This is a genomic window from Kluyvera intermedia (assembly GCF_034424175.1).
GTDB classification, from domain to species: domain Bacteria; phylum Pseudomonadota; class Gammaproteobacteria; order Enterobacterales; family Enterobacteriaceae; genus Kluyvera; species Kluyvera intermedia.
In genome coordinates, this window is record NZ_CP139986.1 from 115,344 (window position 1) to 230,686 (window position 115,343).

The following is a 115,343-nucleotide window of genomic DNA, read 5'->3' on the forward strand; positions in this document are numbered from 1 at the left end:
TCTTCCCAGGTGGCTTCTGCCGCCTGAGCTTCCAGCAGGTCGGACTCTTCGATTAGCGTACAAACCCAATAAGCCTGACGTCCTTCGGTAGTACAAGCATTGCGCACGCGGTTGATGATATCCGGGCGGCGAGTGTCGGGAATGGCAACGGTCGTGACGGGCGTCCTGCCCGGCGGTAGCTCATCAATAACCGACGTATCAAGGTCGGCGTAGGCGGTCATCGCCAGGGTGCGCGGAATCGGCGTTGCGGTCATGATCAACTGATGCGGATGAAAACCCTGCTGCTGACCTTTTTCCCACAGCGCCAGGCGCTGGTGGACACCAAAGCGGTGTTGTTCGTCGATAATCACCAGCGCCAGGCCGTTGAACTGCACCTGCTCCTGGAATATCGCATGTGTGCCGACAATCATCTGCACCTGGCCGCTGGCAATAGCATCCTGCTGCGCCTGTCGCGCTTTGCCTTTTTGCTTGCCTGCTAACCAGCCGACTTCAATACCCAATGGCTCAAACCAGCTGCGGAAGTTGTTGGCATGCTGTTCAGCAAGCAGCTCGGTCGGCGCCATTAACGCCACCTGTCTGCCGTGCGCGATAGCGCGAAGCGCAGCCAGCGCGGCAACCAGCGTTTTGCCAGAACCCACGTCGCCTTGTACCAGGCGCATCATCGGCACATCCAGCGCCATGTCGTGTTCTATTTCTGCGGTGACCCGCGCCTGTGCACCGGTCGGTTTAAACGGCAGCGCCGCCAGCAGCTTTTCTTTCAGCGTATCATTGCTGCTAAGCGGTTGAGCATGGAAGCGCTGGGCGCCCGCACGGAGTGCCAGCATGCTCAGGTTATGGGCCAGTAACTCTTCCAGAATTAACCGCTGCTGTGCCGGATGCTTGCCGGTTTCTAAATCGGCGAGCTGGAGTGATGGCGGTGGACGATGCAGCGTGCGCAGCGCTTCCGGCAGACTCATCATGCCTTGTGCCAGCTCGGGAGGCAGCAGTTCGCTGATAGCGCAGGTATCCAGCAGATCCAGCGCCTGATCGGTTAATTTACGTAGCGTCGCTTGCTTGATGCCTTCGGTCGTGGGGTAGACCGGCGTTAAGGTTTCCTGCAAATCCGGGGTGCTGAGATCGCCTTGTACACGGTATTCCGGATGGATCATCTCCGCGCCGAATTTGCCGCGTTTCGCTTCGCCGTAGGCCAACACGCGTCGTCCGGTGGCGAGGCTGTTTTTCATGGCGGCGTTGAAGTTGAAAAAGCGCATCGTCAGGATGCCGGAGCCGTCGCTTATCTGGCAGGTCATCATCCGGCGTCCGCCGAAGGTGATGGTGCTGTTCAGGACTTCGCCTTCAACGGTGGCATACACGCCGGGAAGCAGTTCACCGATTGGATAGAGTTGGGTACGATCTTCATAACGCAGCGGCAGGTGCAGGAGCAGGTCCTGTACGGTATGTAGACCAATCTTCGCGAGCCGATTACTTTGCGCGGCACCGACGCCGGTCAGTGTGCTGAGCGGTACGGCATCCAGCAGACGGCTTTGCATGGTTTATTACCCCTTGGCCTGCATGGTTGCCCACCATGAGGTGTCGGCTTCTATTTCGCCCTGCTCGTTAATGCGAGGGTATGGCAGATTTTTTCGTTTGGCAACGTTCGCCAACACCGGATAACCGCCTTCAAAGAGCAGGCGCTGTTGTTCGTCATCGGGCAGCATGCTGTTATCACGATGATACATGCCTGCGTTTTGCCGCTGGCGCTGTGCTTCGTACAGGATGAGGGCAGAGGCAACGGAAACGTTCAATGACTGCACCATGCCAATCATCGGGATGATGATATCTTGATCCGCGAGGTCTAACGCTTCCTGAGTGATCCCGGTTTTTTCCTGACCCATTAAAATACAGGTCGGGCGGGTATAATCTATTTCGCGAAAATCAACAGATTTATCAGAGAGATGGGTTGCCAGTATTTGCATGCCCCGGCCCTTCAAATGGCTAACGGCGTCGCTAATTGTCGGATGGGTTTTCACCTGCACCCAACTGTTACTACCTGCTGCTGCCGAGGCCATCGTGCGCATCCGGCTGCTCGGCCAGACGGCATGAACTTCATGTACGCCAACGGCGTCGGCGGTACGCACTATAGCCGAGACATTATGAGGTTTGTGGACTTGCTCCATGCAGACCGTCAGATCGGGCTGGCGTCTGGCGAGCATTTCACAAATACGCGCATAACGGTTTGAGTTCATTGCACTTAATCCTTCGAACTGCCTCGGCGTTGTCTGCACTCACTCACCCCAGTCACGTACTTCTGTACGCTCCTGGGGATTCATTCGCTTGCCGCCTTGATGCAATTCGAATGATTTTGTGTAAGAGCTAATTTCTATTACGTGTGACTTTAATAACGTCCGGCATCACGCGGATTTTGCGCATGATGTTCGCCAGATGTACACGATCGCGTGCGGTCAGGCGGATAAAGGCGCTATAAACGCGGCCATCTTTTTCTTCCGTATTCAGGCTTTGAATATTGGACGCCGCGGTGTTGATCGCTGCCGTCAGGTTAGCCAATGCTCCCTGATGGTTGAACATATCAACCTTAATTTCGGTGATAAATTCCTGCGCCGTCTCTTTGTCCCACTCTACCGCCATGAATTTCTCAGGTTCTTTCTGATAACCGCGTATGTTGCGGCAGGATTCATGGTGGATAACCAGCCCTTTACCTGGGCTGACGTGGGCGATGATTGGGTCACCGGGAATCGGACGACAGCATTTCGCGAAGGTGATCAGTACGCCATCTGCGCCTTTAATCGGCAGGTGGGTAAGTCCGGTGGCGCCAGGAGCCAGCGGTGTGGCTTCGCCCTGCTGAAGGTTTTTGGCGACCACAACGCTCATGGCGTTGCCGAGGCCGATCTCCGCCAGCAGGTCATCCAGGGTCGCAAGACGCATGCGCTCCAGCTCGCGCTGGATATGCTCAGGCGAAATTTCCGCCAGCTTGCGGCTACCGCCCAGCGCGTGATTCAGCAGGCGGCGGCCCAGGCTAACGGAATCGTCGCGCTTAAGGTTTTTCAGCATCTGGCGAATTTTGGCTCGCGCTTTCGAGCTGACGACAAAATTGAGCCATGCGGCATTCGGGCGTGCGCCCGGTGCGGTAATGATTTCAACCGTCTGACCACTGGAAAGTGGCTGTGACAGCGGGTAGGGCTGACGGTCGACGCGAGCGCCGACGCAGGCATGGCCGATATCGGTATGCACGGCGTAAGCAAAGTCTACTGGTGTAGCCCCTGCGGGCAGCTCGACAATGCGGCCTTCCGGGGTGAAAACGTAAATCTCGTCCGGGAAGAGATCGGATTTTACGCTTTCAATAAATTCAAACGAGCTACCGGCGCTCTGCTGTAACTCAAGCAGGCTTTGCATCCAGCGCTGGGCGCGGATTTGCGCGGTCGTGCTGCTTTCGCCGCCGTGTTCTTTATAGGCCCAATGTGCAGCCACACCCATCTCTGCCATCTGATCCATGTCTTCGGTACGGATCTGGACTTCGACCGGGACGCCGTGCGGCCCAATCATGGATGTATGCAGGGATTGATATCCGTTCGCCTTAGGGATGGCGATATAGTCTTTTACCCGACCCGGACGCGGTTTATACAGGCTGTGCATCTGCCCCAGAACGCGATAGCAGGTGTCGAGGTCGTGGACGATCACGCGGAAAGCGTAGATATCCATGATCGAGTGAAAACGCTGCTCTTTGAGCACCATTTTGCAGTAAATAGAGTACAAATGCTTTTCGCGACCGCTGACGCGACACGGAATTCCTGCTTCCTGTAAACGCCCCTCGATTTCAGAAAGGATCTTCTGAATCATCTCCTTACGGTTACCACGGGCGGCTTTCACCACTTCTTTAATCACGCGATAGCGGTTAGGGTACAGCGCTTCAAAGCCCAGCTCTTCAAGCTCGGTTTTGATGTGGTGGATACCTAAACGGTGGGCCAGCGGGCTGTAGATTTCGAGTGTTTCACGTGCGATACGGCGACGTTTGTCCGGGCGTAACGAGCCCAGCGTGCGCATGTTATGGGTGCGGTCGGCAAGCTTGATGAGGATGACGCGGATATCTTGCACCATCGCCATAATCATTTTGCGAAAGTTTTCGGCCTGCGCCTCTTTCTTATCGCGGAACTTGAGTTTATCAAGTTTTGACACCCCCTCTACCAGCTCAGCAACGCTTTTGCCAAAGAGCTGCTCCATATCCTGGTAGGTGGCAGGGGTATCTTCAATCACGTCATGCAATAGGGCAGCCATCAACGTTTCATGGTCGAGTTTCATCTCGGCCAGAATACAGGCTACCGCAACTGGGTGCGTGATATAGGGTTCACCGCTTGAACGTGCTTGCCCCTCGTGAGCATCACGTGCAACGAGATAGGCCTGCCGCAGACGCTTAATCTGGTCTTCCGGCAGGTAATTTTGAATCAGCTGATTCAGGCTCTCAAACAGATACAAGGGCGACCCGCTTATGTTTAACGACGACCTTCAGCAATAGCGGTAACGGCTTGTAATTCAGCGGCTTCCTGCTCTTGTTGTTCCTGGCGCTCACGCACGTCGAGGATCTGGTTGTTGATCAGACCTTCTTCGATTTCGCGCAGTGCGATAACGGTGGTTTTATCGTTTTCTTCCGGTACCAATGGATCTTTACCGCCAGTCTGCATCTGACGAGCGCGACGCGCGGCGACCAGAACCAGGTCAAAACGGTTACCAATTTTCTCTACAGCGTCCTGAACAGTTACGCGTGCCATACTTTAATGCTCCACAGGTGAAGAAATGACTGGGCATGATACTGAAAGTGGGTTCAGTCTGCCAATAATTTGCTGATTAAAGCGTCATGTCGCTGCTTTTGGCGGCTCATGCGCAGACGTTCAGCGCGGATGATCGTTTTCAGATCGCCCAGTGCGGTATCAAAATCATCGTTAACGATAAGGTAATCATATTCCGCGTAATGACTCATTTCTGCAACTGCCTGAGCCATACGTTTTGCGATCACCTCTTCGCTGTCCTGGCCGCGCCCGCGAAGGCGGCGATCCAGTTCAATTTTGGACGGCGGCAAAATAAAGATACTGCGCGCGCCCGGCATACTTTTACGGATTTGCTGTGCACCCTGCCAGTCGATATCGAGAAAGACATCAACGCCGGTTGCCAGTACCTGCTCAATTGCTTTACGTGAGGTGCCGTAATAGTTACCAAAGACTTCAGCGTGCTCAAGAAATGCCTCTTCGCCAATCATCGTGCGGAATTCGTCGTGATTCACAAAGAAATAATGTTCGCCATGCACTTCCCCCGGACGCGGCGCGCGCGTGGTATGTGAAACAGATACCTGGGAGTCGTACAACGGTTGGGTTTTCAATAAAGCCTGAATCAGGCTGGATTTACCCGCGCCACTAGGGGCGGAAACAATATAGAGCGTGCCTTGAGCCATGAGTGTCTTTTTGTATGTGATTATCGAAAGAGAACGTACATACGAGCCTATTATACACGGCGCCGCTACGGGACGTAGCCTTTGTCACACTTTTTGCGCCAGTTTATTTTATTTTGCGAGCAGTTTTCCTGAAATCTCTGCATGTTGCTGCAACAAACTCTTTTTCTCTGAAGCCTGCTCGGGAAATGATTTCTTGTCCCTCGTGCCGCCGTCACGGTTGCGTTACAAACGGTTATCCGCATCTGAGGGAGGATAATGATGAGGCGATGGTTAGTCGGTATAGGGATATTTTTCGCCATGCATGTTCAGGCGACCTGCCCGGTTTGGTCACCTGCGCGAGCCGGGCAGGAAATTACGCAGTTACAGGGCCAGATAGCAAAGTGGAACGAAGCCTACTGGCATGAAGGCGCAAGCGAGGTTAGTGATGCGGTCTATGACCAGCTCTCTGCACGACTAGGGCTTTGGCAGCACTGTTTTGGCGTGGCTTCAGTCGAAACCACAAGCTTACCGCCGCTGCGAGATGCGGTGAAACATCCTGTTGCCCATACTGGCGTTCGAAAGCTGGCAGATGCACGGTCTGTTGAGCGGTGGATGAAAGAGAAAAGCGATCTGTGGGTGCAACCGAAGGTGGACGGTGTAGCGGTCACTCTGGTTTACCGACAGGGGCGTTTGCAGCAGATGATTAGTCGGGGTAATGGGTTGATTGGGGAAGACTGGACGGCGAAAGCCCGGCATATCCCGTCGCTACCGCAGAAAGTGGAAGGTTTATTAGCGAATAGCGTTCTGCAAGGGGAGGTTTACCTGCAAGCCGACAAGCATGTACAGCAACAAATGGGAGGGATGAATGCCCGCTCGAAGGTTGCCGGTATGCTCATGCGCCAGGGGGAAAGCCAGAGTTTATCTTCGTTGTCACTGTTTATCTGGGCGTGGCCGGATGGGCCAGTCGATATGCGTGAGCGCCTGAAGTTGCTGTCGGCATCGGGTTTTGAACAGGTATCACATTACTCTCATCCCGTTTCGCGAATCCAGGAGGTGGCTGACTGGCGCGAGCGTTGGTTCACTTCCCCACTGCCTTTTGCGACGGATGGTGTGATTATCCGCGCGGCAAAAGAGTCTGCTGGAGCGCACTGGTTACCCGCCCAGGGCACATGGGTAGCGGCCTGGAAATATCAGCCGGTTTCGCAGATAGCTGAAGTGAGCGGTCTTCGTTTTACCATCGGACGCACCGGTAAAATTGCGGTGGTGGCAGAACTTGTGCCAATCAAACTTGACGATAAGCAGGTACAACGGGTCAGTATCGGATCTGTAAAGCGCTGGGAAAATCTGGATATCACGACAGGCGATCAGCTGTTGGTCAGTTTGGCAGGGCAAGGGATCCCCAGAGTGGATAGCGTGGTCTGGCGTGGGCTCGACCGCAGTAAACCCGCGCCGCCTGTACCTCACTATCATTCGCTCACCTGTTTCTATCGAACGCCAGAGTGTCACGAACAATTTCTGGCCCGCCTGAACTGGCTGGGATCAGCTCAGGTGTTAGATATTCAAGGGATAGGAGAGGCGGGGTGGAATGCGCTGATTATGGCTCAGCCATTCGAGAATATCTTCTCCTGGCTTGAGTTTACACAGGCACAATTGCAGGAGGTGCCGGGGATCACGATAACGCGGGCGGAGCAGGTCTGGCATCGTTTTGACATGACGCGTCGACAACCCTTTCGCCTCTGGTTGAAAGCCCTCGGCTTGCCGTTGCCTGCTGGTGCGTTAAAAGCGCTTAGGGATAACTCCTGGCAGCAGATACAGGCGCGGGATGAACAGCACTGGCAAACCTTGCCCGGCATTGGGCCAGAAAAAGCGCGCAGCCTTGTGACGTTCATTCACCACCCAACGGTTATCGTGCTGGCCGACCATCTCCGTGCGTTGGGTGTGAGTGGTTTTCGTTAGTGTGTTTCGTGGCGGTAGTGGAACACAGGAAGCCCCAGCTTCAGCCTTAATGCCAACATACGTGCGGTAAAACCGAACAGTAGCGTGGAGATAACCACCACGTCGTGGTTGCTGACATAGTGCTGTAAGGCGACGTAGAGCACGGCTGCGGCAAAGGAGATCCCCGCGTACAGCTCTTTTTGGAACACCAGTGGGATTCTTTTGCAGAACATATCGCGCAATATTCCGCCAAATACACCGGTTATCACGGCGGCGATAATGGCGATGACCGGGCCCTCACCCATATCCAGCGCAATCTGTGCACCGATGATAGAGAAGACGATAAGACCGATGGCATCGAGCACTAAAAACAGGCGGCGTAGATGCGGCATGACGGGAGAAACGATTGTGGTCAGTACTGCGGCAACTACCACGATAATAATGTATTGCGGGTGCTGCACCCAACCTAATGGATAGTGACCCAGCAGCATATCGCGCACGGAGCCGCCGCCCAGAGCGGTAGCAGTGGCGATAATAATCACGCCAAAGGTATCCATACGACGACGTCCGGCCGCTAAGGCACCGGTCATGGCTTCGGCTGTGATACCGATAAGATAAAGAATGTGCAGTAACATATACGCTCCCGGGATGAATGGCAGGAGGGTAGCGAGTTGTGCGCTTTATCACGATTGAGATTTTCTAAGGCAAGGTGATTTGGATTAGATTAAGTAATTCGATTAATGTGATTGTTGGCAGGTATGGCGGGGTTGGGTGAGAGATGAGATGTGATTTTAGATTAATAAATCTAAATTATCGCCAATGCCAGTCAAGAGAAAATGCCGCTTCGTCATGAAGCGGCCGTAGAGCACGTTATTGATTACCGGTTAGCTCGCCATACGGCAGCTTATCGTAATCAGTCAGTGCATTTTTCTTCTCCGGATTACCAATCCAGCGGGTGGTTTCAACAAACTCAGCGCTGGTCAGTGCCCGGGTTGGGTCATAACCCTCGTAGCTTAACCCTGCCAAATCGGACCAGGTATGGATAAGCTCGGAACTGCTGTATTTACGGTTTACGTCCTGAGAGAAGTCACGCGGGTGAGCTTCATGCCATTTCTCTGAGGTCCACAGCAGGAATGGAATGGTGTACATGTGCCGCGTAGGTGCTTCTTCATTACGCCCTTGAGTGTGATGTGGCGGAGTGTCATAGACTTCTTCGCCATGATCGGAGAAGTACAGCAGGAAACCGTTAGGATCCGTTGCTTTATAGTCTTTGATAAGGCTTGCCACAACATGGTCGTTATAGAGGTTAGCGTTATCGAAATTATTATACGTTTCCTGCTCATCCTTGTTTAAACCCGCAGGCATCGTATCGGTCTTGCCCGAGAATTTGTTCCAGTTTTCAGGATAGCGGTACTCGTAATTAATATGCGTACCCAAAAGGTGGACGATAATAAATTTCTTCTCTGCCGGGTCTGCCAGAACCTGCTTAAACGGTGCGAGAACATTTGAATCATATTCACGGGCGCTTTGCGTGCGCTGCTGATTCATATAGAACTGCTGATCGGTTTGTCGAGAGAATACCGTCAGCATGGTGTTGCGTTTGGTCATCGTCTGCTGGTTGGTTATCCAGAAGGTTTTGTAACCCGCCTGCTTCATCAGGTTCATCAGCGAAGGTTTGGTCAGATACAGATTGGGATTCTTTTCATTGGCGAAAGTCAGCGCCTGCTGCAGGATCTCAATGGTGTAAGGGCGCGAGGTCACTACGTCATTGAAGACGGTGAAGTTTGAATCCGTTTTGTGCAGCGCATCCAGTTCAGGCGTGGTTTCGCGCGGGTATCCGTAAAGACTCATACGACCACGCGGTGTTGACTCACCGATGACCAGCACTAACGTACGCGGAGCGTTTCCGGTGCTATCTTTCAAGTCTACCAGCGGTGGCAAGGCGTGGTTGTCATTTAAGAGTTTGGTCAGGCTGTCCAGTTGGCGATGATATTGGTAATAGCCGGTGACAAACTGCCATGGTGCCGCAGGCGCTGCACGTGAAGAAAGGCCGTCCAGAACATCGCCTGCCGGTTTACCGATAACAACGCCTCTGGCGAATGGATGCACAACCAGCCCATACAGCAGGGCAGATGCAACCAGCCAGCGCCATGGTTTTGGGATATAGACTGGGCGCAGGCGCGTCCAGAGGACAATGGCGATAGCTGTGTAAACCAGTGCAACCAGCACAATCTTCAGGCTGAAATACTGGCTTAAGAATTCCCCGGCTTCATTGGTGTTGGTCTCAAACATCACAAATAAAACGCTTTGTGAGAACTCCTGACCATAAATAAGGAAATAGCTGATGGCAGCAAGTGAAGCCGCCCACAGCACGACACCAATAATTGCGCCAATGATTCGAGTTTGTTTTGGGAATAGGAACACCGGAACCAGCCACAATAGGCTAAAGAGAATTGAATCCCTTAATCCATTGGAACCGCTGTAACCGGTAGCATAGATAACAAGTTGTAACGCTGTGGAAAAAAAGCAGAAATACAATACGGCCCAGCCAAGGGCCTTCCAGCTAAAAGCTGGAGAAGTCTGAGTATCAGTGAATCGCATACGTTTAGCTTATTTTTAGGTTGAAGCGTAAGGCGGCCAGTTTAGCTACCAATTCTTAAGAAATTATTAGAGTGATATCGGGGCGCGAAAACAGATAACCTTATTCCCAAAGTGGGCAATAGGCGTGCTCTGTTCCAAATAAGAAATAACGCTATGAGATATCACTTTTTCCATAATCACTCTTTCTTGAAGAGCCGGATAATAATGCAGTGATGGCGAGGAAAAAGAAACTACCTGAATTAAAAATGCCCGTAGTATCACGGGCATGAAATATTCTTATATTGCTTTGAATTTATTCGATATTTTGAATTTGTTCGCGCATTTGCTCAATCAGTACTTTTAGCTCGATGGCAGATTTTGTAACGTCAGCGTTGATTGACTTTGAAGCCAGGGTGTTCGATTCGCGGTTAAATTCCTGCATCATAAAGTCCAGACGGCGACCAACGGCCTCTTTCTTCTTCAGGATGTTGTAGGTTTCTTTAACGTGCGCTTCCAGACGGTCAAGTTCTTCGGCTACGTCTATGCGCTGCGCCATCAGAACCAGTTCCTGTTCCAGGCGATTGTTCTCCAGCTGCACTTGCGCATCTTCAAGCTTCGCCACCAGACGCTCACGCTGCCACTGTAAGATCTCCGGCATGTGGGCGCGGACTTTGGTGACTTCACCGCTAACGCCTTCCAGACGCTGTTCAATCAGGGCTTTTAGCGCCTGGCCTTCGGTTTCGCGTGCCACGATGAAATCGTCCAGCGTACCGTCTAGCGCTGCCAGAATCTCTGCGGCGATAGCATCCAGGTCCTGTTCCTGTGCCGCCATTACGCCAGGCCAGCGCAGAATATCGACAGGATTAATTTCACCCTCATCGCTCTGCATTTTGACCCAATTTGCCGCATTGACCAGCTGCTTCGCCAGATTTTCGTTGAGGATAAGCTCTCCTTGCGCACTGGCATCAGGCTCAAAGCGCAAAGTACATTCTACTTTCCCACGGGTCAGACGGGTACGCAGACGTTCACGAACCACCGGTTCGAGGCTGCGGAATTGCTCCGGCAGACGAAAATAGGTTTCGAGATAACGCTGGTTAACCGAGCGTAGTTCCCAAGCGGCGCTGCCCCAAGTGCCCTTAATTTCGCGACGGGCATAGGCGGTCATGCTGCGGATCATAGACGTTCCTGTTTTTAAAGGAGAGATGGGGGGATTATAGCCTCCAGGGCGTTATCAGGATAGGAATAAGCACCGTTAGTCCGTATAATGCGCAGCCACATTCGTTTCAAGCCGGAGATTTAATCATGCGTCCAACAGGTCGTAGTGCCAACCAGGTGCGTCCCGTCACCCTGACCCGTAATTATACAAAACACGCTGAAGGCTCCGTGCTGGTCGAATTTGGTGACACCAAAGTGTTATGCACCGCTTCTATCGATGAAGGTGTCCCGCGTTTCCTGAAAGGTCAGGGCCAGGGCTGGATCACCGCCGAATACGGCATGCTGCCACGCGCGACCCATACGCGTAACGCTCGTGAAGCGGCAAAGGGTAAGCAGGGCGGTCGTACCATGGAAATTCAGCGTCTGATCGCGCGTGCGTTGCGAGCAGCGGTTGACCTGAAAGCACTGGGTGAGTTTACCATCACGCTGGACTGCGATGTTATCCAGGCCGACGGTGGTACTCGAACTGCATCTATTACCGGTGCTTGTGTGGCGTTGGCCGATGCGTTGGGCAAACTGGTTGCCGCAGGCAGGCTGAAAACGAACCCGATGAAAGGTATGGTGGCAGCGGTTTCCGTTGGTATCGTGAACGGCGAAGCGCTGTGTGACCTGGAATACGTGGAAGATTCAGCTGCAGAAACTGACATGAACGTGGTGATGACCGAAGACGGTCGTATCATTGAAGTTCAGGGCACGGCTGAAGGCGAACCGTTCACCCACGAAGAGTTACTCACCTTGCTGGCATTAGCCAGAGGGGGAATCGAATCTATTGTCACGACGCAGAAAGCGGCGTTAGAAAATTGATTTTTAGGGCGACGTTGTCGCCCTTTTTTTTGTCCGTAATAAAGTGAAATGAGGAGCGAATCCATGAAACCGTATCAGCGCCAGTTTATTGAGTTTGCGCTTAGCAAGCAGGTACTTAAGTTTGGCGAATTTACGCTGAAATCCGGGCGCAAAAGCCCCTATTTCTTCAACGCCGGGCTGTTTAATACCGGGCGCGATCTGGCACTGTTAGGCCGTTTTTATGCCGAAGCGCTGGTGGATTCCGGTATCGATTTCGATCTGTTGTTTGGCCCCGCATACAAAGGCATTCCTATTGCGACGACCACGGCGGTGGCGCTGGCTGAGCATCACGACCGTGATTATCCGTACTGCTTTAACCGTAAAGAGGCGAAAGACCACGGCGAAGGTGGCAATCTGGTCGGCAGTGCGTTGACCGGCCGCGTGATGCTGGTGGATGACGTGATCACCGCTGGTACTGCGATTCGTGAGTCGATGGAAATCATCCAGGCGAATGGGGCGAAACTAGCGGGTGTACTGATCTCGCTTGATCGTCAGGAACGTGGTCGTGGCGAAATATCTGCGATTCAGGAAGTGGAACGTGATTACGGCTGCGAGGTGATTTCAATCATTACGTTGAAAGATTTGATTGCGTATCTGGAAGAAAAACCGGAGATGGCTGAGCATCTGGCCTCAGTACGCGCTTACCGCGAAGCGTACGGCGTCTAAAAAATAGCCCGGTGAAAACCGGGCTGTTTACCAGATTACTGTAGCTGGGCAAGAATCAGTGGCCAGCGGGCCTCAAAATCATCCGTTGGATTGTATTTGAATTCGCTGCGAACAAAACGTGACAGCATCCCTTCGCAAAATGCTAACAGCTGGCTTGCCAGTATCGTCTCATCCGTTTCGTAACCTTCCCCTTCACGCATTTTCCGCTCGCGGAGCACCTGTCGCAGCTGGGCTTCAATGCGTTCAAAAAGCTGGTTAATGCGGCCCTGCAGGCGATCTTGTTCAAACATTAGTGCGTGGCCGGTCAGGATGCGAGTCAGACCAGGATTACGCTCACCAAAGCCCAGGATAAGCAACACAATCAAACGCAGACGCGCGGTGGTGTCCTTCTCGTCCTTGAGGATGAGGTTGATACGGGTAATCAGGCTATCTTCGATAAACTCGATAAGGCTATCGAACATGCGGGTCTTGCTCGGGAAATGTCGGTACAGTGCTGCTTCGGAAACACCCACAGAAGCGGCCAGTTTCGCGGTCGTGATACGTTGACTGCCGTCGCTGGATTCCAGCATCAACGCCAGGGATTGAAGTATTTCCTCGCGACGATTCCTTTTCGCAGTTTGCTTTTCTGCCATGTTCTAAAATACCCCTGAAAATACATACTTGTCAGGCGAGCACCCGCACGGTGACCACAACCCTGTTTTGTTGTGTTCTTTTTGCATTTATGACGCCGTGAGATGCGTAAAAAGCCGGCGCACACGCTTGACGTGATGCGCCTTAGGGCGGGTTACTTACGCCCGGAGTGACCGAAGCCACCTTCGCCACGATCGGTGGCTTCAAACGATTCGACCAGATTGAATTCGGCCTGTACGACAGGAACAAACACCATTTGCGCAACGCGTTCACCAGGCTCGATGGTGAAAGTGGTTTGTCCACGGTTCCAGATGGAGACCATCAGTTGGCCCTGGTAATCGGAATCGATAAGCCCGACCAGGTTGCCCAGCACGATGCCGTGCTTATGACCTAGGCCTGAACGCGGAAGCATAACGGCCGCCAGCGATGGGTCAGCGATGTGAATCGCCAGGCCTGTTGGCAATAAGGTGGTTTCGCCTGGCGCCAGTTCTACGGCTTCATCAAGGCACGCGCGCAGGTCAAGACCAGCAGAGCCTGCGGTAGCATAAGTCGGCAGTGGGAACTGCTGGCCAATACGCGAGTCCAGAATCTTAACGTCGATTTTTTTCATCATAACGGGTAACGATCTCGTCCAATAATAGTTGGCTCAGGAGTGACTTACTGGCGAGCGATAAACGCTTCTCGCCGTCCTGCCAGAAAAGATGTAATGCATTGTTATCGCTGTTAAATCCTTGATTTGATTGCGATACATCGTTGGCACAAATCAAATCAAGATTTTTACGGCTACGCTTTTGCTGCGCGTATTCTTCCACATTATTCGTTTCGGCGGCAAATCCTACGACATACGGGCGATGATTTTTCAGTGCAGCAACGCTCGCTACGATGTCAGGGTTTTTCACCATTTTTATTGTGAATTCATCGCCCTGGGTGTCTTGTTTCTTAATTTTTTCTTCGGCAATAACCGCTGCACGATAATCGGCGACGGCAGCGCAGCCAATGAAAATCTGCTGATGACAGGCCCTTGCCTGAACGGCGGCATTCATCTCTACGGCGGTAGTCACGTCAATTCGCTGCACAAAAGCCGGCGTGGGTAGCGACACCGGGCCGCTGACCAGCGTGACATTCGCACCACGACGAGCGGCCGCTTCAGCAATGGCAAAACCCATTTTTCCAGAACTGTGATTGGTGATGTAGCGGACCGGGTCCAGTGGCTCACGGGTAGGGCCTGCGGTAATCATGATGTTCAGATGTTGCAGATCTTTGACGGGCGAAAAATGCGCCGCCGCCATGTCGACAATCGTCAACGGATCAAGCATCCGCCCAGGCCCTACATCGCCACAGGCTTGGCTACCACTGTCAGGGCCCCAGATGAGCAAATTACGGGCAGCCAGCACCTCAAGGTTGTACTGAGTCGCTGCGGCGCGGTACATCTGCTGGTTCATTGCCGGGACTACGGCAACGGGAGATGGCGTGGCAAGACAGATGGTCGAGACCAAATCGTTTGCCATACCCGCGCTAATGCGGGCGATCAGGTCCGCCGTGGCGGGTGCCAGAATAACGAGATCGGCCCATTTCCCCAGCTCAATGTGGCCCATCGCGGCCTCTGCTGCGGTATCAAGCAGGCTATCGGAGACCGGGTAACCGGACACGGCCTGTAGACTTAATGGGGTAATGAAGGCTTTTGCCGCGTCGGTCATGGCAACGCGGACATCTGCACCGCGCTCACGCAGTCGACGCACCAGTTCCGGCGTTTTATAAGCCGCGATACCGCCGCTGACGCCAAGAACAATTTTCTTACCGGCTAGGCTCATCATGATTCTTTCCTGTTTGGATTACACCAGAATCCGCGCATTTTATCACAATCCTCGCGAGGTCGTGCGCGGCACTTTGCGAGGCGCTACGCAAGAGTGAAAACTGCACAGTGCAGCGTGGCAAAGGCTGTGACAGCATAAAAAAAGTGAAGACGAGGAGGGAGCCCGCAATGGAGAATTCAGAGGCGATGATGCCGCGTGAAAAGATGCAACAGTATGGTATCGAATCGCTATCAGATATCGAACTGCTCGCACTTTTTTTACGCACGGGAACGCGTGATAAGAGCGTGATGGCTTACTCGCACGATCTGCTGCGTCATTTTGGTTCGCTGTACGGCCTCTTGTCAGCCTCCGAAAAAGAGATGAGGAAGGTTGAAGGCATCGGGCTCGCCAAGTACGCACAGCTCAAGGGTGTAGCTGAGCTGGCGCGTCGCTACTTTAGCCTGCGGATGTTGGCAGAAGACCCTTTGCTTAGCCCTGAAATGACGCGGGAGTTTTTGCAAAGCCAGTTGGCAGACGAAGAGCGTGAAATCTTTTTAGTCATTTTTCTGGATAATCAACACAAGGTGCTCAAACACAGCCGCCTATTTTCCGGCACATTAAACCATGTTGAGGTACATCCTCGCGAAATTGTACGAGAAGCCATCAAAGTTAATGCGGCTGCGGTGATCCTTGCGCATAATCATCCGTCAGGAAATGCTGAACCTAGCAAATCTGACAGACTTATTACTGAGAGGGTGGTAAAGTGTTGCCAATTCATGGATGTACGCGTGCTTGATCATCTGGTTATAAGTCGTGGTGACTATGTTTCTTTTGCCGAACGAGGTTGGATTTAGCAGCCTTTTACGCGATCCATCGGGATCTTTGTCTGTTCGGGACTTGAGCATATCGCTGTCGCAGCGTATACTACGCCACCTTTGAGAATCTCGGGTTTGGCATTTGGGCCTGGCAGTCGAGAGTTCACTTAGACACTGAATCATTCAAGTTGCTTAGCAGCCTGAGAGATTGATGTGTAGAACTGCGACGACTGGGCTGTAAAGCCTGACGAGGCGCCGATACCCCATACGAAGCTCGAGCTAATTTGATTTTTGGAGAATAGACATGTCCCGAGTCTGCCAAGTTACTGGCAAGCGTCCGGTGACCGGTAACAACCGTTCCCACGCACTGAACGCGACTAAACGCCGTTTCCTGCCGAACCTGCACTCTCACCGTTTCTGGGTTGAGAGCGAGAAGCGTTTTGTCACCCTGCGTGTATCTGCTAAAGGTATGCGTGTTATTGATAAGAAAGGCATCGATTCAGTCTTGGCTGAAATGCGTGCCCGTGGCGAAAAGTACTAAGTACTTAAAGAGGAAATAAATCATGGCTAAAGGTATTCGTGAGAAAATCAAGCTGGTTTCTTCTGCTGGTACTGGTCACTTCTATACCACCACGAAGAACAAGCGTACTAAACCGGAAAAACTGGAACTGAAAAAATTCGATCCAGTTGTCCGTCAGCACGTTCTCTACAAAGAAGCTAAAATCAAATAATTTTAGTTTTGATGTAGCAAAAAACCTCGCCTCGGCGGGGTTTTTTGTTTTCTATGCGTCCCCATAATAGAAATATCTGAATTCCTGCCGGAGACGCTATGCCTGAATTACCTGAAGTTGAAACCAGCCGCCGGGGGATTGAACCCCATCTGGTCGGTGCGACCATCCAGTATGCGGTGATTCGCAACGGTCGCTTGCGCTGGCCTGTCTCCGATGAAATCTACCGTCTCAGCGATAAACCCGTCCTGAGCGTCCAGCGACGCGCTAAATACCTGCTGCTTGAACTTCCTGACGGCTGGATAATCATCCATCTTGGTATGTCGGGTAGTCTGCGTATCCTGTCGGGAGAACTACCGGCAGAAAAGCATGACCACGTCGACCTGGTGATGAGTAATGGCAAAGTCCTGCGTTACACCGACCCACGTCGCTTTGGTGCGTGGCTATGGGCGGTATCGCTGGAAGGGCATCATGTCCTCGCTCATCTCGGCCCTGAGCCGCTGAGCGATGAATTTGACGCCGATTATCTCCTGGCAAAGTGTGCGAAGAAGAAGACGGCGATAAAACCCTGGCTGATGGATAACAAGCTGGTGGTAGGTGTCGGCAATATCTATGCGAGTGAATCGCTGTTTGCGGCGCGGATCCATCCGGATCGGCTGGCGTCATCGTTATCGAAAGACGAGTGCGAGCGATTGGTTGATGCGATAAAAGTGGTGCTGAAACGTTCAATAGAGCAGGGTGGAACGACACTCAAAGACTTCCTGCAAAGCGACGGGAAGCCGGGATACTTCGCGCAGGAATTGCAGGTCTATGGGCGTAAGGGGGAAGCATGTCGTCTCTGTGGAACGCCAATCATCGCCAGCAAACATGCGCAGCGGGCAACGTTCTATTGTCGACAGTGCCAGAAGTAGGCCTATAGAGTAGCCCGGCCAAGCGCAGCGCCGCCGGGAAAGGCACGAAGCCTACGCTAGCTTCTCCATCAGCGCCTGATGCACATTCTGCGGCAGGAAGTGAGTCACATCTCCATTGTGGCGCGCCACTTCTTTCACCAATGACGATGAAATAAACGACCACTCTTTAGACGGCATCAGAAAAACGCTCTCCAGTTCCGGCATCAGATGGCGATTCATATGTGCAAGTTGCATTTCATACTCGAAGTCAGCCACGGCACGTAGGCCACGAATCAGGATATTGGCCTGCTGAGTACGGGCAAAATTCGCCATCAGATCGCTAAACCCCATCACTTCTACATTGCCAAGATGCGCCGTTGCTTGCTGGGCCAGCGCGACGCGCTCGCTCAAATCAAACATCGGTTTTTTACTCGGGCTGGCTGCAATGGCGAGGATAACATGGTCAAACATGCAGGCCGCGCGGGTCACGATATCAAGGTGACCGTTGGTGATAGGATCGAATGTGCCTGGATAAATTGCCCGTTTTTGCATAATTGTCCTCAATGCGTTTTCGGCGGCAGATACGGTTCCAGGAGCTGCAATAAACGCTGCAACGCGCCCTGGTTCTGGTACAGAACCTCAACAGCGTGACGGCCGTAGAAACTGCGATAATCCGCGTCGGCTAGCAGGGAGGATACTTCTTTTTCGAGGCTGGCGGCATCGGTCACCGTAATCAGCCCACTCGCCTGTTCCAGACGTGCGCAAATATCTTTGAAGTTTAAGGTATGCGGGCCCATCAATACCGGAATGGCGTGGGCTGCAGCTTCCAGTGGGTTATGACCACCGCGCTCAACCAATGAACCACCAACAAACGCCAGATCCGCAATGCCGTACAGCAGCATCAGTTCACCCATCGTGTCGCCAATAACAACCTGTGTTTTGGCGGAAGGTACTTCGCCTGATGAGCGAGTGATATAGCTAAGACCGGCCTGACGCGTGAGGTTGATGGCATCCGGGAAGCGTTCAGGATGGCGAGGTACCAAAATCAGTAATAAATCAGGGTATTGCAGCAACAGCGCTTTATGGGTGGCAATAATAATGCTTTCTTCACCGTCGTGGGTACTGGTAGCTATCCACACTGGGCGATGAGGGGCCCACTGGCTTCGCAATGTAATAGCTTTAGCTGCCAGCTGTGGTGTCACTGAAATATCAAATTTCAGGCTGCCCGTCATGGTGACCTGACTATTTTTGGCACCCAATGCGACAAAGCGTTTACCGTCTTCTTCGTTCTGTGCGGCAATCAGCGTAATACGCTGAAGGAGTGTGCGCACAAAGGAACCGAGTTTGGCGTAACCCGCAGCGGAACGTTCAGAAAGGCGTGCGTTAGCAATCACCAGCGGTATATGACGACGATGCAGGGCGGCAATCAGGTTTGGCCACAGTTCGGTTTCCATAATCAACACTAGCTTAGGGTCAATTTTATTGAGGAAGCGATTTAGGGCATCGGGTAAATCATAGGGCAGATAGACGTGCTGCACATCTTTGCCAAAGGCCGACTGGACGCGCTCAGAACCTGTTGGCGTCATTGTGGTCACAGTAATAGGCAGGTCAGGGTAACGATGACGTAGCGCACGAACTAACGGGATAGCCGCCAACGTTTCACCGACGGACACTGAGTGCAGCATAATCCCGCCGGGTTTAAGCGGCTGGCGATAGAAACCGTAACGTTCACCCCAGCGTTTACGATAGGCTGGCGCTTTACGTCCGCGCACCCAAAGCCGTATCCAGATCAGTGGCTGAATAAGGTAGAGAAGGGCGGTGTAAAGCAATTCAAGCATAATAAATAGCTGAGTTATGAATGTGCTGAGGATTCTATGTATTTACCTGAGGCTTTACCATTACTTTTGCTGTTTTTGGTCTAAATTAACCACGGTAAGGCGGTGAGTCCTGGATATTGTCGCTGTGCCCGCTTTTTACGCGGTCTGTCGCCCAGGACTTCTGTGCATATTTAGCGGGCACAAGCAGGTAAGATTGACCATTATTATATCTTTATTACCATGATATATAAGGTTTAAGTCGTTTTTCGGCACAAAATGCTTCCCGTTCGGATTGCGACAAAAGAAGTGGTACACTATCGCGTCTAAAATAAGTGCTATATCAGTAATCAGGTAGCTGTTGAGCCTGGGGCGGTAGCGTGCTTTTTTTCCAACATTTATCGGACAATCTCAACCAAAGAGTCGCTTGTGGAAAAGCCATTTAGAAAAATTCTGCTCATTAAAATGCGTTTTCATGGGGATATGTTGCTGACCACTCCCGTTATTAGCACGCTCAAACAGCATTATCCTGATGCGGAAATAGATGTCTTGTTATACCAGGACACGATCCCAATTTTGTCCGAGAACCCTGAAATACATGCGTTGTATGGTATCAAAAATAAGAAAGCCCAAGCGGCAGAGAAAATTACCAATTTCGTCAGTTTAATCAAAGAATTGCGTTCAAACCAATACGACCTCGTGATCAACATGGCCGATCAATGGATGGTGGCTGTATTAGTCCGCTTGCTGAATGTCCCGATGAGTATCTCGCAGGACTATCATCACCGCCAGTCGCGCTTCTGGCGCCATAGCTTTACTCATCTCGCGCCGCTTAAAGGGGAAAACGTGGTGGAAAGTAACCTGTCGGTGCTGACGCCGCTGGGCCTTCACACCTGTGTGGCTGAGACAACAATGAGCTATCACCCAGCTTGCTGGGAACGTGTTCGTGCTCAACTGGATAAAACCAGCGTGGGTGAGAACTATGTCGTTATTCAACCCACGGCACGGCAGATTTTTAAATGCTGGGAGAATCAGAAATTCTCGCAAGTCATTGATGCGCTGCATGAGCGTGGGACTGAAGTGGTACTGACATCCGGCCCCGGTGCGGAGGATTTGGCTTGTGTGACGGCGATTGCACAAGGCTGTAAAAAGCCGCCTGTAACGTCACTTGCCGGTCAGTTAACCTTTCCTGAGCTGGGCGCATTAATTGACCATGCCATATTGTTCATCGGCGTTGATTCTGCTCCAGGCCATATTGCCGCAGCGGTTAAAACGCCGCTGATCTGTCTTTTCGGTGCGACTGACCATAAGTTCTGGCGGCCGTGGTCAGACAATATGATTCAGTTCTGGGCGGGGGATTATCGACCAATGCCGCCGCGCGCTGAGCGCGATCGCAATGAGATGTATCTTTCAGTTATTCCAGCAGAAGATGTCATTGCCGCTATTGATAAAATATTGTCGGCCAGTCATGCCGAACCCGTCATAGGCGAAGAAATATGATCGTTGCATTCTGTCTGTATAAGTATTTCCCTTTTGGTGGTCTGCAGCGGGACTTTATGCGCATTGCGCAAACCGTGGCTGCGCGTGGGCATCATGTCCGCATCTATACCCAATCGTGGGAAGGTGAATATCCAGAGTCCTTTAAGTTAATACTTGTTCCGGTTAAATCCAGAACTAATCATGGACGTAATGCTGAATATTACACGTGGGTCCAAAACCATCTACGTGAACATCCGGTGGCCCGAGTTGTGGGCTTTAATAAAATGCCGGGGCTGGATGTCTATTATGCCGCTGATGTGTGCTACGCCGAGAAAGTTGCGCAGGAGAAAGGTTTTTTCTACCGTTTGACTCCGCGCTATCGTCATTATGCGGCTTTTGAGCGCGCCACCTTCGAACAGGGTAAACCCACGCAGTTGTTGATGCTGACGGATAAGCAGATTGCCGATTTCCAAAAGCACTATCAGACTGAAATTGGACGCTTTAATATTCTGCCGCCGGGAATTTACCCGGACAGAAAATATAGCCAGCAGATCCCTGATGCCCGTCAGGTATACCGTCAAAAAAACGGCCTGACCGCATCGCAGAATGTTTTGCTCCAGGTAGGGTCGGACTTTTCGCGTAAAGGCGTTGACCGCACCCTCACCGCGTTTGCTTCCTTGCCTGAAAGCCTGCGCCAGAATACACAGCTGTTTATTGTCGGCCAGGATAAGCCAGGCAAATTTGCGGCATTGGCTGAGAAACTCGGTATTCGCCGTCACGTGCATTTCTTCTCTGGTCGCAATGATGTTGCTGAGTTAATGGCGGCAGCGGATCTGTTGCTACATCCTGCCTATCAGGAGGCTGCTGGGATTATCTTGCTCGAAGCAGTTACCGCAGGCTTACCGGTATTAACAACCAGCGTGTGCGGCTATGCGCACTATATTGCGGATGCCAACTGCGGGGCAGTTATTGAAGAACCTTTCCGCCAGGAAGCTTTAAATGAGATTCTACTTAAGGCGTTAACTCAGCCTGAGTTGCGCTCGGCATGGACGGAAAATGCGCGTAATTATGCCGATACACAAGATTTATACAGTCTGGCGGAAAAAGCGGCAGATATCATTATAGGTGATTTAGATGGTTGAGCTGAACGAACCGCTGGCCACGCTGTGGCGCGGAAAAGATGCGTTTGAGGAAGTTAAACTGCTACAAGGCGAGGTGTTTCGTGAACTGGAAACTCGTCGCACGCTACGTTTTGAACTGGCGGGTAGCAGCTATTTCCTGAAATGGCATCGCGGCACATCATTAAAAGAGATTGTGAAAAACCTCATATCGCTGCGTATGCCGGTACTGGGTGCTGACAGAGAGTGGAATGCTATCCATCGCCTGCGCGATGCCGGTGTTGATACGATGCACGGGGTAGGTTTTGGAGAAAAGGGGTTTAACCCGCTGACGAAAACGTCGTTTATCATCACTGAAGATTTGACGCCTACCATTAGCCTGGAAGATTACTGTGCCGACTGGCTGGCAAATCCTCCCGCCGTGGCGGTTAAGCGTCTGTTGATTGATCGCGTGGCGGAAATGGTGCGTAAAATGCACTTGAGCGGCATTAACCATCGTGATTGCTATATCTGTCACTTCCTGCTGCATTTGCCGTTTGATGGCAAGGAAGAAGAACTGAAAATTTCGGTTATTGACTTACATCGCGCGCAAATCCGTAATCAGGTGCCACGCCGCTGGCGCGATAAAGATTTGATCGGACTTTATTTCTCATCGTTGAATATCGGTTTAACACAGCGTGATATATTCAGATTTATGAGGATATATTTTGGTAAGTCCTTGAGAGATATTCTTTCTGAAGAAAAAATGTTGATACAGCAAGCAGATAGCAAGGCTGAAAAAATTCGTGAACGTACTGAAAGAAAATCACTTTAATATATGAATATTTAAACCATTCTGTCTGAGTTTAGCCTCCGCTATATTTTATAAATATGGATGACGTTAGGGTTTGCTATTATACGGTGCTGTAAGTAGTAAACCATAAAAGCGAGAAGTGAAATATATGTATTTAGATAATAAAGAATTCATTCTTTCAGAAATTGACTGTAACTACGCCAGTGCTGGTGAAGAACAAACATTTAATATATGTTATGGTCTGGATAAAAATTTCCTGTTTGGATGCGGTATTTCAATTGCCTCAATTTTGCTAACTAATCCACAGGCAAAATTCACTTTCCATGTATTTACCGATTACTTTTCAGATGATTTCCGTGAGCAGTTCGATCTTTTAGCGAAAGAAAATAATACGCGAATTATCATTTATTTAATCAACTGTGAATCGCTTAAGAAATTGCCAAGTACCAAAAATTGGTCCTATGCAACGTATTTTAGATTTATTATTGCTGATTACTTTACGGGTAAACTTGAAAAAATATTGTATCTTGATGCCGATATTGCTTGTAAAGGTAGCGTTCAGGAATTAATCGATTTGGAATATAACTCCAATGAGATAGCTGCTGTAGTCATTGAAGGCAATGATAAATGGTGGAAACGACGAGCAGAACATTTATCAACGCCAGGTCTTAGCGATGGCTATTTTAATGCGGGTTTTTTGTTAATCAATATTCCTGCATGGGCTGCTGATAATATCTCAGCACGCGCCATTGAACTGCTTAGCGATCCTGAAGTTGCAAATATCATTACTCACCTTGATCAGGATGTCTTAAATATTCTGTTGGTTGGTAAGGTGAGATTTATCGATAAAAAATTCAACACACAGTACAGCTTGAATTACGAACTGAAAGCAGTTTCAACAAACCCAGTTCAGGATTCAACTGTGTTCGTTCACTACATTGGCCCGACCAAACCCTGGCATTCATGGAGCGGCTATCCGGTATCCACGTTCTTCTATCAGGGGAAAGAGGCATCACCATGGAGAACAGTGCCGTTGCTGGAACCCGGTAATGCTTTACAAAGTCGATATGCAGCCAAGCATTTCCTAAAACAAAAGAAAACAATGGAAGCGCTGCGCTGTTGGGCGAAGTATTACTTATATAAAATAAAAGCAATATTAAATTAATTCTTAAAGCATTTATAATAATTATGGTTATTTTCTTGGTGGTTAATAATGAACGCACTTGCGAAGTTCGTTGAGAAAAAATACTCATTTGTATCTAGTACGTTATCCACGAGTGAAGGCCGCAGCTTTCATATCGCATATGGGACGGATGCAAATTATCAAATGGGCGCTGCAATATCTATTGCGTCAATCCTTGAGAATAACAAATCAAAAGCAATAAGTTATCACTTCCATATTTTTACGGACTCTGTTTCAAAAGAGTATGCCGAGAGATTGAAGTCAATTGCTGAGCCTTTCGGCGCTTCAGTTTATCTTTATACCATTGATGACAGTGTTCTTGATAATCTGCCTGCAAGCGTAGTATGGCCTTTATCTATCTATTATAGAATATTGGCCTTTGATTATCTTTATCAGATGAGTGACACCCTTCTTTACCTTGATTCTGATGTTATTTGCAAGAATGATATCAGAGAACTTGAGGATCTCGAACTGGGTGATAACTTTGCAGCAGTTGTACCCGATGTTGAGGCATTGCAGAATAAAAACCAGCAGCGGTTATCTTTTGATTTCCAGAATAAATATTTTAACTCAGGTGTTATTTACGCTAATTTGAAGCAGTGGAATGAAGGCCATTGTTCTGATAAAATATTTTCTCTGATTCAAAGTGAAGGGCAAACTGGTAAATTGAAGTATCCAGACCAGGATGCGTTAAATATAATATTCTTTGGGCAATTGATATATCTCGATAGAAAATATAATGCTATCTATCCCTTGAAGTCAGAGTTTGAGCGTAAAGATAAGAACTATTATAAAAGTTTCATCAAAGATGAAACGGTATTTATTCACTACACAGGTATCACCAAGCCATGGCATGAATGGGCTGAATATGAAGCTTCGATTTATTTTCGTGCAATATATAAGTTAACCCCATGGAAGGATGAAAGTTATTTAAAATCCAAATCGACAGTGGAATATAGAGAAGAATATAAGCATTGTTTATACCAAAAACGCTATATCAAAGCGTTGCGTTCTTTATTCTTTTATCGAAAGAATAAACTTCTAAAATAATTTTCAGTGTAATCATACCGATGCCTATGAATGAGAATTTCCCCGTATTCGTCATCTCACTTAAAAGTGATATTGAGCGTAGAGAGAAGATCGCTAAGCTTTTAGATGATGTAAACATTGATTTCGAGTTTTTCGATGCTATTGATTATCGAAGTGATAAATTTAAGGGTATAAGAAATAGTGCGTCTGCTAATTCTCACGCAAAATACGTAGATATGACCGAACCAGAAATGGCTTGTACGCTAAGTCATCTCGCGGTGTATCAGCAGATTATTGATAGAAATCTTCAGTGGGCTCTGGTACTGGAAGATGATGTTCATTTTGACCGCAGACTGTCTGATGTTGTGCATGCGCTGTCTTTGTCAACGTCCTCTCTGAAGCAGGGATGTTCTTATGTTCTGGGTGGGCAGCAAGGCACTTCAGATTACCAACTCTTTGGTTTAAGCCTACGCCATATCGTAAAAATTGGTGGTATTTGGTTCCGGAAGGTGACGTATAAGAAACATAAAGTCACCCGAACCTGTAGTTATATTGTTGATCAAAGATATTGCCAGCAGGCATTAAAGCTATTTTCCTCTCATGGCTTTTATTTGATTGATGATCGAAAAATTCTTTTTGATAACGACGTGATGGATGATATCTATTTTTGCGATATAGTCACACACCCTCTTGTTAATATCTCAAATTCACACCTTGAATTGAGTAGAGTTAATAAGAATAAAGGAGTGTGCGTAAAGAAAAGAAATGTGATTATAGCTTATATACTTTCGCTTCGTTATAGAATTAGGGTTTTTCTAGGTAGCTTTATTTAATGAAAAGGGCCAGATTAATCATCTGGCCCTTTTTTTTAGTTCTGGGATTTGTTATTCATTAAAGAACACATCAGTACCAGCGTCAGTAACCATGCGAGTGGTATCGGGGTTGAGTATGTCAAAGTATCGCTTAAGCTAAACATCATCATGGCCACGACATAAGTATACATCAATGGGAAGTGTTGCTTATGGATATAAATAATGACAGCAAGCAGAAATAGAATGTTTAAGGTAACGCCTAACCAGCCAGTGGTGGATAACGTATCAATCAATTGATTGTGCAGGTGAACATTAAGATAATGGCGTGCACCAGAGAGATCTTTATTATTAGCGATGATGCTTTTGATCTTCTCGTTACGTTCTTCTAATGGCTGCCCTATAACGTTATTATACGACGACTCAAAACCCGTTTTATACATGGCAAAGCGTGCGCCAACGGATGTTTCTGAGTTATTGGCATTATATTTGATAATGTCCGCTGTTAAATCATTTACCCTTTTTACGATGGGTTTATGCAGTACGGAAGCAGACACGACAGCAAGTGCTAGAAATGCATAAATACACATTTTTTTCTGTTTGCTGCTATACCCCTGTACTTCTTTCCAGAAAATAAATGCAAAGAGAATCGGGTAGGTGATCATTCCTGCTCGTGTTGCTGTGGCAGAAATAGCAATGAAACTGGCAAATCCTATCAATATGAGCAATGGTAACCTGTATTTATTGACCAGTGTTGATACGGTTATCAATGAATATAGGGAAATGAATGTGATAGTGTATGCAGCCGCTGGTGCACCAGGCCCATATGTCAGTGAGAGTATTGCTCTGGTATCATGGAGAATAAAATATTGGTAGCACGAGTAAACTATGTAGACAGCGATAACCAGTAACGAAATCGCCAAATGAGCATAGTTTGTTAGCTTTTTGAACTGCTCTCTTGCCGTTGAAATAACGGGGATGGTAAATGCTGAAAATATCCCAACGAGGCTCCAGTCGCGATAGTTCATGTAAGCGCCGACATATTCAGAATCAGGGGTTTTATATATCCTGAACCACGCAAAATATAATACCGATAAAACAAGAAGACTGATTGCTATATATATAGTATCAGACTTAAGGTACTTGCGTGGTGAAATGAAAATAACCAACAACGCCACTTCCCCGGCGATTCTCAAGGATTTCATTGCAAAATCTTGTTGAAAGGGAAGAAGTAATAATGCGAGGAAACACAATCCTGTAGTGATCGTGTAAAACACATTATCAGCAACTTTTTTGCTCATCATATAATAAAATTCCACAATATATTTAAGTTAAGATATTGATTGATTTAGTATTTTTTTGATAAAAGGCCAGACCTCTTTTGCAGAAAGATCGGTAAGATTGTGAGAAGTGGAGCAACATGCTTCCTGATTCTTCCCATAACCGCCAATCAATCCTGGGTCTGTTGGCCCATACAGCGTCATATTCGGACGATCCAGGGCGGCGGTCAGGTGACTTAGCCCGGTATCGACTGAAATAACAAACTTTGCCCCTGCCAGCATATGCGCCACTTCTTCAAGACTCAGGCGCGGCAGAACCTCCACGTAATCAAACCCTTGTGCCAATCGCTTCGCTCTGGCTTCTTCATGAGGCGCGCCCCATGGCAATTTGATGCGTAGCCCTTCCTCTTTCAGCAGCCCAATCAATTCGCGCCAATGCACTTCTGGCCAATGCTTGTCATCACGCGTTGTCGCATGTAAGAAGACGCAGTAAGGCATTCCGTCTGACGTGAGAGAGCGCTGGAAATGCTGCGCAATTGCATAGTCACCCTGAGATTCCGGTTTCGCATACCCCAGACTTTTAGCGAACAGTTCGCGCGTGCGTTCGACGGCATGCTGTTGCCTGGCGATATGGTGACGACGGTTGTAAAACAGGCTTGCTAGTGGCTCACGCGCCGTCTGCCAGTCCATCCCATGCTTGATGCCGTGCGCTAGACGGGTGACCAGCGCGGCACTTTTCACCAGACCCTGAGCATCGATGATGACGTCATAATTTTCCGCCTGCACCGCATCACGAAACGCTTTTCGCTCAACCTTAATGGGGGCGGAAAACCACGCTTTACGCCAGCGACGAATCGCTACAGGGATGACGCGATCCACGGCTTCATGCCAGGAAGGAATTTGCGCGAAGCCTTCTTCAACGACCCAATCAAAACGGATGCCTGGAATGGCCCGCATCGCGTCAGTTAACGCTGGCAGCGTGTGCAAGACATCACCCATTGAAGAGGTTTTAACAATCAGAACCCGCATGCGTCAGTCTTCCTCGCCTGACAGCAGAGCATTGAGCTCTTCCAGCACGCGGGCTGGAGTGATGTCGATAAGGCTTTGATGATAGCCCTGCGCTGAATCGCCTTTACGCACCTTGAGGTAGCCGGTAATCAGACGAATCACGCGGGCCTTGTTTGACAGCGGCGGAGTAAAGTCCGGGCTGCTTGGGCCATATAGCGCCACCAGTGGACGGTTGAGCGCTGCGGCGACGTGCATAAGACCGGAGTCGTTGGTCACCACGGCTTTACACGCGGCAAGCAAGATAACTGCCTGTTCCAGCTGGGTTTCCCCGGCCAGATTACGGCACCAGACTTTTTGTTCGTCACTGAGCGAGGCGATAATTTCATTGCCCGCGTCGTTATCTTTGGCTGAGCCGAAAAGCACAATCTGATGACCTTCGTCGATCAACTGCTTTGCAAGCGTCGCGTAGTGATAATGCGGCCAGCGTTTTGCCGGGCCGAATTCAGCGCCAGGGCAAAAGCCAATCATCGGGCGGTCGCTTGAGAGCGAGAAGGCGTTGCAGGTCAGTGATTTCTCACCTTCATGGACCTGTAGCTGAGGCCATAGCAGCGGCTGTGGCAGATCTTTGGCGCAACGCATGACACCTTTATCGTAGGCCAGCGCCACGTAGCGCTCGACCATCAGCGGCCACGCGTCTTTGTCCAGCACGCGCGCATCGTTAAGCAGGCCATAACGCATTTCACCGCGCCAGCCGGTACGCAGCGGAATGCCCGCGAAGAACGGCACCAGTGCTGATTTAAAAGAGTTTGGCAGGACATAGGCGCGATCATAGCGCCGCTCGCGCAGGCTATGACCAAGCTTGCGCCGTTCGCCAACTTCCAGCGCACCATGCCCAAGCGGCATGGCGATAGCTTCGTTGACTTCCGGCATTCGCGACAACAACGGACGGCACCACGCGGGTGCCATCACGTCGATTATCGCCTGGGGATAGCGCGCCTTGAGCGTGCGATAGAGACTTTGCGACATCATCATGTCGCCCACCCATGACGGGCCGACCACCAGTATTTTCATGCTGACTTCTTACGCTTCGCGGTTCAACCAGGCCATATATTCCGTTACGCCTTCGGCGACGGTCTTGAACGGCTTATCGTAGCCAGCGGCACGCAGGTTGGTCAGATCGGCCTGCGTAAATGCCTGATAGCGGCCTTTCAGTTTATCCGGGAATGGAATGTACTCAATGCTGCCTTTTTTGTGGAACGCCAGGGTTGCATCAGCCACCGCCTGGAAGGACTCAGCACGGCCGGTACCGAGGTTGAAGATACCGGAGACACCGTTTTCCCAGAACCACAGGTTCACGGCTGCTACATCGCCCACATAGACGAAATCACGCTTGAAGCTGTCGCTGCCCTCAAACAGTTTCGGGCTTTCGCCGTTGTTTAACTGGGTGTTCAGGTGGAAGGCCACGCTCGCCATGCTGCCTTTGTGGCCTTCACGCGGGCCATAGACGTTGAAGTAGCGGAAACCAACGATAGGGGAATCCACTTCCGGCATAATACGGCGGACATATTCGTCGAACAGGAATTTAGAGTAACCGTAGACGTTCAGCGGTTTTTCAAACTCGCGGGACTCGATAAAGTCGCTCGTGCGGCCGCCGTAGGTTGCGGCAGAAGAGGCGTACAGGAACGGAATTTCACGCTCCAGGCAGTAATGCAGCAGCTCTTTGGAGTACTGATAGTTGTTATCCATCACATACTTACCGTCCCACTCGGTGGTGGAGGAGCAAGCACCTTCGTGGAAGACCGCTTCAATCTCACCGAACTCTTCACCGGCCATAATCTGGATCAGAAAATCTTCTTTATCCATGTAATCGGAGATGTCCAGATCGACCAGGTTCACGAACTTGGTGCCGTCTTTCAGGTTATCCACCACCAGAATGTCGGTGATGCCTTTGTCATTGAGCGCTTTCACGATGTTGCTGCCGATGAAGCCAGCACCGCCGGTAACGATGATCATAACTGTAACCTTTGAATTGTGAGTGCCCCGGACTATCCCGGACACGAATGTCTATTATCATATCATCACATTGCCAGGGCTTCAGCCTTTCACCCTGCAGCGAACCCAAGCCACGTGATTTATGCTGCAAATAATTCATTCAGACATGCATCATCTCGTATCAGAGTATAGCTTTGGGTAATATGTTCCAAATTTTACCGAATCTGGAGAGTTGCAATGCGTGGTGATTTCTACAAGCAGTTAACGAATGACCTGGAGACCGCTCGTGCGGAAGGTCTGTTCAAAGAAGAACGTATTATCACCTCCGCCCAGCAAGCGGATATCACGGTGGGTGATGGTAGTCACGTTATCAACTTCTGCGCCAATAACTATCTTGGCCTGGCCAACCACCCTGAACTGATTAACGCCGCGAAAGCGGGCATGGACAGCCACGGTTTTGGCATGGCGTCTGTACGTTTCATTTGCGGCACTCAAGACACCCACAAAGTGCTTGAGAAGAAGCTGGCTGGCTTCCTGGGTATGGAAGATGCCATTCTGTATTCCTCCTGTTTCGACGCTAACGGCGGCCTGTTTGAAACCCTGCTGGGCGCAGAAGATGCCATCATTTCCGATGCGCTAAATCATGCTTCCATCATCGATGGGGTACGTCTGTGCAAAGCAAAACGCTTGCGCTACGCCAATAATGATATGCAAGAACTGGAAGCTCGCCTGAAAGAAGCGCGCGAAGCTGGTGCGCGTCATGTGCTGATTGCCACCGACGGCGTTTTCTCAATGGACGGCGTGATTGCCAACCTCAAAGGCGTGTGCGATCTGGCAGACAAATATGATGCGCTGGTGATGGTCGATGACTCTCATGCCGTCGGCTTTGTGGGCGAAAACGGTCGTGGTTCTCATGAATACTGTGAAGTGATGGGGCGCGTAGACATCATCACCGGCACGCTGGGTAAAGCCCTGGGCGGCGCATCCGGTGGTTACACCGCCGCGCGTAAAGAGGTGGTGGAGTGGCTGCGTCAGCGTTCGCGCCCGTACCTATTCTCCAACTCCCTGGCACCGGCCATCGTTGCCGCCTCTATTAAAGTTCTTGAGATGGTGGAGTCAGGCGCTGAACTGCGCGACCAGCTGTGGGCTAACGCCCGTCTGTTCCGCGAAAAAATGAGTGCGGCAGGCTTCACTCTGGCCGGTGCCGATCACGCCATTATCCCGGTGATGCTGGGTGATGCGGTTATCGCGCAGAACTTCGCCCGTGAGCTGCAAAAAGAAGGGATCTACGTGACCGGGTTCTTCTTCCCGGTGGTACCAAAAGGTCAAGCGCGTATTCGCACCCAGATGTCGGCGGCGCATACGACGGAACAAATTGAACGTGCGGTGGCAGCCTTTACCCGCATCGGTAAACAACTGGGCGTGATTGCCTAAGGGTGTGAGATGAAAGCGTTATCTAAACTGAAAGCGGAAGAAGGGATCTGGATGACCGATGTTCCTGAACCGGAACTCGGCCATAATGACCTGCTGATTAAGATCCGTAAGACCGCAATCTGTGGTACCGATGTGCATATCTATAACTGGGATGAATGGTCTCAGAAGACGATTCCTGTCCCAATGGTTGTGGGGCATGAATACGTTGGTGAAGTGGTCGGTATCGGCCAGGAAGTGCGTGGGTTCAAGATTGGTGACCGTGTTTCTGGTGAAGGTCATATTACCTGTGGGCATTGCCGTAACTGCCGTGCAGGCCGTACGCATCTGTGCCGCAATACCATCGGCGTGGGCGTAAACCGCCAGGGCTGTTTTGCTGAGCATTTGGTGATCCCAGCCTTTAACGCTTTCAAGATTCCGGACAACATCTCCGACGATCTGGCCTCTATTTTCGACCCGTTCGGCAATGCCGTTCACACAGCGCTCTCCTTCGATCTTGTGGGTGAAGATGTGCTGGTCTCCGGCGCAGGTCCTATTGGCGTGATGGCGGCCGCAGTCGCTAAACACGTGGGCGCACGTAATGTCGTTATCACTGACGTTAACGAATACCGTCTGGAGCTGGCGCGCAAAATGGGCGTGACGCGTGCGGTAAACGTCTCGAAAGAAAACCTCAACGACGTGATGGCCGAACTGGGCATGACCGAAGGTTTCGATGTAGGCCTGGAAATGTCCGGCGCACCACCGGCGTTCCGTTCAATGCTCGATACCATGAACCACGGCGGCCGTATCGCAATGCTGGGGATTCCGCCATCCGATATGTCCATCGACTGGACGAAAGTTATCTTTAAGGGTCTGTTTATTAAAGGTATCTATGGTCGTGAAATGTTCGAAACCTGGTATAAAATGGCAGCATTGATTCAGTCTGGTCTGGATCTGTCCCCAATTATCACCCACCGTTTCAGCATTGATGATTTCCAGAAGGGCTTTGACGCGATGCGTTCCGGTCAGTCCGGTAAAGTGATTCTGAGCTGGGATTAATCATATACACCTCATCCTTCAAGTGCCTCGATGCAACGTGAAGGGTTTTGTGTTTAAAAGGCCTGGAGAATGCGCCAGGCCTTTTATTTTCGCGACAATCTCTAGTAGGCTAGTGCCAGTTGAATTTTTACTGTAAAGGGCGAGTATGACCAGCCAGACAATCGATGTGAGTGTCATTATTCCGGTTTATAACGGCGAAAAAAGCATTAAACAGATGGTTGACGATGTTTTAGCCGAGCAAAGAGTGTCATTGGAGTTAATCGTTATTGATGACGGCTCGACGGATAATACGCTAAACATTCTCTCTTCTATTACCGACAGTCGGCTCAAAGTTCTTACTCAAAAAAACAGCGGCGTATATGTTGCTCGAAATGCGGGACTGGCTGCGCATAACGGTAAATGGCTTATTCTTCTGGATGCGGATGATGAAATTCATCCGGATATGATTTACTCACGATTCTCTTTAGCTGAACAAAACGACTGTGATGTACTGGTGGCGAATGGCATGTTTACCGCTGCACGTCAAAATCATCGTGGCCACCTTGTTCATTCACGACAAGTTTATAACCAGCCACAGCGCGGCTTTGAGTGGATTAACCATGCGGTGAAAGTGCGTGAATGGCCTCATTATATCTGGTTGCAGATTATTCGCTCAGAATACATCAAAAAGAATAATATCGATTTCCATATTGGTAGCAGCCATAAAGATATTCTCTGGACAACCGAGTTGGCGCTGGCGAATGGGACGTTTTATATCGCGGAAACCGCTGATTATTACTATATAAAAAATACCGAATCCATTACTAACCATACACGTTACTACGATCCTCGCGCCTACAGTTATATTGATATCATCAGTAAATTGATTGCTTATGCAAAGCGAGAAGAATATGCGCCAGTACGCCGTTCATTGCTGATTCATGCGCTCAAAGAGAGTGGGCATTTCCTCGGTCTGTATCGCCGCAAAATACAAGACCGGACGGCAGTACGACAGAAGTTTAATGAAATGATTAGCCTTGTTGACCTGGCAAAAGGGGTTACCGATATGCACAGCGCCTGGTTCCTGTTCCGCCTGTGGCTAAAAATGCGGGCATAAAGCCCGAAACAGAAAAAAACCGCGAGATCGCGGTTTTTTGCTTTAGAGGCTGTCTACCACCCTTGCCACTGCAACTGCATATACTGCACCAGCGTGCTGTGAGTAATGCTCTCGCTTAGCACGTTGAAGAAGCGATTAGCGTAAACCGGCTCCAGCGGTTTCTTCGGTTTGCAGAGCTTCACGCCGCGGAACGGATTACGCGGTGCGGTGGGCTGAGTTTGTGGCGTATCGCGGCCTGGCCTTGAGGTATCGACCTGCGGCTCATTGAGCAGGCTGCTCGGGCGCACTAACGTGATATCTGGGGGCAGGTTATAAACCATCTGCTGAAGTACGCGCACGGTAGTCGGATGCGGGTGGCCGATGGCAATGGCCGAGCCGTTGCGTCTGGCAAGCGCAATAGCGCGATTAAACTGTACGCGGATATCCGCCTCATTTTGCGTGTCATCAAGGAACACGCGACGCTTAATCACCTTCACACCGGTACCGTTAGCTGCCCGCATTGCCTGGCTGTTACCGATGGTCATGCTGTCGAGAAAATAGAGATTGTAGCGGCCGAGCGCCTGCATCACCTTTTCCATACCAGGTAGGCTGGAGGTCATCGCGCTGCCCATGTGGTTGTTCAGACCCACGGCATACGGCACTTTATCCACGGCTTCGCGAATAATCCGCTCGATTTCATCCTGGCTCATCTCTGGGCGCAATGTATCTTTTTCCAGCGGCTGCTTGCTGAGTGGCGCCATAGGTAGGTGGATGAGCACCTCGCGCCCGCTATTATGTGCCTTGGTGGCCATTTCGCGGGCGTGTGGCGCATTGGGTAAAACGGCGACGGAAATGGCAGACGGTAGCGCCAGCACCTGATTTTCCTGGTGCGGACGGTAACCAAAATCATCGATAACGATAGACAGTTTTCCGGCATAGCCTGGTGCAGCTAATGCCAGAGAACTCAGAAGAACGACCTGGCGAAATTGAAGCAAAACTTATCTTCCCAACCACGGCAGTGGATTGACCGCCTGACCCTGGCGGCGAATTTCGAAATAAAGTGATGGTCGACCTTGACCGCCACTGTTGCCCACCAGAGCAATAGGCTGTCCGGCACGAACCTGTGTGCCAACGCTGACTAGTGCGCTCTGGTTGTAACCGTAAAGGCTCATATCGCCTTTACCATGCTCGATCACGACCACAAGACCATAACCCTGCAGCCAGTCGGCAAGGATGACGCGCCCATCGGCAATGGCTTTCACTTCGGTGCCTTCCGATGCGCTAATCACCATCCCCTTCCAACGTAGCTCACCTTGCAGCTGTTCGCCATAACGATGCAGTGTAGTACCGCGAACTGGCCAGTAAGCCTGACCGCGCGGCGAGCCGAGGCCACCGGTACGCGACATCAGTGAACGTTCGCTTTCGGAAGGTTTGTAGGTGGTGCCTTTACGGGTTGCTTCCTGCTGGCGACTACGCACCGCATCGGCTTCCCGGGCTTCACGTTCGGCGCGGGCTTTTGCCGCGGCAGCCGCACGTGCAATGCTATTACGCAGGCGTGATTCGTTAGCCCGCAGTTCGCCTAACTGCTGCTGCCCCTGCTGGATAGAGGACTCCAGTCCGGAGAGGGTTTTCTGACGTTCATTACGCGCTTGCTCCAGTTTGGCCTGCTGGGCGCGTTGTTCGTACAGCAACGTTTGCTGTTGGCTTTGCTTCTCTTCAAGCTCAGTTTTCTGTGCAGCAACCTGCTCGCGCGTCTCTTTGAGCTCGGCGATGGTTTCCTGACGTGCCTGATTGAGATAGCCAAAATAAGCCTGCAGACGCTGTCCACGCTGGCTCTCTTCACCGCTAAGGATGAGCTGAATACCAGTATGCTCGCCCTGACGAAATGCCGCATCTAATTGGGCGGCCAGATTGCGCTCCTGCGCCTGCCGCTGTTTTTCCAGCTTAGCGATAGAGGCGTTCATTTCGGCAATTTGTGCATTGAGCTGCGCCAGCGAGTTTTGTGTTTCGCGTAGCTGACGGGCGGCCACGGAAATGGCTTGTTCCTGAGCTTTGAGTTGGGCTAAGAGGGTAGAGCGCTGCTGCTGCTGTTGGCGTACCGCGCGCTCTTTGGCGGCGATATCGGCCTGAATAGATTGTAGCTGTGAGCGGTCATCCGCATGGGCGGGCGCGGCGCACAGCAATACGCCAGCGCTAAGCGCGCTGGCGTACAACGAGGACCGAAGCGCTGCTCCGGCCCATTTAATAGAATAAATCGCCTTTCCCCTCATGGGGAGGGATTATTCCACGATGAACAGCGGCTTACCAGTCATCTGTTGCGGGATTTCCATCCCCATCAGCGTCAGCATGGTTGGCGCGATATCAGAGAGCTTACCGCCTTCCACCGCTTTCACGGATTTATCGCCAACGTAGATCAGCGGAACCGGCAGGCTGGTGTGCGCGGTGTGTGCCTGGCCGGTAGCCGGGTCACGCATCTGCTCAGCGTTGCCGTGGTCAGCGGTGACCAGCAGTTGGCCGCCCACTTTTTCGATAGCGTGGGTGACTTCATCCAGGCAATGATCCAGCGCTTCAACCGCTTTCACTGCTGCTTCCATTACGCCGGTATGACCAACCATATCGCCGTTAGGATAGTTACAAATGATGGTGTCGTACTTACCGCTTTCGATAGCGGAAACCAGTTTCTCGGTCAGCTCAGCGGAGCTCATTTCTGGCTGCAGGTCGTAGGTTGCGACTTTCGGAGAGTTGATCAGAATGCGATCTTCGCCTTTGAACGGGTCTTCTACGCCGCCGTTGAAGAAGAAGGTCACGTGCGCGTATTTCTCGGTTTCGGAGATGCGCAGCTGCGTTTTGTCGTGCTTCGCCATCCACTCGCCGTAGGTATTTTCCAGAGATGCTGGTGGGTAAGCGCTTGGTGCTTTGATGTCTGCTGCGTATTCAGTCAGCATGATGAAATCGCCCAGCTTCACTTCTTTGCGACGCTTGAAGCCGTCGAAATCAGCGTTAACGAATGCGCGGGTAATTTCACGTGCACGGTCAGCACGGAAGTTCATGAAGATCAGCGCATCGCCGTCTTCCATGGCTGCATCGGCCTGGCCTTCAGTACGGATGACGGTTGCTTTTACAAATTCGTCATTCTCGTCACGGGCATAAGCTGCTTCCAGCGCGGCAACAGCGGTATCTGCCTGGAACTGGCCTTTAGCTTCAACCAGCAGGTTGTAAGCTTCTTCAACGCGATCCCAGCGGTTGTCACGATCCATCGCGTAGTAACGGCCAATAACAGACGCTACGCGGCCTTTGCCCAGTGCGGCAAATTTCTCTTCGAATGCCTGCAGGGAGCCTTTAGCGCTGCGCGGCGGAGTGTCACGACCATCAAGGAAGGCGTGCAGGTATATTTTTTCGGCCCCGCGTTCAGCGGCCAGTTCAACCATCGCCATGATGTGTGCTTCATGACTGTGAACGCCACCGGCGGACAGCAGGCCCATGATGTGCACGGCTTTACCCGCAGCAACAGCTTTATCGACGGCACCAGAAAGCACAGGGTTTGTGAAGAAAGTACGTTCTTTAATTTCAACGTCGAGACGGGTCAGGTCCTGATAAACAATGCGACCCGCGCCCAGGTTGACGTGACCCACTTCGGAGTTGCCCATCTGACCATCAGGCAGACCCACTTCCAGACCTGATGCCTGGATCAGGGTATGCGGACGTTTTGCCCACAGCGCATCCATAACCGGAGTTTTTGCGCTGAAAATAGCGTTATCCTGCTGCTCTTCGCGGTAGCCGTAGCCATCCAGGATCACCAGTACCATAGGTTTTTTAGAAACCGACATTGCGACAACCTCATGCTCAAAAGACAGAAAATTTGCGTAATTTTACTACAGCTGAATCGATAAAATAACAATGAGAGATCAAAGAAAGCGGGGAGATGATGGGCGAAAAGCGCACATTTTTCTCCTTTTTTCCGTAGCACGCCGCAGAAAATACATTACATCACGCGCGCTGGCTGTATTTGCGCCACGCCGCAGGTATACTCCTTCCCTGGTTTTTAAACATTACACGTCGGGAGCTGTTACCCCCCATGCAAGAGATTATGCAATTTGTTGGTCGTCACCCTGTCCTGAGTATCGCGTGGATCGCGCTGCTGGCGGCCGTGCTGTTCACCACCTTTAAAGGGCTGATGTCCAAAGTTAAAGTCATCACCCGCGGTGAAGTGACGCGTTTGATTAACAAAGAAGACGCGGTGGTTGTTGACCTGCGCCAGCGTGACGATTTCCGTAAAGGCCACATTGCCGGTTCCCTGAACCTGCTGCCGGCTGAAATCAAAGCCAACAACGTCGGCGAGCTGGAAAAGCACAAAGACAAGCCGGTCATCGTGACCGACGGTTCCGGTATGCAAGCCACTGAATCAGCTAGCTTGTTGCTGAAAGCGGGTTTTGAAAAAGTCTTCGTACTCAAAGAGGGTATCGCTGGCTGGAGCGGTGAAAACCTGCCTCTGGTTCGCGGTAAGTAAGACCTGCTCACTTATCGGGTAAAGTCAGGAGAGACCTAATGGCGAAGATTGAAATCTATACCAAAGCGACATGCCCTTATTGCCATCGTGCAAAAGCGCTGCTGTCAGCAAAAGGCGTTTCTTTCGAAGAACTGCCTATTGATGGTAACGCCGAAAAGCGCGAAGAGATGATTCAGCGCAGCGGTCGCACGACGGTTCCACAGATTTTTATTGATGCACAGCACATTGGCGGCTGTGACGACTTGTATGCGCTTGATGCTCGTGGTGGACTCGATCCCCTGCTGAAATAATGCTTTATTAAGCGCTCACGCCTGCCCTTTGCGGGCGTGAGGCATACCGCCTATTTTAAGGACAACACGAAAGGGTTTTTACACATGTCAGAACAAAACAACGCAGAAATGGCTTTCCAGATCCAACGCATCTACACCAAAGACGTTTCTTTCGAAGCGCCAAATGCACCGCAGGTTTTCCAGAAAGATTGGCAACCAGAGGTTAAACTTGATCTTGATACCGCATCCAACCAACTGGCTGAAGGCGTGTATGAAGTGGTGCTGCGTGTCACCGTAACGGCGACTCTGGGCGAAGAAACTGCGTTCCTGTGCGAAACTCAGCAGGCGGGTATCTTCTCCATTGAAGGTATCGAAGGGAATCAGATGGCCCATTGCCTGGGTGCATACTGCCCGAACATCCTGTTCCCGTATGCGCGTGAATGCATCACCAGCCTGGTTTCCCGTGGGACTTTCCCACAGCTGAACCTTGCGCCAGTTAACTTTGATGCGCTGTTCATGAACTATCTGCAACAGCAGGCTGGCGAAGGTGCAGAACAACATCAGGATGCCTGATGAACGCACTTAAAGCTTCAATGACTGTGATCGGTGCCGGCTCGTACGGCACCGCTCTTGCCATTACCGTGGCAAGAAATGGCCACCCGGTTGTACTCTGGGGCCACGATCCAAAACATGTCGCAACGCTACAGCACGATCGCTGTAACGTGGCATTCCTGCCTGACGTTCCGTTCCCCGACACGCTCCATCTCGAAAGCGACTTAGCGACAGCGCTTGCTGCTAGCCGAGATATTCTGGTGGTAGTGCCAAGCCATGTCTTTGGCGATGTGCTTCGTCAGATGAAACCGCTGCTGCGTGCAGATGCGCGCGTAGTGTGGGCGACGAAAGGGCTGGAAGCTGAAACAGGCCGTCTGCTGCAAGAAGTTGCGCGTGAAGCGCTGGGGGATGATATCCCGCTGGCGGTGATTTCTGGCCCAACCTTTGCAAAAGAACTGGCGGCAGGCTTGCCGACCGCGATTTCGCTGGCGGCGACTGACCCGGTCTTTGCCGACGATTTGCAGCAACAGCTGCATTGTGGCAAGAGTTTCCGCGTCTACAGTAACCCGGATTTCATCGGTGTCCAGTTGGGCGGTGCGGTGAAAAACGTGATTGCGATTGGCGCGGGTATCTCTGATGGCATCGGTTTTGGCGCCAATGCGCGTACGGCACTTATCACCCGCGGGCTGACCGAAATGTCACGTCTGGGTGTTGCGTTAGGCGCAGATCCTGTGACCTTTATGGGCATGGCTGGACTGGGCGATTTAGTGCTGACCTGTACCGACAACCAGTCGCGCAACCGTCGTTTCGGCATGGCGCTGGGGAAAGGCGCGCAGGTGCAAGAAGCGCAGGACACCATTGGCCAGGTGGTCGAAGGTTACCGTAATACCAAAGAAGTTCGCGAGTTGGCGCACCGTCTGGGTGTCGAAATGCCAATAACCGAGGAAATTTATCAGGTATTATATTGCGGAAAAAGTGCGCGCGAGGCAGCATTGACCTTATTAGGTCGTGCACGCAAGGATGAGCATAGCGGCAACTAATCGCAGGGAACCTGTGTCATCCCAACGATCCGGCCAGCAGAGATTGGCCGATCGTTCCAATACGCCTGGAGTATGCAATGTCGTGTGAAGAACTGGAAATTGTCTGGAACAATATTAAAGCCGAAGCCCGCGCCTTGGCTGACTGCGAGCCTATGCTCGCCAGCTTCTACCACGCCACGCTACTCAAGCATGAAAATCTGGGCAGTGCTTTAAGCTACATGCTCGCGAACAAGCTGGCATCACCGATTATGCCGGCTATCGCTATCCGTGAAGTGGTGGAAGAAGCCTACGCCGCTGACCCGGAAATGATCGCCTCAGCCGCCTGTGATATTCAGGCTGTGCGCACCCGTGACCCAGCGGTCGACAAATATTCCACGCCGCTCCTCTATCTAAAAGGTTTCCACGCGCTGCAGGCCTACCGTATCGGCCACTGGTTGTGGGGACAGGGGCGTCGGGCGCTGGCAATTTTCCTGCAAAATCAGGTGTCGGTGTCTTTCCAGGTGGATATTCACCCGGCCGCAAAAATTGGCCGTGGCATTATGCTTGACCACGCCACCGGCATTGTGGTGGGCGAAACGGCGGTGATTGAAAACGACGTGTCGATTCTGCAATCGGTGACCCTTGGCGGTACCGGTAAAACCAGCGGCGACCGTCATCCGAAAATTCGTGAAGGCGTGATGATTGGCGCTGGGGCCAAAATTCTCGGCAATATTGAAGTGGGGCGCGGCGCGAAAATTGGCGCGGGCTCAGTGGTTTTACAGCCTGTACCACCGCACACCACTGCCGCAGGCGTACCGGCGCGTATCGTCGGCAAGCCTGAGTCGGATAAACCGGCGATGGATATGGATCAGCACTTCAACGGCATTAACCACGGATTTGAGTACGGCGACGGGATTTGATTTTTTTGCCTTCCCGGCGGCGCTGCGCTTGGCCGGGCTACCTTAACACGGCGCCCGGATATCCCAACTGGCGCCAAGCCTCATATACCACCACCGACACCGCGTTCGATAGGTTCATGCTGCGGCTGTCCGGCATCATCGGAATACGGATTTTTTGCTCCGGCGGTAACGCATCCAGAATGGTTGCGGGCAGGCCACGTGTTTCCGGACCAAACATCAGAAAATCACCATCTTCATAGCTTACCGCGCTGTGCGCTGGCGTGCCTTTAGTCGTCAGGGCAAAAAGCCGCTGCGGCTTCGCGCTTTCCACAAATGCCGCATAATTGGCGTGGCGAGAAACGGCGGTGAACTCGTGATAATCCAGCCCCGCACGGCGCAAACGCTTATCGTCCCAGGCAAAACCCATGGGCTCGATGATATGCAGATTAAAGCCGGTATTGGCGCACAGACGGATGATGTTCCCGGTATTTGGCGGGATTTCAGGTTCGAATAAAACGATGTTAAGCATGCTGCCCCCTTGGATTGCGGGGGGCAGGATAGCAGAATTTGGGGAAACCCTCACCCCGGCCCTCTCCCTGAAAGGGAGAGGGAGAAAAGCAAGTTCCATACTTTCAAACAACGCCGAACGGTCCCCTCTCCCCTACGGGGAGAGGGTTAGGGTGAGGGGGAAGCCTCCGCACTGAACTACGCCGCACTCCCCTGCTTAATCGCATTAAACACCTGTGCGACTTCAGCATTCTGCACCAGCGAATCACGGCTAATCTCTTTAATCGATTTCGCCCCGGTCAGCGTCATCGCCACCTTCATTTCTTTCTCTACCAGGTTCAGCAAGTTCGCCACCCCCGCCTGACCATGCGTCGCCAGCGCGTAGAGGTATGCACGGCCCAGCAGCACGCTGTCCGCACCGAGCGCAATCATACGCACCACATCCAGCCCGTTACGGATCCCGCTGTCGGCCAGAATGGCGATATCACCTTTCACCGCATCGGCAATGGCAGGCAGCGCACGCGCAGAAGAGAGCACACCATCTAGTTGGCGACCACCGTGGTTGGAAACCACGATCCCATCAGCGCCAAAACGCACGGCATCGCGCGCGTCTTCCGGGTCGAGGATCCCTTTGATCACCATCGGGCCGTCCCAGAATTCACGGATCCACTCCAGGTCCTTCCATGAGATAGATGGATCGAAGTTATTCGCTAGCCAGCCAATGTAATCTTCCAGCCCGGTCGGTTTGCCGAGGTAGGTGGAAATATTGCCTAAATCATGCGGGCGACCGTTCAACCCTACGTCCCACGCCCACTGCGGATGAGTTGCCGCCTGCCAGTAACGACGCATGGCTGCGTTTGGCCCGCTCATACCGGAATGGGCGTCGCGGTAGCGCGCGCCCGGCGTTGGCATGTCGACGGTGAACACCAGAGTGGAGCAACCCGCCGCTTTAGCCCGTTCTAGCGCATTACGCATAAAACCGCGATCGCGCAGGACATACAGCTGGAACCACATCGGGCGCTTGAGGGTTGGCGCGACCTCTTCAATTGGGCACACCGACACGGTTGAAAGAGTAAACGGGATCCCTTTCGCATCGGCGGCGGCGGCGGCCTGAACTTCACCACGACGGGCATACATACCGCACAGGCCAACGGGGGCGAGTGCTACCGGCATCGAGAGCTGTTCGTTAAAGAGGGTGGTTTCCAGGCTCAGGTCGGACATATTTTTCAGCACGCGCTGACGCAGCGCCACATCCGACAGGTCTTCCACGTTGCGCCGCAGGGTGTGCTCCGCGTACGCGCCTCCGTCAATATAGTGGAACAAAAACGGTGGCAGGATGCGCTGGGCGGCGGCGCGGTAGTCACTGGCGGCGGAAATAATCATGCTTTTTTCTCCCTGGAAATATCAGTGTGGTCGTCGGGCAAGCGGGTGATCCGCGCCTGGCGGGCCAGGTCTTCATCAAAACGTTTAATGGTGGTGTGGACGAATCCAAGATGCGCCATCATCGCCTGGCGTGCGCCTTCGGCGTCACCGGCGGTAATGGCATTGAGAACGGCCAGATGCTGCTCTGTCAGCTTCGCAAAGACGGGTGGCACCAGATACATGCGCTCGCGGCTCTGGATGACCGAGGATTGCAGCAGATCGAAAAAACCACGCATGGTTTGCAGCAGCACGACGTTGTGGGATGCCTCGGCAATCGCCAAATGGAAACGCACATCGGCCTGTGAGGCGAGATCCGGGTCGTCACTTTGCGTGGCCTCAAAACAGAGGCGGATTTTTTCTTTATCAGCGTCGGTGGCACGCATCGCCGCATACCACGCGGTGCTGGCTTCAATGGCGTGGCGAGCTTCGAGGATATCGAAGCTGTAGTCCGGGTCGTCGGCCAGCAGGGTTTTCAGCGGCTGCACAATATTCTGTTCAGACCAGCCTTCATGCTGCCAGCGCACGAAGGTGCCGCCGCCGCGACGGCTAAGCAGCAATCCTTCGCTTACCAGCTTGGCCAGCGCTTCGCGCAGTGAATTGCGCGAGACGCCGAGCTGGCTTGCCAGCTTTCTTTCCGCAGGCAATCGCATACCCGCTTCCAGCTGTTGTTCTTCAATCAGCGCCCGCACGCGGCAGGCGACATCGTCTGACAGACGTTTGGGCAGTGTAATCACGGGATCATCCACGTTAAGACGTACGCCTGTAGCGTGGTAATGACGCCCACCATACAGGTGAAGATCAGGCTGTGTTTCACGGTGAAGCGGAACAGGTCAGATTCTTTACCGACCAGACCTACCGCCGCACAGGCGATGGCTATGGACTGTGGCGAAATCATCTTCCCGGTTACGCCGCCGGTGGTATTTGCGGCAACCAGCAGCACGTCCGAGACACCAATCTGCTGCGCGGCGGTGGCCTGTAGTGCGGCGAATAGGGCGTTGGAGGAGGTGTCTGAACCGGTCAGGAACACGCCAAGCCAGCCAAGGAACGGCGAGAAGAAGGTAAACGCATGGCCAGTGTGCGCCAGCGCCAGTGCCAACGTCGAGGACAGGCCGGAGTAGTTAGAGATAAAGGCAAACGCCAGTACCATGCCGATGGAGTAAATCGGTAATGCCAGCTCTTTGAGCGTGGAGCCGAAAGTGCTGATGGCATCTTTTGGCTTCATGCGCAGCCAGACGATAGACAGCAGTGCGGCAAACAGAATGGCGGTGCCGGTGGCGGAAAGCCAGTCGAACTTATACACCGCCGCATAGGCGGTCGCCTGATTCACCACCGGCGGCATACGAGCGACCAGTTTATCGAGATACGGCACCGAAATATTAATCACCAGGTCATACATCGCCCCGCCCGGTGCAAACAGCGCTTTAAACGGCGGAATGCTCCACAGGGTGACGGTGGCGGTGAGGAACAGGAACGGTGACCAGGCACGGACGATCTGCCCGGCAGTGTAACGGGTGCGCGACAGGTCCATATCAACCTGCGAGGCGCCCATGTCGCCAAAGCGGAATATGCGTACCGGCTGCCAGCGTTTGAGGAACAGCGTCAGACAGACCAGCGAAACCAGTGAGGAGATGATATCCGGCAGTTCCGGGCCGAGGAAGTTAGAGCTGAGGTACTGTGCGATAGCAAACGAACCGCCCGCCACCATCACTGCAGGCCAGGTTTCTTTGACGCCGCGCCAGCCGTCCATAATTGCCATGATCCAGAACAGCACGATAATGGTCAGGAACGGCAGTTGACGACCCACCATCTGGCCGATTTCAAAGCTGTCCAGGCCGGTGACCTGCCCTGCGACCAGAATCGGAATACCCATTGCGCCAAAGGCGACCGGCGCGGTGTTGACGATCAAACACAGTCCCGCAGCATACAGCGGGTTAAAACCCAGTCCCACCAACAGCGCGGCGGTAATGGCAACCGGTGCGCCGAATCCCGCAGCCCCTTCAAGGAAGGCGCCGAAGGAGAAGCCGACAATCAGCATCTGCAGGCGTTGGTCTGGGGTGATGGAGAGAATCGACGAACGAATAATGTCGAACTGCCCGGTTTTCACCGAGATTTTGTAGACGAAAACGGCGGCGATAATAATCCAGGCAATTGGCCACAGACCGTAGAAGAAACCGTATACCACCGACGCCAGTGCGCGGTCGACCGGCATCTTGTAGAACAGCAGCGCGACGGAAAGGGCGATGGCGACCGTCCAGCTGGCCGCCACATAGCCTTTCAGTTTGAGCTTAATCAGTGCGAAGAAAAAGAACAGGATCGGAAGCGATGCTATCAGGCTCGATAGCCAGATATTTCCGGCTGGATCGTAGTTTTGTTGCCAGAGGCTCATGCAGGTCTCCAGGGGGCCGCACGCGTTGCTTCGCGGTGAGTCTGGGCTCATCTCTGCGTCACAGTTTGTGTAAAAGTGGCCCTGCCAATTAGATGTTGTAGGGGTAATGACAACGAATGGTTAACCAAATGTTATGCATGAGCAATGGCATTGTGAGTGTTAATAACGAAATTGTGAACCAATAGCGGTTTGGTTGTTAAATTGGTTGGGCCAATTCTGAGGGGGAAAGCAGTAGGGGAAATAAACCCTCTCCCGGACGGGAGAAGGTTAGACAATTGCGGATTAGAACTCGGTCTTGGCGAATCCGGTCATGACCTGCAGACCCATTTCACGACCCAGAGCGGTCATTGGGTGAACCACGATGATCCCGCGCACGCTCTTTTTCAACGCGCCCAGGTTCGCTTGTTCTTTTTTGGTGATTGCGCGGCTGAACGGCAGTTTTGCCAGGTTCTGCGCTTCTTTACTCAGCTTTTGTGAATGCACTTCACGCAGGCGAGCAATTTCGGTTTCGAGCTTTTCTTTTTCCGCTTCCAGCTCGGCATATTTCTCTGCGCCATCAACCAGAGACAGGGCTGCCTGCTGGTGACGGATGGCGTCAAGCAGGTCGCTCAGGCGTTTGATTTCGTTCTTTACAATTTCTTTCATGTCGCTGATATTCTGATAATAAAATAGACGTAATGGTCTCTAGTATGCGCGTTGTCGCTCATTTCTGGTAGTTAATTATACAAAATTGGCTAATTTCATCAGGCGATAATGAGTAAGCGATATGTATAAGATGTTGAATATCATTATAATTTAATAAAATAGATAACTTGATCGCTTTTTAGAAAATTACCGGCCTAAATCCGCACAATTTCCTCAACCCTGTCCCTCAAGATTACCCATGATTAAGAAAGGTCTTAGCAGAGGGAGGATATGCGATGAATAAAATGGGTGAGAACGTACCGCGCATGATCGATAAGGCGGTCGATTTCATGGCTTCGAGTCAGGCATTCATGGAGTATTTACACAAAAGGCCGCATTCTAATCGGGTTCCTTCTGATATTCCTGAAGACAAAGCTGAGATGTACCTGGCTCGGTTGGAATACTATCGCGACCTGTATCGCCCAGTGGAAAGCCATCGCAAATAATGCGACCTGGCGCGTATCTCGCTGGTAATGCATCCCCTCCGTTACCAGCGATTTCTAATGCCTATCTCCAGAACAAAAAATTCCCCTTCAGGATGATGGCGAAAATGCCTGTCGCCCATTATCTTCATTAATATCAGCCTGGATTACACGCGGCTGCCTGCCATTTAAAACTCTAATTAGCGTTAATCTGAGGCAAGTATGTTTCTAAACTATTTTGCGCTGGGTGTGCTGGTCTTCGTGTTTTTGGTTCTGTTTTACGGAATCATCATGATTCACGATATTCCTTATACGATTGCGAAAAAACGCAATCATCCCCACGCCGATGCGATTCATACCGCAGGCTGGGTGAGCTTATTTACGCTGCACGTGATTTGGCCGTTTCTATGGATTTGGGCCACGCTCTACCAGCCTGAACGCGGCTGGGGAATGCAGTCGCATATCCCTCCGACAGAGCCTGCTCCCACAGGGGATGACGCGCTGACGCAACTCTCTCGTCGCGTGGCAGAGCTTGAGCAAAAACTGGCTGAAAAAAGACCTTCCACTGAAACGACTACGCCGGAGCAATAATCATGGATCTGTTGATTGTTTTGACCTATGTCGCGCTGGCGTGGGCGGTATTTAAAATATTCCGCATTCCGGTTAATCAATGGACGCTCGCCACCGCAGCATTAGGCGGCATATTTATAGTGAGCGGCCTTATTTTATTAATGAACTATAACCACCCTTATACCTACACTGCACAAAAGGCGGTGATTTCTATTCCCATTACACCGCAGGTAACCGGTGTGGTGAGTGAGGTAACGGATAAAAATAACCAACTGATCCGAAAAGGCGAGGTGTTATTTAAAATTGACCCGACGCGATATCAGGCGCGCGTTGACAGGTTACAGGCCGATCTGGTGACCGCGACGCACGGTGTTCAGACGCTCAAAGGCCAGCTCTCGGAAGCGCAGGCGAATACGACCCGCGTATCTGCCGAACGTGACCGTTTGTATAAAGATTATCAGCGCTACCTGAAAGGGAGTCAGGCGCGGGTGAATCCGTTCTCTGAAAGCGATATTGATAATGCACGGCAAAATTATCTGGCACAGGATGCGATGGTCAAAGCGTCGGTTGCCGAGCAGGCGCAGGTGCAAAGTCAGTTAGACAGCATGGTTAACGGCGAGCAATCGCAGATTGTTAGCCTGCGAGCGCAGTTGACGGAGGCGAAATATAATCTTGATCAAACGATTATTCGCGCGCCGAGCGACGGCTATGCCACTCAGGTGCTGATCCGTCCGGGCACTTATGCCGCCGCGCTGCCGCTGCGTCCGGTGATGGTCTTTATCCCCGATCAGAAACGGCAGATTGTCGCCCAGTTCCGCCAGAATTCGCTGCTGCGTCTGGAAGCGGGTGACGAGGCCGAAGTGGTGTTTAATGCCCTGCCGGGGCAGGTTTTCCGCGGCAAGCTGTCGAGCATTCTGCCGGTCGTTCCTGGTGGTTCTTATCAGGCGCAGGGGGCTTTGCAGTCCTTAACGGTGGTGCCGGGAACCGACGGTGTGCTGGCCCTGATTGATTTGGAACCGAACGCCGATGTGGATGCATTACCGGATGGGATTTACGCCCAGGTGGCGGTTTACTCCGACCATTTTGCCCACGTTTCGGTGATGCGTAAGGTATTACTGCGCATGACCAGCTGGATGCATTATCTCTATCTGGATCACTAGGTCAGTAAAAACCTGGGTGCGAATGCGGCGGCCTGAGCCATACTGATCTCTTTGTTGGCGCAAAGGAGATGATGATGAAACTGGTCGGCAGCTACACCAGCCCATTTGTACGTAAAATATCGATCCTCTTACTGGAAAAGGGGATCGCCTTTGAATTTGTGAACGAGCAACCCTATCACGCAGAAAATGGCGTCGCGCAGTTTAATCCCTTGGGGAAAGTGCCTGCGCTTGTGACCGACGACGGGGAATGCTGGTTTGACTCGCCGATTATCGCCCAATATATCGAGCAGCTAGACGTTGCGCCTGAGATGGTGCCGCGCGACCCGCTGGCGGCGCTGAAAATACGCCAGCTCGAAGCATTGGCCGATGGCATTATGGACGCGGGACTTACCTCCGTTCGCGAACTTGCCCGCCCGGCCGCACAGCAATCTGAAGATGAGGTGCTGCGCCAGCGGGAGAAAATTCGTCGCAGTCTGGATGCGCTGGAAGGTCATCTGGCTGATGGTACATTACAAACCGATACCCTCAATCTGGCCACTATCGCCATTGCCTGTGCGATTGGCTATCTTAACTTCCGCCGCATTGCGCCGGGCTGGTGTGTCGACAGGCCAAATCTGGTGAAACTGGCCGAAACGTTATTCCTGCGTGAAAGCTTTGCCCGCACCGAACCGCCAAAGGCTTGATTGAACGCTATAACGTGAAGCCGCCATGCGTTGTACAATCCCTTCTATGACTCCCTCTCCCGGCGGGAGGGGTAACATTTAACCGTCAGGCCTATTCATGACTACCGAAAACCGTTCGCTCTACAGCCAGCTTCCCGCAACCGACCGCCTTCTGCGTGATCCTGCGTTTACCCGTTTACTTGATGTTCATGGTCATTCTCAGGTGGTGGAACAACTTCGCCAGATGCAGGATGAAGCTCGTTTGAGTATCCGCGAGCAGCATACGCTTCCCGCATGGTGCGAGGACTGGTCGCTGGAGACGGCAAGACGGTTGAGCGTAGATACGCAAAGCGCGCTGCGTCCGGTCATTAACCTGACCGGAACCGTGCTGCACACCAACCTGGGCCGCGCCCAGCAGGCGCAGTCGGCGATTGATGCCGTCACGCAGGCGATGCGCGACCCGGTGACGCTGGAATATGATTTAGACGGTGCTGGACGCGGACACCGCGACCGTGCGCTGGCCGACCTGCTATGCCGTATCACTGGCGCTGAAGATGCCTGTATCGTCAATAACAACGCTGCGGCGGTGCTATTGATGCTGGCGGCGACAGCGGCAGGTAAAGAGGTGGTGGTGTCGCGTGGTGAGCTGGTGGAGATTGGCGGCGCGTTTCGTATTCCTGATGTGATGCGTCAGGCGGGCTGCGTACTGCATGAAGTGGGTACCACTAACCGCACTCACGCCAAAGATTATCGTCAGGCGGTGAACGACAACACCGGGCTGCTGATGAAGGTACACACCAGCAACTACAGCATTGAAGGCTTTACCAAGTCGGTCGATGAAGCGGAGTTAGCTGAAATGGGCCGCGAGCTGGACGTGCCGGTGGTAGCGGATCTCGGTAGTGGTTCACTGATTGATCTTAGCCGCTACGGCTTGCCGAAAGAACCGATGCCGCAGGAGATGATTGCCGCAGGCGTGAGCCTGGTGAGTTTCTCTGGTGACAAACTGCTGGGCGGCCCGCAGGCTGGGATTATCGTTGGCAAAAAGGCGTTGATTGCCCAGCTTCAGCAGCACCCGCTTAAACGCGCGTTACGGGCGGATAAAATGACCCTGGCGGCCCTAGAAGCAACGCTGCGCCTGTATCTACACCCTGAAAAACTGGCGCTTGAATTGCCGACGCTGCGTCTTTTAAGCCGCCATGCAGAAGAGATTCACCAGCAGGCGCTGCGCCTGCGTGAACCGTTAGCCCAGCGCTACGGTGATGAATTCTCCGTGCAGGTGATGCCCTGCGCCTCACAAATTGGTAGCGGTTCGCTGCCGTCAGAAAGCCTGCCGAGCGCGGCCATTGCGCTGACGCCGCTTGATGGCCGTGGTAGCCACCTGGAAGCGCTGTCTACCCGCTGGCGTAGCCTGCCCATCCCGGTTATCGGGCGTATTTATGACGGTCGTCTGTGGCTGGATTTGCGCTGCCTTGAAGATGAACCTCGTTTTCTGGAGATGTTGTTGAAATGATTATTGCCACCGCCGGGCACGTTGACCACGGCAAAACCACCCTGTTGCAGGCGATTACCGGTATTAACGCCGACCGCCTGCCGGAAGAGAAATCTCGCGGCATGACTATCGATCTGGGTTATGCCTACTGGCCGCAGCCGGACGGACGCGTGCTGGGCTTTATCGATGTGCCCGGTCACGAAAAGTTTCTCTCAAACATGCTGGCGGGTGTCGGCGGTATCGATCATGCCCTGCTGGTGGTGGCGTGCGACGATGGTGTGATGGCGCAAACCCGTGAGCATCTGGCTATCCTGCAACTCACGGGGAATCCAACGCTGACCGTGGCACTGACCAAAACCGATCGCGTGGATACTGCGCGTATCGAAGAGGTTCGCCATGAAATTGCCGATGTTTTGCGTGAATATGGCTTTGAAGAGGCCACGTTGTTTGAAACGGCAGCAACCGAGGGGCGCGGTATTGACACGCTGCGCGACCATCTGCGCCAGCTTTCTGCTCGCGATCGCATGGAACATCAGCGTTTCCGCCTGGCTATCGACCGCGCTTTTACCGTTAAAGGTGCGGGGTTAGTCGTTACCGGCACGGCGCTGTCTGGCGATGTGCGGGTGGGTGATACGCTCTGGTTGACCGGCAAAGACACGCCGATGCGCGTGCGCGGTTTGCATGCGCAGAATCAGCCGGTAGAACAGGCGCACGGCGGGCAGCGAATTGCGCTGAATATCGTCGGGGCGGCAGAAAAAGACGATCTCAACCGCGGTGATTGGCTGTTGTCAGAAGCGCCGCCAGAACCGTCTGAGCGCGTGATTGTCGAGCTGCAAAGCCATGCGCCGCTTGGGCAGTGGCAGCCGCTGCATATCCACCATGCGGCCAGCCATATCACCGGACGCGTGTCGCTTCTGGAAAATAATTTGGCGGAACTGGTGCTCGACACCCCGCTGTGGCTGGCGGATAACGACCGCCTGGTGCTGCGCGATATCTCGGCTAAAGTGACGCTGGCGGGTGCCCGCGTAGTGACCCTCAACTCACCAAGACGCGGCAAACGTAAAGCAGAATATCTGGCGTGGATTGCGGCGCTGGCACTGGCAAAAGATGACGCTCAAGCGCTCGCGGTGCATCTATCCCGTGATGCAGTCAAACTTGGCGAGTTTGGCTGGGCGCGACAGTTGAGCGTGCCGGGCTTACAACAGTTGATCGCCAAGCCTGGTTTTATCCTCGCTGGGGATAGCCTGCTGGATGCGCCGCTGGCGGCACGGTGGCAGCGTAAGTTGTTAGATGCACTGGCAATTTACCACGAACAACATAAAGATGAGCCAGGCCCGGGGCGTGAACGTTTACGCCGTATTGCGCTACCAATGGAAGACGAAGCGCTGGTGCTGACGCTGATTGAGCAGATGCGTGAAAGCGGCACCATTGCCAGTCATCATGGCTGGCTGCATTTGCCGGATCACAAAGCCGGGTTTACCGACGAGCAGCAGGCTATCTGGCTGAAAGCCGCGCCGTTGTTTGGTGATGAACCGTGGTGGGTTCGCGACCTGGCAACACAAACGGGCACCGATGAGAATACGATGCGCATTGCCCTACGTTTGGCAGCACAGCAGGGCATGATTACCGCGATTGTGAAAGACCGCTATTATCGTAACGATCGTATTGTGGCCTTTGCCAGTATGATTCGTGAACTCGACCTGGAAAAGGGCTCAGCTTGCGCGGCCGATTTCCGTGATAAATTAAATGTTGGTCGTAAATTAGCCATTCAGATTCTGGAATATTTCAATCGAATTGGGTTTACTCGTCGTCGTGGAAATGATCATTTATTACGCGATGCGCTACTTTTCCCGGATAATAAAATTTAACAATTAATATAGAAAATATATCAATTTAAATACAAAAATATATTAATGAAGAATCAGTACGTTAGGAGTGACATCCTGACGTGCTTTTTATTTTCCCGATGGGAAAAAATGCAATCACGATCATATTTTCCGACGCTCTATTCCTCTACCCTCGGGGCTTGCTTATTAAATAAAGGAACTATCATGGCTGCATCAACTTTCTTCATTCCATCAGTGAATGTTATCGGGAACGGCGCGTTAAATGACGCAATGAATACAATGAAGGATTATGGTTATCGCCGTGCCCTGATTGTGACCGATGCCGTTCTGAATAAGCTGGGCGTGGCTGGCGATATTCAAAAGCGACTTCAGGAATATGACATTCTGAGCGTGGTTTTTGATGGAACACATCCGAACCCAACGACGGTCAACGTTGAAGAAGGGCTGGAGATGCTGCGCGCCAATGATTGTGACTGCGTGATTTCGCTGGGCGGCGGTTCTCCGCACGACTGTGCGAAAGGCATTGCGCTGGTGGCTTCCAACGGCGGCGATATTCGTGACTACGAAGGCGTTGACCGTTCTGCAAAACCGCAGTTGCCGATGATTGCCATCAACACCACGGCGGGCACCGCGTCTGAAATGACCCGTTTTTGCATCATCACTGATGTTAACCGTCATATCAAAATGGCCATCGTTGATAAGCACGTGACGCCTGTGCTGTCGGTCAACGACTCTTCTTTGATGGAAGGTATGCCTAAAGGACTGACCGCCGCGACCGGTATGGATGCGCTGACTCATGCCATTGAAGCCTATGTTTCTATTGCTGCCACGCCGATTACCGATGCCTGCGCGCTGAAAGCCATCACCATGATTATGGCAAATCTGCCAACTGCGGTAGACAACGGTAGCAACAGTGAAGCGCGTGAAGCGATGGCCTACGCACAGTTCCTGGCGGGCATGGCGTTTAACAATGCTTCCCTGGGTTATGTGCATGCGATGGCGCACCAGTTGGGCGGTTTCTATGACCTGCCGCACGGCGTATGCAACGCGGTACTGCTGCCGCATGTGCAGGTGTTTAACAGCAAAGTGGCCGCTGCACGTCTGCGTGACTGTGCTCAGGCGATGGGCATTGATGTGAGCGCGATGAGCAACGAGCAGGGTGCAGAAGCGTGTATCGATGCTATTCGCAAACTGGCCCGTCAGGTGAACATTCCAGCTGGTCTGCGCGACCTGAACGTGAAGGAAGAAGATTTCCCGGTTCTGGCAACCAATGCGCTGAAAGATGCCTGCGGCTTTACCAACCCAATTCAGGCAACGCACGACGAAATCATGGCGATTTTCCGCGCTGCGATGTAATACCCGTATTGCGCTGATTCCGCGATCCTCCCGGCGGCGCTTCGCTTGGTCGGGCTACTGGATCCTGTAGCCCGGCCAAGCGAAGCGCCGCCGGGAAACCAACATGTCGCAGGCCTTATTTATCCTGCGAATTTTTATTGTCGGAAACGATACGCAACTCTAGCGAACGAAATTGTCCGTAGATCCACAGTCCAAGCCAGCTTAGACAGCCCATAATGCCGGTTAAAACCAGCGCCAGTAGGGCGAAAAACAGCGGGCTGATAATCAGCACGCCAAAGCCATGCATTACCTCGCCGTTCCAGCGGACGGCAAAAAGCGTAATCCCAATTGCCCCTAAAATACCGTTAAAAATACCCAATGGAACCAGTGAGCACATCAGGCCCAGCAGATGGATTTTAAAGATGCTGCCCGCGCTGATTTTTTTCAAAGAAACAGTCCGGAATTCGTCCATGTTATTGTGCGCTATCTTGTTGTTAAATTTGAAACGACTATAGGGGAAACAACCCTGACGTGATAGCCAATCAAAGCCTGATATTGAACAAAACCCTCAATATTTGTAGTCCGGACAGGCGTTTTACCTGCCCGGTTAATCAAATCTTACTCGCTCTCATTGACCCAAATACGCATCTCACCCTCACCACGGTTAGCCCAGCTAAACCAAGGAATAAACGTTAGCGTCTGCGCCTGGCGCTGTGCTGGCGAGGTATCGTAATGCCAAAGCGGCTGTTGCTCTGGCTGGCTCGACGAGTGCTTTATGCCTTGTGCCTGCAACAGGACTTTATGGGCGAAAATGCCTTTGCCCGCTATCTCGGTAAATTGCGCGCTTTCTGGCAGCCACAGATTATGCAGCTCCTCGCCGTTATCGGCCTGCTCCAGACAGTACACCAATGGCCCGCGCTGAATTGCGACCTTTCCGGCGACATGGCGCACCAATGGGTTACCGTAAACCCGGCGTACTGGCATCGGCAGCGTTAGCGTTAAGATGTCGCCCTCAAGCCAGGTTCGTGTGATGTGCAAATAACCTTTTTTCACCGTGCCCGCAACATCACGGCCGTTCAGGGTGACGTGCGGATCGGTGCACCAATCCGGCAGGCGCAGTGCCAGCGTGTGGTTAACGGGATCGGGTGAATCAATCTCGATCTTGACCTGATCCTGCCACGGATAGTTGCCGCTGACGCGTAAACGCAGCGTCTGCTCACCCACCGGAACCTCGACGCTGTTACCGATATAGAGATTGACGAACAGCGCGTCGTCGCGCGGTGTGTAGATATAGTGGCCGATGGAGGTGAGTACGCGGGCAATGTTTGGCGGACAGCAGGCGCAACCGAACCAGCGTTGACGCACGGGTTTGACGTGGTCATAAATATGGTTGAATTGCAGCGTTTTCGGGTGAACTTCCAGCGGGTTCACGTAGAAGAAATGTTTGCCGTCCAGCGCCATACCGCCGAGTACCGTGTTGTACAGCGCGCGCTCCATGACATCGGCATACTGGCTGTCACCTTCCATCTCCAGCATGCGACGCGCAAACATCATCAGGCCAATAGAGGCGCAGCTTTCGGCATAGACCGTGTCATTGGGCAGGTCGTAGTCGCTACTAAACGCTTCACCGCTGCTTTGCGAGCCGATACCGCCAGTAATGTACAGCTGACGCTGGGCCATGTTATTCCATAAGCGCAGGCAGTCCTGGCGCTTGCTTTCGTCCTGGCTTAGGCGAGCGAGGTGCGCCACGCCGGTCATCAGGTAGACAAAACGGACGGCATGTCCGATAGCGGTAGGCTGTTCAGCGATGGGTTGATGCGCCTGGCTATAGGGTTTGTCTTTCACCATCCATGCGGTGCCGTAGGTATGCCAGTAGGACGTTTTGCCGCGCTTTTCATACTCGTGGTCGTAGAAATGCGGCTGTTTACCGCGCTCTTCTACGAAGTAGTTCACCAGTGCCAGATAACGCGGTTGCTGGGTGACTTCATACAGTCGCATCAGCGCCAGCTCGATTTCAGGATGCCCTGGATAGCCATGGATTTGATGTTCAGCGGTGCCAAATACCTGGTCGATATGGTCTGCCAGTCGGCAAACGACGTCCAGTAATTGCTGTTTACCGGTGGCCTGGAAGAAGGCCACGCCTGCTTCAATCATGTGCCCGGCACAGTACAGTTCGTGGCATTCGGCCAGATTGGTCCAGCGTTCTTGCGGTGCTTTCACCGTGAAATAGGTATTGAGATAGCCATCTTCGCACTGAGCGGCTGCGACTAACGCGATCACCTCGTCGGCGGTTTTCTCTAACTCGGCATCCGGCTTCTGGCATAGTGACCAGGCTACAGCCTCCAGCCATTTCGCCACGTCGCTGTCCTGAAAGACCATCCCGTAAAACTCACCGGTTTGCTGGCCTGCGGCAATACGAAAGTTTTCTATCGCATGGCTGGGTTCTGCATCGTCGATGCGGTCATTTAGCGCATCCCATTGATAGGGAATAACCACATCACGAACCAGTTGCTGGTACTGGGCGAAGAATGGGTCGTTAACTTTTAATGTATGCAAATCGACTTCCATAACAGACATAACAAACTCCTCAGGACTGAACGTGACGTGCGCGAAGGTCGGTCGCAATGCGCGCCATCATAGGATTATTGAGTCGGCAGGCGCGGATGGAGAGCGCCAGCAGCAGGTGGAACAGGGCGGGCAACAGGGTTTCCATGGTGGTGATCCCGGTCAGCGACTCGGCTGTCTGGTTATCTGCACCCGGCTGGTATGCTACGTAGATAAAGACCAGGCTGATAATGCCCGCGCTGGAGGCCCAGGCCAGCTTGATAAAGAACAGGTTAAAGGCGAAGTTCATGCCGGATGAGCGCACGCCGGTTTTCCACTCGCCGTAGTCGTCGGAGAAGGCCATTAGCGAGAAGTGCAGCGGCAGGGTGAAGCCCAGAATAATGCCGTTGCCGAGGATCACCGCCAGCCACAGCGTTTGGTGCGCTGGCCCGGTAGGTAAGAACCACATGCCGACGGCGATCGCCGCTAACACCAGGTTGGTGTAGTAGTACAGCTTGACGGTATCGAAGCGGCGCGACAGCAGGTTGATGATCACCGAACCGAAAATGGAGGCAAAGGTCACCATCGTGAAGAACAGCGAGGTGTAGCCGGTGGAGCCACCCAATACGTAGGTGATGAAGTACATGTAGCCGCCGCCGCGGATGTTAAAGACGTTGATCAGCAGGAATGACATCACCAGCATCAGCAGTAGCTGGTCATTTTTGCGCAGCCCGGCGATGTGCTCACGCAGGGTGAATTTGCCCATCATATCAAGCGATACGCGCTCACGAACCCAGAAAAAACAGCACAGGAACATCACCGCCGCAATGGCGCACAGCACGCCCACGCCGTATTGATAACCCTGCGCGGTGTTGCCCTGGCCGAGCACGTTGACCAACCACGGCAGGCCGACTGACACCAGAAAACCGGCAACGCCGCACAGTACGAAACGCCATGCCTGACAGGAGATGACCTCGCTGTGGCGCGTAGTCATGGTGTTAATCAGTGCACAGTAGGGGACGTTAATCGCGGTATAGCTCACCGACAGCAGTAGATAGGTGCCGAATGCCCAGGCGATTTTTACCCCCATGCTGGCATCGGGAACGGTGAAAGTCAGAACGCCAATAATGGCGATAGGCACGGCAATCCACAGCTGCCAGGGGCGAAAACGTCCCCAGCGGCTTTGCGTGCGGTCGGCCAGGACGCCCATTATCGGGTCGGAGATGGCATCGAAAACGCGCAGCACCAGAAAGAGGGTGCCAACCAGCGCAGGGGTGAGTCCAAAGACATCGGTATAGAAGAAGGTCAGGAAGTTCATGATAAGGCAGGTAATAACGGTACCGCCTGCGTCGCCAAGACCGTAGCCGATTTTTTCCCGAATCGATAATTTATCGTCCAGTGAACCCGGCACAATCTCGCTGGTGGTGATGGGTGTAGCGGTCATGGGGTACTCCTCGCAATGTGGAGAGTTCTTATTCAGTAGGGTTATTTTTGTAATGTCATGACCTGTTTAATTTTGCCTGGAAAGCGGTGACCAACAAGGTCACAAAGGAGTATAAAAAGTGGGTAATTCCGACCTGATGAGAAAAGTGTGAAGGCGATCGGGCATAAATCCATTTATTTATTAATAATCAATGAGAAAACGTGTTCATTGCCCATGAATAAGCGGGATTATTAATATTTATGCTCAATCTCTCCATAGCGCTTCCGATTAAGGTACAGAACGGCGGCTTATTTATCTCGCGCGGCGTGGGACGTCATCCGGCGCGCAGGTTGCGCTCATGGGAAATTATTTTTGTTGAAAAAGGGACATTAACGATTCAGGAAGAGGAGCGTATTTTTCAGGTTTGCGCTGGCGACAGCTTATTACTCTGGCCGGGTCGTCAGCATGTGGGGATTGAGGATTTCCCGGCAGAGCTGAAGTTCTACTGGCTGCATTTTGAAATCAATGCGCCCACGCAATCGCATCCGCTGTTAACGCAGTTGGCCATTCCGCAGCAGACCACGCTGCACGATCCCCAGTACCTGACCTCGTTGTTTCGCCAGTTTCTGAACGAGCAGGAAAAAATTCAGCGTAATGCCTCACTGGAATTTATTTTACTGCTGATTTTGCAGCATATTTCGCTATCGGCGCAAACCGAGGAGCCAAAAGATGAAGGCGGGGCCGCGCTGGCCTGGCGGGCGCAGCAGGTGATCCACACTCGCTATCATTTGCCGCTTTCTACCTCAATGCTGGCAAAGGAGTTGCACTGTAATGCCGACTATTTGGGGCGCGTTTATCGAAGGGTATTTCACCTGACGCTGACGGAGGCCATTCACCGCCAGCGGGTGCGCGCGGCGGAAAAACTTTTAAGCAATCATGCGCGTTCGTTAAAAGAGGTGGCCGAGCAGTGTGGGTTTGCCGATGTGGGCTATTTCCGGCAAATCTTCCGCAAGCATACCGGCCTGACACCCGCCGCGTGGAAGCGGCGGTATTGCAAAGAGCATATTAATTCGGCATGAGGCAAATGACTGAAAGCGTTCAGGCATTTAACAAAAAAGGCTGACCACCGATGTCGGATCAAAGCAGGACATTGCCCTGCTCTGGCACTCTTAGGGTTTACTGTTCACAACGGAGTGGGGAATGAACCCGTTTATTGTCGCTGATTCCATGAAGTGTATTGGTTGCCGGACGTGTGAGATCGCCTGCGTCGTGGCGCATCAGGAGCAGCAGGCGTGCGCGACGGTGTCGCGCGAGGCGTTTCTTCCTCGTATTCGCGTGGTGAAGGGCGATACGTTTTCGACGGCGGTAGCCTGCCATCAGTGTGAGGATTCACCGTGCGGCAATGTTTGTCCAACGGGGGCGATCTCGCGCAAAGATGGCTCTATTTGTGTCGATCAAACGCGCTGCATTGGCTGCAAGAGTTGTATACTGGCGTGCCCGTTTGGTGCGATGAACGTGGTGGTGCAACAGTCACGTGCGCAGGCGGTAAAATGTGATTTATGCCGTCATCGCGCAGAAGGCCCTGCCTGTGTGGCGGCCTGTCCAACGCAGGCGCTGGCCTGTGTTGATGTTGGGCAAAGCGTGATGCCGATATTCATGTAGGTTGTTAAGGTCAGGCCTGATGAACCAGGCCTGACCGCATCTGAATTAGCGTTTCTCGCTAAAGGCTAACTCAATCTCTTCGGCGAGAATTTTCACACCTGCTTCAATTTTTTCCGGCTCTGGAACATAGTTCATACGCATACATTGATGCGTGTGATCCCAGGGTTTATCCAGGCCCGGGAAGAAGAAGTTGCCGGGAACCATCAGGACGCCGCGTTTTTTCAACCGCTGATACAGTTCCTCAGTGGTAATCGGTAAATCTTTAAACCACAACCACAAGAATATTGCGCCTTCCGGTTTGTGAATCAGGCAGCGATCCTCTGGTAAATACCGGCGAATGGTGGCGATAGTTTCCTGAACACGTTGATAGTAGAAAGGTTTGATAACCGTTTCCGACAGGCGCAGCAGGTCGTTGCGCTTAATCATTTCGCACATGATGGCAGGCCCGATGCCGCCGGGAGCAAGGCTGATAATGCCGTTCATATTGCTGATGGCGGTGATAATTTTCTCGCTGGCAATAATGATCCCGCAGCGCGTGCCCGGTAAGCCAAGCTTAGACAGACTCATACACAGGATGGTATTCGGGTTCCACAGCGGCGTGGCTTCGCTAAAGATAATTCCTGGGAAGGGCACGCCGTAGGCATTGTCGATAACCAGCGGTACGCCATGCTGACGGGCTAAGACATCCAACTTCTTCACTTCGTCATCGGTAATGACGTTACCCGTTGGATTGGTTGGACGAGAAACGCAGATCATCCCGGTATCTTTGCCAATCGGCAGATTGTCGAAATCGACGTGATACTTAAACTGCCCTTCCGGAAGTAATTCAATGTGCGGACGCGTTGAGACGAAAAGATCGTCCTCAAGGCCAGCATCCGCGTAGCCAATGTACTCTGGCGTCAGCGGGAAAAGCACCTTGCGGGTGGTGCCATCAGCGCGACGTCCGGCAAACAGATTAAACAAGTAGAAAAACGCGCTCTGACTGCCATTTGTCAGTGCAATATTCTGTGGGCCAATCTCCCAACCTAATTCATTTCGCAGCATATCGGCGAGGGTGACGAGCAGATCGTTCTTCCCTTGTGGGCCATCATAATTGCATAGCGCTTCAGAGACTTTGCCGCTTTCCAGCATCTGGGCCAGTAGATCCGTGAAGTAAGTATTCATCTCTGGGATCTGCGCCGGGTTGCCGCCGCCGAGCATGATGGCGCCCGGGGTGCGTAAACCATCGTTGAGGTCTTCCATCAGGCGTGCGATGCCTGTATGGCGGGTGAACTTGTCGCCGAAAAGTGAAAATGTCATAGCTAATTTTCTATTGCTTATTTTGTGAAGTGGTTAACGATAACGCCACTCACGATATGGTGCAAATGACCTGGAGGAAGATTATTCAGTGGATAACGCGTGATATTCAATATTGAGTGGTTTTTTATTCTAAAAAAGCCTGCGCATGCGGCGCAGGCTCGATGAAGCATAAATCAGCGGTTACCGGCCCAAACCACCATGACTTTATCCTGTCCATTTTCACGAACAAAACCGTAGCCCTCAGGGAGGGAAAGCGTTGTCTGCTTCCCTGCGCCAATGGCCGGGTGACGGGCGCGGAACTGCCCGAGGGTTTGCCAGTGTGCCACGGTGTCCGCAGCGTGGCCCGTGACATCCTGCCAGTTCATCTGTGAACGCGTACCTTGCAGCGGGTCGGAACCGGTCGGGCCAAAGGGACGATTTGACTCATCGCCGTAGAAAATCTGCACCGCACCGGGGGCTAAAAGTAGTAGTTCAGCCGCGTTGCCACCTTTCTCTCTGAACAGACGGGTATCGTGGGACGACAAATAGCTCAGCACGTTAAAGCTCTGAAGTTTCTCCGCCATCTGTTGCCAGGTGAGATCGATATTGGCCAGGCAGTCGGTGGCTTTCGCCGCTTGATCCTGATAATCGAAGTTGATCATGGCGTCGAAGCCGTGGCGGTAATAATCGCTTTGCATGACGCCATGGCCCCAGGCTTCGCCGGTCATCCAGAACGGTGCATCGTCCAATGCTTTTTGTGGATTGGCCTTTTTCCACGCCGCCAGCGCTTTAATGGACTGCGTTTTTAACTGCTGCCATCCTGCCATTTCCACATGCTTGGCGGTATCCACGCGGAAGCCGTCAATACCGTAGTCCCGTACCCATTGGCTGAGCCAGTGTGTGAGGTAGTCGCGTGGCGTATAACCGTCGATGGCTTTCGCGTGAGTATCCGGCTTGTGGCGATAGAAATTGGGTAGTCCGCTTGGCGTAGTGGATTCCGTTTTCAGGTCAGGGAGGAAGGCCAGCGACATGGTCAAGTCGTCAAAGCCTGGGTTGTCGTAGTCACCGATATCCGTGCGGATCCATGCTTTGCCCCACCAGTTTTCCCACGCAGCTTTGTCGCTGAAATTGATGTAGTCGTTAAAGCTGTGCCAGCTCTGACCGGGGCCGGGTTTCCAGTCGGTCCAGTGCTGGCCTAGCGTTTTGGTTATCTCATCACCTTGCAGATAGAGCGCGCCAAATTGGTACTGTTGCATATCGGCCAGTGTGGCGTAGCCGGTGTGGTTCATCACTACATCAAACAGAATACGGATGCCACGCTGGTGGGCGCCATCAACCAGCGCACGCAGGTCGTCTTCGGTACCCATATTGGCATCAAGTGTGCTCCAGTCCTGAGTGTAGTAGCCGTGATAGGCATAATGTGGGAAATCGCCTTTGGTACCGCCACCGACCCAGCCGTGTATTTGCTCCAGCGGTGAGCTTATCCACAGTGCGTTGACCCCTAGCTGTTGCAGATAGTCGAGCTTGCTGGTGAGTCCTTTAAGATCGCCACCGTGGAAGGTGCCAATTTCCTGCATACCGTCTTTATGGCGGCCATAGCTATTGTCGTTGCGGGTGTCGCCGTTGACGAAACGGTCGGTCAGCACGAAATAGACCGTGGCGTTGTGCCAGTTAAAGGGCGCCGTTTTTTCGGTATCAGCACTTTCCAGCAACAGTAAACCGTTGCTGTGCTCAGCGGGTTGTAAGGTGATTTTTCCCTGGGTGACGATGGCCGTCTGGCCGCTGTAGAAATCGCGGACGTGGCTGCCTTCAGCAAAGGTCTGGCCGACATCCAGCGTCAATGGTTTACCGTCCCAACGCGGACACTGGCGAACGTTAACCTGCTTGGTGCTGCTCTCGGAGGCGCTGTTGACGGCAATAGTCAGCGTAGGCGTGCCGGAGCGGGTATCGACTTCCAGCGTATAGGTACCCTCACGGAACAGTCGCCACTGCGGTGCTTTCCCCTTACACGGTTCCAGAGAGAGCATTTGGTTCAGGCGAATCGCGGAAGAGGGCTGCCAGCACTGTTGGTCAAAATTTAGTCTGAGAGGGCGAGTATCCTTTGTGAGCGTTTTTTGACTAGTGAATTTTCCCGTTCCATCGGCTGAAAAGGCAGGGAAGTCATCAGTCGTCCAGCTTGCTGCGCTCGCGAAAACGGGTATCAGTAACGGAAGGATGGCTGCGAGTTTCATTCCAATATCCTGTGCCAGAAGGTTTTTACTTAGTGTGCCAGCCAGGAGTTGTGCTGTTATCCTCCCCACGCCAGGAGGAGGGAAAGGGCTGAGTGATGGCGGTCAAAAAATGAACTAAAATGAGAGCTGTTCGGCATTTTGTCAGTGTGAATTGCCATATGCTGAATCGCGTCCGGTAGGCCGTTTCAGAATCGGACTATTTCTTAGACGTGCGTTTTTGGGCTATTTTTGCTATAATTTGAGATTAAGCTCTCAATTTTATTAAATAAGAAGGCGTTGGAATGATTGCATCCGACCAGGAGACCTAATGATATCGACTCCCATTCGACGATATGGGGCCGCGATTCTCATGTTACTCATCTGCACATTTTCAGGTGGGGTGTTCGCAAAAACACACACGGTAACAAAGCATCAAAAAGCCTCGGTAACCAAGCATCAAAAAGCTTCGGTAAAAAAGATAAGTTATAAAAAGGCCAGCAGTAAACAAGAGTATTCTCGCAATAGTGTAAAGAGTAGTTCACTTCCTGATTTGCGAAAATACCCTTCCGGAACACCAAGGAAACGCGCGTTTCTCCGGACGGTAATGCCTTATATCACGAGTCAAAATGCTGCCATCACCGCAGATCGTAACTGGTTGGTTTCCAAGCAGTACGAAGGCCGTTGGTCGCCGACTGAGCGTGCGCGTCTGAAAGACATTGCTGCTCGTTATAAAGTCAGCTGGAACGGCAATACGCGTAAAGTGCCATGGAATTCGCTGCTTGAACGTGTCGATATTATCCCAGGTAGCATGGTAGCCACCATGGCTGCGGCAGAAAGCGGTTGGGGTACATCAAAACTGGCGCGTAACAACAACAACCTGTTCGGCATGAAATGCGGTAGAGGTTGTGGCGCAGGTGCAATGAACGGCTATACCCGATTTGATTCGGTGAAAGAGTCAGTGCAGGCGTATGCGAGAAACCTGAATACGCACCCGGCTTACTCCTCATTCCGTAAATCACGCGCACAGCTGCGTAAAACGGATCAGGAAGTCACCGCAACGGCGATGATTCATAAGCTGAAAGGCTATTCGACCAAAGGCTCCAGCTACAACGATTACCTGTTTGCGATGTATCAGGATAATCAGCGTCTGATTGCTGCACATATGTAATGGTTTACTGAATAGTAAAAAAGCCTTCCAGCGATGGAAGGCTTTTTTGTTTGCGACGAGACAGACTAAGCCTGAATCAACGCCTCACTATGCTGCTCGCGGTACTCCTTCGGCGTAGTGTCATACTCTTTCTTAAACACCGAATAAAAATACTGTAGCGACGGGTAGCCGCACATCTGTGAGATTTCATTTATTGATAGCGATGTCGAGACCAGCAGGCTGCGCGCTTTCTCGAGCTTCTCGCTGTGGATCACGGCGTGGATGGTTTCACCCACTTCCTCTTTGAAACGTTTCTCAAGGTTAGAACGGGAAATGCCAACCGAATCCAGCACCTGCTCAACCTTAATCCCCTTACAGGCATTATTGCGGATATAGTGCATGGCCTGAATGACCGCCGGGTCGTTTAACGAACGGTAATCCGTTGAGCGGCGTTCCATTACGCGCATCGGTGGCACCAACACGCGCTGGAGCGGTAATGCTTCGTTGTCGAGCAGTCGCTGCATCAACTTCGCCGCCTGGTAGCCCATCTGCCTTGCGCCTTGGGCAACCGACGAGAGAGCCACGCGGGAGAGATAGCGGGTAAGTTCTTCATTATCAATCCCAATGACGCATAGCTTCTCTGGCACCGGAATATGCAGATGCTCGCAGGCCTGTAGCACATGGCGTGCTCGGGAGTCAGTTACTGCGATAATGCCCGTTTGCGGTGGCAACGTTTGCAGCCAGTCGGCCAGTCGATTCTGTGCATGCTGCCAGTTTTCCGGTGCAGTTTGCTGACCCTGGTAAATCACCCCACGGTACTTCTCTTTAGCAACAATTTGGCTAAATGCGTATTCACGCTCCTCAGCCCAGCGGTTACCGCTGGTGGAAGGCAGGCCATAGAATGCAAAGCGATGAACCCCTTTTTCCTTCAAATGCAAAAAGGCGCTTTCAACCAGCGCGTAGTTATCGGTCGCAATGTAATGGACTGGGGGATACTGTTCCTGCCGATGGTAGGAGCCGCCAACGCCGACAATAGGCACGTCAACATCGGTGAGTAAGGCTTCTATTGTTGGGTCATCGTAGTCGGCGATAACGCCGTCGCCGAGCCATTCTTTGATGTTCTCAATACGTGCGCGGAAATCTTCTTCAATGAAGATATCCCACTCGGATTGTGACGCCTGTAAGTATTCGCCCACCCCTTCAACCACCTGGCGGTCAAAAGCTTTGTTGGCATTAAATAACAGCGTGACACGATGACGTTTTCCAAACATGGTTCAGGGTTCCTCGTGAATCATGAGGGGTGTTGCCAAAGGGGTCTCTGGCAACACCACGGTCTGGCAATTACGCGCGCCGTTTGGTGGCAGAGTCCATCCACACGGCCAGCAGTAAAATCGCACCTTTGACGATATATTGCCAGAAAGTAGGGACGTCCATCATACTCATTCCGTTGTCGAGCGACGCCATAATAAATGCGCCCATGACGGCACCGGCAACGCTACCGACACCGCCTGCCAGGCTGGTGCCGCCGATAACGCATGCGGCGATAGCATCCAGTTCAGCGATATTCCCCGCCGACGGCGATCCTGCCCCCAGGCGGGAGCTGAGGATAAGCCCGGCAATCGCTACCATCAGGCCATTAATGGCAAATACCGCCAGCTTGTTGCGCTCAACGTTAATCCCTGACAGTCGTGCAGCCTCAATATTACCGCCGATGGCGTAGATGCGCCGACCAAATGCGGTGCGCATGGCCATGAACATTCCGCCAAGCATCAGCAGTGTTAATAGCAGGACTGGGGTAGGTACGCCACGATAGTCATTGAGCAGCCAGATTGCGCCTAATACGATAACCGCCGTGAGCGCCTGGCGGCCAACCATGCCCGTTGAGGCGGGTGTGGTGAGCCCCAGCGTCTGACGACGTGCCCGCCCGCGCCACTGCCAGGCGACAAACGCCATCAGCCCAATAGCGCCAAAGGTAAAGCCAATACCGTTAGGCAGATAACTCTGGCCGATTTGCGACATCGCCGCGCTGGTTGGCGAAACCGTGGTGCCGTTAGTGATACCAATCAGGATGCCACGGAAAGCGAGCATCCCGGCAAGGGTGACAATAAACGACGGCACTTTACGGTAGGCGACCCACCATCCATTCCATGCCCCCAGTAGCAGGCCCATGACCAGCGTCACGACGATGGTAAGAGGCAATGGCCAGCCGAACCAGACGTCAAAAATAGCCGCTGCACCGCCCAATAACCCCATCATCGAGCCGACAGACAAATCAATTTCGGCGGAGATAATAACGAACACCATACCGACAGCCAGAATGCCGGTAATCGCGGTTTGACGCAGAAGGTTAGACACATTACGCGCGCTAAGATAGGCGCCGTCAGTGGTCCAGGTGAAGAACAGCATAATCATCACAATGGCGGCGATCATAACGAAAACCTGTAAATTCAATGATTTCAGCCGCAGCATCGGGGTCGGTGCAGGGGCAGCCAGTTTGAGTTCAGACGGATTGTTTTTCGACATGGCGTTCGCTCCTTAAGGCGGCTTCCATCACTTGTTCCTGGGTCAGGTTATGGTTCACCAGGTTGGCTTTGAGTTTTCCTTCGTGCATCACCAGCACGCGGTCGCTCAACCCCAGCACTTCCGGTAATTCAGAGGAGATCACGATGACGGCAATGCCTTGCTGCACCAGTTGGTTGATCAGTTTGTAGATTTCGTATTTCGCGCCGATATCGATGCCGCGGGTGGGTTCGTCGAGGATCAAAATGCGTGGGTTTAGCAGAAGGCAGCGCGCCAGTATCGCCTTCTGCTGATTGCCGCCGCTCAGGCGCCCAATGGCGAGATCCGGCGAAGATGTTTTTACCTTCAGACGCTGGATGGACTGCAAAATACACTGCTGCTCTTTGGCATCGTCGAGGCTGCTTAGGGCGCCGCTAAAGTCGCTCAGTGCGGCGAGCGTAATGTTTTTACCCACCGCCATCACCGGCACGATTCCGTCTTTTTTACGGTCTTCTGGCACCATCGCGATACCGTGAGCGATGGCTTGCTGGCAGTTGTGGATATTGACCTGATGACCATCAATAAAGATTTTGCCTTCCCATCGGCCGCGCCAGACACCAAACAGGCACTGTACCGCCTCGGTTCGCCCTGCGCCGACCAGCCCGGCGATGCCGAGAATCTCCCCGCGCTTGAGGCTAAATGAGATGTCGTTAACGCGCTTGATGTGGCGGTTTACGGGATGCCAGGCGGTGAGATTTTCTACCCGTAGGATCTCGTCACCGGCAGTATGGGGTTCATTCGGATAAAGTGCGGTCAGTTCGCGTCCGACCATCATGGTGATGATGTCATCTTCGCTCATGCTGCTGGCATCACGGGTACCGATATGCTGACCGTCGCGAATCACGCAGATGGTGTCGGAAATAGCTTTCACTTCGTTGAGTTTGTGCGAGATATAGACGCAGGCGATACCGTGGTTTTGCAGGTCGCGAATAATATCCAGCAGAATGGCGGTTTCCTGCTCGGTGAGCGATGCGGTGGGTTCATCCAGAATCAACAGGCGCACTTGTTTATTAAGTGCTTTGGCGATTTCCACCAATTGCTGCTGGCCGAGCCCTAAATCGCCCACCCGGGTATCCGGTGAAATGGCTAGGTTGACCTGGGCCAGTAGCTTCTGGCAGCGCAGCGTCATGGTGTCGTAATCGAGTACGCCGTGACGGCTGATTTCAGTGCCGAGGAAGATATTCTCCAGCACGGTCAGATGCTTCACCAGCGCCAGCTCCTGGTGAATAATGGCGATACCCTTGCGTTCGGTATCGCGAATATGGCTGGGTTGTAGGGTCTCCCCGGCAAAAATAATCTCACCGTCATAACTGCCATGAGGATAAATACCGCATAGCACCTTCATTAAGGTCGATTTGCCAGAACCGTTCTCACCGCAGAGCGAAACGACCTCGCCTGGGTTTAATCTTAAGCTGACATTATCGATAGCCTTAACCACCCCGAAGGTTTTGGTAATGCTCTTCATTTCGAGTAAATACGGCATATATGCTTGTGCTCCGCGTAAGCCTGGTTGTCGACACCATCTCAACAGCCAAGCCGCCCCAGCGTTGTGCCGGGGCATGCCATTTAGAGTTCGCTTTTCTTATGGAAACCATCTTTTACGACGGTCTCGTCAATATTGGTTTTATTGACTTCAATCGGGGTAAGCAGGCGGGATGGAACGTCTTTCAGACCATTATTCAACGTGGCATCAGCCTTGGGTTGCTGCCCATTGCCTAGCTCGACGGCAATTTCGGCGGCACTGTTTGCCAGCAGGGTGATCGGCTTATACACGGTCATGGTCTGCGTACCGTTGATGATGCGTTTGATACCTGCCAGGTCAGCATCCTGACCGGAAATCGCCACTTTACCTGCCAGGCCTTGTGCGCTCAACGCCTGGATAGCACCGCCTGCGGTGGCGTCGTTTGAGGCAACAACGGCATCCACTTTGTTATTGTTAGCTGTCAGCGCATTCTCCATAATCTTCAATGCGTTTTCCGGCAGCCAGCCGTCAACCCATTGATCGCCAACAACCTTAATTTTGCCGTCATCAATATACGGTTTTAATACTTTCATCTGACCGGCGCGGAAAAGTTTGGCATTATTATCAACCGGCGAACCACCCATCAGGAAATAATTTCCTTGAGGAACCTGATTAACTAAACTTTGGGCCTGCATTTCGCCGACCTTTTCGTTATCGAAAGAAATATAAAAATCGATATCTGCGTTATTAATCATACGGTCATAGGCTAATACTTTAATGCCTTCTTGTTTGGCCTCTTTAATTACATTGCTAAGTACCTGACCGTTATAAGGAATAATAACCAGAACATCGACGCCACGGTTGATCATATTTTCAATCTGCGACATTTGCGTCTCTTCGTTGCCGTTTGCTGATTGGACGAAGACTTTTGCGCCCAGTTGCTCGGCTTTATTCACAAAGATATCGCGGTCTTTTTGCCAGCGTTCAAGGCGCAGATCATCAATAGCCATGCCGATTTTTACTTCTTTGGCGCTGCTTGCCATGCTGGTCAGGAGTAATGACGCACAGAGTGTGAGGCAAAGGTTCTTTATCTTCATAATCGTAATGCCTTCTGTAGGGGTAAGGTGGTGAGATTGGCGATAAAAGAAACAGAGATGACTTAACACGCAGCAAATTTTTAACATGTTAATCGTGGCTGGCAATTACAGATTTTTATCTTCCCATTACGATATTTGGTTTAATTGCTAAATTTTGACCGCGATCTGATTTTAAAATTATCAAATGCAAGAATTACCGAGTTAAAGGAAGCGAGATCCCTATTTATTTTGCGAGCCAGCGCACATTTGTGGATTCTCTTAATACCAGTGTGAAATAACGTAATTGAGCAACGGCAATTCAGAATTCAGTATGACAACACGAAGTCTTCCTCGTCGCCTGTCAGATTATGGAGTTCATTATGCAAGCTTATTTCGACCAACTGGATCGTGTTCGTTTCGAAGGCCCGAAAACCGAAAACCCGCTGGCTTTCCGTCACTACAATCCAGATGAATTAGTTCTGGGCAAACGTATGGAAGACCACCTGCGCTTTGCTGCCTGCTACTGGCACACCTTCTGCTGGAACGGTGCAGACATGTTCGGTATCGGTTCATTTGACCGTCCATGGCAGCAGCCGGGTGAAGCCATCGAACGTGCGAAACGTAAAGCTGACGTTGCGTTTGAATTCTTCCACAAGCTGAATGTTCCATACTACTGCTTCCATGACATTGACGTGTCTCCGGAAGGCGCAAACCTGAAAGAGTATCTGAACAACTTTGCGCAGATGGTTGATGTGCTGGCAGAAAAACAGCAACAGAGCGGCGTGAAACTGCTGTGGGGTACCGCAAACTGTTTCACTAACCCACGTTACGGCGCGGGTGCGGCAACCAACCCGGATCCAGAAGTATTCGGCATGGCAGCGACTCAGGTATTCACTGCGATGAATGCCACCCATAAACTGGGCGGCGAAAACTATGTGTTGTGGGGCGGCCGTGAAGGTTATGAAACCCTGCTGAACACTGACCTGCGTCAGGAGCGTGAGCAGATTGGCCGCTTCATGCAGATGGTGGTTGAGCACAAACACAAAATTGGCTTCCAGGGCACCCTGCTTATCGAACCAAAACCACAGGAACCGACTAAGCACCAGTACGACTATGATGCGTCAACGGTGTATGGCTTCTTAAAACAGTTCGGTCTGGAAAAAGAGATCAAACTGAACATCGAAGCGAACCACGCAACGCTGGCAGGCCACTCTTTCCATCACGAAATTGCTACTGCGATTGCGCTGGGCCTGTTTGGCTCCGTGGATGCCAACCGTGGCGACCCGCAGTTGGGTTGGGATACCGACCAGTTCCCGAACAGCGTAGAAGAAAACTCGCTGGTGATGTATGAAATCCTCAAAGCGGGTGGCTTCACTACCGGCGGTATGAACTTTGACGCCAAAGTGCGTCGCCAGAGCACCGACAAATATGACTTGTTCTACGGTCACATTGGCGCAATGGACACTATGGCACTGTCACTGAAAGTGGCGGCTCGCATGATTGAGGGCGGCGAGCTGGATAAACGTGTGGCAAAACGCTATGCAGGCTGGAACGGTGAGCTGGGTCAGCAGATTCTGAAAGGTCAGATGTCACTGCAGGATCTGGCGAAGTACGCCGAGCAGAATCAGCTGGCGCCGCAGCACCATAGCGGCCATCAGGAACTGCTGGAAGGGTTGGTTAACCACTACCTGTTCGACAAGTAAGCCTTGAGTTTTGCAGGATAAACAATGCCCGGAAGCGTAAGCTTGCCGGGCATCGTACTCATTAAAGGAGCAGTCGCGATGTATATCGGCATAGATCTCGGAACGTCTGGCGTAAAGGCGATCCTGCTTGATGAGCAGGGCACCGTGCTGGCCTCGCACACGGAAAAATTGACGGTTTCTCGTCCACATCCTCTTTGGTCGGAACAGGATCCTGAGCAGTGGTGGCAGGCGACAGACCTTGCCATGAAAGGGCTGGGTCAACAGCATAGTCTACAGGGTGTCAAAGCGCTGGGCATTGCCGGGCAGATGCACGGTGCGACGCTGCTGGACAAACAGCAGCACGTGCTGCGTCCGGCAATTTTGTGGAATGATGGTCGCTGTGCGCAAGAATGCCAATTGCTGGAAGAGCGGGTGAAAAACTCGCGTCAGATTACCGGTAACCTGATGATGCCAGGCTTCACTGCGCCGAAACTGCTGTGGGTGCAGCGACATGAAGAAGAGATCTTCCGCCAGATTGATAAAGTTCTGTTACCGAAAGATTATTTGCGATTGCGTATGACGGGCGATTTTGCCAGCGATATGTCGGACGCGGCAGGTACGATGTGGATGGATGTGGCGAAGCGTGATTGGAGTGATGAGATGCTCGCGGCCACTGGTCTGACTCGCGACAACATGCCTGCGTTGTATGAAGGCTGCGACATTACTGGACATCTGCTGGCATCGGTCGCCAAAGCGTGGAATATGCCAGCGGTGCCAGTTGTCGCCGGTGGCGGCGATAATGCTGCGGGCGCCGTTGGCGTCGGAATGGCGGACGCCGGACAGGCGATGCTGTCGCTGGGCACGTCGGGCGTCTATTTTGCGGTGAGCGAAGGCTTCTTGAGTAAACCTGAAAGTGCAGTGCATAGCTTCTGTCATGCTCTACCTGGCCGCTGGCATTTGATGTCGGTGATGCTGAGTGCGGCATCTTGTCTGGATTGGGCGGCGAAGCTTACCGGGTTGGCGACCGTTCCGGCGCTGATTGCCGCAGCAGAAACGGCAGATGTTAACGCCGGTGTGGTGTGGTTCTTACCGTATCTTTCTGGCGAACGCACACCGCACAACAACCCAGAGGCCAAAGGCGTCTTCTTCGGTCTTACCCATCAACATGGTCCAGCCGAGCTAGCACGTGCCGTGTTGGAAGGTGTAGGTTTTGCGCTGGCGGATGGTATGGACGTGGTTCACGCCTGCGGAGTTGAACCGAAAAGCATCACGCTTATCGGTGGGGGCGCGCGTAGCGCTTACTGGCGACAAATGCTGGCGGATATCTGCGGCAAGCAACTGGATTACCGTACCGGTGGTGACGTTGGCCCTGCGTTGGGCGCCGCACGTCTGGCACAGTTGGCTATCTGCAAAGATAAAACGTATGCGGAATTGCTGCCACAGCTTGCGCTGGAGCAAGAGCATCACCCTGATGCCGAACGCTTCGCATACTATGCGCCAAAACGTGAAACCTTCCGCCAAATCTATCAGCAATTACTGCCGTTAATGTCTTGATGAGAAATGCCTCCTGATGTCAGGAGGCATTTCTTTAAAGAATTCAATCTGCGAAATAATAATAATTAAGTATGATTTTATTCTGAAATTTCCCTCTTAAGATGACATTTCTGTGTCGTCTTTCTCCGGTTCCCCATAAGGTATTTTGGGTGGATAAGGAGATCCAAATGAAAGTATCAGTATTCACTTCCTGGTTGTTACTCATTGCCGGCATATTGATTTATGCCATTGGGTTATGGCGCGCATGCCCGTTATTGAGTGGAAAAGGCTATTTTCTTGGTGTGCTTATGACCGGTATGTTTGTCACTTATGTTTATCTGCGCGAAGAAAGCATTGGGCGGGTGGATGAACGTTTTGCATCCGTATGTCAGATGGTGGCCCTGGTAACGGTTGGGCTGTTATTCGTGGGGGTGGTCAACGCGCCATTATCGCTGATTGAACGGATGGTTTACCCCGTCGCATTCTTTTTGTCCTTATATGGGCAAGTCTCGTTGTCTCGTTTATCAAAAAAAGAATAGTCAGCGAAAAAGTATAGAGCTGATTAATCGATGATTTTTTCTCAGTTTTACTCAATGGAAAGAGGTAATGAGATGGAAAGTAAAATGTCAATGTACTCACCTGCATTTAGTATCGTGTCATGGATTGCACTCGTTGGTGGTGTGGTGACCTATCTGCTAGGATTGTGGAATGCAGATATGCTATTGAATGAAAAAGGATATTATTTCGCAGTGTTAATATTGGGCCTTTTCTCTGCGGCATCATATCAAAAAACGGTACGCGACAAATATGAAGGTATTCCGACGACTAATATTTATTATATGACTTGCCTTAGCGTTTTTATTATTGCTGTCGCACTTCTGCTGGTAGGGCTGTGGAATGCCACATTGTTATTGAGTGAAAAAGGTTTTTACGGTCTGGCTTTCTTCCTGAGCCTATTTGGCGCGGTGGCGGTTCAGAAAAATATCCGTGATAGCGGTGCTGGGCGAGTACATGATACCGACGCGGTTGATGAGGGGCTCTCAGAATAAATGCCTGCGCCCGGCTTGCTGCCGGGCGTGTCACTTTAGCTCACCAGCCGGCGCGTATCCACACGCTGTAGAGCGATGGAAAGCAGCAGGCTGCCCGCGAGCGTGGTAGAAAACACCCAGAGAATATCCAGCGCAGGCCAGCTTTTCATATCGATGTTCCAGCTGCGCAGCACATAGATAATAAACGCATGGAAACCATAAATTCCTAGCGAATGACGTGAAATCAACGACAGTCCCGGAAGAACACGGTGGTTTAACGTGTTTTTCACCACAATGAATAATGCTGCCGCGCAGATAAATACCATCGGCCCGCAGTAGACATACCAGGTGTCGGCAAAGTTACCGCGCCACTGCAGTTCATGCAGCGTGCCGCGTGAAATTGCCCATACAGCGCCGACAAATAGCAAGCCACAAATCCATGTCAGCGCTTTTTTACCGGTCTCCATCATTCCCAGTGCTCGTCCGAGTAATCCATAAAGCACGTAATAGAAGGTATCACCGTTGATGTAGAGATTAATCGGCAACCATTTTGCACCCTGGCTGCTAAGTGAAACGGTATTCGGGTTGGCGACGATACCAATCACCACCATCAGTGCCAGCAGCATTTTGCCGCTGATGGCTTTTACCTCTATCAACGGAGAAACCAGATAAATAACGATGATGGCGAAGAAAAACCACAAATGATAGAAAACCGGCTTCTGCAGCAGGTTTCTTAATGAGTTTTCCACATTGATGTGGGTAAAGGTCGCAATGAACATGAGCGCTAGCACACTGTAAAACAGTAAACACAGGGCGATGCGCAGGAAATGCCGAGGCTGTGCGCTGCGTGGGCCAAAGAACAGGTAGCCTGAAATCATAAAGAACAGCGGTACGCTGACGCGGGAAGCTGAGTTGAGTATGTTAGCGAAGTCCCAGTTTAATGGGCTGATATCATGTGGATGCGTCACAAACCAGGTGGTAGTGTGGATCATCACTACCATCAAACAGGCAATTGCGCGTAAATTGTCTATCCAGTTAATCTTTTCTTGCATCAGATGCCCTTTTCTCCGCTATAAATAGATTCTGACCCGTCGCTTACGGCGCTATTGCACTGGAAAGTTCTGAGTTTTCCACCCCAGGCTTGTAGAGTCGTGGAGAGATTCGGACAATACGAAAGTGTGAAAGAGTACAGCCAAAAATAACTGCCTGGAAATAGAAATAATGATGAAGCCTCTTCTCCCCCTGCTGGTGTTGCTGGTGCTGGCTGGGTGTTCAACGGTGGAGCCGCCTGTTGAACAGAAAACACAGAGTGCCAGAGTGAATCCTGCACTCTCGCTCGGCATGGAACAACTGTGCAAGGATAGTGCAGCACAGCGATATAACACGGCTGCCCAGAAAATTGACGTTACGGGCTTCGAGCGATTCCAGGGCAGCTACGAGCTGCGTGGTTATACTGCGCAAAATGAAAGTTTTGTCTGCTCTTTCGATGCGGATGGCAGCTTTTTACACCTATCCATGCGCTAAGACAGGCGCGAATGCAGTAAAATTCGGCCTGTTTCCCCCAATTTTCCCTAAACAACCCCGTTTCATACTGTATATCTCGCACTCAGCGGGTATACTGGATCCTTCCTTTCAATCCACACGTATCCAGCACGAAATCATATGCAAAAGTTTGATACCAGGACCTTCCAGGGCCTGATCCTGACCTTACAGGATTACTGGGCTCGTCAGGGCTGCACCATTGTTCAACCACTGGACATGGAAGTTGGCGCGGGCACATCTCACCCAATGACCAGCCTGCGTGCGTTGGGGCCAGAGCCGATGGCAACTGCCTACGTGCAACCATCCCGCCGTCCAACCGATGGCCGCTATGGCGAAAACCCGAACCGTTTACAGCACTACTATCAATTCCAGGTAGTGATTAAACCGTCTCCGGACAACATCCAGGAGCTGTACCTCGGGTCTCTGAAAGAGCTGGGTATGGATCCAACCATTCACGATATTCGTTTCGTGGAAGATAACTGGGAGAACCCAACGCTGGGTGCCTGGGGTCTGGGTTGGGAAGTGTGGCTGAATGGTATGGAAGTGACGCAGTTTACTTACTTCCAGCAGGTCGGCGGCATGGAATGTAAACCGGTGACCGGTGAAATCACCTACGGTCTGGAACGTCTGGCGATGTACATCCAGGGCGTTGATAGTGTTTACGATCTGGTCTGGAGCGATGGTCCGTTGGGTAAAACTACCTACGGCGACGTGTTCCACCAGAACGAAGTCGAGCAATCGACTTACAACTTTGAATACGCAGACGTCGACTTCCTGTTCTCCTGCTTTGAGCAGTATGAGAAAGAAGCTCAGCACCTGCTGGCGCTGGAAAACCCACTGCCGCTGCCTGCCTACGAGCGTATTTTGAAAGCTGCCCATAGCTTTAACCTGCTGGATGCGCGTAAAGCCATCTCCGTCACTGAGCGTCAGCGCTATATCCTGCGCATTCGCACCCTGACTAAAGCAGTGGCAGAAGCTTACTACGCTGCCCGTGAAGCCCTTGGCTTCCCGCTGTGCAATAAGAATAAATAAGAGGCGGCCATGTCTGAGAAAACTTTCCTGGTGGAAATCGGCACTGAAGAGCTGCCACCAAAAGCACTGCGCAGCCTGGCTGAATCCTTTGCTGCGAACGTGACTGCGGAGCTGGATAACGCTGGCCTCGCGCACGGTAAAATCGAATGGTTTGCTGCTCCGCGTCGTCTGGCACTGAAAGTCGCAAATCTGGCAGCTGCGCAAGCCGATCGCGAAGTCGAAAAACGCGGCCCGGCGATTGCCCAGGCATTTGATGCTGAAGGTAAGCCGAGCAAAGCGGCCGAAGGCTGGGCGCGCGGCTGTGGTATCACCGTCGATCAGGCTGAACGTCTGGAGACTGATAAAGGTGAATGGCTGCTGTATCGCGCACACGTGAAGGGCGAAAGCACCGAAGCGCTGCTGCCGAACATGATTGCCACCTCGCTGGCGAAGCTGCCAATCCCGAAACTGATGCGCTGGGGCGCGTCTGACGTCCACTTCGTGCGTCCGGTCCACACCGTAACGCTGCTGCTGGGCGACAAAGTCATTCCGGCTACCATCCTCGGTATTCAGTCTGACCGCGTTATCCGTGGTCATCGCTTTATGGGCGAGCCTGAGTTCACCATCGACAATGCCGACCAGTATCCGCAGATCCTGCTGGAACGCGGTAAGGTTGTTGCTGACTACGAAACGCGTAAAGCAAAAATCAAAGCCGATGCAGAAGAAGCGGCGCGTAAAATTGGCGGTAATGCCGATCTGAGCGAAAGCCTGCTGGAAGAAGTGACTTCCCTGGTTGAGTGGCCGGTTGTTCTGACCGCAAAATTCGAAGAGAAATTCCTCGCGGTACCAGCTGAAGCACTGGTCTACACCATGAAGGGTGACCAGAAGTATTTCCCGGTTTACGATAACGCGGGCAAGCTGCTGCCAAACTTTATCTTCGTCGCCAACATTGAATCGAAAGATCCGATTCAGATTATCTCGGGTAACGAGAAAGTGGTTCGTCCACGTCTGGCGGATGCCGAGTTCTTCTTTAATTCCGACCGCAAAAAACGCCTGGAAGATCATCTGCCGCGCTTGCAAACCGTGCTGTTCCAAAAGGAACTGGGTACGCTGCGCGACAAGACTGACCGTATTCAGGCGCTGGCGGGCTGGATTGCAGAGCAGATTGGTGCTGACGTAAATCACGCGACTCGCGCGGGTCTGCTGTCTAAGTGCGACCTGATGACCAATATGGTCTTCGAGTTCACCGACACGCAGGGCGTGATGGGCATGCACTACGCACGTCATGACGGTGAAGCAGAAGACGTTGCTGTCGCGCTGAACGAGCAGTATCAACCGCGCTTTGCTGGTGACGCCCTGCCGTCCAACCCGGTTGCCTGCGCCGTTGCGATTGCTGATAAGATGGATACGCTGGCGGGTATCTTTGGTATCGGTCAGCATCCGAAAGGTGATAAAGACCCGTTTGCGCTGCGTCGTGCCGCGCTGGGCGTGCTGCGTATTATCGTCGAGAAGAACCTGAATCTGGATCTGCAAACGCTGACCGAAGAAGCGGTTCGTTTGTACGGTGACAAGCTGACCAACGCGAAGGTCGTCGATGAGGTCATCGACTTCATGCTGGGACGTTTCCGTGCATGGTACCAGGACGAAGGTTACACCGTTGATACTATTCAGGCGGTATTGGCTCGTCGTCCGACGCGTCCAGCAGACTTTGATGCTCGTATGAAGGCGGTTTCGCACTTCCGCACGCTGGAAGAAGCGTCTGCGCTGGCTGCAGCTAACAAACGTGTATCCAACATCCTCGCCAAGTCTGACGAGACGTTGAATGACATCGTTCATGCTTCTGTATTGAAAGAAGCGGCCGAGATTAAGCTGGCGGGCAACCTGGTTGTTCTGCGCGACAAACTGCAGCCGTACTTTGCAGCGGGTCGTTACCAGGAAGCGTTGGTCGAACTGGCATCCCTGCGTGAACCGGTGGATGAGTTCTTCGAAAACGTGATGGTCAATGCAGAAGATAAAGATGTTCGTCTGAATCGTCTGACGTTACTGTCTAAGCTTCGCGATTTGTTCTTGCAGGTAGCGGATATTTCCCTGTTGCAGTAACAATGTGTTAGCTTGATAAAAACCTGCTTTCGAGCAGGTTTTTTTATATCTGAGATATTAATACCTGAATCGTTAATAATGATTTAAATTATATTTCGGATATTTTCATTGATAGGTGAAAAATATTTTAGGAATACGTTCACCCAGAGATAAGCAGTATTTGAGATAGAATAACGTTGGGTGCTTGAGACTGTTTGTCTCAGGTATTTACCAAAAGGCAGACAGAGAAAAGCCCCACCTGATGATAAATCAAAGTGAGGCCACCTCTATGCCTGAACACCATAAGGATAGTCTCTTACTCGTTGAAAATCAACATAAGGGGCTAGGGATGCCACAAAAATCTATGTTGTATAGTTTGATAGTGATATGTCTCACTATTCTATTATTTACCTGGATGGTTCGTGATTCATTATGCGAATTGCATATTAAGCAAGGAAATAATGAGGTCGCGGCATCTTTAGCCTGTGATATTAACCAGTAAGGGCTTTTGGCGGGGAGCTATCCCCGCCAATTTATCGGTGTTATGCATTCTCAATGCACCCTTTTTATTATTTTCAACAATAAAAAAGCCTCTCGTATTGGTGAGGCCTTTTTTTCATAAATCCAAAGCGCCTAAAAAAATAGCCTTGAAATGCGCCCCGCAATACGTTTATCCTTTGTCGCGACGAATCCCTCGTCTCACTGAGGCACACTGAAAATGGACAAACACACCTGCTGATTTCGAATCCTTGCTAAGCAGCTTGCTGCAAGCAGGGGAGTTATTGATTTCACTCAGGAGTGCTTATGGCCCATTGTGCGCAATTCCCTTCTTTTATTTTGCATCAAGTTACCTGTCAATTTGCGACGGGCGATACCCTTTTTGGCCCGTTAAACCTTTCGCTGGATAAGTCTCTTTGCGGTTTGGTCGGACGTAATGGCGTTGGTAAAACACGATTACTACGCCTGTTGGCGGGCGGTGATTCCCCGTCGACGGGGCACATTGAATGTCTTACGTCGTATGCCTATGTTGCACAGCAGCATACGATTTCCCCTGAAACCACCCTTGTCGAGTTGTTGGGCTACGCGCCGATTTATGCCGCCTTACAACGTCTTGAAGAGGGGGATGCGCTGGCAGAGGATATTGAGGCGCTGGATGGTTTTTGGGATCTTCCTGCCCGCCTGAGTACAGCGTTCCAGGATGCGAGGCTGGGTGAGTTTACTCCGCAGCGGCTTGCCTCTTCTCTCAGCGGTGGCGAAAGGATAAAAGCCTTGCTGTGTGCGGCGTTTATCTCTGATGCTGACTATTTGTTGCTTGATGAACCGACCAATCACCTTGATAGCGGCGGGCGAGAATGGCTTTACCGACAGCTTGAAAACTGGCGCGGCGGTGCGTTAATCGCCAGCCATGACCGACAACTGCTGGCGCGAATGCCACACATTCTTGAACTTACCCCTGCCGCGTTGCGTAGTTACGGTGGAAATTATGCCGATTACCAACAACAGCGCGATGCTGAACAGATGGCGGCACGCGCAGCGCTGGAACATGCCGCCACTGAAAGACGGCGCACTCGTGCGCGAATGCAGAAGGAGCATGACGATTGTCAAAGGCGCTCTGCTAAAACGTTGCGAACCGTTGATAGCCTGAATATCGCCTCGTTTGAGCGGGTGAAATACAAAGGTGCCGCGCGAGAACGTCCCGGAACGCTGTTGCGTCAGCATCGAGACCAATCCGGGGCACTGGATAACGCGGTGAGGCAAGCGCGTGAGCGAGTCGAGGAAGATAGCCCGGTCATGTTCACACTGCCGGGAAGTCAGGTGGCTGCTGGCAAGCAGGTAGTCGTCCTGGAAGCGTTGCAACTGGCTTACCAGACGCTATCCCCACTCGACTGGCGGATGGATGGCCCGATGCGAGTAGCGTTACGTGGGCCAAATGGTTGTGGAAAAACCACGCTGCTGAAAACGTTGATGGGGATAGAGGAACCATTATCTGGATATGGTCAGCTATCGGTCACGGCAGCCTGGTTGGATCAGCACCTTACGCAATGGGATTTATCATTGTCGGTGATGGCGCATCTTCGCGCAGGCGATACGCCGCTAGAAGAGGGCGCAATTCGTACCTGCCTTGCGCAATTGCAGTTGGTGGCCGATAAAGTGAATTTACCGCTCGCGATGCTCAGCGGTGGTGAACGATTAAAAGCTGTGCTGGCTTGTGCGCTCTGGCAACGGGAACCGGCACAACTGCTGTTACTGGATGAGCCCACAAATCATCTGGATTTAGCTTCGGTACAGGCAATTGAAGCAGCGCTGGCTGATTTTCCCGGTGCGATGATCGTAGTGTCACATGATGAGGCGTTTTTGCAGGCGCTGAAATTGACGCATTGTCTGGAGTGGCGGGAGCCGGGTTGGTATTTCAGTGAGGTATAGGCAAAAAAAATCCCCGCCGTAAGGCAGGGATTTAGAATTTTTAGCGGCGTTAACTTACAGAGAAGTTACGTTGCCAGCTGCTGGGCCTTTAGCGCCGTTCTCGATGGTGAAGGAAACTTTCTGACCTTCGTCCAGAGATTTGTAGCCATCGTTCATGATAGCGGAGAAGTGTACGAACACGTCTTTTGAACCGTCGTCAGGAGTGATGAAACCGAAACCTTTATCAGCGTTGAACCATTTTACGATACCAGTCATTTTACCGGACATAGAAATTACCTTTAAATATTAAATGAGCCTTTCGGCATTATGGCATGCTTTACAGAATTTAAAAGCGTAAAGAAAATGTCGCTACGAGGGGTACCAATGGATAACCTTGAAGGGAACTGCTTTACTCACTGCTTTGTGGTCTGTAGGTCAAACCGTGAGTGCATTAACGCATACTTCTTATCAGGAAAGCAAACGTTATCCGCAGGAAATTTATGGGACCGCTTCGTTTCGACACCAGTGAATTTAGTTTAAAAAATTGATTTTAAAGAAAATAACTGCTTTTGAATGCTAATGTAAAAAAATGTCATTACACCCCGACAGTACTCCCGCCGGGGTATTTTTTATACTTTCTGCACGGGTTCTGGCAGGGCGACAGGGGTGGCGTCAGTCGGATTTGCCAGTCGTTTGCTCGCTGCATATTTAATCATTAATGCAATTGCAGACAGCAAAGCGGGGATCGCCAGCAACGCGAAAATGCTCTTAAACGAAAGCTCCGCCTGCATCAGGAATGCGCCGCTAAATGCTCCCAGAATCCCTCCAAAGCGGCCTAGCCCCAACATCCAGGCTACGCCTGTTGCGCGCCCCTGCGTTGGATAAAAGCCTGCTGCCAGCGCCGGCATTGAGGATTGTGCGCCGTTCATAATTGTGCCAGCGATAAAGACCATTACCCCCATCAGCACCAGATTATCGGTTGAGAAACCGACCAGGCAGACGAATACCCCTGTTAGCAGATAGCCAACAGCGACCACTTTGTTCGGGTTAATTTTATCCATCAGCGCACCGAGTATCAGCACGCCGATACCCCCGCCCAGCGGGAACAGAGCGGTAATAATCGATGCCTGGCTAAGCGTAGCCCCGGTTTCGCGGATCAGGAGTGGCAGCCAACTGGTCAGCAGATAGAAGATTAACAGGCCCATAAAGTAGGTTAGACACAGCATAATGGTGCCCACCAGGTAGCGTGGTGAGAAGATCACGCCCAGCGCCGATTGTTCTTTAACCTGGCCTGCTTCCTGTAAGACGAAATGGGTGCTATCCGGCAAGGGGGCGATACGACGCAGGATGGTGCCAATTTGCTGCTGCGACTTATTTTTCACCGCCAGGTAGCGGGCCGACTCCGGCAACAGGAAAATCAACGCGACCGCCAGCATCAGCGGCATTACGCCGCCTAGCACCAACACGCTCTGCCAGCCGTAATGTGGAATCATCCAGGCGGAAATAAAACCGCCCATCGAGGAGCCGATCGGGAATCCGACAAACATCAGGTTAACCAATAATGCCCGGCGGCGCTCAGGGGCATATTCGCTCATTAAGGTGGCGGCATTTGGCATCGCAGCGCCAAGTCCCAGACCCGTTAAGAAGCGCAGTACGGTCAACTGTGTCAGCGAAGTCGCAAAGGCGGTAATCAGGCTGAAGCCGCCAAAAACCAGAATGGAGAGCACCAATACTTTCTTACGCCCGATACGGTCTGCCATTGGGCCTGCGGTGAGCGCGCCAACGGCGAGGCCGACCAGCGCGGCGCTCATGACTGGGCCAAGATCTGATTTCTGCACACCCCATTCCTGTACCAGGTCAGAGGCGATAAAACCGATAATGGCGGTATCAAATCCGTCCATTGCGACAGTCACAAAGCACAGCACCAGAATCATCCACTGGTACTTTGAGAAAGGGTGACGATTGATAAAAGCCTGAATATCCGTTGTTGTCTGTGTTGTCATGCGGTAATTCCTGCTAGCGATGTGAGAGAGCCGGATTGATATCTCTTATCTCTCCCGAAGGTATCGAGATGTTTGGGCGATTATCGAACGAGTTGTCGTTAATCGTTCATTAAATCAAATCACTAAGCGGTGCTTCTCACAATGCATGGTCAAACGGAAGTGTGCGATAATCGTTCACCCTGACATCAGTCGCTGACATTTAGTGATATAAATATATACGTATCAGCGAGTTAATCACGTTATTGATGGATGAATTCATTGCAATAAATGTGATGAATGCAACAACTTATTAACATTTATACTGAACCCGTGCAGAACGGATGAAAAAGGTATCTTGCGGCGCGGCTCTGGACTATCCTTGTCATCGTTAGGCACGCGTGCGCCGGTTTGCGCTTTTTTTTGGCTGAAGGAGTATGAAAATGGCGACAGGAAAGTCCTGCTCTCGCTGGTTTGCGCCTGTTGCGGCGTTATTGATGGTTGTTAGCCTGAGTGGGTGTTTTGATAAGGAAGGCGATCAGCGTAAAGCATTCGTCGATTTCTTGCAGAATACCGTGATGCGTGGCGGTGAACGCCTGCCGACGCTGACGGCTGACCAGAAAAAACAGTTCGGGCCGTTTGTTTCCGACTATGCCGTCATTTATGGTTACTCACAGCAGGTGAGCCAGGCGATGGACGCGGGTTTACGCCCGGTTGTTGATAGCGTTAACGCCATTCGCGTACCGCAAGATTATATGACTCAGCGCGAGCCGCTGCGCCAAGCCAACGGTTCATTGAACGTCCTGAGCCAGCAGTTACAGAATGCTAAAATGCAGGCTGATGCCGCACATTCTGCGCTGAAACAGGCCGACGATCTGAAACCGGTCTTTGACCAGGTTTACAGCAAAGTGGTGACTGCACCGTCTGACGCGTTGCAACCGCTGATCCCTGCGGCACAGGTCTTTACCCAGCAGCTGGTACAGGTGGGTGATTTTGTCGCACAGCAGGGCGCTGAGGTGAGCTTCGTCGCCAACGGTATCCAGTTCCCGACCTCTCAGCAGGCAAGTCAGTATAATACGCTGATTGGCCCGCTGGCGTCGCAGCACCAGGCATTTAGCCAGGCCTGGACCGCAGCCGTCAACGCGACGAAATAACGAATTATCTGGCCCGGCATCCTGCCGGGCCAGATTGTTTTACCCCGCCACCTGCGGGTTCACACAGTTCTTCTCTACCTTCCCACGCAGCGCATCAATCAGATTATCTACCGCACAGGCCGCCATGTTATAGCGCGTTTCATGCGTCGCTGAGCCAATATGCGGCAGCGCCACCACGTTTGGTAATTTCAGCAGCGGAGAGTCAACGGATAGCGGTTCCTGTTCGAAGACATCCAGCCCAGCGGCGTGGATTTCACCTTTCTCCAGTGCAGCAATCAGCGCTTTTTCGTCAACCACCGGCCCGCGACCTGCGTTGATAAAAATGGCGGACGACTTCATACGGGCGAACTGTTCGGCGCCAAACAGATGGTGTGTCTCTTCGGTCAGTGGCAGGATCAGGCAAACAAAATCAGCCTCTTCTAGCAACGTGTTTAATTCACAGTAGCGCGCATTAAAACGCTCTTCGGCCTGAGGATGGTGACGACGGGCGTTGTACAGAATCGGCATGTTAAAGCCAAAATGTGCGCGCTGGGCAAGCGCCATGCCAATACGTCCCATCCCAACGATCCCCAGCGTTTTATGGTGGACATCGACACCGAACCAGTCCGGGCCTATGCCTTTTTTCCATTCACCAGCTTTCACCCGCTCAGCGACTTCAACCACGCGGCGCGCTGAACTCAACACCAGAGTCATCAACGTATCGGCTACGGTTTCGGTCAGGACGGTTGGCGTATGCATTAGCAGCACGCGGCGGGCATTGAGGGCATCAACGTCAAAGTTGTCATAACCTACGGAGATGGTTGAAGTCGCGCGAAGTTTCGGCATCTTCTCCAGCAGGGCGGTATTGACGGCTTCACTGGAGCCCAGCAGACCTTCTGCTTCGGCAAAAGCCTGTTGATGCTGCGTAACGGTTTCCGGGCGCAGGTTAGCAACCTGCGTCACGGTAAAATGCTCTTCCAGGCGATGCAGTAAATCGTCAGGTAACGCTTTATAGAGAATAATGGACGGCTTCATGCAAATCTCCGTAAGTTAAAATTTAAGCGTGGCGTGCGCCAATCGGTAGCTGTTGATTATTAGCAGGCTTAACAATCAGAGTTAGCCATACTGAGGCAAAAAGCGCTACCCCCATAAAAATGTATGATGCTGACGGGCTGCCGGTGACACCGTTGAGATAGCCCACAACCCATGACCCAAGGAACGAACCCAGAGCGCCCATACTGTTGATGAGCGCCATCGCACCACCGGCAACGTTGCGCGGCAGCATCTCAGGAATAATGGCAAAGAATGGCCCATACGGCGCGTACATGGCGGCTCCGGCAATGACCAGCAGGGTGTAAGAGAGCCAGAAGTTATTCGCACCGACGGCCCAGGAACCGATAAAGGCAAAGGCGGCAATCAGCAGCAATGGCCAGACGAACAGTTTACGGTTTTGCAGCTTATCGGAAGCCCATGACACCACAATCATCGCTACCGTTGCCGCCAGATAAGGCACTGAGGAGAGCCAGCCGACTTCGACCATACCTAAGTTGGCACCCCCGCTGCGGATAATGGAAGGCAGCCACAGCACGAACCCGTAAACTCCGATGCTCCAGGTAAAATACTGCATACACAGCAGGATAACGTTGCGCGAGCGGAAGGCTTCGCCATAGTTACGTACGGCTTTAATACCCTGTTGCTCACGCTCGAGCTGCGCCTGCAATGCCGCTTTTTCTGACTCACTCAGCCAGCCCACCTGTGACGGCTTGTCTTTGACCAGCACCCACCAACAAAATGCCCAAATGACTGCCGGGAAACCTTCAATAATGAACATTTCACGCCAGCCTAGCGCCTGAATAAGGTAGCCGGAAACCACTGACATCCAGAGAACCGTCACCGGGTTGCCGAGGATCAGGAAGGTGTTTGCCCGTGAACGCTCTGACTTGGTAAACCAGTTACTGATATAGATAAGCATCGCTGGCATCACCGCGGCCTCAACGATACCGAGGATAAAGCGAATGGCGGCCAGCGCAGGAATATTGCTGACGATCCCGGTAAGAGACGCGCAGCCTCCCCATAGAATCAGGCACACAAAGATCAGTTTGCGTACGCTGCGGCGTTCGGCATAAATCGCACCGGGGATTTGGAAGAAGAAGTAGCCGAGAAAGAAGAGGGCGCCAAGCAGGGATGAGATCCCTTTGGTGATCCCCAGGTCTTCGTTGATACCGGCGGCGGAAGCGAAACTGAAGTTCGCACGATCAAGATACGCCAGGCTGTACGTGATAAACACGATCGGCATGATGTACCACCAACGTTTTGCTGCGTTTGTAGAGCTGTTCATAGGCTTGCCTCTATTTTCGCTTTGCCGCCGCTGTATGTAGGGTACAGGGGGCCGTTATCATACGTGACGTTATTCGCCTAACGCTTCACGCGTCGGTAATCCTTCGCTATCGCCCTGGACCTGAATAGCTAGCGCGCCGATTTTATTGCCGCGTGTCACCGCTTGATGCAGTGTGCGGTCTTCCAGCAATGCGCTGATAACGCCGACCGCAAAACCGTCACCTGCACCGACCGTATCGACCACGTTGTCCACCTTCACCGGGGCAACGCAGCCCTGCTCGCCGTCTGCAGTTTTATACCAGGCACCGTCGGCACCGGTTTTCAGCACCACGGCTTTCACCCCGTGATGCAGATAAAAATCAGCAATCCCTTCCGGCGTCTGCTGTCCGGTTAATATCATTCCTTCCTTCAGACCCGGCAGCACCCAGTCGGCCTGGAACGCCAGCGCGTTGAGTTTTTCAATCATCTCCGCTTCACTCTTCCACAGAACCGGCCGCAGATTTGGGTCAAAAGAGAGCGTTTTTCCCTGCGCTTTCATGGCGCGGGCGGTATGTGCCAATAGTTCGTATGAACTGTCCGACAGCGCCGCAGCCACGCCGCTTAAGTGAAGATGACGTGCGCTACAGAAGTACGCGTCATGGTAATCCTCAACAGACAGATGGCTGGCGGCCGATCCTTTACGGAAATATTCCACAATGGGATCGGTTCCATTTTCAACTTTAGATTTGAGCTGAAAGCCGGTTGCATAATGAGGATCAATCGCAACGCTGCGGGCATCGATCCCCTCTTTTTTCAGGGAGTTGATAACAAAACGGCCAAAACTGTCATTGCCCACGCGGCTGACCCAACCAACGTTGAGCCCCAAGCGTGCAAGGCCAGTGGCGACGTTAAGTTCTGCGCCCGCCACGCGCTTAATGAACTGCTCTACTTCCTCTAAATCACCGGTCTGGGTGGCGACAAACATGGCCATCGCTTCACCGATAGTGATGACATCCAGGGAGTCTTTCATCGATTAATCCTTACGTAACAGATCGACGTAGCGGCGGGTGACAGCCGTCAGATCGGCGCCCTCCAGCGGGAATTCAATGCCGCGTGGTACGTCTATAGGCAGTGTGTTCAGCAGTTCCAGCCAGCGAGGATCCGCTTCATCCGGCGGGATAGCGCGATAGCTGTCGTGATAGGTGGCGGCGGCTTTGATGTGAATATAGCCGACCGATGGTGCAAGTTGTTGCGCGGCGGCTTCCGGGGAATCGCCAACCCACAGCCAGTTGCCCATATCGAATGTCAGCGATACCGGCAGTTTTTGCGTATGACAGGCGGCATTAAAACGTTGCATCGGCGGTAGTCGTCCGCAGGTGGTTTGATCGTTCTCGACCACTAGTTTCATACCGCTGCTGTCCAGCCAATCGCGAAGTGTGTTGAACGGTTTTGTATCAGAGAAATGGCCTAGTGAGACCTTCAGCCACAGCGCGCGGAGCGTTTTGGCTTCTTCAAGCAATGTGGGAAGCTGAGGATTGAGGGTGCCATCAGCCATGAAAAGCGGTTCTGGTGCGGAGTAGCAGACTAGCAGACCCGCCGACTCAATGGCTGATGCCAGTTCAGGCAATGCCTGAAGTTCCGCTGGCGTGAACAGTTCGCGACGGATTTCCACGCCATCTGCGCCGGCTTTAGCGATGATTGGCAGTAGGGCAATTTGCCCGCCCGCAGTGCGTACCGTGTCGTGGCCATATGCGGCGGTGACCACCATGATTTTTCTTTGCATAGGAACTCCAAATCTAACGCTCTTTCACATACGCTAGATGGAATCGGTTCCAAAGAAAATCTCACTGTGTTGAATTTATGATCACCATCACGAAGGAATGTTAACGAGCCGTTGAACCGCGAACGATCAGTTCACCTGAAAATACCTGCTCATGAAGGGTGTCGGAAGTGCCTTCAATACGGCGTACTACCTGTTCGACAGCGGCATAGCCAATCTGCCATGTCGGTTGTTTCAGGGTCGTAATGCCCACGCCAGCCAGCTCCGCCCACTCCAGTTCATCGAACCCCAGAAGGCCGATATCGCTGCCCCAGTTTAGGCCAATGCGTTTGAGCGAACGGGCAACTTGCAGCGTGAGTGCGCCGTTGGCGGAAATCACAGCCTTGCGCATTCCGCGATGCTGCTGATGAAATTGGCGTAGCGTGTTATCAAGCTGAGCATTTTCGGCCAGCGGCACCTCTGCATTTTCCGCCACCATTCCCGGATAGCGGGCAAGCGTGGCGCGAAAGGCGCTAAGACGCTCGCGGCGAGTGTTGACAGTACCTAGCGGCTCGCTCAGAAACAGTAGCGCTTCGAAACCTTGTTCAATTAGATGTTCGGTGGCAGTGGTGGCTGCCTGAGTATTGTCCAGCCCCACGACGTCGCAGGCAAAGTCAGGGATTTTTCGGTCAATCAGCACCATTGGCAATGCGGATTGTTGCAGCCGATGCAGACCTTCTTCACGCATCCCCACGGCGTTTACTACAATGCCTTCCACCTGATAACTGCGCAGCAGATCGAGGTAATGCAACTCCTGGTCCACCTCGTTATTGGTGTTACACACTAGCGGAGTAAAGCCTTTATCGCGGCATGCGGCTTCAATACCGCTTAGCACGTTGACGGAGTAGGGGTTGGTGATATCCGCGATGATGAGACCAATCAGGCGAGTGCGGCCGCGCTTTAAATTGCGCGCCATCAGGCTTGGGCGATAGTCAAGTTCGGCAATCGCGGTTTCAATACGCGCCAGCAACGCATCTGACAGCAGATGTTTTTCGCCATTAAGATAACGTGAAATGCTGGTTTTGCCGGTTTTCGCGGCTTTTGCCACATCGCTGATGGTAGGGCGCGCTGATTTTGCCATGGAAATGTCTCTCGCCTGAAAGTGACAACACCTTAACGCGAAAATCGTTGATGGCAAGTTGATTCATGTCGGATGGTGATGTCACCATCCGACAGTGCAATTACTGAATCGGGCTTAAGGTGATTTCAACGCGGCGGTTCTGCGCCTTGCCTTCAGCCGTGCTGTTGCTGGCGATTGGGTTCGCCGGGCCCATACCGCGGGTGCGGATGCGGCTGGCTTCAACGCCTTGAGTAATCAACGAGCTGGCAACGCTATCGGCACGCTGCTGGGAAAGACGCATGTTCAGATCCTGGCTTCCGGTACTGTCGGTGTAGCCCATCACGTTCACGGCTGTCTTATTGTACTCTTTCAGCACCATCGCCACGCCGGTCAGCGTGTTAGCACCCGCAGGTTTGAGGGTGGCACTGCTGCTGTCGAAGGTAACGTTGTTTGGCATATTCAGGATGATGTTATCGCCGCTGCGGGTCACGCTAACGCCGGTTCCCTGCATTTTATCTCGCAGTTTTGCTTCCTGCACATCCATGTAGTAGCCCACGCCGCCGCCGAGCGCTGCGCCTGCTGCCGCACCAATCAGCGCGCCTTTGCCGCGATCTTTCTTCGACGAAGAGAGCGCACCGACGCCCGCGCCGACCAGCGAGCCGATGCCCGCTCCAATGCCTGATTTACCCGCTTCACGTTCGCCGGTGTACGGGTTTGTGGTGCAGCCAGATACCGCCAGGGCGCCGCTCACGATGGCAGCAATCACTAAAATACGTTTATTCATCTTCATTCCTTATGACTTTCTTATTTTCACCACAGCGACCGTGGCGCATGATTATGACGCGCGAACATGAAGAAAATTCTTGGGAACTCTCTGAAATTTGTAAGTAACATTGACCGGCGCAATAAATAAACGACGTCACCTGCAGGAGCGCTCACTTTGTCTACACCCTTTTCCGTATTAACCGCTGCCCATTGGGGGCCGATACTCGTCGACACCGATGGCGAGAATGTTCTGGCATCTCGCGGGGCGCTGCCGACCTCGCATCCTAACTCGCTGCAAAGCGTGGTGCGCGATCAGGTCCACAGTAAAACCCGTATCCGCTATCCGATGGTGCGTAAGGGTTATCTTGCTTCACCGGAAGCTCCTCTGGGTGCGCGCGGGCAGGACGAATTTGTTCGGGTGAGTTGGGATGAGGCGTTGGATCTGCTGCACGCGCAGCACAAACGTATTCGCGAGACGTATGGACCATCGGCTATTTTTGCCGGTTCTTACGGTTGGCGCTCAAACGGCGTCCTGCATAAGGCGGCAACGTTGTTGCAGCGTTATATGAGCCTGGCAGGTGGTTATACCGGTCATTTGGGCGATTACTCCACCGGCGCGGCACAGGCCATCATGCCGCATGTGGTGGGCGGCAATGAGGTTTATCAGCAGCAAACCAGCTGGCCGCTGATTCTTGAACACAGTGAGGTCGTCGTCCTGTGGAGTGCTAATCCGCTCAACACTCTGAAAATTGCCTGGAATGCGTCGGATGAACAAGGGATCGCTTACTTTGAGGCTCTGCGCAAAAGTGGCAAAAAGCTGATCTGCATCGATCCGATGCGATCGGAGAGCGTGGAATTTTTCGGTGATGCCATGGAATGGGTTGCCCCGCACATGGGAACCGACGTGGCGTTGATGCTGGGGATTGCCCACACGCTGGTGGAAAACGGTTGGCATGATGAAGCGTTTCTTGACCGCTGCACCACAGGGTATTCCGTGTTTGCCGACTACCTGCTGGGCAACACGGACGGTGAAACCAAATCGGCGGAGTGGGCGGCTGAGATTTGCGGTATAAGTGCGGATAAAATTCGCGAATTAGCGGATATCTTCCATCAAAATACCACGATGCTAATGTCCGGTTGGGGAATGCAGCGCCAGCAATTTGGTGAACAAAAACACTGGATGCTGGTGACGCTGGCTGCCATGTTAGGACAGATTGGCACGCCAGGCGGGGGCTTTGGCCTCTCCTATCATTTCGCTAACGGGGGTAACCCGACGCGACGCGCGGCGGTACTGGCGTCTATGCAGGGCACGGTCAAAGGCGGTGTCGATGCCGTGGATAAAATCCCGGTAGCGCGCATCGTTGAGGCGCTGGAGAACCCGGGTGCGCCTTACCAGCATAACGGCCTCAACCGCCACTTCCCGGATATTCGCTTTGTCTGGTGGGCGGGTGGCGCCAACTTTACCCACCATCAGGACACCAACCGCCTGATTCAGGCCTGGCAGAAACCAGAACTTGTGGTTATCTCTGAATGCAACTGGACGGCGGCCGCGCGTCATGCGGATATCGTCCTGCCGGCGACCACCTCATTTGAACGTAACGACCTGACCATGACCGGCGATTACAGCAACCAGCATTTGGTGCCAATGAAGCGTGTGGTGATGCCTCGTGAAGAAGCCCGCGATGATTTCGAGGTATTTGCCGAGTTGTCCGAGCGCTGGGAGAAGGGCGGTCGCGCGCGGTTTACCGAAGGCAAAAGTGAACTCCAGTGGCTGGAAACCTTTTACCAGATTGCCGGTGAGCGAGGCGCGAGCCAGCAGGTCACGCTGCCGCCGTTCGATAAGTTCTGGAAAGCCAATCAGCTCATCGAGATGCCGGAGAGCGAGCAGAATGCTGCCTTTGTGCGCTTTGAAGCATTCCGTGCCGACCCGCAGGCGAACCCACTCAAAACGCCGAGTGGTAAAATTGAGATCTATTCTGAGCGGATTGCCAGTTTCCAGTACCCGGATTGTCCAGCGCATCCAATGTGGCTGGCACCGGACGAGTGGCACGGCAACGCAAAGCCGGGGCAGCTTCAGCTATTGTCAGCCCACCCCGCGCACCGCTTACATAGCCAGCTTAACCACACCTCTCTACGCGAACGTTATGCGGTAGCAGGGCGCGAGCCGCTCACGATAAACACGCAGGATGCCGAAGCCCGGCAGATCCGCGAGGGTGATATTGTGCGCCTGTGGAATCAGCGTGGACAGGTGCTGGCGGGGGCCGTGGTCAGTGACGATATTAAGCCTGGCGTGATGTGCTTACATGAAGGGGCATGGCCAGATTTAGACCGTGACGCGGGTGGGATTTGTAAGAACGGTGCGGTAAACGTGCTCACCAAAGATATCCCCAGCTCACGGCTGGGGAACGGCTGTGCGGGCAATACGGCGCTGGCCTGGGTCGAGAAATACGATGGGCCCAATCTGGCGTTAACCGCGTTTAATCCGCCTGCCAACGCATAATCCACGTGGGATGTCGAGTCTCTTCCTGCCACGCGCTGTCTTCAATACGAAAACCTTGCGCGTGGTAGAAATTCACTGCCCGAATATTTTTCTGATACACCTCAAGGCTTAAATCGGAAAAATGTTGCTTAACGACGTTGATAAGCGCGCTACCAATCCCCCGATGAATGGCCTCGGGGGCGACAAACAGCGCCCCCACGAAACGCTCCTGAATCACGCTGACAAACCCTAGCGGACTCTGTGCTTCTTCCCAAATCCAGGTTTCGGCGACGGGAAGATAGGTGTCGCGCACGCTAGGCAGGCTTTCATACCAGTACTGTTCGGCAATAAACGGATGGGCATAGGTGGTGCTATCCAGCCACAGCGCGAGTAATGGCTCGAACTGGTTAGTGTTCCATTTTCTGATCATGCTGAACTCCAGGATGGCAGAAGCAGCCAGTCACGTGGTCGTTAACCAGACCGCAGGCCTGCATGAAGGAATAACAAATCGTGGTGCCAACAAATTTGAAGCCGCGTTTTTTAAGGGCTTTAGACAGCGCGTCGGAGGCGGGTGTTGACGTTGGAATTTCACTGAGCGTTGCAGCCTGAGTGATGTTCGACGTGTTATCGACAAAAGACCAGACGAACGTATTGAACGGCTCACCGTTGGCTTCCATGGCCAGAAACGCGCGGGCGTTGCCAATGATGGCCTGAATTTTTCCCCGGTGGCGAATAATACCGGCGTCTAGCACCAGACGTTCGACGTCTTCCTCGGTCATCGCCGCCACTTTCACCGGGTCAAACTGATGGAAAGCCTGACGATAATTTTCACGTTTTTTCAGCACCGTTATCCACGATAACCCGGCCTGCTGGCCTTCAAGGCAGATCATCTCAAACAGCATTTGGTTATCACGCTGGGCTACGCCCCATTCGTTATCGTGATAATCAATATAAAGCGGATCCTGGCTTACCCAACCGCAACGTTGCATCTGGTTCTCCCTTTTTTTGTCGATGACCCAAGCATCATAATAAAACCCTGCACTTCTCTTGACGCCGAAAATAAAGAGGCAATAGTTAATACAGGGATCACTCCCATAAAACATAACAATAACTGCCGAATCTGGCTCTTCTCTGGAGTCAATTGATGATTAATAAGAAATGCATTGGTTACTGGCGATTTGCTCCGCCAGCATCGGTTTTCGTGTGGATGTTACTTTCCCCACATGCGAATGCCTGGCAGCAAGAATATATCGTGTCTGACTCACAAAATAATACTGCTGAGCGCTATACATGGGATAGCGATCACCAACCACGCTACGATGACATTCTGGCAGAGCGTATTGAAGCTGTGCAGGCGGGGCCTGGGTTCAATATGAATGCCCCGGATGATATGCCGCTGGATGCCAATAAAACGATGAGCTTCGGCTGGAATTTTCCGCTCACCAGCCGCATCACTACGGGGCCAGTTGCGCAATGGCATTATGATGGCTCGCCGGGCTTTATGTGGAATGAGTTTGGCGATGTAGCGTCGACCGCGTCGCTAACCGATCCCCTGTGGCACGCCAGCGTCAGCACGCTGGGTTGGCGGGTGGATTCGCACTCCTGGCTGGGAGTTCGCCCGTGGGCACAGGTGAGCTACAACCAGCAGTATGGCGAGAATCAGTGGAAGGCGCAGTCGGGGCTTAATCGCATGCCCACCGCCTTACAGGATGGTAACTGGGTGGATGTGACGGTGGGCGCCGACATGTTGCTGAATTCACATCTTGCGGCTTATGCCGCGCTTTCTCAGGCGGATAATATGGCGGTGGGAGCAAACTATTTCTACACCATGGGCGTCAGCGCTCGTTTCTGAAATCATCGTTTTGCCTGATAGACATCAGCGGCAAGACATTTTTTGCAATGTCGTTCATTCCGCCGCTGGTGCATTTCATTCCGTCCTGAGCGCACTTCATGCCTTTTTTAACCTGCAAAAATGCTAACTTCGTTATCGTTGGCAGCAGTTAATTTAAGAAGGCATCTTCATCATGAACGCTGCAACTAAAAATCACACTCGCTGGCTGACATTATTCGGCACCATTATTACCCAATTCGCTTTAGGCTCCGTTTACACCTGGAGCCTGTTCAACAGCGCGCTGTCCACCAAGCTGGATGCGTCCGTAAGCCAGGTGGCGTTTTCCTTCGGTCTGTTAAGCTTAGGTCTGGCTATCTCATCCTCCGTGGCCGGTAAATTACAGGAACGTTTTGGCGTGAAGCACGTCACTATGGCCTCCGGTATTCTGCTGGGAATTGGCTTCTTCCTGACCGCACACGCTAATAGCCTGCCAATGCTGTGGTTGAGCGCGGGGGTGATTGTCGGCCTCGCCGATGGCGCAGGCTATCTGCTGACGCTCTCAAACTGCGTAAAATGGTTCCCGGAACGTAAAGGTCTGATCTCCGCCTTTGCTATCGGTTCTTATGGTTTAGGGAGCCTCGGCTTCAAGTTTATCGACAGCCACCTGCTGGAAACCGTCGGTCTGGAAAAAACCTTCATGATTTGGGGCGCGATTGTGTTGGTGATGATCGTCTTCGGCGCAATGCTCATGAAAGATGCGCCAAATCAGGCGGTCGCAAGTCACGACGGCGTAGTCGAGAATGACTTCACGCTGGCAGAATCCATGCGTAAACCGCAGTACTGGATGCTGGCAGTCATGTTCCTGACGGCCTGTATGAGCGGCCTGTACGTTATCGGTGTGGCAAAAGATATTGCGCAGGGCATGGTGCACCTGGATCTGGCGACGGCGGCTAATGCGGTCACTATTATCTCGATTGCCAACCTGAGCGGCCGCTTGGTACTGGGTATTCTGTCCGATAAGATTTCCCGTATCCGTGTTATCACTATCGGTCAGATTATTTCGCTGGTGGGTATGGCAGCACTGTTGTTTGCTCCGCTCAACGAAGTGACATTCTTCGCGGCCATTGCCTGTGTGGCCTTTAACTTTGGCGGCACCATTACCGTCTTCCCATCGCTGGTGAGCGAGTTCTTTGGTCTGAACAATCTGGCGAAAAACTACGGTGTGATTTACTTAGGTTTCGGGATTGGCAGCATCTGCGGTTCACTGATTGCATCACTGTTCGGTGGCTTCTATGTGACCTTCTGCGTCATCTTCGCCCTGTTGATTATCTCCCTGGCACTGTCGACGACCATCCGTCAGCCAAAAACAGGAATCCTGCACGAAGCCCACGCTTAAAAATAATTCCCTCACTTATTAAGTAGATTCTGGTCAGATATTTTTGTAAATATCTGACCAAATCACATTTCCTCCGAATACTTTTCCCCTTTCTTGTTGTCTACTTACCGCGCTTGCAATTAAGGCCTTGATGGCCGTCGCATATATTAACGAGTTTACTTACGGTTATTGGTAACACGTTTTTGGTTTTCCCTTTTTCCCAGGGTTTTTCGCATGAAATATTTAAAAGCGATGTCCCAGCAGACGCTCAGTTTTCTGCTGGCTGTCTACATCGGCTGGTTTATGAACTATTCCGTGTTTGTCCGTCGGTTTGAAGGGTATTTGCAGGATTTTAGCGTCGAAAAAGGGATTTTCATTGCTATTGAGCTTGTGGGTACCTTGCTGGTGACGTTCTTCTTACTGCGTTTGCTGTCGCTGGGTGGACGTACGCTATGGAAGGTTCTGGCTACGGTGGTAGTGCTGATTTCTGCCGGTGCCAGCTACTATATGACCAATCTGAACGTGGTGATTGGTTATGGCATTATTGCCTCGGTGATGACCACTGACGTCGATCTGTCTAAAGAGGTTGTCGGTTGGCATTTCATCTCATGGCTGGTGCTGACCAGTATTGTACCGCTAGTCTTCATCTGGCTTAATGGCGCGCGCGATACGCTGCTCAATCAACTTCGCACGCCGGGGCAACGTGTCCGCAGTATCGTGGTCATTTTAGCGTGTGCTGCGTTGGTGTGGGGGCCGATTCGCCTGATGGAGGCTCATCTCAAGGAGAACGAGCGTCTCTCGCAGGTTGATTTACCAAGCTATGGCGGGGTACTGGCAAACTCCTACCTGCCAACAAACTGGGTTTCCGCGCTGAGCCTGTATGGCTGGACGCAGGTTGATGAGACTTTCGATACCAAAGAGTTTATCGATCCGACCAAAAAGTTCACCTACGTTGCACCAGAAGGCCTCGATGACACCTATGTGGTGTTTATCATTGGCGAAACCACGCGCTGGGATCATATGGGGCTGTTCGGCTACGAGCGTAATACCACGCCGGAGCTGGAAAAAGAGAAAAACCTGGTGGCGTTCCGCGGTTACTCCTGCGATACCGCGACCAAGCTGTCACTGCGCTGCATGTTCGTCCGTCAGGGCGGTGCCAGCGATAACCCGCAGCGCACCCTCAAAGAGCAGAACGTGTTTGCGGTACTTCATCAACTCGGTTTTACCGGCGACCTGCTGGCGATGCAAAGCGAACTGTGGTTCTACAGCAACACCATGGCAAATAACATTGCCTACCGTGAGCAGATTGGCGCTGAGCCCCGCAACCGTGGCAAAAGCGTCGACGACATGCTGCTGGCCGATGAAATGAAGAACGTGCTGGCGCGTAGCGGTGTCGACGGTAAGCATTTGATTATCCTTCATACCAAAGGTTCGCACTTCAACTACACCCAGCGTTATCCGCGTAGCTTTGCACAGTGGAAGCCGGAGTGTGTGAACGTGGATGACAAGTGTAGCAAGGCGGAGTTGATCAATTCTTACGATAACTCAATAACCTATGTTGACCATTTCCTGGTGAATATCTTCGATCAGATGCGTGATAAGAAGGCGATTGTTTTCTTTGCCGCTGACCACGGTGAGTCGATTAACGAGCATGAGCGTTTGCACGGTACGCCGCGCAAAATGGCACCGCCGGAGCAATTCCGTGTGCCGATGATGGTCTGGATGTCGGATAAATATCTGGAAAATCCTGACCACGCGAAGTCGTTTGCTTACCTGAAACAACAGGCTGCGATGAAACAACCGAAGCGTCACGTTGAGCTGTATGACACCATCATGGGTTGTCTGGGATACACCTCGCCGGATGGGGGTATCAACGAGTATAACAACTGGTGCCACGTGCCTGAGAAGAAGTAACGCTGGGTTTGGCTTTGAACTTCCCCGGGGGCGGCGTAAACGCCTTGCCCGGGCTACCACTCAATGCCTGATGGCGCGCAGCTTTCAGGCATACGCGCTTACGTCAAATTGTAGCCCGGCCAAGCGGAGCGCCGCCGGGAATATGCCCCAGTCCCAGGGTCGGCGTAAACGTCTCGTCCTGGCGGCGATACCGTTCCAAACTCTTCCACTATGCGTTAACAATTCCGTGACATATTCCATTGCTTTTTTTTATGCATAGATGAATCTTTTTTCGTGCTACTTATGACTAAGCCCAGCATTTTCACCTGTGCGCTTTAACGTTCACGGCATTAATCGCTCAGATATTCATCATATCGAAATAAATTTTTCACATAACGCTTAAATGTTAATCACTAAATGTTGCAAAGTATTAAGTGAATAACTCTGCCTTTGTGGTCATAGCATAAATTTCTCTGCTGAAAATAGCCCTTGAGGGTTTTTTTAATCTTTGCCCATCTATTCTCACCTTCAATACAAATCCCGGCTAACTGTATTGACGTTTTCACATTCTGTTGACAGATTGTAGGGCATGAGGGGCATTTCATGGAGAATATGCGCTGCAACTCAGTTGTTCTAAGTGAAAGGAATCCCGCCTCTACTACGCATCGACCAGGCCGGGTAAAACACAAATAAAGGCCAGGCGGTGTAACCCAATGCAAAGGGTAAAAACAACACATATCACTTTGGAGCACAATAATGAGTATTTCCTTGAAGAAGTCAGGGATGCTGAAGCTGGGTCTCAGCCTGGTCGCCATGACCGTTGCCGCCAGCGTACAGGCAAAAACCCTGGTTTACTGTTCAGAAGGCTCGCCGGAAGGCTTTAACCCACAGCTCTTCACGTCTGGTACCACCTACGATGCCAGCTCAGTACCTATCTATAACCGTCTGGTTGAATTCAAAACCGGTACCACGGAAGTTATCCCGGGTCTGGCTGAGAAGTGGGACATCAGCGAAGACGGCAAAACCTATACCTTCCACCTGCGTAAGGGCGTGAAGTGGCAGGATAATAAAGACTTCAAACCGACGCGTGACGTGAACGCCGACGATATCGTCTTCTCCTTCGATCGTCAGAAAAATGCCCAGAACCCGTACCACAAGGTGTCTGGCGGTAGCTATGAATACTTTGAAGGCATGGGCCTGCAAGACCTGATTAGCGAAGTGAAAAAAGTCGACGATAACACCGTCCAGTTCGTGCTGACGCGCCCGGAAGCACCATTCCTGGCAGACCTCGCGATGGACTTCGCGTCTATTCTGTCAAAAGAATATGCTGACAACATGCTGAAAGCCGGTACGCCGGAGAAAGTTGACCTGAACCCAATCGGTACCGGTCCATTCCAACTGCTGCAGTACCAGAAAGACTCCCGTATTCTGTACAAAGCGTTCCCAGGCTACTGGGGTACCAAGCCGCAGATCGACCGTCTGGTCTTCTCTATCACGCCTGACGCTTCCGTGCGTTACGCTAAGCTGCAGAAGAATGAATGCCAGGTGATGCCGTACCCGAACCCGGCCGACATCGCGCGCATGAAGCAAGACAAGAACATCAACCTGTTAGAGCAGGCGGGCCTGAACGTGGGTTACCTGTCTTTCAACACCGAGAAAAAACCGTTTGATGACGTGAAAGTGCGCCAGGCGCTGACCTACGCGGTTAACAAAGAAGCGATCATCAAAGCGGTTTATCAGGGTGCAGGTGTTGCTGCGAAGAACCTGATCCCACCAACCATGTGGGGCTATAACGACGACGTCAAAGACTACAGCTACGATCCGGAAAAAGCCAAGGCGCTGCTGAAAGAAGCGGGCCAGGATAAAGGCTTCACCGTTGAGCTGTGGGCGATGCCGGTACAGCGTCCGTACAACCCGAACGCTCGCCGTATGGCTGAGATGATTCAGGCTGACTGGGCGAAAGTCGGCGTACAGGCCAAAATCGTAACCTACGAATGGGGCGAGTACCTCAAGCGTGCGAAAGCAGGCGAGCACCAGGCTGTGATGATGGGTTGGACTGGGGACAATGGGGATCCGGACAACTTCTTCGCGACCCTGTTCAGCTGTGCTGCGGCCAAAGATGGTTCTAACTACTCTCGCTGGTGCTACAAGCCGTTTGAAGATTTGATTCAACCGGCTCGTGCAACCGACAGCCACGACAAGCGTGTTGAACTCTACAAACAAGCTCAGGTGGTGATGCATGATCAGGCTCCGGCGCTGATCATCGCTCACTCCACCGTCTACGAGCCAGTGCGTAAAGAAGTCAAAGGCTATGTGGTTGATCCATTAGGTAAGCACCACTTCGACAACGTCTCTATCGAATAATAAAGATGATGCCTTAACCGGCAACGCGACGCTTCCTGCCCCCTTTGGGGTGGGAAGCTGCGCCGTATCTGCGTCCCTCTCATTTGAGAAAGGTGGCAGATTTGTGAGCAATACAGACGTCCTGTGACCAGGCGGGCCGTCATTAGAGAGAATCAGGGTTATGTTGCAGTTTATCCTCAAACGGTTGGGTCTGGTGATCCCAACGTTTATCGGTATCACCCTCCTGACGTTTGCCTTCGTGCATATGATCCCCGGCGACCCGGTGATGATTATGGCGGGCGAACGTGGTATTTCCCCTGAGCGTCACGCCCAGCTGCTGGCTGAACTCGGCCTTGATAAGCCGATGTGGCAACAGTATCTCCACTACATCTGGGGCGTGCTGCACGGTGACTTAGGGATTTCATTAAAGAGCCGCCTCCCGGTGTGGGACGAGTTCGTGCCGCGTTTCAAAGCGACGCTGGAACTCGGTATCTGCGCCATGATTTTTGCCGTCGCGGTGGGTATCCCGGTAGGCGTGCTGGCGGCAGTTAAACGCGGTTCTATCTTCGACCACACGGCGGTGGGCCTGGCATTGACCGGCTATTCCATGCCGATTTTCTGGTGGGGCATGATGCTGATTATGCTGGTGTCGGTACAGTGGAACCTGACGCCGGTATCCGGTCGCGTGAGTGATATGGTGTTCCTTGATGACACGAATCCACTGACCGGTTTCATGCTGATTGATACCGCCATCTGGGGCGAAGAAGGCAACTTTATTGATGCGCTGGCGCATATGATTCTGCCTGCGATGGTGCTCGGCACTATCCCGCTGGCGGTGATCGTGCGTATGACCCGTTCGTCGATGCTGGAAGTGCTGGGCGAGGACTACATCCGTACCGCGCGCGCCAAAGGTCTGACCCGTATGCGCGTTATCGTGGTTCACGCACTGCGCAACGCGATGCTGCCGGTGGTCACCGTTATCGGCCTACAGGTCGGTACGCTGCTGGCGGGGGCGATTTTGACGGAAACCATCTTCTCCTGGCCGGGCCTGGGACGTTGGTTAATCGATGCTCTGCAACGCCGTGACTATCCGGTGGTTCAGGGTGGGGTGTTGCTGGTGGCGACGATGATTATCCTCGTCAACCTGCTCGTTGACCTGCTGTACGGCGTGGTTAACCCGCGCATCCGTCATAAGAAGTAAGGGGCCGTCATGACACAAGTTACTGAAAACAAAACGGTGTCCGCACCGGTGCCGATGACCCCTTTCCAGGAATTCTGGCACTACTTTAAATGCAATAAAGGGGCGGTTGTTGGCCTGGTGTATGTGGTCATCGTGCTGTTTATTGCCATCTTTGCTAACTGGATTGCGCCCTATAACCCGGCGGAACAGTTCCGCGATACGTTGCTGGCTCCCCCTGCATGGCAGGATGGTGGCTCATGGGCGCATCTGTTTGGGACCGATGACGTGGGGCGTGATGTACTGTCGCGTCTGATGTACGGTGCGCGCCTCTCGCTGCTGGTGGGCTGCCTGGTGGTTGTCCTCTCGCTCATTATGGGTGTTGTGCTGGGGCTGGTCGCCGGCTACTTCGGTGGTTTGATTGATAACATCATCATGCGCGTCGTCGATATTATGCTGGCATTGCCAAGCCTGCTGTTGGCGTTGGTGCTGGTGGCGGTATTTGGCCCATCAATAGGTAATGCTGCGTTGGCGCTGACGTTCGTGGCGCTGCCGCACTACGTCCGTTTAACCCGTGCAGCCGTCCTGGTGGAAGTGAATCGCGATTACGTCACCGCTTCCCGCGTGGCGGGGGCCGGCGCTATGCGCCAGATGTTCGTCAATATTCTCCCGAACTGCCTTGCTCCGCTGATTGTTCAGGCATCGCTCGGCTTCTCTAACGCCATTCTCGATATGGCTGCTCTTGGCTTCCTGGGCATGGGTGCGCAGCCGCCAACACCGGAGTGGGGCACGATGCTCGCTGACGTGTTGCAGTTCGCACAAAGTGCCTGGTGGGTTGTGACCTTCCCAGGATTAGCAATCCTGTTGACGGTGCTGGCATTTAACCTGATGGGTGACGGTCTTCGTGATGCGCTCGATCCCAAACTGAAGCAGTAAGAGGTTCGAGATGGCGTTATTAAATGTAGATAAATTATCGGTGCACTTCGGCGACGAAGGCACACCGTTTAAAGCCGTAGACCGCGTAAGCTACAGTGTGGAACAGGGCGAAGTGGTCGGTATCGTAGGTGAGTCTGGCTCGGGTAAATCGGTCAGCTCACTGGCGATTATGGGGTTGATTGACTATCCCGGCCGCGTCATGGCTGAAAGCCTTGCTTTCAACGGTCAGGATCTGAAGCGTATTTCCGAGAAAGAACGTCGTAACCTGGTGGGAGCCGAAGTGGCAATGATCTTCCAGGATCCGATGACCAGCCTCAACCCTTGCTACACCGTCGGTTTCCAGATAATGGAAGCGATTAAGGTACACCAGGGCGGCAACAAGAAAACGCGACGCCAGCGGGCCATTGACCTGTTAAACCAGGTGGGTATTCCCGACCCGGCTTCGCGTCTGGATGTTTATCCGCACCAGCTTTCCGGTGGGATGAGCCAGCGCGTGATGATCGCCATGGCGATTGCTTGTCGTCCGAAGCTGCTAATTGCCGATGAACCGACTACCGCGCTGGACGTGACGATTCAGGCGCAGATCATCGAGCTGCTGCTTGAACTGCAGCAAAAAGAGAACATGGCGCTGATTCTGATCACCCACGATCTGGCGCTGGTGGCTGAAGCGGCGCACAAAATTATCGTGATGTACGCCGGTCAAGTGGTGGAGACAGGCGCGGCAACGGAAATCTTCCGCGCCCCGCGTCATCCGTACACCCAAGCGTTACTGCGCGCGTTGCCGGAGTTTGCTCAGGATAAAGCACGTCTGGCTTCGTTGCCGGGCGTGGTTCCGGGTAAGTACGATCGCCCGGAAGGTTGCCTGCTCAATCCGCGCTGCCCGTATGCGACGGATGAATGCCGCAGCGTTGAACCCGAGCTGAAGCTGCTTGCCAGCGGTCGTCAGTCGAAATGCCACTACCCACTCGATGATGCCGGGAGGCCCACACTATGAGTACGCACGAGGCCACCTCGCAGCCGCTGCTGCAGGCGATTGATCTGAAAAAACACTACCCGGTGAAGAAGGGGATGTTCGCCCCGGAACGCCTGGTAAAAGCACTGGATGGCGTATCGTTTACCCTCGAGCGTGGCAAAACGCTGGCGGTAGTTGGTGAGTCAGGCTGTGGGAAATCCACTCTTGGCCGCTTGTTGACGATGATTGAAATTCCGACCGGTGGAGAACTTTATTATCAAGGGCAGGATCTGCTTAAGCACGACCCACATGCGCAGAAATTGCGTCGGCAGAAAATCCAGATTGTGTTCCAGAATCCGTATGGTTCGCTGAACCCGCGTAAGAAAGTGGGGCAGATTCTGGAGGAGCCGTTACAGATAAACACCACGCTTAGCAAAGAGCAGCGCCGTGAAAAAGCGCTGGCAATGATGGCGAAAGTGGGTCTGAAAACCGAGCATTACGACCGTTATCCGCATATGTTCTCCGGCGGCCAGCGTCAGCGTATCGCCATTGCTCGTGGTCTGATGCTTGACCCGGACGTGGTGATTGCCGATGAACCGGTTTCCGCGCTCGACGTTTCCGTACGCGCGCAGGTGCTGAACCTGATGATGGATCTTCAGCAAGATCTGGGGCTGTCATATGTCTTTATCTCACATGACCTGTCAGTCGTTGAGCACATTGCTGATGAAGTGATGGTGATGTACCTCGGCCGTTGCGTGGAAAAAGGGACGAAAGACCAGATCTTTAATAATCCGCAGCATCCGTATACCCAAGCGCTGCTCTCGGCTACACCTCGTCTGAATCCGGACGAACGCCGTGAACGTATTAAGCTGACAGGTGAGCTGCCAAGCCCACTTAACCCGCCGCCGGGCTGTGCGTTTAACGCTCGCTGCCGCCGTCGTTTCGGGCCGTGTACCCAGTTGCAGCCGCAGTTGAAAGACTATGGCGGTCAGTTGGTCGCGTGTTTTGCAGTCGATCAAGACGAAAATCCAGAAAAGCCAATGTAGTCTGGGCGAGGCGTTTACGCCGACCCCGGGGATGGACTGGTGCATTCCCGGCGGCGCTTCGCTTGACCGGGCTACTTGTAAAGCCGCAGGGGTAAAACCCTGCGGCTTTTTTGTGTTCGGGCTGAAATCTGAAAAATAGGCAGGGGCAGGTACGTTGGGGCGTGATTGCAGTAGTATCGTCGGCAAGCCGGGGTTTCCCGGTGAGGCGCAATGTTGCGGGGGCTTGATCCCCGGCGGCATCGGTTGCTGGAAAGAGAAAACCCCCGCACGTTGTTTGGTATAAACCGGCAACATAACGGGGGCCATTCACTTGCCTCAACAACAAGAGAATAGCCGCGAACAGTTGCCATTGCAACGCAGGCGGTTATATGACGCTCAACGAGGCGTTAGTCCTTGCCGTGGTGACATCCATTGTCGGCCCAATTGTGGTCGCGCTGGTTCGTCATTTCTTCAAGTTCTAACCTGAATGGGCGTGATGGCCGCCGCAGTGGCAGCATGCGCCCGAAGCAGGTCGCAGGGGTAAAACCCTGCGGCCTTTTTTGTTTTTAATGCGCTCATAACGAACCTTCCAGCATCACTGGAGCAGCCACGTCGGGCTGAATTCTGAAAAATGGGCTGGGCAAGGTACGTTGGGACGTGATTGCAGTAGTATCGTCGGCAAGCCGGGATTTCCCGGTGAGGCGCAATGTTGCGGGGGCTTGATCCCCGGCGGCATCGGTTGCTGGAAAGAGAAAAACCCCCGCACGTTGTTTGGTATAAACCGGCAACATAACGGGGGCCATTCGCTTGCTCGACAACAAGAGAATAGCCGCGAACAGTTGCCATTGCAACGCAGGCGGTTATATGACGCTCAACGAGGCGTTAGTCCTTGCTGTTGTGACATCCATTGTCGGCCCAATTGTGGTCGCGCTGGTTCGTCATTTCTTCAAGTTCTAACCTGAATGGGCGTGATGGCCGCCGCAGTGGCAGCATGCGCCCGAACCGGGCCGCAGGGGTAAGATCCTGCGGCCTTTTTCGCGGTTATTGTGGGTACGGGACCCAGGTTCCACCGTTGAGTCGAACGTAAGGTTTGCCCTGATACTCCATCACGACCGTGTTTGAGTTTTCGGAGACGCTCGCGGCCTGCGGCAGATTACCGGTGAAGGCTGACCAGTTCACGGTATCTTCGGTAAAGATTTTGCCATCCACCGCGCGCGCGACCAGTTCGGAAATCGCCAGATAGCTGCTCGGTTGATTGATATCAACCGCCGCACCCTGGTGCGGTGCTTTCATGCCAAAGAATTTAACGGCGGCCGGGACGTGGGTAATTGATGGACTTGGGATATCACGCAAGCCAGAGACCTGCATTTTATCGCCCGCCAGCGCCGCGCCATGTTCCGGCACCACGATAACCATCACCTTGCGCCCTGACTTCTGCAACTCATCAAAGAAAGCATCTAACTCATCAAACAGCTTCTGCGCACGGGCTTTGTAGTCCGCGGTCTTGCTTTGCCCTTGATTGTGGTTGCCATCATGTAGTGGCAAAATATTGTAGAAGGTGGCTGAACGGTCACCGACGGGTTTCTCCGGTGAGTTAAGCCAGCGGTTGAGGGTGGCTAAATCGTCATACACTGGGGAACCATCAAAGGCGAGCAGGTTTACCGGGAGTTTGCTTTGATCCATCAGCGGGCTTTGCATACCGCCATAATTACGCACCTCTTTGAGGAAATCACCGAATACGCCGTTGTGGCCAAGCATCAGGTGCTGCGTAAAGCCGAGTTTCGACAAGTTATCAAACAGATAGCATTGATTTCCCGCGGGCTGATAAAGGTCCGTGTGCGACGACTGACCGCAGCTGGCCCGCAGTAAACGAATGGCCGCCGGGCCGCTGTATGAGGTTGCGGAGTTGAAGTTGCTAAAGCGGATATCAAAATGTGACCACAAAGGATGCTGTAACAGACCCGCAGCTTCAACGTCTGAGGTGGCCAGTGAGCAGATATTGATGACCAGCAAGTCAAACGGTTGGGCATCGGCCGGTAGCGCTGTCGGGAACGTGGTTACACGTTTACTTTCTGATGCGTAGAAACTGCTTAACCAGGCATTCAGATTATCTGAGGTTGGCGCGGCGGTTTGTGCAGGAATATCGCTGTTTGTTGCAGCGCTGCCTGCTGAAGCAGCGGGCGCTGCTGTATTCGCCGTGGTGGTATCGGCTTTCTGTGCGGTAGGCCACAGGGTAAAGGATGGGCCGACAAGCGCGCTCAGGTTAATCCATACCATGGCAATAACCACAAAAACGGTCATGCGGATCCACTGATTTAAAAACAGCCACGCGACGACCAGCACGAAGAAGACACCCACCATCTGCCAGTTAATAAAGCGCGTTACCAGGTCCCAGATGTAGTCGGCGCTGAATCCGGCAATCTGTGAACCCTGGCTCATGATGCTCTCGGGGCCAGGGAGCCAGGTATCGTGCCAGAGCAATGCAAACCCTAACGGGATGGCTATCCAATGACGCCAGCGGTGCAGGCGACTATTGGGTAACGGCAGCAATAAGAACGCCATAAAGACCAGGTTCAGCATGGGATGGAAGTTCAGATATCCAGCCCACAGTAGCGCGAATTTCACCAGGAAATAGAGATTCCAACCCGACAATCCCCGCCAGTAGTGCCAGAGCGGGGAAGGTTGAGCGGCGGCGTTTTGCGTCGATTTAGTCATTTTTTGATTTTGCCCTGACGGCCAGATCCCGGCGCAGAACGCCTACTGGTTTAACATAACGGGGTTTAAGAAACATCAAGCGAAACGCGTTCTCAATACGTCGTTGATGATGGCGCGCCAGATAGCCCAGCGGGAAGAAGATCAGCGCGCAAAGCACGACCAGTTGGATAATATCGCTTATCGACATCATGACGGCGTTCCTTCGTTATCCGTGGACAGGCGATGAGGTTCCGGATAGCGGCGCCATCCCTTACCCTCGTAGGTCGCGTTGATAACATTCGTGGGTTTCGGCGCGATCTCTAATGGTTTTGTCCAGTTCTCCGGCTTCACGTCACGCATAATCAGCAGTTCCGCGGCAATCTGTTTATCTTCAAACCAAATCATGCGGTTAGAGAAAATATCGCCGGTCGGCAGTGGAAAAATATGATTGAGCGCGGTGTCGAGATCGTTCACCCGGCAGAAGGGGAGGAATAGCACCAGGCGGCGATCGGCAATGCTGACGATGTCGCCGATTCGGTGCGGGCGACATAACGTGAGTGCCTGTTCAACCCGCAGTCCGGGGGCTGGGCGCAGTGCGACCATAACGCCTTTGCTGTCCGCAGGTAATAGCGTGTTATTGATGACCTTCTGTACTGCTTCGCAAAAGACATCCCACTTCTGATAGCCCTTGAGCTTCAGCGGTTCGGTATTGGCGAGCAGCGTGGAGAGATCTTCCGGCACATGGCGGGTGAATTGTTGTGTCTGAACGCTTTCAATCAACGTCAGGCTGCGTGATAGCGGGGCGTTAGCGGATATCACCACGTTGGCACCACAGCTTAGCAGCAATCGCTCATCGGTAGCGCGTAGGCTAGCGATGGTTTCACGAACGATAATTTTTAGTGCGCTGCCGCGTTGGCGACGTAAAGTATGGGTAAACCTTGCAAGCTGTTCTATCTGGCTATTTTGACTAAGCGAGAATATGACCGTGGCAGCCTGAGCGGTACGTGCGGCATTAAAAACTGCATCGTTCGAATCGAATAAGCTTCAGTGCTCAGAAAGTGCCGGAGCACCTTCAAGAATAGCGATATTACTCAGCACTTCTTTTTCATCGCTGCGTGGCTGGACGTTAGCAATTTCGTCTTGAGATAATTGCCAGCCGTTATCATTGTGCGTAATTAAAAGTTGCTGACGTGCGCTGACGCCTTTTTCATTGGCCCAGTAAGATATATCCAGCAGTTGACTATCACCCTGGTAACGTAAACTGGCGAGGCCAGAAAGTGAGCGATATGCACCTAACAATAGTGAGGTTTGTGCATCGGCATTGTTACCTGGGCTTAAGACTAAAAGAGTGCAATGGTAGTATTTCGCCCATTTCTGCGATTTTTTTACCCAGTCGAGAAGCTTGTCAGTAGGGATATTTTTCCAGGCGTTATGAGAGCACACGAGGATAATAAAATAATTGTTTGGTTCAAGCGTGCAAAGTAAATCGCGGCGCATGAAGTATAGACTATCCGGGCTATCCTGCATGGCAAAAAGCGAAATACTCCTGGGACCCGAGTTACCCTTTAATTTTATAAGGTTGTTGGGATTCTCGCCCATGCTGACTACGGCTACTTTCGCCCCCTCCGCCTGCGCGGAAAGCGTCTGATTGAGCAGACTAATAGCATCTTCCTGGCGGTCTGTATTCATCCACCACACGCCACCTGTGGGCATATGGCTGACTTCATCCCACAATGACTCAATACCAATAGAAAATATGGGGTTCATCGTGTCCCTCTTATCGACGATAATCCTGCATCTAAGTTTACTAGTGTAAACGTTAGAATAAACCTAATATTGAAATTAAATAGCATCAGATTTAGCATGTATACTCTTAATAAATCGACTGGTTGTCAGGTCAAAAGAGCATTAATTCCGCCTGGCTTTTGCATAACTATGTTGTCGAAATGCGTAAATGCAAATGCGGATATCCTCAATCTGAAGTATGACGAGTATAAACGAAATTCATGAGAAATTTGTCTTTCGATTGATGTGGTGCATCAGCATTTGATTTCGAGGAAGTAAACAATGTCAGATAATGAACCTGTGAAATCAGTTGATTCGCAACTTGGTTACACCTTCCAGAATGATTTTCTCGCGCTAAGTCGGGCTTTTTCTCTACCCAATATAGATTACACTGATATTTCCCAGCGTGAAAAATTAGCTGCCGCCTTTAAGCGTTGGCCGCTGCTGGCAGAGTTTGCAGAACAAAAAGCCGAACAAAAATAAGGAAGCCATAATGGCTATTTTGGGATTACAGGGCCTGCGAGGTGGAGTCGGTACAACCTCCATCACGGCGGCATTAGCGTGGTCTTTGCAACTGCTCGGAGAGTCAGTCGTTGTTATCGATGCTTGCCCGGATAACATGCTGCGGCTGACGTTTAACGACGAGATTGGTCGTGACGGCGGCTGGGCGCGTGCGCTGCTGGAGGGTAAAGACTGGCGTGATGCGGGTTTACGTTACACCTCGCATATTGATGTTCTCCCTTTTGGTCAGTTGCAGGCGGGTGAGCTGCAAAATATCAGCACCCGTGGCGACACGCTGGCGGCCATTGCCACCATTGCTAAAGATCTGGAACAACAGGGGAAATACCAGTGGATCCTGATTGACCTGCCGCACGGTTTTTATCCCTGGACTCCTTCTCTTGTTGAAGCCTGTCACTTTACCCTGACGATAATCAAACCTGACGCGAATTGCCATATTCGCCTGCATCAGCAGCCGCTGCCTACCGATACCCACCTTTTACTCAACGGCCTGCGCATGAGTAGCCCGTTACAAGAAGATCTCTACCAGGTGTGGTTGCAAACCCAGCGCCGACTGTTGCCGGTGGTCATCCACCGTGATGAAGCGATGGCTGAAAGCCTGGCGAGCAAGCAGCCGCTTGGCGAATATCGCCATGACTCACTGGCAGCGGAAGAGATGATTACGCTCGCTAACTGGTGTCTTATGCACTATGCCGGACATCATGCGGCGGAGCGCGAAGCATGATTCGCCTTGGTCGTTTGATCTTCGCCCCGCCGGTTTATGCGCGTATGCACGCGCGCTACGTGGATTATCGTCGCAACGGTTCATCCTGGCTTGCAGCAACGCTGACTTGCCTGTGGGTCGGGCTGGCATGGATGTTTTTGCCGCTGGAGAACGCGCGCTGGCAGGCGTTGCAGACGCGGCAGGATGCGCTCTTTCCGCACATTAATTTCTCACGCCCGCGTCCGCTCGATCCGCTGCGTTATGCATTACAGGCCATTTGGCTTATCGCCACTAAACCACCGGAAAGCCGTAAACCTCTGCAATGGCGACCGTTAGTAGGGATTGAGTGGCTGCGCAACCGCTACATCGCTTGGGCGGAAGAACTGCCGACGCGCATGAATGCGCAAACCGGCCATCTGGATAATAAGAAAGAGCTGGCACACCTTAATCCGAAACTGCGTCGAGTCATTCTCGGCGTGGTCGTCGCCCTGTCGCTGCTTCTGGCGCTGGTGTGTATCACGCAGCCGTTTAACCCGATTTCGCAGTTTGTCTTCCTGATGCTGCTGTGGGGAGTTGCGCTGCTGGTGCGGCGTATCCCTGGGCGCTTCTCCGCGCTGATGCTTATTGTTCTGTCGCTGACCGTGTCCTGTCGTTACATCTGGTGGCGCTACACCTCAACGCTGAACTGGAACGACCCGGTGAGCCTGGTCTGTGGTCTGGTGTTGCTGTTTGCTGAAACCTACGCCTGGATTGTGCTGGTGCTGGGCTACTTCCAGGTGGCCTGGCCGCTGAATCGCCAGCCGGTACCGCTGCCGAAGGATATGGATAGCTGGCCGACCGTGGATATTTTTGTCCCGACCTACAACGAAGATCTCAACGTGGTTAAAAATACCGTGTACGCCTCGTTGGGTATCGACTGGCCGAAAGATAAAGTCGTTGTCTGGATCCTCGATGACGGGGGCCGTGAAGAATTTCGCCAGTTTGCCAAAGATGTTGGCGTCGAATATATCGCCCGAACGACGCATGAACACGCGAAAGCCGGGAACATCAACAACGCGCTTAAATACGCGAAAGGGGAGTTCGTGTCGATTTTCGACTGCGACCACGTCCCGACGCGCTCGTTCCTGCAAATGACCATGGGCTGGTTCCTCAAAGATAAGAAGCTGGCGATGATGCAGACGCCGCACCACTTCTTCTCGCCAGATCCGTTTGAACGTAACCTGGGACGTTTTCGTAAAACGCCTAACGAAGGCACGTTGTTCTACGGGCTGGTACAGGACGGTAACGACATGTGGGATGCCACCTTCTTCTGTGGTTCCTGTGCGGTTATTCGCCGCGAACCGCTGGACAGAATTGGCGGTATTGCCGTTGAAACCGTGACCGAGGATGCGCATACCTCGCTGCGTTTGCACCGTCTGGGTTACACCTCCGCCTATATGCGTCTGCCGCAGGCGGCGGGGCTGGCGACAGAAAGCCTGTCTGCGCATATCGGCCAACGTATTCGCTGGGCGCGAGGCATGGTGCAGATATTCCGCCTGGATAACCCGCTATTTGGCAAAGGCCTAAAAATGCCGCAGCGGCTGTGCTACCTCAACGCCATGTTCCACTTTTTATCTGGCATCCCGCGGCTCATCTTCCTGACCGCGCCGCTGGCTTTCCTGCTCTTGCACGCCTATATCATCTACGCCCCGGCGCTGATGATTGCGCTTTTTGTGTTCCCACACATGATTCATGCCAGCCTGACTAACTCAAAAATTCAGGGTAAATACCGCCACTCCTTCTGGAGTGAAATCTATGAAACGGTGCTGGCCTGGTACATTGCGCCGCCGACGATGGTGGCGCTGTTCGCTCCGCATAAAGGTAAGTTCAACGTCACCGCCAAGGGCGGACTGGTAAAAGAAGAGTACGTCGACTGGGTGATCTCCCGGCCGTATATCTACCTGGTGCTGTTGAACCTGTTGGGCGTGGCGTTTGGGATCTGGCGTTATATGTACGGGCCAGAGGATGAAATCCTCACCGTGTGGGTGAGCCTGCTGTGGGTGTTCTATAACCTGATTATTCTCGGCGGCGCGGTAGCAGTATCGGTCGAAAGTAAACAGGTGCGTCGCTCGCACCGCGTTGAAATCAAGATGCCGGGGGGCAATTTCACGCGAGGACGGCCATCTCTTCTCCTGTACGGTACACGACTTCTCCGATGGCGGCGTGGGGATCCGAATTAACGGTGATGCCCAGGTGCTGGAGGAGCAGAAGGTTAATCTCCTGCTCAAACGCGGCCAGCAAGAGTATGTCTTCCCCACTCAGGTGGTGCGTGTGCTGGGCAATGAAGTCGGCCTTAAGTTACTGCCGATGACCACCCGCCAGCATATCGACTTTGTGCAGTGTACATTTGCGCGCGCGGATACATGGGCGCTCTGGCAAGACAGCTTCCCGGAAGATAAACCGCTGGAAAGCTTGATGGATATCCTGAAGCTGGGGTTCCGTGGTTACCGTCACCTGGCCGAATTTGCGCCGCCGGTGGCAAAAGAAATTTTCCGGTCACTCACCTCGCTTGTGGCGTGGGTGGCCTCGTTCGTCCCGCGTCGTCCGGAACGCGGCGTGATAATCGAGCGTCCGCTATCGGCTATGGCTCAACAATAATGATGATGATGCGATGAAAAGAAACCTTTCCTGGATTTGTGCAGTGGCGGTGGGTGTAGGCAGTTTGTTGCCACTCACGACGTATTCTGAACCGACGACCGAACTGTCCGTTGCGCCAACGGAGGCGGCGACCCCAGCGGTGGCCGCTGCACCCGTAGTGGTGGAAGATTCGCCAGGCCGTGATGTGAAGCTCACATTTGCTCAGATTGCGCCACCGCCGGGCAGCATGGTGCTGCGTGGCTCGAACCCGAACGGGAGCATTGAGTTTGGTATGCGCAGCGATGAAGTGGTATCGAAGGCGCTGCTGAACCTGACGTATACGCCATCGCCATCATTACTGCCGGTGACTTCACAGCTGAAGGTCTATCTTAACGATGAACTGATGGGCGTTCTGCCGGTGACCAAAGAGCAGCTTGGTCAGAAGGTGACGGCTCAGGTTGCCGTCGACCCGTTATATATCACCGACTTTAACCGCGTGCGTCTTGAGTTTATTGGCCATTACCGTGATGTTTGTGAAAACCCGGCCAACAACACCGTGTGGCTCGATGTCGCCCGTAACAGCACGCTGGATTTAACCTATCAGTCCCTGAAAGTGCGTAACGATCTCTCGCATTTCCCGGTGCCGTTCTTTGATTCTCGCGATAACCGTCCTCTGAATCTGCCAATGGTCTTTGCCAGCTCGCCGAGCCTGCAAAAACAGCAGGCGGCGGGGATTATTGCCTCATGGTTTGGGGCAAAAGCGGGCTGGCGCGGCCAGACATTCCCGGTGCTCTACAATTCACTGCCTGACCGTAATGCTATCGTCTTTGCCACCAACGATAATCGCCCGGACTTCCTGCGCGATCATCCGCCGGTGAAAGCACCAACGGTCGAAATGATTGATCACCCGACCAACCCGTATATGAAACTGCTGGTGGTCTTTGGTCGTGATGATAAAGATCTGCTGCAAGCGGCACAGGGCATCTCAGCGGGCAATATCCTGTTCCGTGGCGATAGCGTTACGGTAAACGAAGTGACGCCGTTGCTGGCTCGCGCTCCTTACGATGCACCAAATTGGGTACGTACTGACCGTCCAGTGACCTTTGGTGAGCTGAAGACCTACGAGCAGCAGCTACAGTCGACCGGGCTTGAGCCTGCGTCTATCAACCTATCGCTGAATCTGCCACCCGATCTCTACTTGATGCGCAGTACCGGCATTGATATGGATCTGAAATACCGTTACACCATGCCGCCGGTGAAAGACAGTTCGCGGATGGACATCAGTCTGAACAACCAGTTTCTGCAATCCTTCAGCCTCAACAGTACGCAGGACGTCAATAAATTGATGCTGCGCCTGCCGATTCTGCAAGGGCTGCTGGACGGTAAAAACGATGTCAGTATCCCGGCGCTGCGCTTGGGCGCAATGAACCAACTGCGCTTTGACTTCCAGTATACGAACCCGATGCCTGGCGGCACGGTGGATAACTGCGTTACCTTCCAGCCGGTACAGAACCACGTAGTGATTGGCGATGACTCGACTATCGATTTCTCCCATTATTACCACTTCTTGCCGATGCCGGATCTGCGCACCTTTGCCAACGCGGGCTTCCCGTTTACTCGCATGGCTGACCTTTCCGACACGGTCATCGTCATGCCAAAAACACCGTCCGAAGCACAGGTCAGTACATTGCTCAACGCGGTTGGCGTGATTGGCGGCCAGACCGGTTTGGCGGGCGCGAAAATGACCATCGTCGATGAGGGTGGCCAAATCCAGGATAAAGACGCCGACCTGCTGCTGATTGGCTCTATTCCGCAGAAACTCAAAGATGACAAGCATATCGACTTGCTGGTCGATGCCACCCAGAGCTGGGTGAAAACGCCGCTGCGTCACAACGATCTGCCGAGCATCTATCTGGATACGGACGATCGCCAGGCCAGCGTACAAACCGGGATCACCTCTTCCGGCCCGATGGCGGCTGTCGTGGGCTTTGAGTCGCCGTATCACAAACAGCGTAGCGTCGTGGCCCTGTTGGCCGATAGCGCCACCGGTTATAACCTACTGAACAATGCGCTAAATGACAGCGGTAAACGCGCGGCGATGTTTGGTTCCGTATCGGTCATTCGTGAATCGGGCGTAAGCAGCCTGCGCGTGGGCGATATTTACTACGTCGGTCACTTGCCGTGGTTTGAACGCGTATGGTTTGCGCTCTCAAATCACCCTGTCCTGTTAGCTATCTTTGCGGCGATAAGTATCGTGCTGCTGGCGTGGGTACTGTGGCGTCTGCTGCGTATCATCAGCCGTCGTCGCCTGGATCCGGAAGACGAGTAAGCCTTGATGAAAATGCTACGCTGGATTGTCGTGTTATGCGCCCTGGGCGGCCAGGTTCAGGCTGCCTGTCAGTGGCCTGCCTGGGAGCAGTTTAAGCAGGAATATGTCAGTGCTGAAGGGCGCGTTATCGACCCCAGCGATCCGCGAAAAATTACCACCTCAGAGGGGCAAAGCTACGCACTGTTCTTTGCCCTGGCGGCAAACGATCGACAGGCGTTCGCTTCGCTGTTGAACTGGACGCAGAATAATCTCGCCGCAGGCTCCCTGGGCGAGAATCTTCCGGCCTGGCTGTGGGGTAAAAAGAGCGAAACGGAATGGACGGTGCTGGATAGCAACTCTGCGTCTGACTCCGATGTCTGGATCGCCTGGTCGTTGCTTGAGGCCGGCAGATTGTGGAAAAACGACGATTACAGCGCCACTGGCAAAGCGTTGCTGGCGAAAATTGTTGAGGATGAAGTCGTCAAGGTGCCGGGCTTAGGCTTAATGCTGCTGCCCGGCCGCGTTGGTTTTGCCGAAGCGACGCGCTGGCGTTTTAACCCGAGCTATTTACCGCCTCAGGTGGCGCAGTATTTCAGCCGCTTTGGCGCACCGTGGACCACGCTGCGTGACACGAACCTTAAGCTGCTGATGGAGACCGCACCGAAAGGCTTCTCCCCGGATTGGGTCAGCTACGATAAAACGCAGGGTTGGCAGCTAAAAGCCGCGGATGTTGTCGGCAGCTACGATGCCATTCGCGTCTATTTATGGGTGGGCATGATGCATGACGCTGACCCGCAAAAAGCGCGCCTGCTCAAACGTTTTAATGCCATGGCGGCGCAGACCGTCAAGCAGGGAGTGCCTCCTGAAAAAGTGGCAACAGCCACGGGGAAAGTGACCGGCGATGGCCCAGTGGGTTTCTCCGCCTCATTGCTACCATTCCTACAAAATCGTGACGCCCAGGCTGCTTTGCGCCAGCGCGTTGCCGACCATTTTCCCGGCGCGGATGCGTACTACAATTTTGTTCTGACTCTTTTTGGCCAGGGCTGGGATCAACACCGTTTTCGCTTCAGCGCCCGCGGCGAATTACTACCTGACTGGGGCCAGGAATGCGCAAGTTCACACTAAGTTTAATCACACTCTCTCTTGGCCTGACGTTAGTTCCGCCGGGCTATGCGGATACCTCGGCGGAAGAGCAACTGCTAAACCAGGTACGTCTTGGTGAAGCCAGTAAGCGCGAAGATTTGGTGCAGCAGTCGCTGTATCGACTGGAGCTCATTAACCCCAATAATCCTAAAGTGTTGGCGGCGCGTATGCGCTATTTGCTGCGTCAAGGCGACAGCGCAGGGGCGCAAAAACAGCTGGATAAACTGGCACAGGTGGCCCCGAACTCGGCGGAATTTAACGCGGCACGGATAGAAGTTGGGCTCAACAGTAGCGCAGGACGCCAGGCATTACAGGAAGCACGTTTGCAGGCTGCCACGGGACATGCCCAGGAGGCCCTGAGCGCGTACGAAAAAGCTTTTAACGGCCCGCCGCCGGACGGCGATTACGCCGTAGAGTACTGGACGACGGTGGCAAAAGTCGCCGGGCGTCGCGAAGAGGCGCTCACACATCTGCAAGCATTGAACCGCCAGGCACCGGGTAACACTGGCCTACAGATGACGTTAGCCAATATGCTGCTTGCCAGCAACCAGCGCGATGAAGCG

102 protein-coding genes and 2 pseudogenes (2 of these 104 cut by a window edge) are annotated in these 115,343 nt (G+C 52.5%); 56 read left to right on the top strand and 48 right to left on the bottom strand.

The annotated features are described in order from the left end of the window. The 5 genes from recG to gmk form a co-directional block, all read right to left on the bottom strand. Positions 1 to 1,529, bottom strand: the 5' portion of a protein-coding gene (gene recG / locus U0026_RS00550; RefSeq protein WP_062775892.1) for an ATP-dependent DNA helicase RecG. The gene continues 553 nt to the left of window position 1, outside the view; only the first 1,529 of its 2,082 coding nucleotides appear in the window; the start codon lies at positions 1,527 to 1,529; its stop codon lies off the left edge, out of view. A gap of 6 nt (positions 1,530 to 1,535) precedes the next feature. Next, the gene (trmH, locus tag U0026_RS00555; RefSeq protein WP_062775890.1) at positions 1,536 to 2,225 is read right to left on the bottom strand and encodes a tRNA (guanosine(18)-2'-O)-methyltransferase TrmH; all 690 of its coding nucleotides are present in this window, start codon (positions 2,223 to 2,225) and stop codon (positions 1,536 to 1,538) included. A gap of 127 nt (positions 2,226 to 2,352) precedes the next feature. Further along, on the bottom strand, positions 2,353 to 4,467 hold the full coding sequence (gene spoT / locus U0026_RS00560) for a bifunctional GTP diphosphokinase/guanosine-3',5'-bis pyrophosphate 3'-pyrophosphohydrolase (protein WP_062775888.1): 2,115 nt from the start codon (positions 4,465 to 4,467) through the stop codon (positions 2,353 to 2,355). Positions 4,468 to 4,484: 17 nt separating this feature from the next. Beyond that, complete coding sequence (rpoZ, locus tag U0026_RS00565) at positions 4,485 to 4,760, bottom strand: DNA-directed RNA polymerase subunit omega (RefSeq protein ID WP_002442542.1); 276 nt, start codon at positions 4,758 to 4,760, stop codon at positions 4,485 to 4,487. A gap of 53 nt (positions 4,761 to 4,813) precedes the next feature. After that, entirely contained in the window at positions 4,814 to 5,437 is a 624-nt protein-coding gene (gmk, locus tag U0026_RS00570; protein ID WP_062775886.1) for a guanylate kinase, read from the bottom strand. Positions 5,438 to 5,695: 258 nt separating this feature from the next. On the opposite strand from gmk, the gene ligB reads away from it, so the two are divergent. Then, positions 5,696 to 7,372 carry an NAD-dependent DNA ligase LigB gene (gene ligB / locus U0026_RS00575; RefSeq protein WP_062775932.1) on the top strand — a complete coding sequence of 559 codons (1,677 nt, stop codon included), beginning with the start codon at positions 5,696 to 5,698 and terminating at the stop codon, positions 7,370 to 7,372. Here the strand turns inward: ligB and U0026_RS00580 are convergent. The 3 genes from U0026_RS00580 to U0026_RS00590 all read right to left on the bottom strand — a co-directional run bounded on the left by U0026_RS00580 (position 7,369) and on the right by U0026_RS00590 (position 11,108). Next, the gene (locus U0026_RS00580) at positions 7,369 to 7,986 is read right to left on the bottom strand and encodes a trimeric intracellular cation channel family protein (protein ID WP_062775885.1); all 618 of its coding nucleotides are present in this window, start codon (positions 7,984 to 7,986) and stop codon (positions 7,369 to 7,371) included. The two genes, ligB and U0026_RS00580, sit on opposite strands and share 4 nt — an antisense overlap. A gap of 235 nt (positions 7,987 to 8,221) precedes the next feature. Beyond that, positions 8,222 to 9,952, bottom strand: coding sequence for a phosphoethanolamine transferase CptA (locus tag U0026_RS00585; RefSeq protein WP_062775883.1), 1,731 nt, complete (start codon positions 9,950 to 9,952; stop codon positions 8,222 to 8,224). Between the two features lie 292 nt (positions 9,953 to 10,244). Next, entirely contained in the window at positions 10,245 to 11,108 is an 864-nt protein-coding gene (locus U0026_RS00590) for a YicC/YloC family endoribonuclease (RefSeq protein WP_062775881.1), read from the bottom strand. Between the two features lie 125 nt (positions 11,109 to 11,233). On the opposite strand from U0026_RS00590, the gene rph reads away from it, so the two are divergent. Both rph and pyrE read left to right on the top strand, forming a co-directional pair. Beyond that, entirely contained in the window at positions 11,234 to 11,950 is a 717-nt protein-coding gene (gene rph / locus U0026_RS00595; RefSeq protein WP_062775879.1) for a ribonuclease PH, read from the top strand. Positions 11,951 to 12,013: 63 nt separating this feature from the next. Further along, complete coding sequence (gene pyrE, locus U0026_RS00600; protein WP_062775877.1) at positions 12,014 to 12,655, top strand: orotate phosphoribosyltransferase; 642 nt, start codon at positions 12,014 to 12,016, stop codon at positions 12,653 to 12,655. Positions 12,656 to 12,690: 35 nt separating this feature from the next. Here the strand turns inward: pyrE and slmA are convergent, their stop codons facing one another. The 3 genes from slmA to coaBC all read right to left on the bottom strand — a co-directional run bounded on the left by slmA (position 12,691) and on the right by coaBC (position 15,096). Further along, positions 12,691 to 13,287, bottom strand: coding sequence for a nucleoid occlusion factor SlmA (slmA, locus tag U0026_RS00605; RefSeq protein ID WP_062775875.1), 597 nt, complete (start codon positions 13,285 to 13,287; stop codon positions 12,691 to 12,693). A 152-nt stretch (positions 13,288 to 13,439) separates the two neighbouring features. After that, positions 13,440 to 13,898 (bottom strand): dUTP diphosphatase, encoded by a 459-nt coding sequence (dut, locus tag U0026_RS00610; protein WP_062775874.1) that lies wholly within the window; start codon positions 13,896 to 13,898, stop codon positions 13,440 to 13,442. After that, a complete protein-coding gene (coaBC, locus tag U0026_RS00615; protein WP_062775930.1) occupies positions 13,876 to 15,096 on the bottom strand; it encodes a bifunctional phosphopantothenoylcysteine decarboxylase/phosphopantothenate--cysteine ligase CoaBC in 1,221 nt (406 codons plus the stop codon). The genes dut and coaBC overlap by 23 nt, the downstream gene beginning before the upstream one ends. A gap of 170 nt (positions 15,097 to 15,266) precedes the next feature. Between coaBC and radC the strand changes: the two genes are divergently transcribed. The 4 genes from radC to mutM all read left to right on the top strand — a co-directional run bounded on the left by radC (position 15,267) and on the right by mutM (position 17,532). Continuing rightward, on the top strand, positions 15,267 to 15,932 hold the full coding sequence (radC, locus tag U0026_RS00620; protein WP_062775873.1) for a RadC family protein: 666 nt from the start codon (positions 15,267 to 15,269) through the stop codon (positions 15,930 to 15,932). A 265-nt stretch (positions 15,933 to 16,197) separates the two neighbouring features. Continuing rightward, positions 16,198 to 16,434, top strand: a complete 237-nt coding sequence (gene rpmB / locus U0026_RS00625; protein WP_062775871.1) for a 50S ribosomal protein L28 — start codon at positions 16,198 to 16,200, stop codon at positions 16,432 to 16,434. Between the two features lie 22 nt (positions 16,435 to 16,456). Then, positions 16,457 to 16,624, top strand: a complete 168-nt coding sequence (gene rpmG, locus U0026_RS00630; RefSeq protein ID WP_003024094.1) for a 50S ribosomal protein L33 — start codon at positions 16,457 to 16,459, stop codon at positions 16,622 to 16,624. 98 nt (positions 16,625 to 16,722) lie between these two features. Continuing rightward, positions 16,723 to 17,532, top strand: a complete 810-nt coding sequence (gene mutM / locus U0026_RS00635) for a bifunctional DNA-formamidopyrimidine glycosylase/DNA-(apurinic or apyrimidinic site) lyase (protein WP_062775869.1) — start codon at positions 16,723 to 16,725, stop codon at positions 17,530 to 17,532. A gap of 51 nt (positions 17,533 to 17,583) precedes the next feature. Here the strand turns inward: mutM and coaD are convergent, their stop codons facing one another. After that, positions 17,584 to 18,063: a pantetheine-phosphate adenylyltransferase gene (coaD, locus tag U0026_RS00640; RefSeq protein WP_062775868.1), complete on the bottom strand. Its 480-nt coding sequence runs from the start codon at positions 18,061 to 18,063 to the stop codon at positions 17,584 to 17,586. An 8-nt stretch (positions 18,064 to 18,071) separates the two neighbouring features. Further along, positions 18,072 to 19,349 carry a lipid IV(A) 3-deoxy-D-manno-octulosonic acid transferase gene (waaA, locus tag U0026_RS00645; RefSeq protein WP_062775866.1) on the bottom strand — a complete coding sequence of 426 codons (1,278 nt, stop codon included), beginning with the start codon at positions 19,347 to 19,349 and terminating at the stop codon, positions 18,072 to 18,074. 405 nt (positions 19,350 to 19,754) lie between these two features. Here waaA and rfaQ point away from each other — a divergent pair, with 405 nt between their 5' ends. The 6 genes from rfaQ (at position 19,755) to U0026_RS00675 (ending at position 25,760) form a co-directional block, all read left to right on the top strand. Beyond that, entirely contained in the window at positions 19,755 to 20,825 is a 1,071-nt protein-coding gene (rfaQ, locus tag U0026_RS00650) for a lipopolysaccharide core heptosyltransferase RfaQ (RefSeq protein WP_073971140.1), read from the top strand. Further along, positions 20,822 to 21,946: a glycosyltransferase family 4 protein gene (locus U0026_RS00655; RefSeq protein WP_062775864.1), complete on the top strand. Its 1,125-nt coding sequence runs from the start codon at positions 20,822 to 20,824 to the stop codon at positions 21,944 to 21,946. The genes rfaQ and U0026_RS00655 overlap by 4 nt, the downstream gene beginning before the upstream one ends. Further along, the gene (gene rfaP / locus U0026_RS00660; RefSeq protein WP_062775863.1) at positions 21,939 to 22,736 is read left to right on the top strand and encodes a lipopolysaccharide core heptose(I) kinase RfaP; all 798 of its coding nucleotides are present in this window, start codon (positions 21,939 to 21,941) and stop codon (positions 22,734 to 22,736) included. Before U0026_RS00655 ends, rfaP begins: the two co-directional genes overlap by 8 nt. A 127-nt stretch (positions 22,737 to 22,863) precedes the next feature. After that, positions 22,864 to 23,880 (top strand): lipopolysaccharide 3-alpha-galactosyltransferase, encoded by a 1,017-nt coding sequence (gene waaO, locus U0026_RS00665; protein WP_062775861.1) that lies wholly within the window; start codon positions 22,864 to 22,866, stop codon positions 23,878 to 23,880. 48 nt (positions 23,881 to 23,928) lie between these two features. Next, positions 23,929 to 24,948: a glycosyltransferase family 8 protein gene (locus U0026_RS00670; RefSeq protein ID WP_062775859.1), complete on the top strand. Its 1,020-nt coding sequence runs from the start codon at positions 23,929 to 23,931 to the stop codon at positions 24,946 to 24,948. 26 nt (positions 24,949 to 24,974) lie between these two features. Further along, positions 24,975 to 25,760, top strand: a complete 786-nt coding sequence (locus U0026_RS00675) for a glycosyltransferase family 25 protein (RefSeq protein WP_062775857.1) — start codon at positions 24,975 to 24,977, stop codon at positions 25,758 to 25,760. A 35-nt stretch (positions 25,761 to 25,795) separates the two neighbouring features. Here U0026_RS00675 and U0026_RS00680 read toward each other — a convergent pair whose 3' ends face one another. From U0026_RS00680 to rfaD, 4 genes are read right to left on the bottom strand one after another with little or no spacing between them, the layout of a single operon-like run. Then, positions 25,796 to 27,040 carry an O-antigen ligase family protein gene (locus tag U0026_RS00680; protein WP_062775855.1) on the bottom strand — a complete coding sequence of 415 codons (1,245 nt, stop codon included), beginning with the start codon at positions 27,038 to 27,040 and terminating at the stop codon, positions 25,796 to 25,798. Between the two features lie 27 nt (positions 27,041 to 27,067). Beyond that, entirely contained in the window at positions 27,068 to 28,045 is a 978-nt protein-coding gene (rfaC, locus tag U0026_RS00685; protein WP_062775853.1) for a lipopolysaccharide heptosyltransferase RfaC, read from the bottom strand. A gap of 3 nt (positions 28,046 to 28,048) precedes the next feature. Next, the gene (rfaF, locus tag U0026_RS00690) at positions 28,049 to 29,095 is read right to left on the bottom strand and encodes an ADP-heptose--LPS heptosyltransferase RfaF (RefSeq protein WP_062775851.1); all 1,047 of its coding nucleotides are present in this window, start codon (positions 29,093 to 29,095) and stop codon (positions 28,049 to 28,051) included. A gap of 9 nt (positions 29,096 to 29,104) precedes the next feature. After that, a complete protein-coding gene (gene rfaD / locus U0026_RS00695) occupies positions 29,105 to 30,037 on the bottom strand; it encodes an ADP-glyceromanno-heptose 6-epimerase (RefSeq protein WP_062775849.1) in 933 nt (310 codons plus the stop codon). A 216-nt stretch (positions 30,038 to 30,253) separates the two neighbouring features. Here rfaD and kbl point away from each other — a divergent pair, with 216 nt between their 5' ends. The 3 genes from kbl to U0026_RS00710 all read left to right on the top strand — a co-directional run bounded on the left by kbl (position 30,254) and on the right by U0026_RS00710 (position 33,581). After that, positions 30,254 to 31,450, top strand: coding sequence for a glycine C-acetyltransferase (gene kbl, locus U0026_RS00700; protein ID WP_062775847.1), 1,197 nt, complete (start codon positions 30,254 to 30,256; stop codon positions 31,448 to 31,450). A 9-nt stretch (positions 31,451 to 31,459) separates the two neighbouring features. After that, on the top strand, positions 31,460 to 32,485 hold the full coding sequence (tdh, locus tag U0026_RS00705) for an L-threonine 3-dehydrogenase (RefSeq protein WP_062775846.1): 1,026 nt from the start codon (positions 31,460 to 31,462) through the stop codon (positions 32,483 to 32,485). A 145-nt stretch (positions 32,486 to 32,630) separates the two neighbouring features. Further along, entirely contained in the window at positions 32,631 to 33,581 is a 951-nt protein-coding gene (locus tag U0026_RS00710) for a glycosyltransferase (protein ID WP_062775843.1), read from the top strand. A gap of 53 nt (positions 33,582 to 33,634) precedes the next feature. Here U0026_RS00710 and U0026_RS00715 read toward each other — a convergent pair whose 3' ends face one another. From U0026_RS00715 to gpmM, 3 genes are read right to left on the bottom strand one after another with little or no spacing between them, the layout of a single operon-like run. Continuing rightward, complete coding sequence (locus U0026_RS00715; RefSeq protein WP_062775841.1) at positions 33,635 to 34,555, bottom strand: divergent polysaccharide deacetylase family protein; 921 nt, start codon at positions 34,553 to 34,555, stop codon at positions 33,635 to 33,637. 3 nt (positions 34,556 to 34,558) lie between these two features. Then, positions 34,559 to 35,830, bottom strand: coding sequence for a murein hydrolase activator EnvC (gene envC, locus U0026_RS00720; protein WP_062775839.1), 1,272 nt, complete (start codon positions 35,828 to 35,830; stop codon positions 34,559 to 34,561). Between the two features lie 9 nt (positions 35,831 to 35,839). After that, a complete protein-coding gene (gpmM, locus tag U0026_RS00725) occupies positions 35,840 to 37,387 on the bottom strand; it encodes a 2,3-bisphosphoglycerate-independent phosphoglycerate mutase (protein WP_062775836.1) in 1,548 nt (515 codons plus the stop codon). Between the two features lie 248 nt (positions 37,388 to 37,635). Between gpmM and U0026_RS00730 the strand changes: the two genes are divergently transcribed. The 5 genes from U0026_RS00730 to cysE all read left to right on the top strand — a co-directional run bounded on the left by U0026_RS00730 (position 37,636) and on the right by cysE (position 40,827). Next, on the top strand, positions 37,636 to 38,067 hold the full coding sequence (locus tag U0026_RS00730) for a rhodanese-like domain-containing protein (protein WP_062775834.1): 432 nt from the start codon (positions 37,636 to 37,638) through the stop codon (positions 38,065 to 38,067). Positions 38,068 to 38,105: 38 nt separating this feature from the next. After that, entirely contained in the window at positions 38,106 to 38,357 is a 252-nt protein-coding gene (grxC, locus tag U0026_RS00735) for a glutaredoxin 3 (protein ID WP_062775832.1), read from the top strand. Between the two features lie 84 nt (positions 38,358 to 38,441). Beyond that, positions 38,442 to 38,909 (top strand): protein-export chaperone SecB, encoded by a 468-nt coding sequence (gene secB, locus U0026_RS00740; protein WP_062775830.1) that lies wholly within the window; start codon positions 38,442 to 38,444, stop codon positions 38,907 to 38,909. Then, positions 38,909 to 39,928 (top strand): NAD(P)H-dependent glycerol-3-phosphate dehydrogenase, encoded by a 1,020-nt coding sequence (gpsA, locus tag U0026_RS00745; protein ID WP_062775828.1) that lies wholly within the window; start codon positions 38,909 to 38,911, stop codon positions 39,926 to 39,928. Before secB ends, gpsA begins: the two co-directional genes overlap by 1 nt. Before the next feature lie 77 nt (positions 39,929 to 40,005). After that, positions 40,006 to 40,827, top strand: coding sequence for a serine O-acetyltransferase (gene cysE / locus U0026_RS00750; RefSeq protein ID WP_035894708.1), 822 nt, complete (start codon positions 40,006 to 40,008; stop codon positions 40,825 to 40,827). 37 nt (positions 40,828 to 40,864) lie between these two features. On the opposite strand, the gene trmL is transcribed toward cysE, so the two are convergent. The 5 genes from trmL to U0026_RS00775 form a co-directional block, all read right to left on the bottom strand. After that, positions 40,865 to 41,335, bottom strand: coding sequence for a tRNA (uridine(34)/cytosine(34)/5-carboxymethylaminomethyluridine(34)-2'-O)-methyltransferase TrmL (gene trmL, locus U0026_RS00755; protein WP_062775826.1), 471 nt, complete (start codon positions 41,333 to 41,335; stop codon positions 40,865 to 40,867). 176 nt (positions 41,336 to 41,511) lie between these two features. Beyond that, the gene (gene lldD, locus U0026_RS00760) at positions 41,512 to 42,696 is read right to left on the bottom strand and encodes an FMN-dependent L-lactate dehydrogenase LldD (protein WP_062775824.1); all 1,185 of its coding nucleotides are present in this window, start codon (positions 42,694 to 42,696) and stop codon (positions 41,512 to 41,514) included. Next, positions 42,693 to 43,469, bottom strand: coding sequence for a transcriptional regulator LldR (gene lldR, locus U0026_RS00765; RefSeq protein ID WP_061280920.1), 777 nt, complete (start codon positions 43,467 to 43,469; stop codon positions 42,693 to 42,695). The genes lldD and lldR overlap by 4 nt, the downstream gene beginning before the upstream one ends. Next, on the bottom strand, positions 43,466 to 45,121 hold the full coding sequence (lldP, locus tag U0026_RS00770; protein ID WP_062775822.1) for an L-lactate permease: 1,656 nt from the start codon (positions 45,119 to 45,121) through the stop codon (positions 43,466 to 43,468). Before lldP ends, lldR begins: the two co-directional genes overlap by 4 nt. Positions 45,122 to 45,403: 282 nt before the next feature. After that, the gene (locus tag U0026_RS00775; RefSeq protein ID WP_062775821.1) at positions 45,404 to 45,766 is read right to left on the bottom strand and encodes a YibL family ribosome-associated protein; all 363 of its coding nucleotides are present in this window, start codon (positions 45,764 to 45,766) and stop codon (positions 45,404 to 45,406) included. A 275-nt stretch (positions 45,767 to 46,041) separates the two neighbouring features. On the opposite strand from U0026_RS00775, the gene U0026_RS00780 reads away from it, so the two are divergent. The 7 genes from U0026_RS00780 to yiaY all read left to right on the top strand — a co-directional run bounded on the left by U0026_RS00780 (position 46,042) and on the right by yiaY (position 53,311). Further along, positions 46,042 to 46,251, top strand: a complete 210-nt coding sequence (locus U0026_RS00780; RefSeq protein WP_062775819.1) for a hypothetical protein — start codon at positions 46,042 to 46,044, stop codon at positions 46,249 to 46,251. 198 nt (positions 46,252 to 46,449) lie between these two features. Then, on the top strand, positions 46,450 to 46,818 hold the full coding sequence (locus U0026_RS00785) for a DUF3302 domain-containing protein (RefSeq protein ID WP_062775817.1): 369 nt from the start codon (positions 46,450 to 46,452) through the stop codon (positions 46,816 to 46,818). A 2-nt stretch (positions 46,819 to 46,820) separates the two neighbouring features. After that, a complete protein-coding gene (locus tag U0026_RS00790; protein WP_062775815.1) occupies positions 46,821 to 47,957 on the top strand; it encodes an HlyD family secretion protein in 1,137 nt (378 codons plus the stop codon). Positions 47,958 to 48,031: 74 nt separating this feature from the next. After that, positions 48,032 to 48,640: a glutathione S-transferase gene (locus tag U0026_RS00795; RefSeq protein ID WP_062775814.1), complete on the top strand. Its 609-nt coding sequence runs from the start codon at positions 48,032 to 48,034 to the stop codon at positions 48,638 to 48,640. Positions 48,641 to 48,737: 97 nt separating this feature from the next. Then, positions 48,738 to 50,129, top strand: coding sequence for an L-seryl-tRNA(Sec) selenium transferase (gene selA, locus U0026_RS00800; RefSeq protein WP_062775812.1), 1,392 nt, complete (start codon positions 48,738 to 48,740; stop codon positions 50,127 to 50,129). Then, the gene (selB, locus tag U0026_RS00805) at positions 50,126 to 51,976 is read left to right on the top strand and encodes a selenocysteine-specific translation elongation factor (RefSeq protein WP_062775811.1); all 1,851 of its coding nucleotides are present in this window, start codon (positions 50,126 to 50,128) and stop codon (positions 51,974 to 51,976) included. The genes selA and selB overlap by 4 nt, the downstream gene beginning before the upstream one ends. Positions 51,977 to 52,159: 183 nt before the next feature. Continuing rightward, on the top strand, positions 52,160 to 53,311 hold the full coding sequence (gene yiaY, locus U0026_RS00810) for an L-threonine dehydrogenase (protein WP_062775809.1): 1,152 nt from the start codon (positions 52,160 to 52,162) through the stop codon (positions 53,309 to 53,311). Between the two features lie 115 nt (positions 53,312 to 53,426). Here the strand turns inward: yiaY and U0026_RS00815 are convergent, their stop codons facing one another. The 3 genes from U0026_RS00815 to U0026_RS00825 all read right to left on the bottom strand — a co-directional run bounded on the left by U0026_RS00815 (position 53,427) and on the right by U0026_RS00825 (position 57,278). Next, on the bottom strand, positions 53,427 to 53,738 hold the full coding sequence (locus U0026_RS00815) for a hypothetical protein (RefSeq protein ID WP_228552175.1): 312 nt from the start codon (positions 53,736 to 53,738) through the stop codon (positions 53,427 to 53,429). Between the two features lie 170 nt (positions 53,739 to 53,908). Further along, the gene (locus tag U0026_RS00820; protein ID WP_062775806.1) at positions 53,909 to 55,867 is read right to left on the bottom strand and encodes a glycoside hydrolase family 127 protein; all 1,959 of its coding nucleotides are present in this window, start codon (positions 55,865 to 55,867) and stop codon (positions 53,909 to 53,911) included. A 10-nt stretch (positions 55,868 to 55,877) separates the two neighbouring features. After that, positions 55,878 to 57,278 carry an MFS transporter gene (locus U0026_RS00825; protein ID WP_062775804.1) on the bottom strand — a complete coding sequence of 467 codons (1,401 nt, stop codon included), beginning with the start codon at positions 57,276 to 57,278 and terminating at the stop codon, positions 55,878 to 55,880. Positions 57,279 to 57,517: 239 nt separating this feature from the next. On the opposite strand from U0026_RS00825, the gene U0026_RS00830 reads away from it, so the two are divergent. Together U0026_RS00830 and U0026_RS00835 are read left to right on the top strand one after the other, a co-directional pair. Continuing rightward, positions 57,518 to 58,336 (top strand): AraC family transcriptional regulator, encoded by an 819-nt coding sequence (locus U0026_RS00830; protein ID WP_062775803.1) that lies wholly within the window; start codon positions 57,518 to 57,520, stop codon positions 58,334 to 58,336. 121 nt (positions 58,337 to 58,457) lie between these two features. Beyond that, complete coding sequence (locus U0026_RS00835; RefSeq protein WP_062775802.1) at positions 58,458 to 58,919, top strand: 4Fe-4S dicluster domain-containing protein; 462 nt, start codon at positions 58,458 to 58,460, stop codon at positions 58,917 to 58,919. A 45-nt stretch (positions 58,920 to 58,964) separates the two neighbouring features. Here the strand turns inward: U0026_RS00835 and avtA are convergent, their stop codons facing one another. After that, positions 58,965 to 60,218, bottom strand: a complete 1,254-nt coding sequence (gene avtA / locus U0026_RS00840) for a valine--pyruvate transaminase (protein ID WP_062775800.1) — start codon at positions 60,216 to 60,218, stop codon at positions 58,965 to 58,967. Positions 60,219 to 60,391: 173 nt separating this feature from the next. After that, complete coding sequence (locus U0026_RS00845; protein ID WP_062775799.1) at positions 60,392 to 62,428, bottom strand: alpha-amylase; 2,037 nt, start codon at positions 62,426 to 62,428, stop codon at positions 60,392 to 60,394. Positions 62,429 to 62,735: 307 nt separating this feature from the next. Here U0026_RS00845 and U0026_RS00850 point away from each other — a divergent pair, with 307 nt between their 5' ends. Then, the gene (locus tag U0026_RS00850) at positions 62,736 to 63,575 is read left to right on the top strand and encodes a protein bax (protein WP_073971139.1); all 840 of its coding nucleotides are present in this window, start codon (positions 62,736 to 62,738) and stop codon (positions 63,573 to 63,575) included. A gap of 65 nt (positions 63,576 to 63,640) precedes the next feature. On the opposite strand, the gene xylR is transcribed toward U0026_RS00850, so the two are convergent. From xylR to xylF, 4 genes are all read right to left on the bottom strand, one after another. Then, positions 63,641 to 64,825 (bottom strand): D-xylose utilization transcriptional activator XylR, encoded by a 1,185-nt coding sequence (xylR, locus tag U0026_RS00855; protein WP_062775795.1) that lies wholly within the window; start codon positions 64,823 to 64,825, stop codon positions 63,641 to 63,643. 70 nt (positions 64,826 to 64,895) lie between these two features. Next, positions 64,896 to 66,077 carry a xylose ABC transporter permease XylH gene (gene xylH / locus U0026_RS00860; RefSeq protein WP_062775794.1) on the bottom strand — a complete coding sequence of 394 codons (1,182 nt, stop codon included), beginning with the start codon at positions 66,075 to 66,077 and terminating at the stop codon, positions 64,896 to 64,898. Further along, positions 66,055 to 67,596, bottom strand: coding sequence for a xylose ABC transporter ATP-binding protein (locus U0026_RS00865; protein WP_062775792.1), 1,542 nt, complete (start codon positions 67,594 to 67,596; stop codon positions 66,055 to 66,057). The genes xylH and U0026_RS00865 overlap by 23 nt, the downstream gene beginning before the upstream one ends. An 83-nt stretch (positions 67,597 to 67,679) precedes the next feature. Beyond that, the gene (gene xylF / locus U0026_RS00870; protein WP_062775790.1) at positions 67,680 to 68,672 is read right to left on the bottom strand and encodes a D-xylose ABC transporter substrate-binding protein; all 993 of its coding nucleotides are present in this window, start codon (positions 68,670 to 68,672) and stop codon (positions 67,680 to 67,682) included. Positions 68,673 to 69,031: 359 nt separating this feature from the next. On the opposite strand from xylF, the gene xylA reads away from it, so the two are divergent. From xylA to yiaA, 4 genes are all read left to right on the top strand, one after another. Next, positions 69,032 to 70,354: a xylose isomerase gene (xylA, locus tag U0026_RS00875; protein WP_062775789.1), complete on the top strand. Its 1,323-nt coding sequence runs from the start codon at positions 69,032 to 69,034 to the stop codon at positions 70,352 to 70,354. Positions 70,355 to 70,432: 78 nt separating this feature from the next. After that, positions 70,433 to 71,887 (top strand): xylulokinase, encoded by a 1,455-nt coding sequence (gene xylB, locus U0026_RS00880; RefSeq protein ID WP_062775787.1) that lies wholly within the window; start codon positions 70,433 to 70,435, stop codon positions 71,885 to 71,887. A gap of 167 nt (positions 71,888 to 72,054) precedes the next feature. Then, positions 72,055 to 72,405 (top strand): inner membrane protein YiaB, encoded by a 351-nt coding sequence (yiaB, locus tag U0026_RS00885; RefSeq protein WP_062775785.1) that lies wholly within the window; start codon positions 72,055 to 72,057, stop codon positions 72,403 to 72,405. A gap of 72 nt (positions 72,406 to 72,477) precedes the next feature. After that, a complete protein-coding gene (yiaA, locus tag U0026_RS00890; protein WP_062775783.1) occupies positions 72,478 to 72,915 on the top strand; it encodes an inner membrane protein YiaA in 438 nt (145 codons plus the stop codon). A gap of 35 nt (positions 72,916 to 72,950) precedes the next feature. Here yiaA and U0026_RS00895 read toward each other — a convergent pair whose 3' ends face one another. Continuing rightward, the gene (locus U0026_RS00895) at positions 72,951 to 73,946 is read right to left on the bottom strand and encodes an acyltransferase (protein WP_062775782.1); all 996 of its coding nucleotides are present in this window, start codon (positions 73,944 to 73,946) and stop codon (positions 72,951 to 72,953) included. Positions 73,947 to 74,115: 169 nt separating this feature from the next. Between U0026_RS00895 and U0026_RS00900 the strand changes: the two genes are divergently transcribed. The 5 genes from U0026_RS00900 to U0026_RS00920 all read left to right on the top strand — a co-directional run bounded on the left by U0026_RS00900 (position 74,116) and on the right by U0026_RS00920 (position 79,950). After that, entirely contained in the window at positions 74,116 to 74,418 is a 303-nt protein-coding gene (locus U0026_RS00900; protein WP_174525769.1) for a YsaB family lipoprotein, read from the top strand. Between the two features lie 138 nt (positions 74,419 to 74,556). Then, positions 74,557 to 75,468 carry a glycine--tRNA ligase subunit alpha gene (gene glyQ / locus U0026_RS00905; RefSeq protein ID WP_062775779.1) on the top strand — a complete coding sequence of 304 codons (912 nt, stop codon included), beginning with the start codon at positions 74,557 to 74,559 and terminating at the stop codon, positions 75,466 to 75,468. A gap of 9 nt (positions 75,469 to 75,477) precedes the next feature. Continuing rightward, positions 75,478 to 77,547: a glycine--tRNA ligase subunit beta gene (glyS, locus tag U0026_RS00910; RefSeq protein WP_062775777.1), complete on the top strand. Its 2,070-nt coding sequence runs from the start codon at positions 75,478 to 75,480 to the stop codon at positions 77,545 to 77,547. A gap of 328 nt (positions 77,548 to 77,875) precedes the next feature. Continuing rightward, complete coding sequence (gene hokA / locus U0026_RS00915; protein WP_126441025.1) at positions 77,876 to 78,028, top strand: type I toxin-antitoxin system toxin HokA; 153 nt, start codon at positions 77,876 to 77,878, stop codon at positions 78,026 to 78,028. Between the two features lie 302 nt (positions 78,029 to 78,330). Beyond that, positions 78,331 to 79,950 (top strand): ABC-F family ATP-binding cassette domain-containing protein, encoded by a 1,620-nt coding sequence (locus U0026_RS00920; RefSeq protein WP_062775775.1) that lies wholly within the window; start codon positions 78,331 to 78,333, stop codon positions 79,948 to 79,950. Positions 79,951 to 80,004: 54 nt separating this feature from the next. Here the strand turns inward: U0026_RS00920 and cspE are convergent, their stop codons facing one another. Together cspE and U0026_RS00930 are read right to left on the bottom strand one after the other, a co-directional pair. Then, entirely contained in the window at positions 80,005 to 80,217 is a 213-nt protein-coding gene (gene cspE, locus U0026_RS00925) for a transcription antiterminator/RNA stability regulator CspE (protein WP_061284519.1), read from the bottom strand. A 341-nt stretch (positions 80,218 to 80,558) separates the two neighbouring features. Beyond that, positions 80,559 to 81,932, bottom strand: a complete 1,374-nt coding sequence (locus U0026_RS00930) for an MFS transporter (RefSeq protein ID WP_062775774.1) — start codon at positions 81,930 to 81,932, stop codon at positions 80,559 to 80,561. 419 nt (positions 81,933 to 82,351) lie between these two features. Between U0026_RS00930 and U0026_RS00935 the strand changes: the two genes are divergently transcribed. Next, positions 82,352 to 83,062 (top strand): DUF3053 domain-containing protein, encoded by a 711-nt coding sequence (locus U0026_RS00935; protein ID WP_062775773.1) that lies wholly within the window; start codon positions 82,352 to 82,354, stop codon positions 83,060 to 83,062. 39 nt (positions 83,063 to 83,101) lie between these two features. Here U0026_RS00935 and ghrB read toward each other — a convergent pair whose 3' ends face one another. The 6 genes from ghrB to U0026_RS00965 form a co-directional block, all read right to left on the bottom strand. Continuing rightward, the gene (ghrB, locus tag U0026_RS00940) at positions 83,102 to 84,076 is read right to left on the bottom strand and encodes a glyoxylate/hydroxypyruvate reductase GhrB (RefSeq protein ID WP_062775771.1); all 975 of its coding nucleotides are present in this window, start codon (positions 84,074 to 84,076) and stop codon (positions 83,102 to 83,104) included. 22 nt (positions 84,077 to 84,098) lie between these two features. Next, entirely contained in the window at positions 84,099 to 85,379 is a 1,281-nt protein-coding gene (locus U0026_RS00945) for an MFS transporter (protein WP_062775769.1), read from the bottom strand. Positions 85,380 to 85,448: 69 nt separating this feature from the next. Then, positions 85,449 to 86,387 carry a sugar kinase gene (locus tag U0026_RS00950; protein ID WP_062775767.1) on the bottom strand — a complete coding sequence of 313 codons (939 nt, stop codon included), beginning with the start codon at positions 86,385 to 86,387 and terminating at the stop codon, positions 85,449 to 85,451. A 3-nt stretch (positions 86,388 to 86,390) separates the two neighbouring features. Continuing rightward, positions 86,391 to 87,140: a sugar phosphate isomerase/epimerase family protein gene (locus U0026_RS00955; RefSeq protein ID WP_062775765.1), complete on the bottom strand. Its 750-nt coding sequence runs from the start codon at positions 87,138 to 87,140 to the stop codon at positions 86,391 to 86,393. Positions 87,141 to 87,240: 100 nt separating this feature from the next. Then, complete coding sequence (locus tag U0026_RS00960) at positions 87,241 to 88,257, bottom strand: LacI family DNA-binding transcriptional regulator (protein WP_062775762.1); 1,017 nt, start codon at positions 88,255 to 88,257, stop codon at positions 87,241 to 87,243. 100 nt (positions 88,258 to 88,357) lie between these two features. After that, positions 88,358 to 89,020: an OmpA family lipoprotein gene (locus U0026_RS00965; protein WP_062775760.1), complete on the bottom strand. Its 663-nt coding sequence runs from the start codon at positions 89,018 to 89,020 to the stop codon at positions 88,358 to 88,360. 156 nt (positions 89,021 to 89,176) lie between these two features. Here U0026_RS00965 and U0026_RS00970 point away from each other — a divergent pair, with 156 nt between their 5' ends. Continuing rightward, positions 89,177 to 91,501 carry a molybdopterin guanine dinucleotide-containing S/N-oxide reductase gene (locus U0026_RS00970; protein WP_062775758.1) on the top strand — a complete coding sequence of 775 codons (2,325 nt, stop codon included), beginning with the start codon at positions 89,177 to 89,179 and terminating at the stop codon, positions 91,499 to 91,501. On the opposite strand, the gene U0026_RS00975 is transcribed toward U0026_RS00970, so the two are convergent. Then, positions 91,479 to 91,910: an N-acetyltransferase gene (locus U0026_RS00975; protein ID WP_062775756.1), complete on the bottom strand. Its 432-nt coding sequence runs from the start codon at positions 91,908 to 91,910 to the stop codon at positions 91,479 to 91,481. The two genes, U0026_RS00970 and U0026_RS00975, sit on opposite strands and share 23 nt — an antisense overlap. Beyond that, positions 91,888 to 92,469, bottom strand: coding sequence for a DNA-3-methyladenine glycosylase I (gene tag / locus U0026_RS00980; RefSeq protein WP_062775754.1), 582 nt, complete (start codon positions 92,467 to 92,469; stop codon positions 91,888 to 91,890). Before tag ends, U0026_RS00975 begins: the two co-directional genes overlap by 23 nt. A gap of 155 nt (positions 92,470 to 92,624) precedes the next feature. Between tag and U0026_RS00985 the strand changes: the two genes are divergently transcribed. The 8 genes from U0026_RS00985 to dppF all read left to right on the top strand — a co-directional run bounded on the left by U0026_RS00985 (position 92,625) and on the right by dppF (position 103,033). Next, positions 92,625 to 93,332 (top strand): autotransporter domain-containing protein, encoded by a 708-nt coding sequence (locus U0026_RS00985; RefSeq protein WP_062775753.1) that lies wholly within the window; start codon positions 92,625 to 92,627, stop codon positions 93,330 to 93,332. A 172-nt stretch (positions 93,333 to 93,504) separates the two neighbouring features. Then, entirely contained in the window at positions 93,505 to 94,707 is a 1,203-nt protein-coding gene (locus U0026_RS00990) for an L-lactate MFS transporter (RefSeq protein WP_062775751.1), read from the top strand. 213 nt (positions 94,708 to 94,920) lie between these two features. Then, positions 94,921 to 96,600: a kdo(2)-lipid A phosphoethanolamine 7''-transferase gene (eptB, locus tag U0026_RS00995; RefSeq protein WP_062775750.1), complete on the top strand. Its 1,680-nt coding sequence runs from the start codon at positions 94,921 to 94,923 to the stop codon at positions 96,598 to 96,600. A 735-nt stretch (positions 96,601 to 97,335) separates the two neighbouring features. Continuing rightward, the gene (gene dppA, locus U0026_RS01000; protein ID WP_062775748.1) at positions 97,336 to 98,943 is read left to right on the top strand and encodes a dipeptide ABC transporter periplasmic-binding protein DppA; all 1,608 of its coding nucleotides are present in this window, start codon (positions 97,336 to 97,338) and stop codon (positions 98,941 to 98,943) included. A gap of 160 nt (positions 98,944 to 99,103) precedes the next feature. Further along, entirely contained in the window at positions 99,104 to 100,123 is a 1,020-nt protein-coding gene (dppB, locus tag U0026_RS01005; RefSeq protein ID WP_062775747.1) for a dipeptide ABC transporter permease DppB, read from the top strand. A 9-nt stretch (positions 100,124 to 100,132) separates the two neighbouring features. Further along, on the top strand, positions 100,133 to 101,035 hold the full coding sequence (dppC, locus tag U0026_RS01010; RefSeq protein WP_062775745.1) for a dipeptide ABC transporter permease DppC: 903 nt from the start codon (positions 100,133 to 100,135) through the stop codon (positions 101,033 to 101,035). Between the two features lie 10 nt (positions 101,036 to 101,045). Then, entirely contained in the window at positions 101,046 to 102,029 is a 984-nt protein-coding gene (gene dppD / locus U0026_RS01015) for a dipeptide ABC transporter ATP-binding protein (protein ID WP_062775744.1), read from the top strand. Then, entirely contained in the window at positions 102,026 to 103,033 is a 1,008-nt protein-coding gene (gene dppF / locus U0026_RS01020; protein WP_062775743.1) for a dipeptide ABC transporter ATP-binding subunit DppF, read from the top strand. Before dppD ends, dppF begins: the two co-directional genes overlap by 4 nt. Positions 103,034 to 104,053: 1,020 nt before the next feature. On the opposite strand, the gene bcsG is transcribed toward dppF, so the two are convergent. The 3 genes and pseudogenes from bcsG to bcsE all read right to left on the bottom strand — a co-directional run bounded on the left by bcsG (position 104,054) and on the right by bcsE (position 107,473). Beyond that, positions 104,054 to 105,727: a cellulose biosynthesis protein BcsG gene (gene bcsG / locus U0026_RS01025; protein WP_062778780.1), complete on the bottom strand. Its 1,674-nt coding sequence runs from the start codon at positions 105,725 to 105,727 to the stop codon at positions 104,054 to 104,056. Continuing rightward, positions 105,720 to 105,917, bottom strand: a complete 198-nt coding sequence (gene bcsF / locus U0026_RS01030; protein ID WP_062778782.1) for a cellulose biosynthesis protein BcsF — start codon at positions 105,915 to 105,917, stop codon at positions 105,720 to 105,722. Before bcsF ends, bcsG begins: the two co-directional genes overlap by 8 nt. After that, positions 105,914 to 107,473, bottom strand: a pseudogene (gene bcsE, locus U0026_RS01035) (cellulose biosynthesis protein BcsE). The gene bcsF and the pseudogene bcsE overlap by 4 nt, the downstream one beginning before the upstream one ends. Before the next feature lie 300 nt (positions 107,474 to 107,773). On the opposite strand from bcsE, the gene bcsR reads away from it, so the two are divergent. From bcsR to bcsC, 6 genes and pseudogenes are all read left to right on the top strand, one after another. After that, positions 107,774 to 107,974, top strand: coding sequence for a cellulose biosynthesis protein BcsR (gene bcsR, locus U0026_RS01040; protein ID WP_062778784.1), 201 nt, complete (start codon positions 107,774 to 107,776; stop codon positions 107,972 to 107,974). A 10-nt stretch (positions 107,975 to 107,984) separates the two neighbouring features. After that, entirely contained in the window at positions 107,985 to 108,734 is a 750-nt protein-coding gene (bcsQ, locus tag U0026_RS01045; RefSeq protein ID WP_062778785.1) for a cellulose biosynthesis protein BcsQ, read from the top strand. Then, positions 108,731 to 111,350: pseudogene (gene bcsA / locus U0026_RS01050) on the top strand (UDP-forming cellulose synthase catalytic subunit). Before bcsQ ends, bcsA begins: the two are co-directional and overlap by 4 nt. A 13-nt stretch (positions 111,351 to 111,363) precedes the next feature. Then, on the top strand, positions 111,364 to 113,658 hold the full coding sequence (bcsB, locus tag U0026_RS01055; RefSeq protein ID WP_062778787.1) for a cellulose biosynthesis cyclic di-GMP-binding regulatory protein BcsB: 2,295 nt from the start codon (positions 111,364 to 111,366) through the stop codon (positions 113,656 to 113,658). Positions 113,659 to 113,664: 6 nt separating this feature from the next. Next, complete coding sequence (gene bcsZ, locus U0026_RS01060; RefSeq protein ID WP_062778789.1) at positions 113,665 to 114,762, top strand: cellulose synthase complex periplasmic endoglucanase BcsZ; 1,098 nt, start codon at positions 113,665 to 113,667, stop codon at positions 114,760 to 114,762. Further along, a protein-coding gene (bcsC, locus tag U0026_RS01065) for a cellulose synthase complex outer membrane protein BcsC (protein ID WP_062778791.1) crosses the window boundary here: on the top strand, positions 114,744 to 115,343 show its 5' end (the start). The gene runs 2,706 nt beyond the window's last position; only the first 600 of its 3,306 coding nucleotides appear in the window; the start codon lies at positions 114,744 to 114,746; the stop codon falls past the right edge of the window. The genes bcsZ and bcsC overlap by 19 nt, the downstream gene beginning before the upstream one ends.

Bases quoted from the DNA above. Each gene is read 5' to 3' on its own strand.
- rfaC (WP_062775853.1), bottom strand. From the start codon at position 28,045: ATGCGGGTTCTGATTGTTAAAACCTCTTCAATGGGTGATGTCTTGCAC.
- slmA (WP_062775875.1), bottom strand. From the start codon at position 13,287: ATGGCAGAAAAGCAAACTGCGAAAAGGAATCGTCGCGAGGAAATACTT.
- mutM (WP_062775869.1), top strand. From the start codon at position 16,723: ATGCCTGAATTACCTGAAGTTGAAACCAGCCGCCGGGGGATTGAACCC.
- bcsQ (WP_062778785.1), top strand. From the start codon at position 107,985: ATGGCTATTTTGGGATTACAGGGCCTGCGAGGTGGAGTCGGTACAACC.
- U0026_RS00775 (WP_062775821.1), bottom strand. From the start codon at position 45,766: ATGAAAGAAATTGTAAAGAACGAAATCAAACGCCTGAGCGACCTGCTT.
- U0026_RS00795 (WP_062775814.1), top strand. From the start codon at position 48,032: ATGAAACTGGTCGGCAGCTACACCAGCCCATTTGTACGTAAAATATCG.
- cspE (WP_061284519.1), bottom strand. From the start codon at position 80,217: ATGTCCGGTAAAATGACTGGTATCGTAAAATGGTTCAACGCTGATAAA.
- waaA (WP_062775866.1), bottom strand. From the start codon at position 19,349: ATGCTTGAATTGCTTTACACCGCCCTTCTCTACCTTATTCAGCCACTG.
- U0026_RS00955 (WP_062775765.1), bottom strand. From the start codon at position 87,140: ATGCAAAGAAAAATCATGGTGGTCACCGCCGCATATGGCCACGACACG.
- coaD (WP_062775868.1), bottom strand. From the start codon at position 18,063: ATGCAAAAACGGGCAATTTATCCAGGCACATTCGATCCTATCACCAAC.
- bcsR (WP_062778784.1), top strand. From the start codon at position 107,774: ATGTCAGATAATGAACCTGTGAAATCAGTTGATTCGCAACTTGGTTAC.
- dppC (WP_062775745.1), top strand. From the start codon at position 100,133: ATGACACAAGTTACTGAAAACAAAACGGTGTCCGCACCGGTGCCGATG.
- cysE (WP_035894708.1), top strand. From the start codon at position 40,006: ATGTCGTGTGAAGAACTGGAAATTGTCTGGAACAATATTAAAGCCGAA.
- U0026_RS00960 (WP_062775762.1), bottom strand. From the start codon at position 88,257: ATGGCAAAATCAGCGCGCCCTACCATCAGCGATGTGGCAAAAGCCGCG.
- U0026_RS00895 (WP_062775782.1), bottom strand. From the start codon at position 73,946: ATGCAAGAAAAGATTAACTGGATAGACAATTTACGCGCAATTGCCTGT.
- U0026_RS00590 (WP_062775881.1), bottom strand. From the start codon at position 11,108: ATGATCCGCAGCATGACCGCCTATGCCCGTCGCGAAATTAAGGGCACT.
- U0026_RS00990 (WP_062775751.1), top strand. From the start codon at position 93,505: ATGAACGCTGCAACTAAAAATCACACTCGCTGGCTGACATTATTCGGC.
- xylA (WP_062775789.1), top strand. From the start codon at position 69,032: ATGCAAGCTTATTTCGACCAACTGGATCGTGTTCGTTTCGAAGGCCCG.
- gpmM (WP_062775836.1), bottom strand. From the start codon at position 37,387: ATGTCGGTTTCTAAAAAACCTATGGTACTGGTGATCCTGGATGGCTAC.
- tdh (WP_062775846.1), top strand. From the start codon at position 31,460: ATGAAAGCGTTATCTAAACTGAAAGCGGAAGAAGGGATCTGGATGACC.
- U0026_RS00785 (WP_062775817.1), top strand. From the start codon at position 46,450: ATGTTTCTAAACTATTTTGCGCTGGGTGTGCTGGTCTTCGTGTTTTTG.
- bcsG (WP_062778780.1), bottom strand. From the start codon at position 105,727: ATGACTAAATCGACGCAAAACGCCGCCGCTCAACCTTCCCCGCTCTGG.
- tag (WP_062775754.1), bottom strand. From the start codon at position 92,469: ATGCAACGTTGCGGTTGGGTAAGCCAGGATCCGCTTTATATTGATTAT.
- U0026_RS00850 (WP_073971139.1), top strand. From the start codon at position 62,736: ATGATATCGACTCCCATTCGACGATATGGGGCCGCGATTCTCATGTTA.
- U0026_RS00900 (WP_174525769.1), top strand. From the start codon at position 74,116: ATGATGAAGCCTCTTCTCCCCCTGCTGGTGTTGCTGGTGCTGGCTGGG.
- rpmG (WP_003024094.1), top strand. From the start codon at position 16,457: ATGGCTAAAGGTATTCGTGAGAAAATCAAGCTGGTTTCTTCTGCTGGT.
- bcsB (WP_062778787.1), top strand. From the start codon at position 111,364: ATGAAAAGAAACCTTTCCTGGATTTGTGCAGTGGCGGTGGGTGTAGGC.
- glyS (WP_062775777.1), top strand. From the start codon at position 75,478: ATGTCTGAGAAAACTTTCCTGGTGGAAATCGGCACTGAAGAGCTGCCA.
- yiaA (WP_062775783.1), top strand. From the start codon at position 72,478: ATGGAAAGTAAAATGTCAATGTACTCACCTGCATTTAGTATCGTGTCA.
- pyrE (WP_062775877.1), top strand. From the start codon at position 12,014: ATGAAACCGTATCAGCGCCAGTTTATTGAGTTTGCGCTTAGCAAGCAG.
- U0026_RS00825 (WP_062775804.1), bottom strand. From the start codon at position 57,278: ATGACCGCTACACCCATCACCACCAGCGAGATTGTGCCGGGTTCACTG.
- U0026_RS00655 (WP_062775864.1), top strand. From the start codon at position 20,822: ATGATCGTTGCATTCTGTCTGTATAAGTATTTCCCTTTTGGTGGTCTG.
- coaBC (WP_062775930.1), bottom strand. From the start codon at position 15,096: ATGAGCCTAGCCGGTAAGAAAATTGTTCTTGGCGTCAGCGGCGGTATC.
- bcsZ (WP_062778789.1), top strand. From the start codon at position 113,665: ATGAAAATGCTACGCTGGATTGTCGTGTTATGCGCCCTGGGCGGCCAG.
- U0026_RS00935 (WP_062775773.1), top strand. From the start codon at position 82,352: ATGGCGACAGGAAAGTCCTGCTCTCGCTGGTTTGCGCCTGTTGCGGCG.
- U0026_RS00865 (WP_062775792.1), bottom strand. From the start codon at position 67,596: ATGCCGTATTTACTCGAAATGAAGAGCATTACCAAAACCTTCGGGGTG.
- envC (WP_062775839.1), bottom strand. From the start codon at position 35,830: ATGAGGGGAAAGGCGATTTATTCTATTAAATGGGCCGGAGCAGCGCTT.
- glyQ (WP_062775779.1), top strand. From the start codon at position 74,557: ATGCAAAAGTTTGATACCAGGACCTTCCAGGGCCTGATCCTGACCTTA.
- xylB (WP_062775787.1), top strand. From the start codon at position 70,433: ATGTATATCGGCATAGATCTCGGAACGTCTGGCGTAAAGGCGATCCTG.
- lldP (WP_062775822.1), bottom strand. From the start codon at position 45,121: ATGAGCCTCTGGCAACAAAACTACGATCCAGCCGGAAATATCTGGCTA.
- U0026_RS00945 (WP_062775769.1), bottom strand. From the start codon at position 85,379: ATGAACAGCTCTACAAACGCAGCAAAACGTTGGTGGTACATCATGCCG.
- U0026_RS00675 (WP_062775857.1), top strand. From the start codon at position 24,975: ATGAATGAGAATTTCCCCGTATTCGTCATCTCACTTAAAAGTGATATT.
- rfaD (WP_062775849.1), bottom strand. From the start codon at position 30,037: ATGATCATCGTTACCGGCGGTGCTGGCTTCATCGGCAGCAACATCGTG.
- xylF (WP_062775790.1), bottom strand. From the start codon at position 68,672: ATGAAGATAAAGAACCTTTGCCTCACACTCTGTGCGTCATTACTCCTG.
- rfaP (WP_062775863.1), top strand. From the start codon at position 21,939: ATGGTTGAGCTGAACGAACCGCTGGCCACGCTGTGGCGCGGAAAAGAT.
- U0026_RS00930 (WP_062775774.1), bottom strand. From the start codon at position 81,932: ATGACAACACAGACAACAACGGATATTCAGGCTTTTATCAATCGTCAC.
- dppF (WP_062775743.1), top strand. From the start codon at position 102,026: ATGAGTACGCACGAGGCCACCTCGCAGCCGCTGCTGCAGGCGATTGAT.
- U0026_RS00670 (WP_062775859.1), top strand. From the start codon at position 23,929: ATGAACGCACTTGCGAAGTTCGTTGAGAAAAAATACTCATTTGTATCT.
- eptB (WP_062775750.1), top strand. From the start codon at position 94,921: ATGAAATATTTAAAAGCGATGTCCCAGCAGACGCTCAGTTTTCTGCTG.
- U0026_RS00830 (WP_062775803.1), top strand. From the start codon at position 57,518: ATGCTCAATCTCTCCATAGCGCTTCCGATTAAGGTACAGAACGGCGGC.
- U0026_RS00730 (WP_062775834.1), top strand. From the start codon at position 37,636: ATGCAAGAGATTATGCAATTTGTTGGTCGTCACCCTGTCCTGAGTATC.
- dut (WP_062775874.1), bottom strand. From the start codon at position 13,898: ATGATGAAAAAAATCGACGTTAAGATTCTGGACTCGCGTATTGGCCAG.
- U0026_RS00790 (WP_062775815.1), top strand. From the start codon at position 46,821: ATGGATCTGTTGATTGTTTTGACCTATGTCGCGCTGGCGTGGGCGGTA.
- rpmB (WP_062775871.1), top strand. From the start codon at position 16,198: ATGTCCCGAGTCTGCCAAGTTACTGGCAAGCGTCCGGTGACCGGTAAC.
- dppD (WP_062775744.1), top strand. From the start codon at position 101,046: ATGGCGTTATTAAATGTAGATAAATTATCGGTGCACTTCGGCGACGAA.
- U0026_RS00780 (WP_062775819.1), top strand. From the start codon at position 46,042: ATGAATAAAATGGGTGAGAACGTACCGCGCATGATCGATAAGGCGGTC.
- selB (WP_062775811.1), top strand. From the start codon at position 50,126: ATGATTATTGCCACCGCCGGGCACGTTGACCACGGCAAAACCACCCTG.
- U0026_RS00680 (WP_062775855.1), bottom strand. From the start codon at position 27,040: ATGATGAGCAAAAAAGTTGCTGATAATGTGTTTTACACGATCACTACA.
- avtA (WP_062775800.1), bottom strand. From the start codon at position 60,218: ATGACATTTTCACTTTTCGGCGACAAGTTCACCCGCCATACAGGCATC.
- gpsA (WP_062775828.1), top strand. From the start codon at position 38,909: ATGAACGCACTTAAAGCTTCAATGACTGTGATCGGTGCCGGCTCGTAC.
- xylR (WP_062775795.1), bottom strand. From the start codon at position 64,825: ATGTTTGGAAAACGTCATCGTGTCACGCTGTTATTTAATGCCAACAAA.
- rph (WP_062775879.1), top strand. From the start codon at position 11,234: ATGCGTCCAACAGGTCGTAGTGCCAACCAGGTGCGTCCCGTCACCCTG.
- lldD (WP_062775824.1), bottom strand. From the start codon at position 42,696: ATGATTATTTCCGCCGCCAGTGACTACCGCGCCGCCGCCCAGCGCATC.
- rpoZ (WP_002442542.1), bottom strand. From the start codon at position 4,760: ATGGCACGCGTAACTGTTCAGGACGCTGTAGAGAAAATTGGTAACCGT.
- U0026_RS00950 (WP_062775767.1), bottom strand. From the start codon at position 86,387: ATGAAAGACTCCCTGGATGTCATCACTATCGGTGAAGCGATGGCCATG.
- U0026_RS00920 (WP_062775775.1), top strand. From the start codon at position 78,331: ATGGCCCATTGTGCGCAATTCCCTTCTTTTATTTTGCATCAAGTTACC.
- selA (WP_062775812.1), top strand. From the start codon at position 48,738: ATGACTACCGAAAACCGTTCGCTCTACAGCCAGCTTCCCGCAACCGAC.
- U0026_RS00585 (WP_062775883.1), bottom strand. From the start codon at position 9,952: ATGCGATTCACTGATACTCAGACTTCTCCAGCTTTTAGCTGGAAGGCC.
- secB (WP_062775830.1), top strand. From the start codon at position 38,442: ATGTCAGAACAAAACAACGCAGAAATGGCTTTCCAGATCCAACGCATC.
- U0026_RS00835 (WP_062775802.1), top strand. From the start codon at position 58,458: ATGAACCCGTTTATTGTCGCTGATTCCATGAAGTGTATTGGTTGCCGG.
- hokA (WP_126441025.1), top strand. From the start codon at position 77,876: ATGCCACAAAAATCTATGTTGTATAGTTTGATAGTGATATGTCTCACT.
- ghrB (WP_062775771.1), bottom strand. From the start codon at position 84,076: ATGAAGCCGTCCATTATTCTCTATAAAGCGTTACCTGACGATTTACTG.
- trmH (WP_062775890.1), bottom strand. From the start codon at position 2,225: ATGAACTCAAACCGTTATGCGCGTATTTGTGAAATGCTCGCCAGACGC.
- kbl (WP_062775847.1), top strand. From the start codon at position 30,254: ATGCGTGGTGATTTCTACAAGCAGTTAACGAATGACCTGGAGACCGCT.
- xylH (WP_062775794.1), bottom strand. From the start codon at position 66,077: ATGTCGAAAAACAATCCGTCTGAACTCAAACTGGCTGCCCCTGCACCG.
- U0026_RS00820 (WP_062775806.1), bottom strand. From the start codon at position 55,867: ATGTCTGTTATGGAAGTCGATTTGCATACATTAAAAGTTAACGACCCA.
- U0026_RS00985 (WP_062775753.1), top strand. From the start codon at position 92,625: ATGATTAATAAGAAATGCATTGGTTACTGGCGATTTGCTCCGCCAGCA.
- U0026_RS00710 (WP_062775843.1), top strand. From the start codon at position 32,631: ATGACCAGCCAGACAATCGATGTGAGTGTCATTATTCCGGTTTATAAC.
- U0026_RS00580 (WP_062775885.1), bottom strand. From the start codon at position 7,986: ATGTTACTGCACATTCTTTATCTTATCGGTATCACAGCCGAAGCCATG.
- dppB (WP_062775747.1), top strand. From the start codon at position 99,104: ATGTTGCAGTTTATCCTCAAACGGTTGGGTCTGGTGATCCCAACGTTT.
- rfaF (WP_062775851.1), bottom strand. From the start codon at position 29,095: ATGAAAATACTGGTGGTCGGCCCGTCATGGGTGGGCGACATGATGATG.
- yiaB (WP_062775785.1), top strand. From the start codon at position 72,055: ATGAAAGTATCAGTATTCACTTCCTGGTTGTTACTCATTGCCGGCATA.
- yiaY (WP_062775809.1), top strand. From the start codon at position 52,160: ATGGCTGCATCAACTTTCTTCATTCCATCAGTGAATGTTATCGGGAAC.
- dppA (WP_062775748.1), top strand. From the start codon at position 97,336: ATGAGTATTTCCTTGAAGAAGTCAGGGATGCTGAAGCTGGGTCTCAGC.
- bcsF (WP_062778782.1), bottom strand. From the start codon at position 105,917: ATGATGTCGATAAGCGATATTATCCAACTGGTCGTGCTTTGCGCGCTG.
- waaO (WP_062775861.1), top strand. From the start codon at position 22,864: ATGTATTTAGATAATAAAGAATTCATTCTTTCAGAAATTGACTGTAAC.
- trmL (WP_062775826.1), bottom strand. From the start codon at position 41,335: ATGCTTAACATCGTTTTATTCGAACCTGAAATCCCGCCAAATACCGGG.
- radC (WP_062775873.1), top strand. From the start codon at position 15,267: ATGGAGAATTCAGAGGCGATGATGCCGCGTGAAAAGATGCAACAGTAT.
- ligB (WP_062775932.1), top strand. From the start codon at position 5,696: ATGAGGCGATGGTTAGTCGGTATAGGGATATTTTTCGCCATGCATGTT.
- U0026_RS00845 (WP_062775799.1), bottom strand. From the start codon at position 62,428: ATGAAACTCGCAGCCATCCTTCCGTTACTGATACCCGTTTTCGCGAGC.
- grxC (WP_062775832.1), top strand. From the start codon at position 38,106: ATGGCGAAGATTGAAATCTATACCAAAGCGACATGCCCTTATTGCCAT.
- gmk (WP_062775886.1), bottom strand. From the start codon at position 5,437: ATGGCTCAAGGCACGCTCTATATTGTTTCCGCCCCTAGTGGCGCGGGT.
- U0026_RS00965 (WP_062775760.1), bottom strand. From the start codon at position 89,020: ATGAATAAACGTATTTTAGTGATTGCTGCCATCGTGAGCGGCGCCCTG.
- U0026_RS00975 (WP_062775756.1), bottom strand. From the start codon at position 91,910: ATGATCAGAAAATGGAACACTAACCAGTTCGAGCCATTACTCGCGCTG.